Source organism: Brevundimonas sp. VNH65, from assembly GCF_049445955.1.
Lineage (GTDB): Bacteria > Pseudomonadota > Alphaproteobacteria > Caulobacterales > Caulobacteraceae > Brevundimonas.
Window position 1 is genome coordinate 1 of sequence record NZ_JBMSDX010000007.1, and the last position, 110017, is coordinate 110017.

A 110017-nucleotide genomic window follows, 5' to 3' on the forward strand; every position below is an offset into this window, starting at 1 on the left:
ACCGGCCTCCTGCTCCCGCAGGATCCCGATGATCTGCTCTTCCGTGAACCGTGACCGCTTCATTCTGTCCGTCCTTTCGAGGGGCGGACTCTAGCTATTCCTGGAGGAGTTTCAGGGGGTCACGTCAGCTCGAACGACCGGCGATGTGCGGGAGCAATGTCGATCATGATGCGATCATGACCTGGCCGGAACACAATGGCAACACGCTGTTCGCCCGATCGAGGTCAAGGCCATTCGCGGTGCCAGCACGATTCATCCTAACACGCCGCTAGAGGTGTAGGTCATGCTCGAGCCGGCGACATTCAGAACCACGTTCTAAGACCAAGAACGCACTTTAAGTAGCATCGAGATCATATTTCCATGATAGGTTTTCCAAGCCCCACCGTTAGCCAACAGATCAACGTTCTGGAGACGGAAGATGGATCACGATCATCGACCAACAACACAAACGGAAGCGGTCAGCTATACTGCGCTCCTTGATCAGTGTTGGGTCATCCTGCTCTGGGATCCGGACGGAAATGACACCTCGCCATGGTCAGTCAAGGCTGAGACTAAAGATGAAGCGATCCAAAAAGCTGTCGCAGACTGGCATCGTTGGCTGGTCGAAGAAAATGCCGTCTTCATGCCGCATCCTCCCCCGGATGTTTTCAAGGTGTATCGCAACAGTTGGATTGGAGAACGCGTGTCTCACACGGATTAGGCCAATCCCACCCGCGCAAAGAGCGGTGTGAACGTGTCAAGCGCAGCCTGACAGTGATGCGGGTCCTCAATCCTCGTCCATCTTCAGCGCCGCGATGAACGCCTCCTGCGGGATCTCGACCTTGCCGAACTGGCGCATGCGCTTCTTGCCGGCCTTCTGCTTCTCCAGCAGCTTCTTCTTCCGCGTCGCGTCGCCGCCGTAGCACTTGCTCGTCACGTCCTTGCGCAGCGCCCGCACCGTCTCCCGCGCGATGATCTTGCCGCCGATGGCGGCCTGGATCGGGATGACGAACATGTGGGGCGGGATCAGCTCCTTCATCTTCTCGACCATGCCCCGGCCGCGCGTCTCGGCGCGGGCGCGGTGGACCAGCATCGACAGGGCGTCGACCGGCTCGGCGTTGACCAGGATCGACATCTTCACCAGGTCGCCCTCGCGATAGTCGATGATCTCATAGTCGAATGAGGCGTAACCCTTGGAGATGGACTTCAGCCGGTCATAGAAGTCGAACACCACCTCGTTCAGCGGCAGCTCATAGACCACCATGGCCCGGGTCCCGACCCAGGTCAGTTCCTTCTGCTCGCCGCGCCGGTCCTGACACAGCTTGATCACCCCGCCCAGATATTCCTCGGGCGTCAGGATGGTGGCCTTGATCCAGGGTTCGCTGATCGTGTCGATCTGCATCACGTCGGGCAGGTCGGCCGGGTTGTGCAGGTCGATCTCGGTGCCGTCGCGCTGTTTGATCTTGTAGACGACGCTGGGCGCCGTTGCGATCAGGTCCAGGTTGAACTCGCGGCTCAGGCGCTCCTGGATGATCTCCAGATGCAGCAGACCCAGGAAGCCGCAGCGGAAGCCGAAGCCCAGGGCGGCGCTGGATTCCATCTCATAGGTGAAGCTGGCGTCGTTCAGACGCAGCTTGCCGATGGCGGCGCGCAGGTCCTCGAAATCGGCCGCGTCCACCGGGAACAGGCCGCAGAACACCACCGACTGCACCTCCTTGAACCCCTTCAGCGGGGCGTCGGTCGGGCGTTTCTCGTCGGTGATGGTGTCGCCGACGGCGGCGTGGGCGACCTCCTTGATCTGGGCGGTGATGAAGCCGACCTCGCCCGGCCCCAGGCTCTCGACCGGGGTGTTCTTGGGCAGGAAGACGCCGACGCGGTCGACCAGGTGGGTCGAGCCGTTCTGCATGAACTTGACCCGCTGGCCCGCGCTCAGCCGGCCGTCGAACACCCGCACCAGCAGGACCACGCCCAGATAGGGGTCGTACCAGGCGTCGACCAGCATGGCCTTCAGCGGCTTGTCCGGATCGCCCTTGGGCGGCGGCAGGCGGGTGACGATGGCCTCCAGCACCTCCTCGATGCCCAGCCCCGACTTGGCCGAGCATTCCACGGCGTCCGAGGCGTCCAGGCCGATGACCTCCTCGATCTGGGCCTTGACCCGCTCCGGCTCGGCCGCCGGCAGATCGATCTTGTTCAGGACGGGGACAATCTCGTGATTGTTGTCGATCGCCTGATAGACATTGGCCAGGGTCTGGGCCTCAACCCCCTGCGACGCGTCCACGACCAGCAGCGATCCCTCGCACGCCGCCAGCGACCGCGACACCTCATAGGCGAAGTCCACGTGCCCCGGCGTGTCCATCAGATTGAGAATATATTCCTGGCCATCCCTGGCCCTATAGGCTAGTCTGACAGTCTGGGCCTTGATCGTAATTCCCCGCTCCTTCTCGATCTCCATATTGTCCAGAACCTGCGCGCTCATCTCGCGCGCGGTCAGGCCTCCGGTGAATTGAATCAGCCGGTCGGACAGGGTGGACTTCCCGTGGTCGATGTGGGCCACGATGGAGAAGTTGCGGATACGGTCGGTGGGGGGCGTGGTCATTTGGCCGCGCGGTTAGCATGACCCGCCGGTTTGGCCAATGCGGCGGGTCGGCGGCCGCTTGAGCACCTGCCCCCGTTACGGATTACAACGGTGTAATCCGACCTGCGGCCCCGCTTGCAACCATAGGAGAACGCCGCGGCATCGGCTATGTGAGGCGGCTTCCTCGAACGTCTGACGATCACAGGACCTTCCCACGTGACGATCCGCTCCCTCCTCCCCGCCGGCGCGCTTGTCGGCCTGGCGTTGACGCTCGCGGCCTGCGGCGGCGGCGATGAAAAGAAGGCGACCGCGCCCCAGCGCCAGACGGTGACCGCCGCCACGGCGACCCAGGCGAACCTGGCCCGCACCGTCGTCGCCTCCGGCACGGTCGAGGCCTGGGAGATGGTGCCCGTCGGCGCCGAGACCGGCGGCCTGACCGCCGTCGCCCTGTTCGTGGACGAGGGCGCCTGGGTCCGGCAGGGCCAGCCCCTGGTGCAGATGAACGACGTCCTGCTGCGCGCCCAGCTGCGGCAGCAGCAGGCCCAGGTCCAGACCGCCGAGGCCAATCTGGCGCGCGACGACGCCGCCCTGGCCCGCGCCCAGGAGCTGAAACAGAAGGGCTTCCTCAGCCAGGCCTCGCTGGACACCGCCCTGGCCAATCAACGCTCCGCCGCCGCTAATCTGGCCGCCGCCCGCGCCGCCCTCAGCGAGACCCAGACCCGCGTCAATCAGGCCACCATCCGCGCGCCCGTCGCCGGCCAGATCGCCAGCCGCAGCGTCACCAAGGGCCAGATCATTCAGGCCGGGTCCGAGCTGTTCACCATCGTCCGCGACGGCCGGCTGGAGCTGAACGCTCAGGTGCCGGAAACCGAGATGCCCCTCGTCCGCGCCGGCCAGTCCGCCTCCATCGTCGCGGATCAGAACGGCCAGGCCGAGCCGCGCACGATCGGCGGAAACGTCCGCATCGTCACGCCCCAGGTAGATCCTCAGAGCCGTCTGGGCGTCGCCCGCGTGGCCCTGAACCCCGGCAGCGGCCTGCGCCCGGGCAACTTCGCCCGCGCCACCATCGACGTCGGCGAGCAGGCGTCTCTCACCATCCCCGGCGCCGCCATCGTCTACCGCGAGGGCCGGGCCGGCGTTTACGTCATCGGTGCGAACAGCGCCGTCCGCTTCGCCCCGGTTCAGACCGGCTCCCGCGCGGGCGACCTGATCGTGGTGAGCCAGGGGCTGAACGCCGGTCAGAGGGTCGTCGTCTCCGGCGCCGGCTTCCTCGGCGACGGAGATCTGGTGACGGTGACGACGGCGGCGGCCGGCGAGCCGACGACCGCCCCCGCCGCCCAGCCCCAACGCTGAGGCCGCCGTCATGGGCTTTCAGAACCTCTCCTCCTGGGCGATCAAGAACCCGATCCCCGTCATCCTGATGTTCGTCGTCCTGACGGTGGCGGGCCTGTCCAGCTACTTCAAGCTGCGGACCAACAACTTCCCCGACGTCGATCTGCCGGTCGTCGCCGTGACGGTGGTCCAGTCGGGCGCCGCCCCGACCGAGATGGAGACCCAGGTCACCCGCCTGATTGAGGACGCGGTGGCGGGCCTCGGCCAGGTGCGCCATATAAACTCCACGGTGAACGAGAGCGTCTCGACCACCGCCATCGAGTTCCAGCTGGGCGTCGATCTGGAAAAGGTCACCAATGATGTCCGCAACGCCGTCTCGGGCGTGCGCCAGAACCTGCCTGCCGACGTCCAGGAGCCCATCGTCCAGCGGATCGAGTTCACCTCCATCCCCTTCGCCAACTACATGGTCCGCGCCCCGGGCATGAGCCCGGAGGAGCTGAGCTGGTTCATCGACAACACCGTCGCCAAGCGGCTGCTCTCGGTGAAGGGCGTCAGCCAGGTCAGCCGGGACGGCGGGGTGACGCGCGAGGTCCGCATCAAGCTGGACCCCGCCCGGCTGGAGGCGGCCGGCGTCACGGCCGCGGCCGTGTCGAACCAGCTGCGCGCCCAGAACATCAACCTGCCCGGCGGGCGGGGGGAGATCGGCGGCGAGGAGCAGTCGATCCGCACCGTCGGTTCGGCCAAGTCGATCGAGCAACTGCGCGAGACCCTGATCCCGGTCGGCGGCCGCACTGTGCGCCTCGGCGATCTGGGCGAGGTCACGGACGAGTGGTCCGAACAGCGCGGCCGCGCCCGCTTCAACGGCGACGAGGTCGTGGGCTTCGGCATCTCCCGCGCCATCGGCTCGTCGGAGGTCGGCGTCTATGATGCGACCAAAGCCGCCATCGAAAAGCTGGACGACGAACGCGCCGATGTGACGATCGAGGAGGTGGCCAACACCACCCAGGACGTCATCAACAACTTCCACGCCTCGGTCGAGGCCCTGGTCCTGGGCGCCCTTCTGGCCATCGCCGTGGTCTTCGTCTTCCTGCGCGACTGGCGCGCCACCCTGATCGCCGCCATCGCCATGCCCCTGTCGCTGATCCCGACCTTCTGGATCATGGACATGACCGGCCAGTCGCTCAACGTAGTGACCCTGCTGGCCCTGTCGCTGACCATCGGCATCCTGGTCGACGACGCCATCGTTGAGATCGAGAACATCGTCCGGCACATCCGCGACGGCAAGGCGCCCTATCCCGCCGCCATCGAGGCCGCCGACGAGATCGGCCTGGCGGTGATGGCCACCACCGCGACCCTGGTCGCCGTCTTCGCTCCGACCGGTTTCATGCCCGGCATCGTCGGCCAGTTCTTCCGCAGCTTCGCCATCGCCACCTGCGTCAGCGTCCTGTTCTCCCTGCTGGTGGCGCGAACCCTGACGCCCCTGATGGGCGCCTATCTGCTGAAGCGCGACCAGGGCAAGGAGCACGGCGACCCGCGCTGGATGGCGCCCTATCTGCGCGCCCTCGACTGGTGCCTGGGCAACTCAGCCCCGGCGAAACTGAAAGCCGACCACGATGCGCGTCGTGGCCCCTTCCTCCGCCGCAAGGTCGTCTATCGCCTGTTCGACCACCGTATCTGGGTGCTGGGGATGGGGACCCTGTTCTTCATCTTCTCGATCGGTCTGGCCGCCATGCTTCCCGGCGAGTTCATCCCGGTCGAGGACATCTCCCGCTCGACCCTGACGGTTCAGTTCGCGCCGGGCACGACGCTGGAAGAGACTGACCGCGCCGCCCAGCGCATCAACCAGGAACTGTTGAAACAGCCCGAGGTGAAGTCCGTCTATTCCTCGATCGGTTCGGCCACCGTCACCTTCGGGCCTGGCGGCGGCGGCGGCGCCGGCGAGGTGCGCAAGGCCAATATCACCATCAACCTGGTCAAGCGCGCCGACCGTGACGTCAGCCAACAGGCGTTCGAACAGCGGATGAGCCCCATCATTCGCCAGATCCCCGGCGCCCGCATCCAGTTCGGCCAGGCCGGCAGCGGCTCGGGGGTGATGACCGTGGCCCTGGTCGGCGACGATCCGGCGACCCTGGATCCGGCCGCAGCCCGGCTGGAACGCGAGATGCGGTCAGTGCCGGGCCTCTCCAACGTGGCCTCCTCCTCGGCCCTGGTCCGGCCGGAAATCCTGATCACGCCCAAGGCCGACGTCGCCGCCCTGCAGGGCGTCTCCTCGGCCGACATCAGCCAGGTGGCCCGCGTGGCAACCCTCGGCGACGCCGATCAACTGCTGCCCAAGTTCAACCTGGGCGACCGTCAGGTGCCGATCCGCGTCATGCTGCGCGAAGACGCCCGCTCCAGCCTGGGGGTGATCGAGAACCTCAAGGTCCCCACGGCCTCAGGGGCTCTGGTGCCGCTTTCGGCCGTGGCCGACATCTCCTTCGGCGCCGGTCCGAACCAGATCGATCGTCTGGATCGCCGACGCGTGGCCAACATCAACGCCGAACTGACGGGCACGACCCTGACCGAGGCGACAGCGGCCATCCAGGAACTGCCGGCGATGAAGAACCTGCCCGAGGGCGTGATGGAGCAGGCCAGCGGCGACGCCGAAAGCTTCGCCGAACTCGGCGCGGGCTTCGCCTTCGCCATCGTGACCGGCATCCTGCTGATGTACATCGTGCTGGTGCTGCTGTTCGGCAGCTTCTTCCACCCGATCACCATCCTGGCGGCCCTGCCTGTGTCGTTCGGCGGCGCCTTCTTCGCCCTGCTGATCACCGGCAAGTCGATGTCCATGCCCGCCCTGATCGGCATCATCATGCTGACCGGGATCGCGGCGAAGAACTCCATCCTGCTGGTCGACTACGCCATCATGGCCATGGCCAAGGGGATGAACCGTCACGACGCCCTGATGGACGCCGCCCACAAGCGGGCGCGGCCGATCATCATGACGACCATGGCCATGGGTCTGGGCATGCTTCCCATTGCGGCGGCTTTGGGCGAAGGCACCGCCTTCCGCAGTCCCATGGCCATCGCGGTCATCGGTGGCCTGATCACCTCGACCGGCCTCAGCCTGGTGTTCGTACCGGTGGTGTTCAGCCTGATCGACGGCCTGAAGGTCCGCGGCGAACGCCGCCTCAACCGCCTGTTCGGCGGCCAGCACCACGAAGAGACGCCGACGGTCGAGTAGCGGTCGGCCCCTCGCCCCGGTGCATCCCGGCGAAGGCCGGGATCCAGATCGAGGTCCGGGGCAGTTGAGATGGGGCGCAGGGATCTGCCGCCTCATCGACGCGCACGCGGGATGAAGCTCGCCATCTGAACCCCGGCCTGCGCCAGATTGGGCGGCGAGAGGCGCCACACATCCAACCGGCGGCTCGGCAGGGAAAGGGCCCAGCTCCGACCGGCCGCTCCGGCGGCTCTCTGCGTAGAATACGCCCAAAAACAAAACCGGCCGGGGTCGCCCCCGGCCGGCTTCGCATCCGCCCTCTGCGAGCGGATCAGTACTTGAAGCGCAGGGTCGCGCCGAAGGTGCGCGGCTGGCCCAGGAAGGCGTTGTAGGTCGTCGTGTCGGCGGCCGGGTTATAGAAGCTGCCGGCGTACTGACCGCTGGTCTGCAGCGTCGAGAAGGACGAGCCCTGCAGCGGGACGTTGAACACGACCTGATAGTATTCCTCGTCGGTCAGGTTCTGGCCCCAGACCTCCAGGGTCCACCGATCGTTTTCGCTGCCCAGGCTGATGCGGCCGTTGAACAGGCTGAAGGCGTCCTGAACCTTGGCCGGCAGCAGGTCGGAACCGGTGTTGTATTCTGAGGAATACTTGCCCGACAGGCTGAAGCCGACGCGCAGGCCGTTTCCGATCGAGCGATCGAAGTTCAGGCCCAAGGTCGAGGTGAACTCCGGCGCGAACGACACGGTGTTGCCCGGCAGCAGGCTCAGCGCCGGGAAGCGCGACGGCACCTGCAGGTCAGCGGCGGTGAACTCGCCGTACTGGCTGTCGGTGAAGGTGGCGCCGCCCTGGATCGACAGGCCTTCGATCGGCGTGAACCACAGGAAGTCCATGTCCACGCCGCGCGTGTCGAGCTCGGGGATGCTTTCCACGATAAAGCCGATGCCGGCGAAGGTGTTCAGCTGGAAGTTGCTGAAGTTCTGCTGATAGGCCGTCGCGTTGAACAGCAGGGTCCGGTTCAGCAGGGTGCTCTTGAAGCCCAGCTCGTAGCTCTCGACCGTCTCGGAGGCGAACGAGGTGTCGTCGACCGGGATCGGGCTGGTGTTGTTCGCCGCCCGCGGGGCCGACGAGCGCTCCAGGTTGAAGCCGCCCGACTTGAAGCCGCGCGCCGCCGAGGCATAGACCATCAGGCTGGGATTGAAGCGGTACTGCGCCGAGAAGCGACCCGAGACGTCGTCGTCCTCGAAGTCCTGGGTGTAGTTGCGGCCGTCGAAGTCGGGGTTGGTCTGGTTGATGCACAGACCGCCGCCCAGCAGGGCGTTCAGCGGCTGGCCGGGCGCCATGACCGGGTTCAGTCGGGCGGCCGCGCAGGGCAGGCCATTGTTGCCGATGTTGTCCTGCGCCGTGTCGAGGGATTTCTCTTCACGCGTGTAGCGCAGACCCAGGGTCAGCTCGAGCTGCTCGGTGACGCGGAAGCTGTTGTTGGTGAACAGGGCGAAGGAGCTCGAGTCCTGGGCGTACTTGTCCAGATAGCCATCACCGGGGGCGTACAGCGGACCCGCCACGACCGGAGCGACGAAGCCCTGGCTGGCGCACAGCAGGTTGGCTGGAACAGGTCCGACGCCGGGCACGGGGATCGGCGTCGACGGCGCGGTCAGACAGCGCAGGAACGTCCCGGTCGCGCCGGGGAAGCCGGCCTGGGACGCGCCCAGGGTCGACAGGTAGCCGTTCCAGGCGGCGCCGAACAGGAAGCTGTCGTTCCGCGAAAGGTCTTCCTGGCTGTAGATTCCGCCGACCAGCCAGTCGAGGCGGTCGGTGCGGCCCGCCAGTCGGACCTCCTGGCTGAACTGGTCCAGCCCGAAGCTGAAGTTGCCGTCCGGCAGACGATAGAACAGGTCGGCGGCCGAGAAGTCGACGTCTCCGCCGTTGATCGTCTCCCAGGAACGGTAGGCGGTGATGGAGGTCAGGGTGGCCGCATCGTTCAGGTCATGGTTGACCTCGACCGACACGCCGCGATCCTCGATCTTCTGTTCGGTGCTGCGGTTGGCGCGCGCCTCACGCGAGAAGGGCTGCGCGCCGTAGGGAGGGCCGGCGACACCGGCGCCGGCCGACAGGGCGTCGACGATGGCGGCCGTCGGCCCGAGGATCACCGGAGTGGCGACGCAGCAGTATTCGCTGCGGTTGGAGTAGTCGGCGATCAGGCGAACCGAGGTGGCGTCGCTGGGCAGCCAAAGCAGCTGACCGCGAACGGTCGAGAAGTCCTGGTTCTGGTCATCGGTGTTCGTGCGCGGCCCGCCGCCGACGATGACGTCATAGAAGCCGTCCCGAACCCGACGGGCGCCGTACAGCCGCATCGCCAGGGTGTCAGTGATCGGTCCGGTCACCGAGCCGGAAACGCCGAAGGCGTCATAGTTGCCGGCGGTGAACTCGGCGTTGAACCCCGGGGTGAAAGACGGCGCCGCCGTAATGACGTTGATGACGCCGGCCGAGGTGTTCTTGCCGAACAGGGTGCCTTGCGGGCCTTTCAGGACCTCGATGCGCTGCATCTCACCCAGGTCGCCGAAACCGACGCCGTTGCGCGAACGATAGACGCCGTCGATGACGACGCCGACGGAGCTTTCGATGCCGGGGTTGTCCGCCACGGTGCCGACGCCGCGGATACGGGCGGTGGTCACGGATTCATTGGTCGTCGAGGTGACGATGAGGCCGGGGGTCAGGATCTGTAGATCCTTGATGTCGCGCACGCCGGCGTCCTGCAGGGCTTCCTGCGACAGCGACGTGACCACGATCGGCACGTCCTGCAGGCTCTGCTCGCGCTTCTGGGCGGTGACGATGATGTCATCGACGGTGGCGGGCTGATCCTGGTCCTGGGCGCTGGCGGCCCCGGCGAATCCGAAGGCGACGGCTCCCACCGCCGCGACGGACGCGGAGGCGCGAAGAATCTGGGTGAGACGCATGAATGGCTCCCGGCTCATGGTCGCGACCGACGTTGCGGCGCGGCGTTCCTGTTTCCCTTCCGCACCCTCTTTCGGGGCGTCGGAACTGGACAACTGGCTAATCCAACCCGGTTCCAGCGGCAAGGAGCGGCCTTGTCGCGGCCGCGTTTCCTTCGCGCCACGGCCCTCTGTGTGACTCAAAAGCGACAGAAATCGATGACGCTAGGTCAATATCCGACCAGACTTGCCCCTAGGTCACGGGGGTTTCAGACAAATCCTTGCGCCTGGACCGCATCAGACCGAGCACCGCCGCCCCCGCGATCGCCGACAGCACGGACCCGCCGATGACGCCCAGCTTGACCTGCACCTGCTCCGGCGAATCGACCGCCCCAGGGAAGGCCAGGGCGCCGACGAACAGGCTCATGGTGAACCCCACCCCGCACAGCAGGCTGACCCCGTAGACCTGGGCCCAGCTGGCGTCGGTCGGGCGTTTGCCGATCTTCAGGGCGGCGGCCAGCCAGGCGGCCCCGAAAACGCCGATCTGCTTGCCGATGAACAGGCCCAGGGCGATCGCAACCACCAGCGGCGCCAGCATCTGCTCCAGGCTCACCCCCGCGAACGAGACCCCTGCCTTGGCGAAGGCGAACAGGGGCAGGACCAGATAGGCGTTCCACGGATGCAGGTCGTGCATGGCCTCCTTCAGCGGGCTCTGCCGATCCTCGGCGCGCGGACGGATCGGCACGATCATGGCGAAGGCCACGGCGGTCAGGGACGTCGACAGCCCGGACTGAACCGTCAACCACCACACCGCCGCAAAGCCCAGCACCCAGAAGGGGGCCCCGATCTTCATCCGCTGCGCCGCGATGAAGCCGACGACCAGCAGGACGCCGGCCCAGGCCAGAGGGACCCAGTCCGCCCCGCTGCTGAACAGGACGGCGATCAGGGCGATGGCGCCCAGGTCGTCGACGATGGCCAGAGTCAGAAGGAAGACGCGTAGCGACGACGGCAGCCCTCGTCCGACGAAGCCGAACACGGCCAGTGCGAAGGCGATGTCCGTGGCCAGCGGAATGGGCCAGCCCTCATGCGGCGCGCCCATCGTTCCGCTGAGAGCCAGATAGACCGCGGCCGGTCCGGCCATCCCCCCGAACGCCGCCAGGACCGGCATGGCCAGCTTCTTCGGATCCGCCAGTTCGCCGCGCAGGATCTCGTATTTGATCTCCAGGCCGACGACCAGGAAGAAGACCGCCATCAGCCCTTCCTTGATCCATTCCGAGACCGACAGCTCCAGCCGCAGCGGACCCAGCTGGAACGCCTGAACGCTTTTCAGCCAGTAGAAATAGTCGGCCGCGAGTGGAGAATTGGCGGTGATCAGGGCCGCAACGGCCGCCAGGGCCAGCACCGAGCCGGAAGCCGCTTCGGTCTTGAGAAAATCGAGAGTGAACTTGCGCGCCACGGCGACCTCGTCCTTTCGGGAAATGAAGCTGTCGTGACGCCAGGTTATCGACGGGCGTCGGACCGGATTCGTCGCGCCTCCCGTCGGGAGTTCGGCGCCGGCCTGGCCGGGCGCGCGGCCCGACCTGATCTCTGGGGACAGGATAACCGCTCACGGCGACGGTTCAACCGCTTGCGGCGCGTCGGACGAAGCCTCACCTGTCGGCCATGCCCGTTTCCGACACCTACCGCCCCGACCCGCGCTTCGCCCTGCTGGGTCCCGAGTTCGGCGACGCGGTCGCCCCCGCCCCCTTCGGCGAGCTGAAACTGCGCTTCCGCAACGACCGCGCGGCGGCGACGGTGGGGCTCGACGCCCTGGGCGACGCCGAATGGATCGATCACTTCGGCCGCTTCAGCCCCCTGCCGGGCCAGCCGGGCCCGATCGCCATGCGCTATCACGGCCACCAGTTCCGCAACTACAATCCGGACCTCGGCGACGGCCGGGGCTTCCTCGCCGCGCAGATACGCGAAACCCCGACACGCGCTCAAGCACCGAGCGACCGCGTCGCGAGCGATAGCGCCCAAGAACGCCTCCTGGATCTCGGGACCAAGGGATCGGGAACCACGCCTTGGTCGCGCGGCGGCGACGGACGGCTGACGCTCAAGGGCGGCGTGCGCGAGGTGTTGGCGGCGGCCATGCTGGAGGCGCGCGGCGTGCCGACCAGCCGCGCCCTGTCGCTGATCGAGACCGACGAACATCTGGAGCGCCACGACGAGCCCTCGCCCACCCGCGCCGCCGTCCTGGTGCGGTTGTCACACAGCCATATCCGGCTCGGGACCTTCCAGCGCGCCGCCTTCCATCGTCGGACCGACCAGATCGAGGTCCTGATGGAGCATGTGCGGACCCTCTACCATCCCGAGGTCACGGCCGGCGAAGCAGCCGACCTGCTCCGCGCCGTGGTCGCGGCCAACGCCCGACTGGCGGCGGCCTGGGTCGCCGCCGGCTTCGTCCACGGGGTGCTGAACACCGACAACCTCAACGTCACGGGCGAGAGTTTCGACTACGGCCCCTGGCGGTTCCTGCCCGCCTATGACCCTGCCTTCACCGCCGCCTATTTCGACCAGACCGGCCTTTACGCCTTCGCCCGCCAGCCGGAGGCGGTGTTCTGGAACCTCACCCAGTTCGCAGGCTGCCTGAAGTTGGTCGGTGACGCTCCGGATCGGGTCCAGGCCCTGACCGACGCCCTGAACGGTTTCGGCCCCGCCTATATCGCCGAGCTGCGCGCCGCCTTCCTGCGTCGTCTCGGCGTGCGCTCGCTGGGCGAGGCGGCCGACCAACGGCTGGTCGACACGACCCTGTCTCTCCTGCGGGACGGCGGCGAGGCCCTGGGCTGGGAGCCCCTGTTCCACGACTGGTTCGGCGGCTTCGCCTCCTCGGCCCGCGCGCTCGGCGGCCCGCGAGGCAGGCTGTATCAGGGCGAGGCGTTCGACGCCTTCCGCTTCTCCCTGTTCGAGCACGAGCCTGATCGGCCCGAACGGCTGGAGGCCGCCGTCTTCGCCGCCCCGCCCGAAGACATGCTGATCGACGAGGTGGAGGCTATCTGGTCGGCGATCGACACCGCCGACGACTGGTCGCCCTTCCACAAAAAGCTGGCCCGGATCGATGCGGTTCGCCGCGCGCTGGCCTGACGCCGAAAGGCCCTTTGCAGGCCCGTGTTTCAGGCTCGGGACGATTTATCCACGCTCTAAGTCATCAGCTGATGTCATCAACTGATGACAATGACGAAAATTCGTGCCATACCCTTGCGGACAGCGACGACGAAACCGATATCGCTGCTGTTACAGTTCTTCCCCTGCCCCGCATTTCTCTGGCGCACCTATCCTGCGGATCGCCCATGGCCACGACCTACAAGACTTCCCACACCCCGGCGCAGCTTCGCTTGTGCGAGACCTACCGCAACCTCGGCCTTTGGACCTTCCAGGGCTGGATCGCCATGTTCTTCTTCGCCGCCGGTTACGCCAAGCTGACGGTGTCGATGGAAACCCTCACCGCCCTGATGACCTGGCCCGCCCTCGTGGATCCGGACCTGGTCCGGGGCGTCGGCATCGCTGAGGTCATTCTGGCGGCCGGCGTTCTGGCGCCCCTGGTCTCCTGGCGCGTGGGCGGCCCGATCCTGATGGTTGCGGCCCTGGGCCTGCTGATGCTCGAAACGGTGATGCTGGGCGTCCATCTGACCGGTCAGGACCTGGGCCTCGCCGCCGTCAATCTGATCCTGATGGCGCTGACTGCTACGGTGTTGATCGGCCGTCGGTCGGCCCTGAACCTCGTGACCCGCGAGCCGAAGACCCTTCTGGGCTGAGACGTTCGGCTTGGCGTTCAGGCCGCGCCGGTCGCCCGGCATCGGTCCGAGCAGAACTTTACCTGATCCCAATCGCGCGCCCACTTGCGCCGCCAGACGAACGGCCTGCCGCAGCAGACGCATGTCTTCTGCGGCAGGTCGCGTTTCGCCGTGCCCTTCAGGGGCTTGCCCGCCCGGCCCTGACCCGCGTCATTGACGTGCTTGCGCCCCAAGACAAAATCCTTCCCTTTACGTCCGCGTCAAGTTTGGGTTATGGATTCCTCCATGGGCACGGCAGACGATCATCGCACCTACTCCATCCGGCAACTGTGCCGCGAATTCGGCGCCACGGCGCGCGCCCTTCGCTTCTATGAGGACAAGGGCCTGCTGACCCCGGCGCGCAAGGGGCAGACGCGCGTCTACGGCGCCCGCGACCGCGCCCGGCTGAAGCTGATCCTGCGGGGCCGTCGTATCGGCTTCACCCTGCAGGAAATCCAGGACATGCTGGATCTCTACGACCGCAAGGACGGCAACGCCCATCAGATGGCGATTTCCCTGCGCCGCCACCGCGCCCAGATCGAGACCCTGAAGCGCCAGCGCGAAGACCTCGACGGCGCCATCGAGATGGCCGAGGCGGCCTGCGCGGCCATGGAGGAGCGGTTGGCCAATGTGCGCCCCGACCTTCTGCCCGGCGCGGACGAATACGCCAGTCTGCTGCAATCCCGTCTGAACCACGACGACGACGAACATCACCCGGCGTTCCAGCGCCACCCCTTTAGAGCGAGAGCCTGAGCCTCATGGCCTACAAAGCCCCCGTCCGCGACCTGACCTTCATCGTCAATGAGGTCCTGGATATCGACCGCTATTCGAACCAGCCCGGCTTCGCCGACGTCAATTCGGAACTGGTCACCCAGATCCTCGAGGAAGGCGGCAAGTTCGCCGAAGAGGTCATCGCCCCGATCAACCATTCGGGCGACAAGGAGGGCTGCCACTGGGCCGAGGGCGGCGTCGTCACCGGACCGAAGGGTTGGAAGGAAGCCTATCACGCCATGGTCGAGGCCGGCTGGCCGTCGCTGGCCGCCGATCCGGCTTATGGCGGCCAAGGCATGCCCTATGTCCTGGCCTCGGCCTTCGGCCAGTTCACGGCCGGCGCCTCAGCGGCCTTCTCGATGTATCCGGGCCTGACAGCCGGCGCCTATGCGGGCATCCACGCCAGCGCCTCGGACGAACTGAAGGCCAAATACCTGCCCAAGATGGCCACCGGCGAATGGGGCGGGACCATGAACCTGACCGAGCCCCAGTGCGGCACCGACCTGGGCATGGTCCGCACCAAGGCCGTGCCCCAGGGCGACGGCACCTACCGGATCACCGGCCAGAAGATCTGGATCTCGGCCGGCGAGCACGACTTCACCGACAACATCATCCACACCGTCCTGGCCCGCGTCGAAGGCGCGCCGGCCGGGATCAAGGGCCTGTCCCTGTTCCTGGTGCCCAAGTTCCTGGTCAACGAGGACGGCTCGATCGGCGAGCGCAATTCGCTGACGTGCGCCGGCCTCGAGCACAAGATGGGCATCCACGGCAACGCCACCTGCGTCATGCAGTATGACGACGCCGTCGGCTGGCTGATCGGCGAGGAAGGCCGGGGCATGAACAACATGTTCGTGGTCATGAACGAGGCCCGCCTGGGCACGGGCCTGCAAGGGCTCGCCATCGGCACCGCCGCCTATCAGGCCGCCGTCGAGTTCGCCAGGGACCGCCTGCAGGGCCGCAGCCTGACCGGACCCAAGAACCCGGACGGCCCGGCGGACTCCATCATGGTCCATCCCGATGTCCGCCGCATGCTGCTGGAGGCCAAGGCCTTCGTCGAGGGCGGCCAGGCCTTCATCCTCTGGACCGCGCTGCACGCCGACCTGGAGAAATCCGACGACGAGGCCACGGCGACCAAGGCCAAGGATTACATGGCCCTGCTGACCCCGATCGTGAAAGCCTATCTGACCGACAAGGGCTTCCACGCCGCCTCGCTCGGCATGCAGGTCCACGGCGGCTCGGGCTACACCGAACACTTCCAGGCCAGCCAGTACCTGCGCGATGCGCGCATCACCATGATCTATGAGGGCACCAACGGGGTGCAGGCCCTCGACCTCGTCGGCCGAAAACTGCCGTCGAACGGCGGCCGGGCCATCATGACCTGGTTCGGCGAGATCGACGCCTTCGTGGCCGAAAACGGCGGCGAGGGCCCGATCAAGCCCTTCATCGACGGCCTGGCCGACGCCAAGAAGAAGCTGCAGGACGGCACCATGTGGCTGATGCAGAACGGCATGGCCAACCCGGACAACGCCGGCGCCGCCTCCAGCGAATACCTCAACCTCTTCGGGGTGACGGCCCTGGCCTATATGTGGTCGCTGATGGCCCTGAAGGCGCAGGCCGCCATCGACGGCGGTTCGGACGACCCCTTCTACGCCAACAAGATCGCCACCGGCCGCTACTTCGTCGAACGCATCCTGCCCGAGGCGGACATGCACCTGAAGAAGCTGAAGACCGGCGCCGACGTGCTGATGGCCATGTCGGCCGACGCCTTCTGAGCCTGACGGCGGCGCGCCCGCTTCCGGGCCGCCGCCGCCTCTCGCCGAGACCACGTCACTTTCAATAACAGACTTATTGCGCTAGTTGACCGTCGATCCGCCTCGCCTCCCGGCGGACGATCGTCGCAAACCGCCCGAGGAAACCCATGTCCAGCCCGCTGAACGTCCCCCTGCCCGACTTCATGCAGGATGAGGAGATCGTCCTGTTCAACGACTCGGTCGGCCGCTGGATCGACGACAATGCGCCGCCGGAGAAGATGGCCGAGTTCATCGCCGCCTCCTCGGTCCCTCGCGACCTCTGGACCCGGGCGGGCGAGGCCGGACTGCTGAACCTGGCCATGCCAGAGGAATACGGCGGCATGGGCGGCGACTATCGTCACGAGGTGGTGCTGATGGAGCAACTGGGCTGGAAGGGCGCCGACCACTTCGGCATCTCCCTGCACAACGCCATCGTCTCCCCCTACATCCACCACTACGGCACCGAGGAGCAGAAGCGGCGCTGGCTGCCGCGCCTGGCCACCGGCGAGCTGGTCGGCGCCATCGCCATGACCGAGCCGGGCGCCGGCTCGGACCTTCAGGGGGTCAAGACGACCGCCATCAACAAGGGCGACCACTACCTCCTGAACGGCTCCAAGACCTTCATCACCAACGGCCAGCTGGCCAATTTCATCATCGTGGTCGCCAAGACCGACCCGTCCGAAGGCGCCAAGGGCATCAGCCTGATCGGCCTCGAAACCGACGGCGCCGAAGGCTTCGAGCGCGGCCGCAACCTGCACAAGATCGGCATGGAGGCCAACGACACCTCCGAGCTGTTCTTCAACGACGTGAAGGTTCCGCTGGAGAACGTCATCGGCGGAACCGAGGGCCGCGGCTTCTATCATCTGATGGAGCAGCTGCCGCAGGAACGCCTGAACATCGCCGTCCAGGGTGTGGCTGCCGCCGAGCGCGGCTATCGCGAGACCCTCGACTACGTCCGGGGTCGCAAGGCCTTCGGCAAGGCGATCATCGAGTTCCAGAACACCCAGTTCAAGATGGCCGAGATCAAGACCAAGCTGACGGCCGCCCGCGTGTTCGTGAACCACTGCATCGGCCTGCACCTCAAGGGTCAGCTCGACGCCGCCACCGCCTCCATGGCCAAATACTGGGTCACCGACATCCAGGGCGAGGTCATCGACGAGATGCTCCAGCTGTTCGGCGGCTACGGCTACATGACCGAATATCCGATCGCCCAGCTGTACAAGGACGCCCGCGTCCAGCGCATCTACGGCGGCACCAACGAGGTCATGAAGCTGCTGATCGCCCGATCGCTCTGACCCGGCGGCTCTGACCTGACAGCCGGCTACGCCTCGCCCTCGGCGATCGCGCGCAACCGTCCCGGCTGCTCAATCCGCAGTTCGTTCAGCGACAGCAGCCGGATGACGCCCGACGTCTTGAACCGGGTCAGCACCCGGCTGACGGTCTCGATGGTCAGGCCCAGATAGTCGGCGATCTCGGCGCGCGTCATCGGCAGACGCACATGGTCGGCCGGGCCGGGCCGGCACGGATCATGGGCCGGCAGGTCCAGCAGGAAGGACGCCATCCGCTCCTGCGCGGTCTTGCGGCCCAGCAACAGCATCTGCGCCTGGGCCGCCTCCAGCTCATGGCTGACCCGATCGAACAGCGCCGCCTCCAGCGAGGGGCTGCGCCGCATTTCGGCGCGATAGTCCGTCCGCCGGAAGCGGCAAGCGCTCGACGCCTCGATCGCCTCGGCCGAAAAGTCATAGGTTCCGCCGGTCGTCAGACCCAGGAAATCTCCCGCGAACAGGAAGCCGGTGATCTGCCGCCGTCCATCCGGCATCAGGCGATAGACGCGCACCGAGCCCGAGGTGATGTTGAACAGGTGGTCGGCCGCCTCCCCCTGCCGCACCAGCACCTGTCCCGGCTCCAGGCGGATGCGGTCGGCCATGGCGTCCAGCCGGTCCAGCACCGGCGTCTCCAGGGCGCCGCACACGCTGTGCTGCCGCGCCCCGCAGCTGTCGCAGGCGTTGGTCCGTCGCCGTTCGGCGCAGGCGTCCGGCAGAACCTTCATGTCCAGCATGGCGGGCGACGTCTCCTTGGCGACCCTTGATAGGCGGCGCGTCCCGGCCGCGCAATCTGGACCAAAGGTCCACCCCCCTGCCGCCGACGGCTCGGGTCCTGCGGTTGATCGATGCTTGCTCTGCATGGATTCCACAACCGGTAACCGGTGTCTTTTCCGCTCGACCCATGTATGTCTGCGCCCAAGGACGTCGCCTTTCACATCGTCCGCCCAGGACCGAGGACGCATCATGGCCAAGCCGCTTTCGCTTCACCCCGACCGCCTGTTTCCGGCCGATCCCGACACCCGCGCCATCGCGCGCCGGCTTTACGCCGAGGTGAAGGACCTGCCGATCATCAGCCCGCACGGCCACACCGATCCGTCCTGGTTCGCCTTGAACGAGCCCTTCGCCAATCCGGCCGAACTGCTGATCACGCCCGACCACTATGTCTTCCGCATGCTCTATTCCCAGGGCATGGCGATGGAGGACCTGGGCGTGCCGCGCGCCGACGGCGGTCCGGTCGAGAGCGATCCGCGCAAGATCTGGCGCCGCTTCGCCGAGAACTATCACCTGTTCCGGGGCACGCCCTCGCGCATCTGGCACGACTGGGTCTATGCCGAGGCCTTCGGCATCGACGTCCAGCTGTCGGCCGAGACCGCCGACCACTACTACGACGTCATCGACAGCGCCCTGAAGACCGACGCCTTCCGGCCCCGCGCCCTGTTCGATCGCTACAACATCGAGGTCCTGACCACGACCGAGAGCCCGCTCGACGAACTGGTCCACCACAAGACGATCGCCGCCTCGGGCTGGAAGGGACGCGTCCTGACCGCCTATCGCCCCGACCCGGTGCTCGACCCGGACTACGAGGGCTTCCGCGACAACCTGAAGATCCTGGCCGATCAGACGGGACAGGACACCACGACCTGGGCCGGCTATCTGGAGGCCCTGCGCGTCCGCCGCGCCTTCTTCGCCGAGATGGGCGCCACCTCGACCGACCACGGCCACCCGACCGCCTTCACCGCTGACCTGTCGAAGGCCGAGGCCGAGGCCCTCTTCAACCGTGTCTCGACCGGCCCCGCCTCGGCCGAGGACGCCGAACTGTTCCGCGGCCAGATGCTGACCGAGATGGCCGCCATGTCGGTCGAGGACGGCCTGGTCATGCAGCTGCACCCCGGCTCGTTCCGCAACCACAACGGCTTCGTCTTCGAGCGCTTCGGCCGCGACAAGGGCGCCGACATCCCCACCCGCACCGACTATGTCCGCGCGCTCAAGCCGCTGCTGGACCGGTTCGGCTCCGACCCCCGTCTGACCCTGATCCTCTTCACCCTGGACGAGAGCGTCTATGCGCGCGAACTGGCCCCGCTCGCGGGCCACTATCCGTCGCTGCGCCTGGGCCCTCCCTGGTGGTTCCACGACAGTCCGGAGGGCATGCGTCGCTTCCGCGACAACGTCACCGAGACGGGCGGCTTCTACAACACCGTCGGCTTCAACGACGACACCCGCGCCTTCCTCTCGATCCCCGCCCGGCACGATGTGGCCCGGCGCATGGACTGCGGCTTCCTGGCCCGTCTGGTGGCCGAGCACCGCCTCGACGAGGACGAGGCGCACGAGGTGGCCCGCGCCCTGACCTATGATCTGGTCAAGGCGGCCTACAAGCTGTGACCCGCCTGTCCCAGACCACGCTCGACGGCCTCCCCGCCGAGGTCGAGCGTCCCGGCTATGATCGCCCGGCGGTGAAGACCGGCGTGGTTCACCTGGGCATCGGCGCCTTCCACCGGGCGCACCAGGCGGTGGTGTTCGACGACGCCCTGAGGTCCGGCGATCTGCGCTGGGGCGTGCTGGGCGCCAGCCTCCGCTCGCCCGGCGTGCGCGACCAGTTGAACCCTCAGGACGGCCTCTACACCCTGGTGGTGCGTGACGGTTTCGGCGACGGCCTGCGCGTGATCGGGGCGTCGAAAGGCGTTCTGGTCGGCCCCGAAAGCCCGGCCGCCCTGGTCGCCGCCATGGCCGATGCGGACGTCCACATCGTCACCCTGACCGTGACCGAGAAAGGCTATCGCCTCGACCCGGCGACCGGGGCGCTGCTGACCGGCGATGCCGACGTCGCGGCCGACATCGCCGATCTGTCGGCTCCCAGGACCGCGCCCGGCTTCATCGTCGCGGCCCTGAGGGCGCGGCGCGAGAAGGGGCTGAAGCCCTTCACCGTCATCAGCTGCGACAACCTTCCGCACAACGGCAAGCGTATCCGGGCGGGCGTCATCGCCATGGCGCGCGCCATCGATCCGTCCCTGGCCGACTGGATCGAGGCCGAGGGCGCCTTTCCCCAGACCATGATCGACCGGATCGTTCCGGCCACCACGCCCGAGGACATCGCCGGCCTGGAGTCGCGTCTGGGCGTCCGCGACGAGGGCATGGTCAAGGCCGAACCCTTCACCCAGTGGGTGATCGAGGACGCCTTCGCCGGCGAACGGCCGGCCTTCGCCCGCTTCGGGGTTCAGCTGACCGCCGCCGTCGAACCGTGGGAAGACGCCAAGCTGCGCCTGCTGAACGGCGCCCATTCGGCCACCGCCTATCTCGGCGCCCTGTCGGGCCACGAGCATGTGCATGAGGCCATGGCGACCCCGGCGCTCAAGGCCTTCGTCGCCACCCTCTGGGACGAGGCGCAGACCACCCTCAACCCGCCGCCGGGCCTCGACGTCGCAGCCTATCGCGCCGAGCTGATGGCCCGATTCGAAAACCCGGCCCTGCGTCATCGCACGCGCCAGATCGCCATGGACGGATCGCAGAAACTGCCCCAGCGCCTGCTGGCCAGCGCCGCCGACCGTCTGGCGGCCGGTCAGGACATCACGGCCCTGGCCCTGGGCGTCGCCGCCTGGATGCGCTGGCAGTCGGGCGTGACCGAGTCCGGCGAGGCGTTTGTCGTCGATGACCCTCTGGCCGACCAGACGGCGGCCCTTCTGACCGAAGGGACGACGGACGCGGACCGGGTCCCGGCCCTTCTGACGCTGCGCGCCGTCTTCCCGGAAACGCTGGCGACGGACGATCGCTTTGTGCAGGCAGTCACGGACGCCTATCTCTCGCTCAGCGAGCACGGCGCCGTCGAGGCCGCGCGGCGGGTGGTGGAGCCGCATGGTGGCTGAAACGCGCAAGGCGATCCTTCTCCCCCTGGGGGAGAAGGTGGGCCCGAAGGGCTCGGATGAGGGGGCTGCCGGAGACGGGCAGGCTCTCGGACATCGCATGCGCGGAAACAGCACCCTCATCCGTCCTGCTCCGCAGGCCACCTTCTCCCCCGAGGGGAGAAGGGACCCAAAAGGTTAGACCATGCCCCGCGTCCTGATCCTCAACCCCGCCGACGACATCGCCGTTGCCCTGGACGACATCGCCGTCGGCGACACGCCCCAGGGTCTGGACGTCGCGGCCACCGCCGACATCGCCACCGGCCACAAGATCGCGCGCCATGCGGTGGCCGCAGGCGGTCTTGTGCGCCGCTATGGCCAGGTGATCGGTCGGGCCAGGACGGCCATCGCCGCCGGGAATCACGTCCACGTCCACAATCTGATGATGGACGACGGCCCGCGCGAGGCCGAGATCGGGGTCGACGCCCGGCCTGTGGCGACGCGGTCCGACGCGACCTTCAGGGGCATCGTCCGGCCCGACGGGCGGGTCGGCACCCGCAACTACATCGGCGTCCTGACCAGTGTGAACTGCTCGGCGACCGTGGCGCGGCGCATCGCCGACGCCTTCCCGGATTCCAGCCTGCCCGGGGGCGTGGACGGGGTGGTGGCCTTCACCCATCAGGGCGGCTGCGGCGGCTCTTCCCTGTCGTCGGACGTGACCCTGCTCCAGCGGACCCTGGCCGGATACGCCCGCCACCCGAACTTCCACTCCATCCTGATCGTCGGCCTGGGCTGCGAGGCCAACCAGATCCCGGCCTGGCTGGCCAATGAAGGGCTGGAGGCCGGCCCGACCCTGCGCGCCCTGACCATCCAGGAGGCCGGCGGCACCGCCCGCGCCATCGAGGCCGGAATCGCCGTCGTGCGCGAACTGGTCGAGGCGGCGGCGACGGTGAAGCGCACCGAGGTGTCGGCCTCGCATCTGGTCGTCGGCCTGCAATGCGGCGGCTCGGACGGCTGGTCCGGCGTGACGGCCAATCCGGCGCTCGGCGCGGCGGTGGACCTTCTGGTCGAACAGGGCGGCTCGGCCATGCTGTCGGAGACGCCGGAGATCTGGGGCGCCGAACATCTGCTGCTGCGCCGCGCCGCGGATCAGGGCGTGGCCGACCGCCTGAACGCCCGCCTGGCCTGGTGGCGCGACTACGCCGACCGGCATCAGATGGAGCTGAACAACAACCCCTCCCCGGGCAATCTCAAGGGCGGTCTGACGACCATTCTCGAGAAGTCGCTGGGGGCGGTGGCCAAGTCCGGCTCGACGCCGCTGAACGACGTCATCGGCTATGCCGAGCCGCTCGCCACGCCGGGCCTCACTTTCATGGACAGCCCCGGCTATGATCCGTGTTCGGCCACGGGCCAGATCGCCTCGGGCGCAAATCTGATCGTCTTCACCACCGGACGCGGGTCGGTGTTCGGGGCCAAGCCCGCGCCGACGATCAAGGTGGCCTCCAACGCGAAACTCGCCTCATGGATGGACGAAGACATGGACGTCGACGCCTCTCCGGTCCTGACCGGCGCGCCCATGGCCGACGTCGGCCGCGAGATCTTCGAGCGCATTCTGGCCGTGGCCTCGGGCGAGAAATCGAAATCCGAAGCCCTCGGCATCGGCGACAACGAGTTCGTCCCCTGGGCCGTCGGGGCGTATCTCTGAAACACTCCTTCTCACCTCGGGGGAGAAGGTGGGCGGCGCAGCCGCTCGGATGAGGGGGGCGGTTCAGCGGGCAGCGCGCCTGACAGACGAGATCCGGTCTGGTGACGCATACCCCTCATCCGGCCCTGCGGGCCACCTTCTCCCCCAAGGGGAGAAGGGCTGGTTTACCCCCTACCCCTGCAACGCCTCGATCAGTTCACCCATGTTGCGGATGAAGGCCTGGGTCGAGACCGCCTCGACCGGGAAGTCGGTGTTGTAGGGCGAGGTGTCCCACAGGTCCCCGACGCGCGTCGTCTGGTACTCGCCGCCCGTGATCTCTTTCGGTGACGCGCCGCGATAGGGGTTGGAGGTGGTCGTCATCGGCGTCGGCCAGTAGCCGCGTGCATTCAGGGCCGAAATCAGCTGCGACGCCCGTCCCGGCGTGGCCGGCGCCGCGCGCCGCGCCTCGGTCGACATGTCCCAGACATCCACGTCCTGCAGGGTGAAATACTTCGGCAGATTCAGCGAACCCGGCCGCGCCTTCAGCGGCGAACCCTGGGTCGCCTCCTCGGCCGTCATGGCCGCCAGCCGCTCATAGTCGCGACGCAGCCCCGCCGTGTCGATGCTGCGGAACGACCCGTAGTGGACGATCAGATTGTTCGGGTTGTCGTCGGCGTAATACTGGCCGTTGGCGATGTTGGACCCCTTGCGGTGGATATAGACCGGGGTGTTCGAGCCTTCGAGAATGAAGGTCGGATGCGTCCGGCCCGGCGCCAGCAGATTCTGCGGCGTCCTGACCTGATCCAGCCAGTCCAGGGCCTCGGGCAGGCGCTCGAGATACTTCCGGTCGCCGGTCAGTCGGTAGAAGCCCAGCATCGAGCGGATATTGGTGCCCGTCGCGTGGGTGGCGAACGCCTGGGGTTCGATCGTCCGGGCCCCGGCCGGCTTCAGCGTGTCGGGGAAGTGCTGCAGGCCCCATGCGGGCTGCGGCGCCGGCTGCTGGGTCTTGATGAAGATGTCCATGCCGCGATGGATGGCGTCCAGCACCCGCGCATCGCCCCGGCCGTTCCGCGCCAGGCCGTGATAGGCGTAGATCAGGAACTCCAGGTTCTCGCCCGCCACATCGTCGTTGAAGGTGATGTAGGGGGTGTAGTCGGGCTTGCCGTGCAGGCCGCCGCCCTCGACGAACGGATACCGCTGCGGCCAGCCGCCGTTCGGATACTGGCTGTCCAGGACGAAGGCGATCGCCTTGTTCAGCGGCTCCAGATAGGCGCGGTCGCGCTTCTCCAGATACAGCCGCAACATCAGTTGCGACGCCTCGGCCGTGCCCGCGTCATCGAACGTGGCGTTGCCGTAGTAGTGCTGGAATTCCTCCAGCCGCCAGGCGTTGGCGCCGATCGTCGCGTACCACTGCTTCAGCGATTCCTCGCCCGCCGTGTCGATCACATAGTTCCAGCCCCCGGCCGGATGCTGGCCCCGCACAAGGGCGTCGGCGGCCGACCTGGCGGCCTCGTAATAGAACTCGTCGTTCGTCGCGTGATAGGCGTCAAGGAACAGGTGGCCCATGGTCGCCGTCCCCGGCGGCTGGACCCAGATCATGGTCGGGCTGGCCTCCAGCTCGCCCCAGCGGCGCGAGAAGTCGGGCAGGACGTTCCACACATAACCGCCGCCGACGGCGGCTTCCTCGACCATGAACCGGCTGGCGCGCTTCATCGCCTCCAGCACCGCGGCGCGGTCGGGGGTCGCCTGGGCGGCGCGCGTCAGGGCCGACACCGCAGTCGGAGCCGCCGTGGCGGTCAGGGCGGCTGCGGCGCCGGCGGCCAGCAGGGCGCGGCGGTTCATCGAATGGGTCATGGGACCTCCTCCACTCTCACGTTTCCACGCGCCGTTCGCCGACGTCTGTTTGGGTCAGTCAAGCATTTCTGACACCGGTTTCCTAGACCCGAAGCAGCCAGTCCCGAAACCTTTGCCAGGCGCCCGCGAAGCGTCCAGTCAACGCTTGATGTCGAATCCTTCGGCGCCCATGGCGGCCTCGACCTCTGCGGCCGAGAACAGGTTGAAATCGCCTGGCACCGAATGTTTCAGCCCGGCGGCGGCGAGACCGAAATCAAGCGCCCGCTGGTCGTCCCATCCGCTCCACAGGCCGAACAGCACGCCCGAGGCGAAGGCGTCGCCGCCCCCGACCCGATCGACCACGCCGGTCATGTGAATGGCTTCCGCGCGGGTTTCGACGACGGCGTCGTCGTCGCCGCGCGTCAGCATGACGGCCGACAACGCCTGATCGGCCACGCTCTCCTGCACGCGCAGGGTGCAGGCGATGCGCTGCAGGCGCGGGAAGGCGGCGAAGGCGGCGGCGGCGGCCAGGCGGCGACGCTCGGCCGGATCGGCGCTGTCGAACTTCTTGCCCAGAACGAGCGCGAAATCACGGTCGTCGGCGAAGGCGATCGTGGCTGACGCCAGCATCTTGCCCAGGGTCCCCGGCGGATCGCCGTCCCACTGCTCCCACAGCTTGCCGCGGAAGTTTCCGTCATAGCTGACCTTGACCCCCTTGCGGGCGGCGGCCTCGGTCAGGGCGACCGCCGCGGCCGAGCCGTTGGGGCCGGTGGCCGGGGTCACGCCCGAGGCGTGCAGCCATTCCACCCCGTCCAGCAGGTCGTCCCAGTCGAAGGCGCTGTGCACGTTCTCAACGAAGGCCGAGCCGGCGCGGTCGTACAGCACCTCCGACGGCCGCCGCACGGCCCCCGGCGTCAGGAAATAGAGGCCCATCCTGCCGGGGGTGAAGACGATCGGCGAGGCGTCGACGCCATAGCGCCGCATCTCGTCGCGCGCCCCACGGCCGAGCGCGTTGTCCGGCAGGACGGTCGCCATGCTGACCGGGGCCCCGAACTGGGCCAGCGACACCGCGACGTTCGCCTCGGCCCCGGCCGGGCGCACGGTCAGGCCCGGAGATTGAAGCAGCAGCTCGTTTGCGTTCGGCGAGAAGCGCAGCAACATCTCGCCAAAGCAGAGGATGCGGCCGCCCGGGGCAGGACTGGTCATGTCGTGAAGGCTAGCGCGGGATCAGCGCGCCTGCCAGCCGCCGTCGACGGGCAGGATGGCGCCCTGGACATAGTCCGAGGCCGAACTGGCCAGGAACACCGCCGCGCCGCCCAGGTCCGACGGATCACCCCAGCGCCCGGCCGGGATGCGGCCCAGGATCTCGGCCGAGCGCACCGGGTCCTGACGCAGGTCGTGGGTGTTGGCCGTGGCGAAATAGCCGGGCGCGATGGCGTTGGCGGTGATGCCGTGCTTGGCCCACTCGTTGGCCATCAGCTTGGTCAGACCGGCCACCCCGGACTTGGACGCGGTGTAGGACGGCACCCGGATGCCGCCCTGGAACGACAGCATGGAGGCGATGTTGATGATCTTCCCGCCCTCGCCCTGCTTGATGTAGTGGCGCGCCACGGCCTGGCTCATGAAGAAGACCGTCTTCAGATTGATGTTCATCACCAGGTCCCAGTCGGCTTCCGAGAAGTCGACCGCGTCGGCGCGGCGGATCAGACCGGCGTTGTTGACCAGGATGTCCACGCGGCCCAGGCCGTCCAGCGTCTCCTGCAGCACCCGCTCGACCGGTTCGATCGAGGTCAGGTCCGCCGAGATGGAGATGGCCTTGCGGCCCTTGGCCAGCACCTTGCCGACGGTGTCGTCCGAATCGGACAGGGCGACCGAGGCGATGTCGGCGCCGGCGTCGGCGAGCGCCAGGGCGATGCCCTGACCCAGACCGACGTTGCCGCCGGTGACGAGCGCGACCTTGCCTTCGAGGCTGAACGGATTGGCCATGGTGTGTCTTCCCTGCTGTGTCTGGCTTTAGTTGAGTTGGCGGGTGTCGAGTTTGTGCATGCCGACGCCGACGCCCATCCGGCGCCCGGGCTGCGAACGGACCGGCGGGCTCTGCTGCGGCGCGACCAGGCCGGCCACAGGATAGCGAACGCGCAATTGGCCGTGGGTCGCCCCGGCCGTCATGTGCGGAGGCGTGGCGCACAGCACCCTTGCGTACATCGGATCGGCCACGGCCGAAGCTCCCCGGATGTCTTCTTCGGACGATCGCACGCCCGTTGTCGATCGACTAGGTAACCGGTGTCAGGACCAGAGGCAAGGCTGCCCGCAATCCCGGTCAGCCCGCCCCGATCGCCGACTGGCGCACCACCAGGGCCGGCCGCACCTCGGCCTGCTCCAGCCTGGCCGGATCGACGCCGCGCAACGGGGCCAGCAGCTTCTCGGCCGCCATCCGCCCCATGTCGCGAATCGGCAGCCGCACCGAGGTCAGGTTCGGCCACACCCGCGCCGCCATCGGCAGGTCGTCGAAACCCACCACCGACAGGTCGCGCGGCAGCTCCAGCCCGCGCTCCCTCGCCGCCTGCATGACGCCGATGGCCATGTCGTCGTTCAGGGTGAAGATCGCCGTCGGCGGTTCGGGAAGCGACAGCAGGGCGTGACCCGCCTCCACGCCCGATTCGAACGTATAGGCGCCGCGCACGTCGTACCTGGCGTCCAGCGGAATGCCGCACTCCGACAGGGCGTCGGAGAAGCCCTTGCCCCGCACCTGGGACGATCGGAACAGGTCCGGCCCACGCACCAGGGCGATCTTCCGATGGTCCAGATCGGCCAGGTGCCTCGCCGCCTCGGCCGCCCCCATCCAGTCGTTGGTCACCACCATGGAGGCGGGATCATCCAGCGACACCGAGGCGATGCGGACATAGGGGCAGTCCAGCTCCTTCAACAGGGCGATCACCCGCTCGTCCTCCGACACCGAGGGCGGCATGATCACGCCGTACAGCCTCTGGCGTTCCACAAAGCCCCGGATGTCGGCCAACAGACTGTCGGAATTTCGGTTGCAGGGGTGGACGACCAGTTCCAGCCCGGACCCCTTAAGGGCGTCCAGCACGCCCTGCTGCATGTTGACGACATAGGTCGGCGACGGGTTGTCGTAGATCAGACCGACCAGGAACGACCGGCGAAAGGCCAGCCCCCGCGCCTGCGGGTCGGGCGTGAACCCCAGCTGGTCGATGACGGCCTTGACCCGCTCGCGGGTGTCCTCGCGCACGAACGGCGACTGGTTGATGACGCGCGACACCGTTTTCTTCGAGACCTGGGCCACGCGCGCGACGTCGTTGATCGTGGCGCGCTTGCCCGGCTTGGTCCCGTTCGGATCGTCCTGAGCCAACTCCGGCTTCCCCCTTGTTCTTTGACCTAGCCATAACCGCGTCCGCGCCGATGCGCCATGGGGTGACATGAAAGCGGATTGACACCGGTTTCCGGCATTGACCATTATCCGGCCTCTTTTCGACGAGGCGACCTGTGATCCAAGTTCAACAGCGGGCGAAGCGGCCATGAGTGCGTCAGCCAACGCCGCCGTGCAGGTCGGCCCGGCGGATATCGCCGGGCGTTTCGTCACCGCCCGCCTGCAGGCGACGGCCACCCCGGACTATCCGGGCGCCGTTCCCGAAACCATGGACCAGGCCTACGCCATCCAGGAAGCGGCGATCGCCCTCTATCCTGACCAGATCGTCGGCTGGAAGGTCGGTGGCGTGCCGCCGGCGCTCCAGCCCAAGCTGGGCGTGCATCGCGTCTCCGGTCCGGTCTTCGCCGGCAATGTCTGGACGGCGGCGGACGGCGAGACCGTCGACCTGCCGGTGATCGAGGGCGGGTTCGCCGCGGTCGAGGCCGAGTTCATCGCCCGCATCGCCGAGGGCGTGGATACGACCCGCACCGAATGGACCATCGACGAGGCCCGAGAGGCTGTCGACGCCGTCTTCGTCGGCATCGAACTGGCCGGCAGCTCACTGCCGATCATCAACGACCTCGGCTCGGCCGTGGTCGCCTCGGACTTCGGCAACAACGGCGGCATGATCGTCGGCCCTGAACTGACCGACTGGCGCGACCGCCTGGACGTTGTCGAGGTCGAGACCGTCATCAACGGCGAAAGCGTCGGCGTTGGCGGCTCGCCCAGCCTGGCCGGCGGCGCGCTGGAATCGGTGCGCTTCCTGCTGGAGCACTGCGCCCGGCGCGGACGGCCGCTGGCGGCCGGGACCATGGTCCTGACCGGAGCGGTCACCGGCGTGCATCGCGCCTATGCGGGCGACGTCGCGGTCTGCGCCTTCAAGGGCGCGGCCGAACTGAAATGCAGGCTTGTCACGGCGGAACCGCGCGGCTGATCTTAGGGGGCGTCAACCCGTTCGCCGCTGAGGGGCGGTTCAGAAACGGGAAACGTCGAGGAACGAGTTTCTGGAACGGGTGTAACCATGACTGACGCTTCCAGCGCCGAACCGATCAAGGTGACGGCGCCGCCTCCGGGCAAATATCGCTGGGTGATCGTGTGGCTGCTGTTCGCGGCCATGGTTATCAACTACGTCGATCGTCAGGCGATCGGGGTGCTGAAACCGACCCTGATGGCGGAGTTCGGCTGGACCGAGACCAACTACGCCGACATCATCTTCTGGTTCCAGGCCTCCTACGCCGTCTCCTACCTGCTGTGGGGACGGATCGTCGACAAGATCGGCGCGCGCTGGGGCTTCGGTCTGGCCTTCCTGATCTGGCAACTGGCCTTCCTCTTCCACGCCGGCATTCGCGGCATGGGCGGCGCCATCGCGGCGCGCGTGGCCCTGGGCGTCGGCGAGGGCGGCGGCTTCCCGGCCGGCATCAAGGCCGTCACCGAGTGGTTCCCCAAGAAGGAACGGGCCTTCGCCGTCGGCATCTTCAACGCAGGCACCAATATCGGCGCCATCCTGACGCCGCTGCTGATCCCGCTGATCGCCACCGTCTGGTTCGGCACGCGCGAGAATCCGGCCTGGGAAATGGCCATCATCATCCTCGGCGTCGCCGGCCTGATCTGGGCCCCGATCTGGTTCTGGCTCTACAAGCGTCCGCGCGAACACGCCAAGGTCACCCCGGCCGAACTGGCCTGGATCGAGCAGGACGCGCCCGACCCGGCCGAAAAGGTGGGCTGGCTGAAGCTGCTGACCGTCAAGGAAACCTGGGCCTACGCCATCGGCAAGTTCCTGATCGACCCGATCTGGTGGTTCTTCCTGTTCTGGCTGCCGGGCTTCCTGGGCTCGCAGTATGACCTCGACCTGCTGACCTTCGGCCCGCCGCTGATCGCCATCTATCTGATGTCCGACGTCGGTTCCGTGGGCGGCGGCTGGCTGTCCGGCCAGTTCCTGAAGCGCGGCATGAGCCTGGGCGCGGCGCGCAAGCTGACCATGCTGATCTGCGCCTTGGCCGTGGTCCCGGTCGCCTTCGCCGGCATGGCGTCCAGCGTCTGGCTGGCCGTCATCATCATCGGCGTGGCCACGGCGGCGCACCAGGGCTTCTCGGCCAACCTCTACGCCATGCCGGGCGACGTCTTCCCGCGCTCGGCGGTGGGATCGGTCGTCGGCATCGGCGGCATGATCGGCGGCTTCGGCGGCATGGCCATGGCCAAGTACGCCGGCTACGTCCTCGATCAGATCGGCTCCTATACGCCCATCTTCATCGTGGCGGCCTCGGCCTATCTGCTGGCCCTTCTGGCGGTGCATCTGCTCTCGCCGAAATACGCGCCCGCCAAGGTCTGATGCGGGTTTGAGACCAGAACGGCCGGATGAGCGATCATCCGGCCGTTTTCTTTTGCGGAGGACGACATGGACATCGAACGCAGAACCCTGCTGGGCCTGGCCGCGACCGGCGCCGCCCTGGGGCTGGCCGGCGGAGTCTCGGCCCAGACGATAGCCGACGGCGGCACGGCCGGGCCCGCCGATCCCACCGAGATCATCCGCCTGTGGCCGGACGGCGCTCCCGGCGGCGAAGGCGTCACCGTGGTCGGAACGGTCACCGAACGCTCGACCGATCCCGCCTTCCATGACCGGTTCGCCCGCTACACCACCGACCCGATCCTGACGGTCTTCAGGCCGGAACGGCCGAACGGCACGGCCCTGCTCCTGATTCCCGGCGGCGGCTACGCCTGGGCGGTGCTGGACAAGGAGGGTTATGACGTCGCCCGCGTCTTCGCCGCCACCGGCACGACCTGTTTCGTCCTGCGCTACCGCCTGCCCGACGACGGCTGGGCGGCCCATTCCGACGCGCCGTTGCAGGACGCCCAGCGGGCGATGCGCCTCATCCGTCATCGCGCCGCCGACTTCGGCGTCGATCCGGCCAAGGTCGGACTTCTGGGCGCCTCGGCGGGCGGCCACCTCGGCGGGCTGGCCAGCGCGCGGACGGATGCGACCTATACGGCCGTCGACGCCGCCGACGCCGTCTCGTTCCGCCCGGACTTCAGCCTGCTGATGTATCCTGTCGCCACCATGCGCGATCCGCACGCCCACGCCGGATCGCGCCGGCTTCTGCTCGGCCCCTCGCCCACCGAGGCCCAGCTGGCCGCCTATTCTCTGGAGGAGATGGACTGGAAGGGCGCCGCCCCGGTCTGGCTGGTCCACGCCATGGACGACCGGTCCGTGCCGGTCGAGAACACCCTGCAGCTTCTGGCGCGCCTCAAGGCGGACGAGGTCGGGGCCGAGGCCCATCTGTTCCAGGAAGGATCGCACGGCTTCGGCATCCGTCTGATCCAGGGCCGTCCTGCGGCGGTCTGGCCGGACCTGGCGCGCGCCTGGGCGGCCAGGGCGGGCTTTGCGCTCTAGGCCCCCAGCCTCTATATCGCGCGCCTTCCTGCACAGAGACGCGCCTTGCCCTTCCCGTTCGACATCACCGCCACCGAAGGCCGCGCCAGAACAGGCGCGCTGAAGACCTCGCGCGGCGACATCCGCACTCCGGCCTTCATGCCGGTCGGCACGGCCGCGACGGTCAAGGCCATGACGGTCGATCAGGTCAAACAGACCGGCGCCGACATCCTCCTGGGCAACACCTATCATTTGATGCTCCGTCCCGGCCCGGAACGGATGGAGCGGCTCGGCGGCCTCCACAAATTCATGGGCTGGGACAAGCCGATCCTGACCGACTCGGGCGGCTTCCAGGTCATGTCCCTGGCCGGCATCTCCAGGGTGAAGGAGGAGGCCGTCACCTTCTCCAGCCACATCGACGGCTCCAAACACGTCCTGTCGCCCGAGCGGTCGATCCAGATCCAGGCCGACCGCATCGGCGCCGACATCTCCATGCAGCTCGACCAGTGCGTGGCCTATCCGGCCGAGAAGGACGCGGCGCGAAAGGCCATGGAGTTGTCGATCCGCTGGGGCGCCCGCTCAAAGGCCGCCTTCGGAACCCGCGAAACCCAGGCCCTGTTCGGCATCCAGCAGGGCTCGACCTTCGAAGACCTGCGTCGCCAGTCGTCGGAACAGCTTCAGGAGATCGGCTTCGACGGCTACGCCATCGGCGGCCTGGCCGTCGGCGAGGGCCATCAGGCCATGTGCGATGTCCTCGACTACGCCCCCGACATGCTGCCCGCCGACCGGCCGCGCTATCTCATGGGCGTCGGCAAGCCGATCGACCTGGTCGAGGCCGTGTGGCGCGGCGTGGACATGTTCGACTGCGTCCTGCCCACCCGCGCCGGACGTCACGGCCAGGCCTGGACCTGGGACGGACCGATCAACCTGAAGAACGCCCGCTTCGCCGAAGATCAGGACCCGCTGGATCCAACCCTCGCCGGGCCGTCATCGACCTATTCGAAGGCCTATCTGCACCATCTGGTCCGGGCCGACGAAATCCTCGGCAAGGTCCTGCTCAGCTGGCACAACATCGCCTTCTTCCAGGCCCTGACCGCCGCCATGCGCGCCGCGATCGCCGAAGGCCGGTTCGAGGCCTGGCGCCGCGAATTCCACGCCCGCCACGTCAGCAACTGACGGCGATCAGCGGTCGTCGTCGATCACTACGGTGCGGCAGCGCCGTTCCGCGAAACGCCAGCCTGGCCGTTCGACGTAGCGGCAGACCTCGCGGGTCCTGGGCTGTTCGACGGCGGGCTCCTCCTCCGGCGCCGCCTCGGCTTCGACGGCGGGCTCAGCCGGCGCGGGCGTCGGCGCGGGGCCGGAACCGAAGCCGGACGCGCCGGGGTCAGGGCGACGACGGGGATCAGCGGCGGGGCGGACTGGACTTGCGCAGACTGGGTCTGCAGGGCGGCCACCAGGGCCAGAAGCAGGATCGACATGACGGGCGTCCCTTGGGGAGGAAAAGACCCCTCGAGAATGACTCACCCGTTCGCACTTGCAACAAAATTGCTGCGATTGCTCAGTCGGCGCGCGAAAATGTGATCCGGGCGCTTAAGCGAAATCGGTTCGAATGCGGTCGCGTTCGAGCTCAGATTTCGCTCAGCACCATAGAGTCTACACCCGCTCGCTGATCCTGATCGCCGCCCGGCAGCCCGCCTTGATGACGGCGGTCAGCAACGGATAGGCCACGGCCTCCCGCGCGCCGTGGGCTACGGCGTGGTCGTGGTGCTCCAGCTCCTCGTCGCGGAACCGGGCCAGTTCGGCCGACAGATCCGGGTCGATGTCGGCCGTCTCCTCCACCTGTTCGGAATAGTGGTCGCCGATGACGCTCTCAACCGCCTCGGTGCAGGCGTGGGCCGCCTTTTCCCCCATCAGGGCCGTGCCGGCGCCCAGGGCCTGGGCCGCCAGACGCCAGACCGGCAGCATCAGGGTCGGCCGCACCCGTTCGGCGGTCAGCAGGGCGTTGAACCGGTCCAGATGCACCTGCTCCTGGGCCTCCATCTCCGCCATGTCGGCGGCGATGGCCTCACGCCCCTTGCCGGCGGCGAAGACGGCGCGCTGGGCGCGATAGATCTGGACGGCGGCGTATTCGCCCGCATGATCGACCCGCAGCATCTCTCCCCGACGCCGACGGCTGGCGCCGAGGCCCGGGCGCGGCAGAGGCGGCTTCGACGCCGTATGCGCGCGTCCCGCCGGTTCGACGAAGGGATCGTCAGACATTTGCAGCTCCTCTGGGCGCCCGGGCGTCCTTGGGCCGTTTGGCCGCCAGCAGGCTGAACACCGCAAGTCCGGCCGAGACCAGGGCGTTCCATCCCGCCATCGACACGCCCAGGAACGACCAGGCCACGTCGCCACAGGACGGAATGGCCGTCACCGGTCCGTCGCCCAGGGCCAGGGCCTTCAGGCTGGACAGGTCGGCCGCCTCCCCGGTCCCCATGCAGGAGGCCGGCAGGGTCCACCAGCCGTATTCCCCGCCCATGTGGAACACCGCCGTCGCCGCCCCGGTGATGAAGATCACCCCCAGCAGGAAGGACGCCACGCGCGGCGTGCCCCGGCTGGCCCGGCTGACCACGGCCCACAGGGTGGCGACCCCGGCCACGGCCACGGCGCCCCAATAGACCTCGCGCTGCTTCAGGCACAGATTGCACGGCGCCAGTCCGCCGAACCTCTCGAACGCATGGGCGCCGGCCAGCATGGCCAGGGACGCCGCCAGGGCGAAGGCGGTCCACCACCGCGTCAGCAGACGATAGATCTCGATCATGGGGCGGAGTTCTAACCCGCCCCGCGGCGCTCCGCTACAGCAGCTTCAGCGCCACGAACCCCGCCGCCAGAACGGCTAGGCCGATCACCGTCCACAGCGCCAGCCGCTTCTCGATCACCTCCAGCATGGCCGGACCCCAGGTCTTCAGCACGAAGGCCACCAGAAAGAACCGCCCCGCCCGGGTGATCACCGACAACAGGATGAACAGCGGCAGGTTGAAGGCGAAGATGCCGGCCGAAATCGTGATCAGCTTGTAGGGAATGGGCGTCAGCCCCTTGATCAGGATGATCCAGGCGCCGTGTTGCTGGAACAGGGCCTTGGACGTCTCGAAGGCGTCGGACTTGCCCAGCGTCGCCAGCAGCCACATCCCGAACGGCTCCAGAAAGAAGCCGATCGCATAGCCCAGCAGCCCGCCCAGCACCGAGGCGACGGTGCAGACGAACGCGAAATAATAGGCCTTCTCCGGCTTCGACAGCACCATCGGCGCCAGCATCACGTCCGGCGGAATCGGGAAGAACGAGCTTTCGGCGAAGGAGACCGCCGCCAGGGCCTTGGTCGCATACGGCTTGCGGGCCTGCTCAAAGACCCAGTCGTACATCTTGCGCAGCATGCGGATCCCCGACGCGTCCTTCCGGGACGCCGCTCCGTCCTTAGCAAGCGCGGCGCCGAACGGTCCAGCGGCGCAGAGGACGCACCCGCGCGACACGCAGGCCACGGTTGTCCCATCCCGCTCGGACCACTAGGTTCCCCGCCAATCGCGGCGACCGCCGCCTGTTCACCCTAGGGAGCCGCCCGCATGACTGATGCGACTACCCCCCCTCGCTCCGATCTTTCGGCCGCCGCCCAGATCGATCTTGACAACCCTCTCGGCGTCGACGGTTTCGAATTCGTCGAATTCACCGGCCCCGAGCCCGAGGCCATGATCGCCCGGCTGGAGCTGATGGGCTTCACCCGCACCCATGTGAACCCGGCCACGGGCGCGGTGCGCCTGAAACAGGGCGACATCACCATGCTGGTCAACGCCGCCCCCAAGGGCCAGGCCGCCGCCTTCGCCGCCGACCACGGCCCCTCGGCCAACGGCATGGCCTTCCGGGTCGCGAACGCCCAGGCCGCCTATGACGGCGCCCTGGCGCGCGGCGCGGTCAAGGCCGAGGATTCCGAGGCCGCCCTCGGCGCCGACTACCCCTGGGTGCTGCAGGGCATCGGCGGCTCGCTCCTCTATCTGGTCGAGACCTATGGCGACGCCGGCTCCCTCTACGATCAGTGGGACGAGATCGAGGGCTGGGAAGAGGCCGAGCGCAAGAACTCCATGGGCCTGGAGATCCTCGACCATCTCACCCACAACGTCCGTCGCGGCCAGATGCGCACCTGGTCCGGCTTCTACAACTCGATCTTCAACTTCGAGGAACAGAAGTATTTCGACATCAAGGGCAAGGCGACCGGCCTCTTCTCCCAGGCCATGATCGCGCCCGACCGCGCCATCCGCATCCCCCTGAACGAAAGCCAGGACGAGAACTCCCAGATCGAGGAATTTATTCGCCGCTACAAGGGCGAGGGCATCCAGCACATCGCCCTGACGACCGAGAACATCTACGAGACGGTCGAGGCCATGAAGGAACGCGGCGTCGCCTTCCAGGACACCATCGAGACCTATTTCGAACTGATCGACAAACGTCTGCCGAACCACGGCGAGGACGTGGAGCGCATGCGCAAGAACCGCATCCTGATCGACGGTTCGGACGAGGAAGGCCTGCTGCTGCAGATCTTCACCCAGGACACCTTCGGCCCGATCTTCTTCGAGATCATCCAGCGCAAGGGCAATGAAGGCTTCGGCAACGGCAATTTCCAGGCCCTGTTCGATTCCATCGAGCTGGACCAGATCCGTCGCGGCGTCATCAAGGTCGACGCCTGAATGAAGCTTAAGCCGCCGATGTGGCTGCCCTACCTCGACCCCGTCCTCGCGGCGGGCGTCGGGGGCGGAGTCGGCTACTGGCTGGAGATCGGCTTCTGGCCGACCCTGGCCGTCGCCCTGATCTGCGGCTTCACCCCCATCCTCGCCTACCGCCTGTGGAAACGCCTGCACCACCGGCGGTGACGGCCCTGAAATAACCTTGGGCTCCCGTACCTACAGCCACCCCTTTTTCCTTCTCCCGGTTGGGAGAAGGTGGCTCGCGCAGCGAGACGGATGAGGGGACGTTCCAGCCATCGGCACAAGCCGTCGCACCGCCCATCCCCTCTCCCAACCGGGAGAGGGTCGCACCACACTTCCCTTCTCCCGGTTGGGAGAAGGTGCCCCGCAGGGGCGGATGAGGGGACGGTTTCGACGTCGGCGACAGCCGTCGCACCGCCCGTGACACGGCTCTCGCCGACTGCAGCGATTGTCCCCTCACCCTTTCGGCTTGCGCATCGCTTCGCTCTGCGAGCCTCAATCCCTCTCCCAACCGGGAGAGGGAGGGGTGTGAGAAGCGGGGCCTCTCCCGTCACACTTCGACACCCCCTCCCGCTGTAATCCCTCACCTTTCCACGAAACATGGGCCCCGCTTCCGGGCGCAGGTGGGACCTCGCTCATAATGCCCCCGCTTCACCGCACGGGAGGGCCGTCGGCCGGCGACCTGCGGGCGGTGGAGGCGAGACAGCGGGGGCGGGGTTCCAGATCGGAGCCTCGCCGCCTCGACCGCGGAGGGGAACCTTTTCGGAGCCGAGGTTGGGTCGGAGTTGAAATCCCGACCGTTCCGGGGATCGGCCGCGCCGGCCGACCCGCCCGCCGGGGGGCTATTCGACGCCGGCGCCAATCAGCGCCCCCCGTCGCTCCTCCCGTCCACGCCTCGCGCGGAGCGAGCTCAGGCGAAATCGGGCGGGGCCTCGGCCCCGTCTCAGATTTCGCCCGACATCAGGCCTTCGTCGAAAACGGTACTTCTACCCTACAGACCGGGCGAGGCCCGGCGCTCCGCCCCTCCCGCACCCTTCAGGCCCCAGCCGTGAAGCCGATGACGCATGCCCAATTCCGTCACCCTCGGGCTTGTCCCGAGGGCCCATGCCGGACGCCGCACAAGCTTCTGCGATGAGATGCGCCCCGATCCAACGTCGGACACGCAGACCCATGGCTCCTCGGGACAGGCTCGAGGATGACGAAAGGGGGGAGGACTCGTCTGGCTCCCCCTGGATCGCCGCCACGACGGCGCGCGGCGCCCTACTTCAGGAACTCCTCCACCAGGGCCATGAACCGCTCGGGCTGGTCGGACATGATGAAATGGCGGCTGTCGTCGACGCGGATCAGTTTGACACCCGGCAGCCCGGCGTATTCGCGACCCCACAGGGCGTCCGCCGTGGCCGCCGGGGCGCCGCCGTCGGCGTCGGCGGCGTACAGGGCGGTGACGGGCGTGGTCATGGCGGCCAGGCCGGGACGGGCGTCGGTGGTCATCACCTCATGGATCGCCGTGGCCAGGGCGCGCCGGTCCGAGGCCAGGGCCCAGTCGACCATGACGACCCGCGTGGCCGGGTCCCGGGCCAGACCGACGGCGCCCGCCGTCTGGGCCGCCCGCAGGGCGTCGTCGTCCTGGGTCCGCATGGCCTGGGCGGCCTGGTCGGCGAAGGGCCGCGCTGTCTGCGGCGTCGCCTGGGGGGCGAACAGGGCCGAGAAGAAGGGCAGATTGTCCACCGCCATCACCCGGCCGACGGCCTCGGGATGACGCTGGGCCAGCAGCAGGGCCGCCAGCCCGCCCATCGAATGGCCGATGACGGCGGGGTTTTGCAGACCGGCGTCCTTCACATAGGCCGCGACCGCCTCGACCGCCGGGTCGAGGAAGGGGCCGTCGCCATGGGTCCAGGGCTCGCCCGCGAACCCGGCGAACTGCACCAGGTGGACGCGGTGGGTGGTCTTCAGCCGCTCGGCCGTGGCGCGCCACACCTCGCGCGACGAGCTGTATCCGGGGATCAGAACGACGTTCGGTCCGGCGCCGACCACCTCGACCGACAGGCGGTCGTTGCGAACGATCTCGGAGGGGGTTTGCGCCAGGGCCGCCGAGACGCCGACGGCGAGGGACGGCAGGCAGACGGCCAGGCCGAACAGAATGGCGCGCAGGCGCGGGCGCGCCCCGAAGAAGGCGTTGAGCATGGGTGTCTCCAGTGTTTGGGTTTCAGGCTCCGCCGGTCAGGCGTGCGGGTTCTCGAAGATGTCTTCCACCGGCCGTTCGAACAGCACGGCGATGCGGTAGGCGAGGTCGAGGGAGGGGTCGTGTTTCTCGGTCTCCAGGGCGTTCACCGCCTGGCGCGACACCCCCAGGTTCCGCCCCAGGTCCTCCTGGGTCCAGCCGCGCTCGACACGTAGCAGCTTGAGCCGGTTCTTCATGCGTTGGTCGCCCGGATGAAGGGGGCCGTCACGCCGTAGAAGGCCCAGAAGAGGGGGTAGATCAGCCAGGCGGGCAGATGGGGGGCGCCCGCGAAGCTCTCGCCGAAGCCCCAGAAGACGGCGGCGGCGATGGCCAGTCCGGCGGCGACGATGAACTGTTTCGCCGTCAGGGCGCGCACGAACTCGTCGCTCTCGCGCATCAGGCTCAGGGTCGCCCAGATCTGGCCGATGACGGGGGCCGAGACGGCGGCGGCCAGGATCCAGCCCGCCGGGCTGTCCAGGATCGGCTCGAAGGCGCCGGTGAACATGGACAGGCAGATGGCGACATAGGGGACCATGAAGGCCCAGGTGCGAAGGATATAGCGACGATGGGCCGGGGTTCCGGTCTTCCAGATCGACAACATGACGGGTTCTCCTGACGTCTTGTAAGGAGAACCTGACACTCAATGCATGTCATGTCAACCTGACTTTTCGTCAGGATAGGCTGACGCGCTCAGAAGGGCCCATTGCGGACCACACGATGCTCGAACACGACGCGCAGGGCGGCGATCCGCTCGTCATAGGCCTGACGGATGCAGGCGGGCGACCCGCCGCACCGACCGCGCCGGCTCAACCAGGCCGCCTGATCGCGGCGCAGGGCGTCGCGCGAGCCCATGGGAACGACATGAACCAGCAGCCCGTAGATCGTGGTCATCTCCACATCCCGGTCCTCCAGGGCGCGATTTCCGCAGATGGCCCGCTCGTCGGCGGCGCGGGCTCGGGTGCAGTCGAAACTCGCAGCCTGTGCCGGGCCCCCGGCCACGGGCGCCGCCGCCGACCCCAGGGCCAGGACGGCGCCGGCGGCCAGCGCCGGGACCATACGAAGAACGAGAGCTTTTCGATGCGCGGTCATGGAACGCCTCCAGGGTATGACGGAATTCTGGCCGTACAACGCCGGGACCGCTATCCTGGTCGCATGCCCGCCGCCCCGCGCGTTTCGCCGTCGGACCTGTTCAGTCCCCAAGACTGGGCTCCGTTCCAGTCTCGCCCCGGCTGGATCGGTCCGGCCCTCGTCGCCCACTGCTGGGCGGTGATCGCCCTGGCCGTGGTCGCCGGCGTGATCTGGCCGATTCTGATCCCGGTCTGCGTCATGATCGTCGGCACGCGCCAGCTGGGCCTGGCCATCCTGATGCATGAGGCGGCCCACGGCGGCCTGTCGAAGGACGCCCGCCTGAACGATCTCCTAGGCCATTGGCTCTGCGCCGTGCCGGTCGGGGCGTCCCTGGCCGCCTATCGCCCCTACCACCTGAAACACCACCGCTTCGCCCAGCAGCCGGAGGATCCCGACCTCATGCTGTCGGCGCCTTTCCCCGTCAGCCCGGCCTCCCTGCGCCGCAAGATGATCCGCGACCTGACCGGCCAGACCTTCTTCAAACAGAGAATCCTTCTGCCTTTGGCGATGCGGGGCCGGGCGGGGGCCACGGTGAGTCCGGGCTCAAGCAGCGCGACGCGCGGTAGCCCCACTCAGGACACCCACGACTATGAAGCCGTCGTCACCGGCCGCTCGGTCCTGCCCTTCCTGCTGGTCAACCTCGGCCTCCTGATCCTCTGCGCCGCCGCCGGGGCCTGGTGGGCCTTCTTCGCCCTGTGGCTGCTGCCGATGGCGACCTGGTTTCCGCTGGTCACCCGTCTCCGGAACATCGCCGAACACGCCTGTGTCGAGGGCTCCGCCACCGACCCGTTCCGCGCCGCCCGCACCACCCGCGCCAGGTGGTGGGAGCGCGCCTTCATCGCGCCCTACTGGGTCAATTTCCACGCCGAACACCACCTGTTCATGCACGTCCCCTGCTGGAACCTGCCCCGCCTGCACCGCGCGGTTCGCGCCCGACCGCAGGGCGCGGGCATGGAGGTGGCGAACGGCTATCTGACGGTGCTACGGCAGGCGTCGAGGGCGTCTGCGCGATCGCAGACGACCGCATGACCATCGCCGATCCTCGCGCCTTCATTCTCGGGAACACCCGGCTGCAGCCCGTGCCGCATGCGCCGGAAATCTCCCTGTGGCTGGCCGATGAAGTCACGCCGATCTGGCGGCTGACCGAGGACGAACTGGGCGAGATGGGCCTGCCGCCGCCCTTCTGGGCCTTCGCCTGGGCCGGCGGACAGGCGCTCAGCCGCTGGCTGCTGGACCATCCGCACGAGGTCGCCGGCAAGCGGGTGGTGGACTTCGCTTCGGGCTCTGGCCTGGTGGGCGTCGCCGCCATGAAGGCCGGGGCGGCCCACGTCCTCGCCGCCGACATCGACCCCTTCTGCGGCGCGGCGGTGCGACTGAACGCCGAGGCGAACGGCGTCGTGCTCGACTTCACCGACACCGACCTGCTGGACGCTCCACCACCGGATGTGGACGTCATCTGCGCCGGCGACGTCTGCTATGAAAAGCCCATGACCGAACGGGTCCTGGCCTGGCTGGCCGCCGCGCGACGGAACGGGACCCGCGTCCTGATCGGCGACCCGCACCGCACCTATTTCCCGCGCGAGGGCCTGGCGTTTCTCGCCGAATACCGCGTGCCGACCACGCGCGAGCTGGAGGATCAGGAGATCAAGCGGGCCAGTGTCTGGGCCATGCCGTGACGTGGATGCGGACCGTGATGGCTGGCGTGTCGCCGCAGACGCCCCATATCCCCGTCATGAGACGATCGATCCCCCTGCTCGCGCTGACTGCGGGTCTCGCTGCTCAAGCGCCCCTGGCCTCGGCCCAGACGTCGCCTTGGCGACCGGCGGACCCGGCCCGCCCGGCCTGGTCGCCGCGTCCGGCCTCGACCGCGGAAACGCATCGGCTGGAGATGGACCGGCTCAGGGCGACGGCCGACCGCAACCAGGCCGTCGCCCGGAGCAATGCGGACGCAGCGCGCCGCGCCGCCGCCGATCTGGCCGCCCGGCAGGCGCCTCAGCCTGTCCCGCCGGTCCGCACGCGCGAGGCGCCGTCGCGATCCGATCCCCTTCCGCCGCCGGCCCGCACCGCGTCCGCATCTGAAATCGACGCTTGGCTGGACCGTCGGCCGCCATACTGACATTCCGCATCGGCGCCGGGGTCGGGATGAACCCGCCGTCTTCCTCCCCCCGTCTTCCTCCACTGTCTTCCCCTTGCTGCGCGCAACCTCTAGTTTGATCTGGCACATGACGGAGGCGATCGATGCGCTGGCAGGGCGGACGTGAGGGCGGCGGAAACGTCGAGGACCGGCGGGGCCTGGGCGGCGGCGGAGCCGTCGCGGGCGGCGGCATCGGCGTTATGGTGCTGGCCGCCATCGGCTATTTCGTCTTCGGCATCGATCCCTCGACCACGACCCAGCTGGCCAGCCAGTTCGGCGGCGCCGGCCAGACGGAACAGGGCGCCGAAGGCACGCCGCGCGATCAGGCCGGCCGCTTCGTCGATGTGGTCGGCGGCAACATCAACGAGGTCTGGACCTCCAGGCTGCGCGGCTATCAGCCGCCGCGCGTGGTCATCTACGACCAGGGCACGGGCACCGGCTGCGGCTATGGCCAGTCGGCCATGGGGCCCTTTTATTGCCCGGCCGACCGCAGCGTCTATCTGGACCTGTCGTTCTGGCAGGAGTTGGAGAAGCTGGGCGGATCCAGCGGCGACTTCGCCAAGGCCTATGTCATCGCCCACGAATACGGCCACCATATCCAGACCCTGACGGGAACCTCGCAGCAGGTGCGCGAGGCGCAGCAGCGGGCGCGGGGCGAGGCCGAGGCCAATCGGTATTCGGTGGCGCTGGAGCTTCAGGCCGACTGTTACGCCGGGGTCTGGGCCGCCAATGCGGCGGCGGTCTCCGGCGGTCAGGTGGCGATGGAGCCGGGCGATCTTGAGGCAGGGCTGCAATCGGCCAACGCGATCGGCGACGACACCCTGCAGCGCCGTTCGGGCCGCCGCGTGACGCGGAAGGATTCACCCACGGCTCCTCGGCCCAGCGGATGGAATGGCTCCAGCGCGGCTATCAGTCGGGCGATCCGGCGGTCTGCGACACCTTCGCCGGCGCCTGATCTTCGCGGCGCGTCTTGTTGCGGCGCACACGGGCGGGCATGGTCCAACCCTCATGTCCGCCGCCGAAACCATGACCGAGACCGTCAGCCTATCCGACAGCGTCGCCGCCCGCGCCGTGGCCAAGGCGCGCCGGATCGTGGTCAAGATCGGCTCGTCCCTGGTGGTGGACGCAGCCACACGGGCCCCGGCGGCCGACTGGCTGGCGGGCGTGGCGGCCGATCTGGCGGCGCTGAAGTCGGACGACCGCGAAATCGTCGTCGTCTCGTCCGGCGCGGTGGCGCTGGGGCGGGGACGGCTGAAACTGCAGAAGAACGCCCGGCTGGACGAGAAGCAGGCGGCGGCGGCGGTAGGCCAGTCGATGCTTATGCAGGGTTGGGAGACGGCCCTGTCGCCGCACGGACTGACGCCGGCCCAGGTGCTGCTGACCCGCGAGGACACCGAACGCCGCCGTCGCTGGCTGAACGCCCGGGCGACCCTGGAGGCCCTGCTGAAACTGGGCGCCGTGCCCGTGGTCAACGAGAACGACACGGTGGCGACCGAAGAGATCCGCTACGGCGACAACGACCGGCTGGCCGCCCGGACGGCGCAACTGGTGCGAGCCGACCTGCTGATCCTGCTGTCGGATGTCGACGGGCTCTACACCGCCGACCCCCGGCGCGATCCTGCGGCGATCCATCTGCCCGTGATCGACGCCCTGACGTCCGAGATCATGGCTTTGGGCGGCGGCGCCAACGTCGAGGCGGACGTCGGCACGGGCGGAATGGCGACAAAGCTGGCGGCGGCGCGCATCGCCCGGTCGGCCGGATGCGCCACCCTGATCGTCTCGGGTCTGAACGGACGGCCGCTGTCGGCGGTGCGCTCTGGGGCGAAGGCGACCCTGATCACAGCCCCGGCCACGCCCCTGGCCGCCTACAAGCAATGGATCGCGGGAAGTCTGGAACCGGCCGGGACGCTGGTGCTGGACGACGGCGCCGCCGAGGCCCTGGCCGCCGGGCGCAGCCTGCTGCCGTCCGGCGTGGCGCGGGTCGAGGGCCGCTTCGACCGGGGCGACAGCGTGCGTCTGGTCCGGCTGGACGGTCGTGGGCTTGGCGTCGGCCTGGCCGCCTACGCGGCCGAGGAGATGGCGTTGATCCAGGGACGGCACACGCGGGAGATCGAGGCCCTGGTCGGCTATAAGGGGGCGGGCGTCGCCGTGCATCGCGACGACCTGGTGCTGGAGATCAATTGATGGCTGATGGCGCTTCCAACCTCGAGCTCGACGTCCTGATCCGGGACATGGGTCAACGCGCCCGTACCGCAGCGACGGCCCTGGCCGAGACGACGGCGGCGCAGCGGTCGGCCGGCCTGACGGCCATGGCCGAATCCTTGAGGGCGGCGGAGGGCGGCATCCTGGCCGCCAATGGCCGCGATGTTGAGCGGGCGCGGGCCAACGGCCTGAGCGAGGCCCTGATCGATCGCCTGGCCCTGACCCCTGCGCGGGTCGCCGCCATGGCGGAGGCCGTAGGCGAGGTGGCGGCCTTTCCCGATCCGCTGGGCGTGGAGACGGCGCGCTGGACCCGTCCGAACGGCCTCGACATCGCCCGGGTCCGAACCCCGCTGGGCGTTCTGGCGATCATCTATGAGAGCCGCCCCAATGTGACGGCCGATGCGGCGGCCCTGTGCCTGAGGTCGGGCAACGTCGCCTTGCTGCGCTGCGGCTCGGACTGCCTCGAGAGTTCCCGGGCTATCCATGCAGCCATGGTCGCGGGCCTGGCGAAGGCGGGGCTGCCCGTCGATGCGGTGCAGCTTGTGCCCACACGCGACCGGGCGGCGGTCGGCCTGTTGCTGGGCGGATTGGAGGGGACGATCGATCTGGTCGTGCCGCGCGGCGGCAAGAGCCTGGTCGCCCGGGTTCAGGCTGAAGCGCGGGTGCCGACGCTGAGTCACCTGGAGGGGCTGAACCATACCTATCTGCATGCCGCCGCCGATCCGGACATGGCGCGTGAGATCGTGGTCAACGCCAAGCTGCGCCGCGTGTCCGTATGCGGCGCGACGGAAACCCTGCTGGTCGATGCGGCGTCGGCCGAGCGCCTTCTGCCTCCCGTGGCCGAAGCCCTGATCGCGGGCGGCTGCGAACTGCGCGGGGACGAGAGTGCGCGCGACCTGGTCCCGGCCATGGTCGCGGCGGGCGAGGACGACTGGTCGACGGAATACCTCGCGCCCGTCCTGTCGGTGCGGATCGTGGATGGAATGGAGGCGGCGATCGCCCACATCCGCCGCTACGGCTCAGGTCACACCGAGGCCATCGTCACCGAGGACGCCGAGGCGGCGACACGGTTCCTGAACGCCGTGGACAGCGCTATCGTCGTCTGGAACGCTTCGACCCAGTTCGCCGACGGCGGCGAGTTCGGCTTCGGGGGCGAGATCGGCATCTCGACCGGCAGGCTGCATGCCCGAGGTCCGGTGGGCGCCGAACAGCTGACCAGCTACAAATATGTGGTGCGCGGCGCGGGGCAGACCCGGCCGTGGACCAGGCCGCCTCAGGCCGCGTTGGCGGCCGTTTTCTTCAGCTTGTCCTGATGCGCCTTCATGCCCTGGGCGATCAGTTCGGCGGCCTCGCCGGCGTCGCCCCAGCCCTTGACGGTGACCGACTTGCCCTTCTCCAGATCCTTGTAGCGAGTGAAGAAGTGTTCGATCTGCTCGATCAGGATGACGGGCAGCTGACGATAGCTGGCGATCTCGGTGTAGTAGGGGTTCAGTTTGTCGACCGGCACGGCCAGGATCTTTTCGTCGCCGCCGGCCTCATCGACCATTTTCAGCACCCCGATCGGGCGCGAGCGGATCACGCAACCCGGCACCACCGGCGTCGGATTGAGCACGATCACGTCGCAGGGATCGCCGTCGTCGGACAAGGTGTGGGGGATGAAGCCGTAGTTGCCCGGGTAGTACATCGCCGTATGCAGGAAGCGATCGACGAACAGGGCGCCGGAGGCCTTGTCCATCTCATATTTCACCGGCAGGCCGCCCTGCGGAATTTCCACGATGACGTTGACGTCCCAGGGGGCGTTGGGGCCGACCGGAATGGCGTCGAGGTTCATGACGGGCTCGTATTGTGCAGCTGCGAAACAGTTTGGGCCGTCCAATAGGCCCATGGGCGGTGTCTGGGCAAGCGTCGATGGATTATAGGGGGTATCGACCATGGTCCGGACCCCGCCGGGCCGGACGTGAGATCGCATCATGACGGCCTTCGACTGGGCGGCGCTCGCCCTCTTCATCCTGTGCTGGCTGGGCTATGACCCGCTTCTGAAGCTCATCTCGCACCGGTTCGGAGCGCTGAACAATGACATGCTGGCCGTTCGTCACGCCTGGATGCGGGCGATGGCGACGCGCGAGATCAAGCTGCTGGACAGTCAGTTGCTGGGTCATTCCATCAATTCCGGGTCCTTTTTCGCGTCATCGAATCTGCTGCTGATTGCGGCGGTCGGCGGCGTGCTGTTCGGAGGCGAGACCGCGCTGAGAAGCTTCGCCTCCGTCGGCGCCGAACCGGTGCCGGTTCCGGTGCTGGAGGCGAAACTGGCCCTGGTCGTGGCCTGTCTCGCGCGCGGCCTGCTCGATTTCATCTGGTCGATACGTCAGATGAACTACGCCCTGGCTTTGATCGGCGCGTCCGAACGTCTGGAAGATCCGGATCGCCTGGCTGCCTTCGCCAAGGCGACCTCCGATGTACTGAACCCGGCGCTGGCCGCCTTCAGCCAGGGGGTTCGGGGCTATTATTTCGCTCTGGCGGCGGGGGCCTGGCTGTTCGGGCCGGGCTGGTTGACCGCCGCGGTGCTGTCATCCTTCGCGCTCATGGTCTGGCGCCAGGTCGGGTCGCCGGCGGCGCGAGCGATCCGATCAGCTCATCGCCTTCTGGAGCCGCCGACCGAGCGCTGATCCGCAACCTGAACGGCGGTCGGTCCATTTCGCAGGTGCGACATACCGCCCAACGCCTCGGACGGGAAATCTTGATGAAACCGGTTCCAATCATCACAATCTGGCTGAAAGTGCGTAACAAGGCGTGATGCAGGGGTCCAACTCTCCGCTTGACCCATTGTGCGTTGCAACCTAGATTGACCTTCGACGCCTCCGGGCGTCTTGCCCTTCCTGGGCGTTTCCTCCCTATAGACTTTCATGCCGCGCCTCCGGGCGCGGCTTTTTTCTGCGCAGAGCGGTTGTCAGCCGAACTCGGCGACCATTAGGGCCATGGCGCGGGCAACGACGCTTCGGCATCGGACGAATCCCGGAGAGAGAGTCCGCGAGGCCTCGTCGAGATAGAGCGCGCGGTTCAATTCGATCTGCACCGCCTGAAACCCCTCGGACGGCCGTCCCCAGACCTGGGTCGTGTAACCACCGGCATAGGGACGATTCATGGCCACCGTCCACCCCGCCTGCTCGAACACCGACTTCAGCTTTCGCGTCACCCGCGCCTCGCATGCGGCGCCGTGGCGGTTACCCAGGACCACGTCCGGGCCGCCTCGAGATCCGGCCGCATCTGACGGCATGGAATGCCAATCGACCAGGAGGGCGCGACCGTGTGAATCACGCGCTTGACGCATCAGGTCGCTCAGTGCGTTGTGATAGGGTGCGTGAACCGCCGTGAGCCGCGCCCGAACCTCTGCCAGAGGCACGGTGCGGTCATAGAGGTCGCGGCCGTCGCCCGATCGTCGCGCGACGACGCCGTAGCCGGATGCGACACGCGCCCCCGCGGCGCCGGTGGGAAGCAGATGGGCGGGGATGTCGGGCGTCAGGACAGGGTCGAGCTCCGTCGCCGACCGGTTGAGATCGACATAGGCGCGACTGACCAGCGCGCAGATCAGGGGAACGCCATGGTCCGGCGCCGTGTCCAGCAGCAGGTCCACGGCCGTGTCCTCCGCGCTGCGCACGTCGCGTTGGTCCAGGCCCGGCGCCGGACGCATGTCGACCGGAAGACGCTGACCGGAATGAGGCGAGGCGAAGACGAGCGGACCCGCACGGCCGTTCGGCAGGCGAATTTCGAATGTCGCAGCCGAGGCGGATTGGGCATCCATCTCTGGCCCATAGCGTTTTTGTCGGCCTGTCCACAGTCGGGGGCAGGCGTTTTTCATGGCCGATTTACCGTTTCGGACCTAGCGTGCGGTCGGAGTTAACGGGGGAAGCCGACATGGCGCGCATTCTGCTGGCTGAAGACGATGCGTCGTTGCGCGGGTTCCTGACGCGGGCGCTGGAAAAGGCTGGCCATCAGGTGGTCGACTGCGAAAACGGCGACGACGCAATCGATGCGCTGGAGCACGGGCCATACGACCTGCTGCTGACCGACATCGTCATGCCGGGCGCCGACGGCATCGAGGTGGCGCGCGTCGCCGCCGCGCGCATTCCCGGTCTGCGCATCATGTTCATCACCGGCTTCGCCGCCGTGGCTCTGTCGGCGGCGCAGGCGTCACCCCAGGCCAAGGTGTTGTCCAAGCCGGTCCACCTGCGCGACCTGGTCAACGAAGTCGATCGGATGATCGCCGCCTGAAGACCCGTCAGGGCCGCAGGCGCGAGGGCAGCGCCGCAAGGTCCTCTTCCGTCAGACGGCGGGAGATGTATGCGCTGCATGGCGCCGCCGGTGACGGGCTGCGGGCGATCACCTCGGCCCGATCGCCGACGCAAAGCGACGAAGATCCCCGCGTTGGAACGACGGCGAGTTGCATCGAGTCATCGACGTCGAGACAGGCTCCGGCCAGCTGCAATTCATAGACGGAGCTGACGCCTGCGCGGACGAAGACGCGCGTGGCGTCGGCTCGGAAGTTGGTGATCTGCATCGGCAGGAAGCACCGACGTTCGGCGCGATCTCCGGACCTGATCGTCGGATTTGGCGCACAGGCGACGACGAGGGCGGCCAGGGCGGTTGACGCAAGGATGGGCGAGATGCGGCGCATTGTGACTCTCCGACTGTCCCCCTGTCCGGAAGCTAGGCCCAAGGATGACCGGACACAATCCGAGCGGCCGCCTCAGAATCGATCGGGTCGGAGCCGTCGGGCGACAGGACGCGGCAGGGGCGGCGGAGCGCCGGCGATTGTGGCGGCCAACTGCTGGCCGAGCAGCGGAGCCAGGGCGTGCCCCCGCGATCCCAGACCGCGCAGCACATAGAGGCCGTCACGCCCGGGAAGCGCGCCGCAGACGGGCAGTCGGTCCGGCGTTGTGGCGCGAATCGCGGCCCGGCCCGTCGAGGCGTGATCGTGAAGGGAACCGGCCAGGCGGGGCAGCCGAGCGGCGAGTGTGGCCCGGTTGCGGAGGCTGTCTTCGGGTCGTATCTCGGCCGATGTGTCGTCGCGATCGTGGGTCGCGCCGAACAGCAGGCCATCTGGAAATGCCGCCAGATAGCCGCCCCAGGCCGCCGCACGCAGGGGGGCGACTGTGACGTCGTCTGTCTGCACCCAATCGGCCTGACCTCGCACCGGTCGCAGCGGAAGTTCTGGAGCCAGCTCGGCCAGACCCCATCCCGTCGCCTGGATGACGGCGTCCGCTTCGGCGACTTCCAGACCATCCTCATCGATCAGGCGCCAGCGACCCGCCTCGGTTCCGATGAGGTTCGCGACACGGGCGCGGCGCAACTCGATCCCCTCCAGAAGTCCGGCCAGCGCCGTCGGAGGCGCGACGACGAAGGCGTCCGTCATCGCCAGGCCGCCGACGTCCACCGTCTCGCCGAGCCGTTCCGACGCCTGGGCCGCATCAAGCCGGAGCATATGGCCAGGCGCCCAGATGGGCTGCTCGGCGAGGCGGTCGAAGCGGACGGCGTCGCGCGCCGTCTGCTCCAGTTGGACCACGCCTTCCGACAGGATCGCGCCCGGGATGCGGCCGTAGACCGCCTTCGCCGCAGCCAGCGCCTGGGCGAAAAGCCCTGCCAACTGCGTATCGCCGACATCCAGGCGCGGCGTCACCAGGCCCGCGGGAAATCCGGACGCGCCGGCGCCCGGTCCTTGCATTTCGATCACCACCGGCGTCAGCCCGAGATCGACCAGCGCGCGCGCCGTCGAGGCGCCTGCGATCCCGGCGCCGATCACCGCCACACAAGGTCGCGGTTCAGGCGCAGACCGATCGGCCCCGATCAATCTTGCTTCCAGCCGTTCTCGTTTGCGGCCGTAGCCCGGCTTCTTCTCGACGACGAAACCGCGATCCGCCAGGCCGCGCCGCACGGCGCCCGCGACGGTGAAGGTCGCCAGACGAGCGCCCGGCGCAGACCTCGCCGCGACGCCGTCCAGTACGGCGTCTGACCACATTTCGGGGTTCAGAGCCGGAGAGAAGCCGTCCAGAAACCAGGCGTCGGCGCGTCCGTCCCAGACGTCCAGCGCCCAGGCAGCATCACCGACCGCCACGTCCAGGGTCGCATCCAACCCGCGAAGATCGATCCGGTGAAACCCCGGCGTCCAGGCTTCGGGCCAGGCGTCGAGGAAGAGGCGCGTCAAATCCGCCAGATCAGGCCAGGCCGCCAGGGCCCGCGCAGCCTCGGCGGCGGTCATCGGATAGGCTTCGATGGAAAACAGGTGAAGTCGGCCGCCGTTCGGCCGTTTCCGTCGCCAGAGGTCGAGAAGCGCCAGTTGGTTCAGGCCGGTTCCAAGGCCGAGTTCGCCGACGACGAAACGGTCGCATCCGGCCCACGCATCCGGCAATCCGCAGCCTTCGAGGAAGACCGCGCGCGTCTCGGCAAGACCGTCCTCGCGCGAGAAATAGACATCGCCGAATCGGCTGGAGCGCGGAGCGCCGTCGTCGGCCCATTCGAGGACGGCGCGGGGGCGGTCGGCCGTATCTTCAGGCGGCGGGGTGATCATCTCCCGCCTCCTACAGGCAGGCGTCTGACGCAGAAAGGGGCCGCCTCGCGGCGACCCCCTCCGTCCGATCGTTTGCGGCGATCAGTGCTTGGCGGCGGGCTCAGCGGCCGGCGTGGTCGCCGCGCCGGCGGCGGCGGCGGTCGCGTCTGCGGCCTTTTCGGTGGCCATGGCGGCGTTGGAGGCGGCTTCGCCCGCAGCAGCGGCGGCCTCGGTGGCGGCGGCGTCAGCGGTGGCGGCGGCGTCCTGCGCCGTTTCAGCGGCCGCTGTCGCGGTGTCGGCGGCCTTTTCTTCCGTGGCGGGAGTGCAGGCGGCCATGGCCAGGGCGGCGGTGGCGACGGCCGAAGCGGCCAGCAGATGGCGGATGGTCATGTTGAGCTTCCTTCCTATGCTGCGGACTCTCGTGGTCCGCTCGCACAGGTAACGGGATCGTGAGCGTGATGGCAAGACGGCATCTGCGCCATCCGGCTCAACGCGATCGGGACGGCGTCGAAGTCTCTCCGGCGACGCCGATGGCCTCCGCCGCCTCGCTGCCCGGAGGCGGCAGGTCTTCGGGCGGGATCGACGCCGCCTCGGCTTCCAGAGCATCGTCGGCGGGGCGCGCCTCGCAGGCCGAGAGGCTGCCAGAGGCGACAATGCCCAGCGCCAAACCTGCGAGACGGACCCGGAGCGTCAGCGACGTGATCCTATTTGGGAGCGGGAGCGGTCGGGCCGCTCGAAGCGCCGGCTGGCGACAGGGTCGCCTTCGTCGCGGCGATGGTTTCCTGAGACGTCGGCGCGACGCCGGGCGCGCTGTTCAGGGCCGAGGTCGCCGCCGAACCGCTCGCCGCCAGGGTTTCGCTCTCGGCCTTGGCGGGTGCGGCGCGACGCGGCGCGGGGCTGGAAGCGGCCATCCCGTCGGTGGAAGCGGCGACGCGGGCGTCGGACGGCACCGCGTCGACGGGTGATTCGGAGGCGGGGCCGGCCTCGCCGTCAGCGGTTTCGGTCGAGGTGCGATTGCAGGCGGTGACACCAAGGGCGACGACGGCGAGGGTCGTCAGGGCCACGGTGCGGGCGTTGCGGACGTTCATGAGACGGCTCCTTTTCAGACTTCGCCGTATCCAACGATCCGACGTCGATCCGTGTTCCGTAAGACGGATCACTCGGCCGGAGCGGCGGCCAACGCCTCTTCCATCTCGCTGAACGAGGGCTGGGCCGTCGAAGGAATGTCGCCGCGGCCGATCTCGACCGAAATCTGGGCGGCGTTGCCGTGCAGGTGGGCGACCAGCACCGACTGGATGATCTTGTAGAAGGCGGCGTCGCCGTTGAGGATTCCGGTCAGGCGCGCGGCCAGCGGGCCGACCATGCCATAGGCCAGGAACACGCCCAGGAAGGTGCCGACCAGGGCGCCCCCGATCATCCCGCCCAGAACTTCCGGCGGTTCGGTGATGGCGGCCATGGTCTTGATGACGCCTAGCACGGCCGCGACGATGCCCAGGGCCGGCAGGGCGTCGGCCATGTTCTGCAGGGCGTGGGCGGGATCCAGCGCCTCGTGATGGTGTTTCTCCAGCTGCTTCTCCATGGCGTCCTCGATCTGGTGAGGATCCTCCAGGTTCATCGTCATCATCCGCAGGGTGTCGCAGATAAAGTCGGTGGCGAAGTGGTCCTTCATGATCTTCGGGTATTTCTGGAAGATCGAGGATTCGCCCGGCTTTTCGATATGGCTTTCCAAGGCGATCACGCCCTTGGACTTCATCGTCTTGGTCAGCTGGAACAGCAGGGACAGAAGGTCCTTGTAATCCTGCTTCTTCCACTTCGGACCGGCGAAGACGCGGCCGAAGCCGGCCATGAGCCCCTTCAGGGTGGAGGGCGAGTTGGAGATCAGGGTTGCGGCGATGGCCGCACCGCCGATCATCATCATCTCATAGGGCAGGGAGTGAAGGATCACCCCCATCTTGCCGCCGGCGATGGTGTAGCCGCCGAACACCATGGCGAACAGGACGACGAGGCCGATGATCTGGAACATGGGAGGTCCGGTCGGGCGAAAGAGACCGGCGCACCGTGAACATTAATGCTTAAGGCCGCGTTGCCGCGCGGCGCTAAAGCCGCAGGTCGCCGGCCTCGATCTGGGCATGGATCGCCGGGGTCAGCTTCTGATAGCCGTTGCGGCCGCCCCGCACGTAGAGCGGCCCATCGACCCGGGCCGGATCGAAGCCCTCGGAGACAAGATCCACCTTGCGGTATTTGAAGGTGCCTGTGGTCTCGAGCGTCTTGGCGATCCGCACGAAGACGGGCCGCGCATAGGCCGGCAGTTGCGCCTCGGCCCAGTCGTGGAAAGCCTTGGCCTGGAACTTTCCGTCGACCACCAGGGTGACCATGCCGGCCTTGCCGTCGGCGTGGGGCACCGGCACCCCATAGGCGATGACTTCGGTCACGCCCGGCGCGTCCGTCAGCCGCTGCTCGACTTCGGACGTCGACACGTTCTCCGCCTTCCAGCGGAAGGTGTCGCCGACCCGGTCGATGAAATAGAGATAGCCCTCGCGATCCTGGCGCATCAGGTCGCCGGTCCGGAAGAAGCGGTCGCCGCGCGCAAAGACGTCGGTCAGCACTTTCTTCTCGGTCGCCGCCTTGTCGGCGTAGCCCGAAAAGTCATGCTTGGGATCGTTGGAGATGACGCCGACGGCCTCGCCGATCTCGCCCGGGGCGCATTCCTGACAAAGGCCGTTCGGACCCCGGATCGGCTCATTGGTGTCGATGTCGAAGCGCACGAGGCGAAGGTTGATCCGCTTCTTGAGCCACTTCGGCACTCGCCCGATGGCGCCCTGCTTGCCGTCGAAATTGAACAGGGAGACGTTGCCCTCGGTCGAGCCGTAAAATTCCAGGATCTGAGGAATCTTGTAGCGGGACTGGAAGTCCGGCCAGACGTCGGGGCGCAGGCCGTTGCCGAAGGCGAGGCGCAGCTTGTTCTTGCCGTCGTCCTCGGTCGGCGGGGTATTGACCAGATATCGGCACAGTTCGCCGATGTAGACGAACATGGTCGCGCCGCTGTCGCGCACGTCGCGCGCGAAGGTCGAGGCGGAAAACCGTTTGCGCACGATCAGGCGGGCGCCGTTCAGCAGGGCGGCGCCGACGCCCACCAGGCCGCCGGTCGAATGGTACAGCGGCAGGCAGTCATAGATCCGATCCTCAGGAGTCGACCGGGTGCAGCCGGCGAACGCCCGCATATAGGTCCGTGCGCGCATGTGGTGGACCCGTGCCGCCTTGGGCAGGCCGGTGGTGCCGGACGTGTAGATGTAGATGCAGGTGTCGCGGTTGGTCAGGCCAGCGCGGGCGGATTTCGGCGGCCGCACGGACGATCCGCTGCGCACGGCGTTGTCCAGGTTGCGGCGCTCGCTGGTCTCCTCCGTGGGCTTCAGCCCGAGAACCCACAACATCAGGGTGCGTTGGGCAAACGGGCGGGCGTCCTCGGCCTGGCGCCAGCAATCCTCGTCGGTGACCACCTGGGCGACATTGACGATGTTCAGGCAGTGAGCCAGGGCGGCGCCGGTCAGATTGGTGTTGATCAGGGCGGTGGGCACCCCGACCTTGGAGAAGCCCATCCAGGCGGCGAGATAGTCGGCCCGATTGCACATCAGCAGGCCAACCACGTCGGAGCGCCGCAAATTGCGGCTGCGCGCCCAGTGGGCGTAGCGGTTGGCCAGGGCGTCGAGTTCGCGATAGGTCAGCCGGCGATGTTCGTCCTCGACGGCGATATTGTCGCCGAACCGATCGACCGCTTCCTCGAAGTCGTCACACAGCAGGACATCGCTATCGGCGGTGATCGGCTTGATGCGGTCGAGGAGACGCCGCAGGCTGCCGAGGAAGCGAAGATCGCGACGGATATTCGCTACGAGGCCCATGACCGGTATCGCTCCCTTGCGTGATGCGGCTGCGCCTTCGTTGATGGCGACCGGCGCCGTCGGGGTCAACCGGAGCAGAGGAGGCGGTGTCGTTTCCGGCCCCGGCCGTGGCCTCCATGCCCCGGCGCCGTCACGTCAACTGCAGAGTGATCAGGTTCGGTCGGCTTGCGAACGATCCGCGCCGCGCGTCTAATGCCGGCGGCCGGCAGGGGATGGATACGGCCTGAGGGGATGATCATGCGAAACGCTCTTACCGCCGCAATTCTGGCCCTGACGGGTCTGGGCCTGTCGGCTCCGGGTCTGGCCCAGGATTTCGACGCCGATCCGACCTACGGCGAGTTTCACCTGTCGCCGGGCTTTGATCCGGATCCCGGCATGCTGAGCCTGATGGCCGGCGGCGACGTCGATGCGGCGTCCAAGTTCGAGGATTGTCAGGGCTATGTCAGCGCCGCGCCCGATGTGCGACTGTTCTGGGAAGGCGAAAGCCAGAGCGGGCTGACGATCAAGATATCGGCCATCTCCAACGCCGACACGACCCTGATCGTGAACGGGCCGGACGGAAGCTGGTATTGCGATGACGATTCCGGCGAGGACTCCAATCCGTCGGTCGAGCTCTCGCCCGTCGCCGGCCGTTATGAGATCTGGGTCGGCACCTACTCCAGCGGCGAAATCAAGAAGGCGGTGCTGGGCGTCTCGGAAGTGTCCAGCTTCTGAGACCACAAGCGACACAGCGATGACTTTTTGACGACTTCAAGGTCAAGCTCGCTAGATTGTGGCGGACTTGGTGTTTCTTGGCGGCCATTGACCCCTCGCGGAACCTGAATGGGCGATCGCAGTTCTTTTCCCGAATGTTCAGGAGGAACGCCATGTCCATGACCTATACTGACAATACCGCTTCGAACCTTGGACGCGAGTCTCGTCCTTTGATGGCTGCGGGCGTTGCGCGCACGCCGGAGGTCGAAGAGCCGATCGTGCCCAGCTATCTGCGACGCACCGCGCGCCCGCAGAAGAAGATGCGCAGCTGGATGATCCTGGCGCCGATCGGCGGTCTGGTGCTGCTGGGCGGAGCCGCGGTGATGCTGTTCAATCCCGGTGAGGAACCTGCCGCGCCGCTGGCCGAACCGGCTCCCGTCCCGGCGCCTGCCGCTGTCGAACCGACTCTGACCTCTCCCTCTCCCTCGGCGCTTGAGGCGTCGGCCGGAGCGCCGGTGGTCATCGCCGAGCCCGCGCCTGCGCCGGTCGCAACGCCTCCGGTGGCTCGCACGGCGTCGGCGCCAGCTTCGCGTCGACAGGCTTCGTCTCAGACGCCGCGAACCGCCGCCAGCACGCCAGCTTCTGAGGCGGTCGAGCCGACAGGTCCGAGGCCTTACACCCCTAACCCCAGCACCCAGGCGCTGAACACCGCGCCGGCTTCGAGGGCTACGGTCACGCCCCCTTTGACTTCGGCGCCCGCGATCGCCACGCGGCCTCTGACTCCGCCCCAGGGCTGATTCAGATTGATCTGAACAGACGCCGTCTCGATCGCGACGATCGGGACGGCGTCTTCGCGTTCGGCGTCAGGCCGCTGCGGCCGTCTCAATATCGACCGGCGTGTCCGGGCGACGCACCGGGACGACGAAGCTGACCGTCGTGCCCTGGCCGGGTTCGCTTTCGATGTTCATCACGCCATGATGGAGTTCGATCAGGGATTTGGTCAGGGCCAGCCCCAGCCCGGTTCCCTGGGTCGTCTTGGAATGCTGGCCCTCGATCTGTTCGAAGGGCCTGGCCAGTCGGTCGAGATCTTTTTCGGCGATGCCGATCCCGGTGTCTGAGACCCAGATCTTCTGCAGACCGTCGCCCTCGGCCGCCACCCCGACCGTGATCGCGCCCCCTTCAGGGGTGAACTTCACGGCGTTGGAGATCAGGTTCAGCATCACCTGCTTCAGGCCGCGATGGTCGGCGTCCACATCCTCCAGCTCGGCGGCGTCGACCACCAGGCTCAATCCCGCCTCGTCGGCCTTGCCGCGCATCAGCCGCGCCGCGTCGGTGCAGACCTCCTTCAGCGACACCTTTTCGTAGTGCAGCGTCATCTTGCCGGCCTCGATCTTGGCCATGTCGAGGATGTCGTTGATGAGGCTCAGCAGATGCTGGCCCGACTTCAGAATGTCCTGAGCGTACCCCTTGTAGCGCGGGTCGCCGACCGGGCCGAACATCTCTCCGGCCATGATCTCCGAGAAGCCGTTGATGGCGTTCAGCGGGGTGCGCAGTTCATGGCTCATATTGGCCAGGAACTCTGATTTCGCCTGGTTGGCCGCCTCGGCGCGGGTCATGGCCACTTCGTACTTCCGGGCCAGCAGGCTGAGCTCGGCCTGGCTGGTCTCCAGCTTGGCCACCATGGCGCGCAGGGTGTCGGCGGCCTGGCGGGTCTGGGCCTCCTGACGCTTGATCAGGGTCATGTCGGCGGCAGTTACCACCGTACCGCCGTCCGAGGTGAACCGCTCGGAAATCATCAGCCAGCGGCCGTCGTTCAGCTCCAGCTCCCGAACCCCGGCGGTGGCGGAGGGATGATCCGCCCGGATGGCCAGGGCGGCGATGCGGTTGAGCTCGTCCTTGGCCGCTCCACGCCGCACGGCCTCCGGCCCCAGGCCGAAGGCGTCTGCGAAGGCCTGGTTCGACAGGATCAGCCGCCCGCCCTTGTCGAACAGGGCGAAGGCGTCCGACACGCTTTCGATGCCGTCACGCAGCCGGCTTTCGGCTGACTGGGCCTGGGCCTTGGCGCGACGGGCCTCGGTGATGTCCAGGGCGACGCCCATCAGCTGGGCGTAGCCATGCTCGTCGCGGGCGCCTCGCGCCCGGCCGCGCGCGTCGATCCAACGCGCGCCGCCTTCGGGCGAGGCGACCGGAAAGACGTTCTCGAACACCCCGAAGGCGGCGGACTGGCGCAGGGCGTGCTCGAAGGCCTCGCGATAGCGAGGATGGATGCGGCCCAGGACCGTCTCGGCGGGGACGACGCCGCCCTGGGGCAAGCCGAGAAGGGCCGCCATATAGTCGGACAGGGTGACCTCTTCGGCCTCGAGGTCCCATTCCCACACGCCGCAACGCGCCGCCTCCACCGCCACCTGAAAGCGATGCTCCGTTTCGGCCCAGTTGCGGCGGGCGCGCGACTGACGCCACTGCTGGGCGCCGATGAGGGCGATGACCAGCAGCGCAAGTCCCGCTGGAATGGCCAGGACCCAGAGGTCGGACAGAAGCCCGGCTCCGCGCGTCGGCGTGGGCCGCCAGGCGACGGCGACCAGCCCCCCGTCCGCAACCGATGCGACCGAGACCTGAACCGCGTCGCCGCCCTGGGTCGGCGTCACCGTTCTGACCTGACCCGGCGCTTCGGTCGCGGCGGCGAGGACGTCGTGCGACAGGCCCGGCGCGGCGGCGTCGCCGGCCCGCCCTGCGGCGCTGGAAACGAAGACGCCGGACGTCAGCCCGGCGACCGGCGCGATCGGGAGGCGCGCCTCGAGACGGCGGTCGCCGACGAGACGCGTCAGGATCACCGCGTCGCCCTGCGCGCGCAGGTCCGCATCGTCCCCCGACACGCCGAAGGCGTCGGCCGCAGCGCCGGAGGCGGCGACGACGGCGCCTTCGGGGTCACGCACTGCGGCGGCGAGGCCTGGCGCCGTGCGTCGGGCGGTCTCAAGGGCGTCCAGCGGCCGATCGGGCGCGCGGGTCAGGGCCGTGGCGGCGGCGTCCAGTCCGGCCCTCGCCAGGGCGATGCGGCTGTCCAGAGAGGCGGCGAGCCACTGGGCGTCACGGCTCAGGGCAGTGGTCTGGGCGGCGGCGACGTCGCGGGCCGGCCGCGCCTGCTGCCGGGCGACCAGCAGCACATAGGCGGCGACGCCCAGGACGACGCATAAAAGGCCCAGACGCAGACCGAGCGAACGCCGCGACGGCCCCGCATCGGACGCCCGTCGGCCCTTGCCCTGACTGCGGCGCTCACTGCTCCGCAAGTCGCCCTCCCGACGATTCGTCAATTCAGGGTGAATCTAGGCTGCGTCGCGGAATCCTGTCGAGAGTCCGACCGTGACGGATTTCAGGCGGCGGCGGACCGAGTCCCCTTCGCCACACCCTCGCGCCGGGTCTTCTCGCGCGCCCGGCGGGCGACGGCGGATTCGTCGGGCGGGGTGACCAGCACCTCGGTGACCGCGCGCACCGTCTCGCGGCCGCGCGCGGCGAGGTCGGCCAGGTCATGCGACAGCGCATCTGGCTCCGCCTCGGCGATTTCGGTCAGGCGCTGCACCAGGGTCATCAGCTCGGGCGCTGCGGCGATCAGCCGGGCCTGGAACTCAATCCGCTCGGGGCTGCGGTCATACTCCGCGCCGGGCACGCGCCAGCCGCCCCAGTCGGCGGTGTCGGTGACGACGACCGGATAGGTGCCGGGAATGGGGTGATGCGGCGCGTCCTCGGCGGCCTGCCACTTGTTGCGGGCGCGCAGCAGTCGCCACTGGCCCATGTTGGAGGCCGAGGCGTCCTCCGCCGCACACATCAGCTCGCCCGCCGTGAAGTCTCGGCCCAGGCCGACATCGTAGGTGACCTTGACCGGTTCGTCGAAGCCCTTGGCCCAGACGGCGTTGATCTTCTCGACCTGGGTCCAGGCGCCGACGCTCTCGACCCAGACCTTCTGTCCCTTCTGGAACTGCGCGCGCGCCATGGCGGCTCCTCTTCAGCGGACGAGCTTAATGCCACGGCAGGGTTAGAACCCGGTGTCCGGACACGGTGAATGCGGCCTTCACCACGCCGGACCTCGGCGCGCCCACTGGCGGCGCCGCGAGCGGGCCTCTATGGCGAGGCTGGAGATCGGGAGACAGATGATGACGACGGCGGCGAACGAGGCGAGGACGGTGCTGGACCGGCTGGGAGTTCCGGCCTCGGCCTGGACGGACGGCGCGGGCCTGATCGCCCGTTCGCCGATCGACGGAACCTCGGCGGGAACGGTGGCCGAGGTCGGTCGTGAGGCCGCAGACACGGCGGCCCGGAGAGCGGCGGCCGCCTTTTCGGCGTGGCGCAGGCTGCCGGCTCCGCGCCGCGGCGAGCTGGTCCGCCTGCTGGGCGAGGAGTTGCGCGCCGCCAAGGACGACCTGGCCCGGCTGGTGACGCTGGAGGCCGGCAAGATCGTCTCCGAAGGTCTGGGCGAGGTGCAGGAGATGATCGACATCTGCGACTTCGCCGTGGGCCTGTCGCGCCAGATCGGCGGCCTGACCCTGCCGTCGGAACGTCCCGGCCACCACATGCGCGAGGCCTGGCAACCCCTTGGGCCGGTCGCCGTCATCACCGCCTTCAACTTCCCGGTCGCCGTCTGGGCCTGGAACGCCGCCCTGGCCCTGATCTGCGGCGATCCGGTGATCTGGAAGCCCTCGGAGAAGACGCCCCTGACGGCGCTGGGCGTCCAGGCGGTTTTCGACCGCGCCGCCGCCCGGTTCGGCCCCGACGCCCCCGACGGCCTGGCCCAGCTGCTGATCGGCGGGCGCGAGGTCGGGGAGGCCCTGGCCACCGACCCGCGCATACCCCTGGTCTCGGCCACAGGCTCCACCCGGATGGGACGTGAGGTGTCGACCGTCGTGGCCGGGCGGCTGGGACGCAGCCTGCTGGAGCTGGGCGGCAACAACGCCATGATCGTGACGCCCTCGGCCGACCTGGACATGGCGGTCAGGGCCATCGCCTTCTCCGCCGTCGGCACGGCGGGGCAACGCTGCACCACCCTGCGCCGCCTGCTGGTGCACGAGGATGTGGCCGAGGCGCTGATCGGGCGATTGGCGACGGCCTATGCGACCCTGCCGATCGGCGACCCGCGCGACGCGGGCGTTCTGGTCGGGCCGCTGATCGACGCGGCGGCCGGTACGGCCTTCGATCGCGCCCTGGAACAGGCCGTCGCGCAGGGCGGAGAGGTCGTGGTCGGCGGCGGTCGCGCCGACCTGAAGGCCGAGGGGGTCTATGTGAAGCCCGCCATCGTCCGCATGCCGGCCCAGACCGAGGCCGTCATGACCGAGACCTTCGCCCCCCTCCTCTACGTCCTGACCTGGCGCGACTTCGACCAGGCGGTCGAGATGCAGAACGCGGCGCCCCAGGGGCTGAGCTCCTGCGTCTTCACCGACAGCGTGCGTCAGGCGGAGCAGTTCCTGTCGGCCTGGGGCTCGGACTGCGGCATCGCCAACGTCAACATCGGCCCCTCGGGCGCCGAAATCGGCGGCGCCTTCGGCGGGGAGAAGGAGACCGGCGGCGGCCGCGAATCCGGTTCCGACGCCTGGAAGGCCTATATGCGCCGCCAGACCCAGACGGTGAACTTCTCCCGCGACCTGCCGCTGGCCCAGGGGGTCCGGTTCGAGGTTTAGGGCAAGGCGCGTCCGGGCGCTCCTCCGATTCGCGGTCCGGTCGTCGGATCGCGTGCGATCCTTTTCCGGGCGGGGAGATTTGCCCCCTCCACCGCCCGCCGATCGCTGCGCGATCGGACCCCTCCACCGCCTTCGGCAGTCCCCCTCCCCATCTGTGATGGGGAGGATATGCGGTCCCCCTCCCCCATGCGGGGGAGGAGAAGACAAGCGTGGTCGGCTTCACGGCGGGGGCCTGAAGGGTGCGGGAGGGGCGGAGCGCCGGGCCTCGCCCGGTCTGTGGGGATAGAAGTACCGTTTTCGACGAAGGTCCGATGTCGGGCGAAATCTGAGACGGGGCCGAGGCCCCGCCCGATTTCGCCTGATGTCGCTCCGCGCGAGGCCTGGACGGGAGGAGCGACGGGGGGGCGCTGATTGGCGCCGGCGTCGAATAGCCCCCCGGCGGGCGGGTCGGCCGGCGCGGCCGATCCCCGGAACGGTCGGGATTTCAACTCCGACCCAGCCTCGGCTCCGAAAAGGTTCCCCTCCGCGGTCGAGGCGGCGAGGTCACCAGACCCCGCCCCCGCTGTCTCGCCTCCACCGCCCGCAGGTCGCCGGCCGACGGCCCTCCCGTGCGGTGAAGCAGGGGTATTATGGCGGAGATTTCACCTGCGCCCGGAAGAGGGCTGCATGTTTCGGGGAAAGGTGAGGGAAATCAGCGAATCCGGGCGTTGAAGTGTGATGGAAGGAACCCCTGTTCCGACACGTCTCCCTCTCCCGGTTGGGAGAGGGATTGAGCGCACGGCGGCGCAGCCGTCGTCCTGGCGCTCAAGGGTGAGGGGACGGACGGTGCAGTCGGCGTGAGCCGTGTCACGGACGGTGCGACGGCTGACGCCGACGTCGGGACCGTCCCCTCATCCGCCCCTGCGGGCCACCCGTCAGCGGATCGCATGCGATCCGCCTCCACCCAACCGGGAGAAGGGAGGGGGTGCGACCCTTTCCCGGTTGGGCATGATCGAGTCCGGGGGCGGCGGCGGGATGAAAGCGACGGTGCGGCGCTCCCGCCGCGCTCAAACGGGTCTATACTCAGCGCGCGTCGTCCCGCAGCCCGATCGGTCAGGCGGGTGTGAACGAAGGGAATCTCATGACATCCAGTCGCTACGCCCGCCTCCGTCGCGCCCTGACCGCCGCGTCCGGCCTCGTGGTTCTCGGCCTCTCACCGCAGGCCTTCGCTGCCGCAGAGTCGCCCGCGCAGACCGCCACGCGCTGGTCCTTGGCCATTCATGGCGGCGCCGGGACGATCGAGCGCGACCGCATGACCCCGGCCCAGGACGCCGCCTATCGCCAGGCGCTGGAGAAGGCGCTGGAGGCCGGATCGGCGGTGCTGGCCGGAGGCGGCTCGGCGCTGGACGCGGTGCAGGCGGCCGTGGAGATCATGGAGGACGATCCGCTGTTCAACGCCGGGCGCGGGGCGGTCTTCACCGCCGCCGGGCGCAACGAACTGGACGCCGCCGTCATGGACGGGAGCCATCGCGCCGCCGGCGCCGTGGCCGGCCTGACCACCACCCGCCACCCCATCGCCGCCGCCCGCGCCGTGATGGAGAAGTCGCCCCACGTCTTCCTGATCGGCCAGGGCGCCGAGACCTTTGCGGCCGAGCAGGGGCTGGAGCAGGTTGCGCCCGCCTTCTTCTTCACCGAGCGACGCTGGCAGGGACTGGTCGCGGGCCTGAGACAGAGAGGCCTGCCCGTCCCCGACCGGCCCGAGGGCGCCCCTCCCCCGCCCGTCGTTCCGATGGCGGATCATGACCCGTCCGCCCCGCCCCTGAACGAGAAGAAATTCGGCACGGTGGGCGCCGTCGCCCTGGACAGTCAGGGCCGGCTCGCCGCCGCCACCTCGACCGGCGGCATGAGCGCCAAACAGTGGGGCCGGGTCGGCGACGTGCCGGTGATCGGCGCCGGCACCTACGCCTCCAACGCCGACGGCTGCGCGGTGTCCGCCACCGGCGACGGCGAGTATTTCATCCGCGCGACCGTGGCGCGCGACATCTGCGCGCGGATGGCGGCATATGTCGCTCCCACGCCTGAGCAAGTGCGCGAGGCGGAGAGGGAAATCTGCGCCGAGCCCCATCCGATCTGCCAGGTTCGCCCGCGATCTCCTCAGGCCACGGCCGCTGAAGCCGAGATCGCCGATGCAGCAAATCTCGGCGGCACGGGCGGCGTGATCGTTATGGCCCTCGACGGACGCCCCGCCTTCGCCATGTCGACTTCCGGCATGTATCGTGGAGCGGTTTCCTCGGACCAACCCGAACCCCGTGTCGCCATCTACGCCGACGAGCCCGGCCTGTGAGCGCCCCCGACGAACTCACCGCCATGGCCGAGGAGGAGCTGGCCTCGGCCATCGCCCTGACCTGGCCGGAGATCAAGGCCGTCACGCCGTGGGGCGACAGTTTTGAAGGCTTCGCGCCCTCGGGCCGGACGGTCGAGGTGGAGCGTCGCTATCTGTGGGCGGTCGAGCCCGCCGGGGCCGTGGTGGTGGAGGTCGAGGTCCGTGACGCCGCGGCCCGCACCGGCGCCGAGGCCCGCGCGATCCTGGCCCCGCCCCGATAGGCCCGTCGCCCTGACCTGACGACGCTACGACCGTCCGTTTCGGGCCACGCCCGGACGGATTCGAGGAACCGCGTTCGGATTCATTATTGCCAAGGCGGCCGGGACCGCCATCATGCGCCGTCCGTCGTCGCGCGGGGGCCGCCCATGACCGCCTATCCGAGAGACTTCTATTCGCCGCCGGAGGCCGCCGGTTTTGCGCCGGAACCGCCGGGCGGGATCGAGCCCCTGACCCCCGGTTTCGAGGCCGGCGCCGGGCTGTGGCTGGTGCTGATCGTGCTCGCGATGGCCGCCCTGGGCTTCGCCGCCGGCTGGTTCGTCGGTCGGCGCCGGCGCGAGGCGGAAGCCGACCGGACGGCGGCGGACCTGCACGCCTCGGTGCTGAAGGCGGCCGACGCGGCCCTGGGCGCCCGCAGCCATGAACTGGTCGCCAGGGCCGAGGCCTTGAAGACGGTTCTCGACGACCGTCTGGGGCCGGTGCTGGCTCTCGGTTCGGGCCTGACCGGCCCGGTCGAGGCCCTGGCGGCGGCGCTGGCGTCCCGTTCCGCCCCTTCACACGGTCACGACCATGACGATCATGGCGACCACGGTCATGGTCATGGCCACGGCGGAGATCATGGGGCGAAGCCCGAGAGCGGCCACGCCCCGGCCACCGTCAATCAGGTCTTCGTCGGCGCGCCGGTGTCGGTCGCCGGGCATCATGGCGACCACGGCGGCGGCCATGGCCACGGGGGGGCGCACGGCAAGCTGTCGGGTCCGGAGCAGATCGAGGCCCTGAGCAAGGCCGTTCGCGCCTTCCACGACTACTGGAGCCAGTCCGGGCGCCGGATCGCCGAGCTTCGCGCCGCCCGTCGCGCCCTGGAGCGGCGCACCGGCCTGATCGCCGCCGCCACCCCCGCCGGAAGCGACGGCAAGCGCGTCTGGGACCGCTGACGCCCGACCGCCCTTGCCAGTTCGCCAAACCGGTCTAGACCTGTCGGGATGAAACTCGCCTCGCTCAAGCACGGCCGCGACGGCCGCCTCGTGGTCGTCTCGGACGACCTTCACTGGTTCACCGACGCCTTTCTGATCGCCCCGACGCTGCAGGCGGCGCTGGACGATTGGGAGCGGTGCGAGCCCCGCCTGCGCGCCCTGGCCGAAAGCCTGGAGCACGAGGCCGTGCCCCGCGGACGCTTCCACGAGCGCGAGGCCGCCGCCCCCCTGCCCCGCGCCTATCAATGGGCCGACGGCTCCGCCTATGTGAACCATGTCGAACTGGTGCGCCGGGCGCGCGGCGCCGAAATGCCGGCCAGCTTCTGGACCGATCCGCTGATGTACCAGGGCGGCTCAGACAGCTTCCTCGGGCCGCGCGACCCCATTCCGCTGGCCGACGAGGCCTGGGGCTGTGATCTGGAGGCCGAGATCGTCGTCGTCACCGGCGACGTGTCCCAGGGCGCCAAGCGGGAAGAGGCCCTGGCCGCGATCCGGCTGGTCGGTCTAGTCAACGACGTGTCGCTGCGCAACCTGATCCCCGGCGAACTGGCCAAGGGCTTCGGCTTCGTCCAGTCCAAGCCCGCCAGCGCCCTGTCGCCGGTCTTCGTCACCCCCGATGCGCTGGGCGACCGCTGGAAGGACGGCAAGCTGCACGGCGAACTGACGGTCCAGCTGAACGGGCAGGATTTCGGCAAGGCCGACGCCGGGGTCGACATGACCTTCGACTTCGGGACGCTGATCGCCCATCTGGCGAAGACCCGGTCGCTGGGCGCCGGCTCGATCATCGGTTCAGGCACCGTTTCGAACCGCGACGCCGACGGCGGCCCCGGCAAGCCGGTGGCCGAGGGCGGGCTGGGCTATTCCTGCATCGCCGAGGTGCGGACGGTCGAGACGATCCTGCGCGGCGCGGCGGAAACCCCCTTCCTGAAGACCGGCGACACGGTGCGGATCGAGATGCTGGACGAGAAACACCACTCGATCTTCGGGGCCATCGAACAGACGGTCGAAAAACTCTGACAGCGCCGCATCGGCCTCCGCTTCGGATGGCCGATTGTCTCGCCGGCAAAAGGCTCAGCGCCCGTCCGGATCCAGCGGTTGGGGCCGGGTCGTGACCGGGGCGTTGGGGTCGGTGGATTGCGGCCGAGCCGCCGTGGGCGGCGGGGACGTGGCCGGAGACGGGGTCGGGGCTTCGGCGGGCGGTTGAGCCGTCGAGACGTCCGGCGCGGGCGTGGCCGGGACCGGGGTCTCTGGGATCAAGGTCGTCGGGCGGACCGCGGGCGCGGGCGCGGGCGATGGCGCCGTCGACGATGACGGAGCTCGCCGGACCGGAGCCGGCGACGGGGCGGCTGCGGCGGGGCGAGGCGGGGTCGCGGCGGTCGGCGCCGAGGGCGTCGGGGCGCCGGTCGCCACTGGAGGTTCCGCCTCCGGGACGGGCGGGGCGGCCGTCGCCGGTTCTGAAGCCGTCATCGACGAAACGGTTTCCGCCGGCGCGACGTCCGCCGCCGTGTTCGGGAGGGGGGGCCGGTTCAGCACCCAGACCAGAACCCCGGCGGCCGCGACCAGGCCGACGCCGCCGGCGATCCACAGTAGGCCGGGCGATTTCCGACGCAACGCACGAACGCGGGTGGCGGGTTCGGCGATGACGGGCTGGGGGATGGCCGCAGACGGCGCGATCGAGACATCAGATGCGCCGGGGGGCGAGACTGCCGGGGCAGGTTTCGGCACGGGGCGCACCACCGCCGCCGACGTCGAAGGCGGCGAGGCCGACGGCGCGCCGACGACGGGCGAGGACGGCGCGCTTTCGGGCCGTTTCTGCGGCACGAGCGAATTGTTGAAGAAGCCGCCGGGGATCACGCCCGGTCGGGTCGCGCTAGCGGTCTGGGTCACAGCGGAGCCGGCGACCTGATGCACGCTGCCCGAGACGGGAGCGGCGCCCCGCTGGGCGGCCTGGATCGGCGACTGGAAGGCCGGCGCCGGACGTGCGGGCGGCGGCGCGGATGGAACCGCAGGGGGCGTCGGACCGCGCCCCGCGCTGACAGGGCCAAGAGCCCCGCCGACTCTCGGCAGCGGCCCGGCGCGGAAGATGGTGGGCGGCGGACGGCCCCAGGCGATGGGCGCGCGTCCGGCGGGACGGGGCTCGGGGGCCGACGCGACGGCGGGACCGACGGACGGCTGGGCCTCGGCCGATGGCGGAGCGGGCTCGACGGAGGGGGTCTCGACGACGGGCGTCTCGGCGGCGATCGCCTTGGCGCGCGACGCGCGCTTGGTCGGCGCGGGACCGGCCTCGGCGACCTCGCTGACGACCTTGCGCGGCCGGGGGGTTCGCTTCGGCGTGGACGCGGATTCAGGCGCCGCCTCGGTGGAGGCGGCCTTGGCCACGCGCGGGCGGCGCGGCTTCGGCGTCGTGTCCGGTTTCGCGAAATCAGCCGGGTCGGAAGGAGTCTTCGCCAAGGAAAATCACAGCTCGCAAAGGCGTCAGCCGACGCCGGAGGGGAAAGGTTCGATCCTGTCGGGCGGCTGGGTCGATTTCGTGACCGTCAGTTCTTCAGACGATAGCCGGTCTTGAAGATCCAGCCCACGGCGATCAGGCAGGCCGTCAGAAAGCCGAGGGTCGCCAGCAGGCTGATCCCCACCCCGACGTCGCCCGCGCCATAGAAGGTCCAGCGGAAGCCCGAAATCAGATAGACGATCGGATTGAACAGGCTGATCGTCTTCCAGACGCCGGGCAGCATGTCGATCGAATAGAAGGCCCCGCCCAGAAAGGTCAGCGGGGTGACGATCAGCATCGGAATGGCCTGAAGCTGTTCGAACCCGTCAGCCCATATCCCGATGACGAAGCCGAACAGGCTGAAGGTCACGGCGATGAGGATCAGGAACAGGAACATCCACACCGGATGCAGGATCTGCAGCGGCGTGAAGAGGGCCGCCGTGCCCAGGATCACCAGGGCCAGAACCACCGACTTGGTCGCCGCCGCCCCGACATAGGCGATGACGATCTCCATCGGCGAAACGGGGGCCGACAGAATCTCGTAGATCGTGCCGGTGAACTTGGGGAAGTAGATGCCGAAGGAGGCGTTGAAGATCGACTGGGTGAACAGGCTGAGCATGATCAGGCCCGGCACGATGAAGGCGCCGTACTGGACGCCGTCGACCTCGGTCATGCGGTGGCCGATGGCCGATCCGAAGACGACGAAATAGAGGGCCGTGGTGATCACCGGCGTGACCAGGCTCTGCCACAGGGTGCGCATCGCCCGCGCCATTTCGAAGCGGTAGATGGCCCATATGCCGCGATAGTTGAGGGTCATCAGGCCGCCTCCCCTTCCTGGTGGACCAGGCTGACGAAGATGTCTTCCAGCGAGCTCTGGCGGGTGTTCAGATCCTTGAAGCCGACGCCGAGGCCCTCCAGTCGCCGCAGCAGGGCCGGGACGCCGGTGTCGTCGGCGTTGGCGTCGAAGCTGTATTCCAGTTCGTGGCCGTCGCCCTTCAACTCCAGCGGCCATTCGGCCAGCTCCGCCGGGACGGCCGACAGGGGTTCCGACAGGTTCAGCGTCAGCGTCTTCCTGCCGAGCTTCTTCATCAGGGTGGCGGTCTTCTCGACGAGGATCAGCTCGCCCTTGAGGATGACCCCGACGCGATCAGCCATCTCCTCGGCCTCTTCGATGTAGTGGGTGGTCAGGATGATGGTCACGCCGCGCTCGCGCAGGCGCCGGACCAGGGCCCACATGTCGCGCCGCAGCTCGACGTCCACGCCCGCGGTCGGTTCGTCCAGGAACAGGATGTCCGGCTCGTGCGACAGGGCCTTGGCGATCATCACCCGGCGCTTCATGCCGCCGGACAGGGTGCGCAGCTTGGCGTCCTTCTTGTCCCAAAGGGTGAGGTCCCGCAGCAGTTGTTCGATGAAGGCCGGGTCCGGCGCCTTGCCGAAGAGGCCCCGGCTGAAGGTCACCGTCGCCCACACGCTTTCGAAGGCGTCGGTCGTCAGTTCCTGGGGCACCAGTCCGATCTTCTGACGGGCGGCGCGGAAGTCGGTCAGGATGTCGTGGCCGTCGGCCAGGATGGTCCCCGAACTGGGCGTGACGATGCCGCAGATGATCGAGATCATCGTCGTCTTCCCGGCGCCGTTCGGACCCAGCAGGGCGAAAATCTCGCCCTTGTCGATGCTGAGATCCACGCGTTTCAGGGCCTGATGCCCCGACTTGTAGGTCTTGGTCAGCCCTTCGATGGCGATGGCTCTGGTCATGCCGGCAGGCCTCTTCTCTCGTCGAGCCGCTCGCCCGCGTCCGCGCAATATGGCGAGACCTTGACCATGCTCAAGGCGGGCGCCGAAAGAAATCCGGACTGCGCGATCAGGCCGCGCGCCAGTCGAAGACCAGGGTCTCCCTGTGGCCGAACCGCTGGAGGTGGTCGGCCACGACCGTCTTGAACCGCTCGACGTCGGCGCCGGGTTCTGGCGTCAGCCGTACGTCCAGGCCCGCTTCGTCCGCTGTGAGCTCGCACAGGCCGAACGGCAGGGGAATGGACGCCTCAGTTGGGGTGAACGTCACATCGAACTTGTGGGACCAGTGCTTGGCCAGTTGCTGCAGATAGCGGCTGGCGCGATCGGTCGCGACGCGCGCGAGAAAGGGCGAGGTGGAGGAAGCGGCTTGGGTCATGGCTGGCAGATGGCCCGTTTGCGAACGCTTCGCAAGAGAAGTCATCGCCATCCGGTTGGGAGGAACAGGCGTAACCGGCTGGCGTTCCGTTCACCGCTTGAGGAGATCACGATGTCGCGCCACGCCTTCCTGCCCGTCGCCATCATGTCCGCACTGGCGCTGTGCGCCTGTGTGACGGCGCCCTCGCCGCGCGAGTATCGGGCGCCGGCTCCGACACGTTCGGTTGACGCGGCACGGCTCTACGACGGGCTGTGGCTGGAGATCGGGCGCACACCGATGCGGCTGACCGACGGCTGCGTGGCGGGCACGACCACCTACCGACTGGCCGGCGAGACGGCGATGAGGCTGCGGGACACCTGTCGCGCCGACAGCGCGCGGGGCAAGGAAAAGGCCCTGACGGCCTCGGCGGAAATTCTCGACCCCGGCGTCAACACCCGGTTTCGCGCCCGGTATCTGTGGGGGCTGGTCACCTGGGAATACTGGATCCTGGATCACGCCGACGACTACAGCTGGTTCATCTCGTCGGACCCGAAGTTCGAGAAGCTGTGGATCTATACCCGCACCGCCCCCGATCAGGCCGAACTGGACCGTCTGAAGGCCCGGGTCACGGCCCTGGGGTATGACGTCTCCAGGCTGGAGTTCCCCGAGCCTCTGGCGGCGTCGGACGTCGCCGGGACGGCGGCCAAGCTCGACTAGAAGGATCCGCCCATGCGCCGCCTGATGCTGACCGCCGCCTGCTCCGCCCTGCTCGCGGGATGCGGAGGCCCCGCGCCCTTGCCGCCCGAAGCCACGTTCGGGCCGAATCCGACCCTGGTCGCGCCACGCCAGGGATGGCTGCCGACGGTGAAGGTCGCAGAAGTGGTCGGGTGGGAGGCGGATGCTGCACCCACCCCGGCGCCCGGTCTTCGGGTCCAGGCCTTCGCCCGAGATCTGGATCATCCTCGGTGGCTCTACACCCTGCCGAACGGCGACGTCCTGGTGGCCGAAAGCGCGGCGCCGCCGAAGCCGGAAGGGCAGTCCGGCGGCGTGCGCGGCTTCTTCCAGGACCTGTTCATGAAGAAGGCCGGAGCCGCGACGCCGAGCGCCGACCGACTGACCCTGCTGCGCGACGCCGACGGCGACGGGGTGGCGGAAATGAAGACGCCCTTCCTGACGGGCCTCTACTCACCGTTCGGCATGGCCCTGGTCGGCGATCGTCTCTATGTCGCCAACGCCGACGCCGTGGTGGCCGTCCCCTACCAGACCGGCCAGACCCGCATCTCGGCGACGCCGCAGAAGGTCGCGGACATGCCGGCCGGCCGCAACCATCACTGGACCAAGAGCCTGGTGGCCGCGCCGGACGGATCGCGGCTGTATGTCGGCGTCGGGTCCAACTCCAATGTCGCGGAGAACGGGCTGGAGGAGGAGGTCGATCGCGCCGCCGTGCTGGAGATCGATCCGGCCACCGGCGCGCGCCGCCTCTATGCGTCCGGCCTGCGAAACCCGGTCGGCATGGCCTGGAACGCGCAGAGCGGGCGGCTGTGGGTCGCGGTGAACGAGCGCGACGAGATCGGTGACGATCTGGTCCCCGACTATATGACCTCCGTCCAGCCGGGCGGCTTCTACGGATGGCCCTGGAGCTACTATGGCGACACGGTCGATGAACGCGTGAAGCCCGCCAATCCGCAGATGGTCGCCAGGGCCATCAAGCCGGACTACGCCCTGGGCGCCCACACCGCCTCGCTGGGTCTGACCTTTTACGAGGCGGAAGCGATACCGGGATGGCGGGGCTCCGCCATCATCGGTCAGCACGGATCATGGAACCGCAGCCGACCCAGCGGCTACAAGGTCATCCGCGTCGCCTTCCAGGACGGCCGCCCCGTCGGCATGCCGCAGGACGTCCTGACCGGATTTCTGGACGAACAGGGCCGGGCGCGCGGCCGGCCGGTCGGCGTGATCACGGACGGACGTGGCGCCCTGCTGGTCGCCGACGACGTCGGCGACGTGGTCTGGAGGGTGGCGCCGGCCGACCGCTGAGGCCGGCCGGACGGCGTCAGTCGGCCTTAGCCGGGGCCCGCATCGCGCGATCGGCGGGGACGCCGGCGGAGACGGTGCGCGGCGCGCCGGCGACCTCACCCGGCTTCATGAACTTGACCAGCACCCGCTGACCGATCAGCAGGGGGGCGTCGCCGGCCGACACCACAACCTCGACCACGCGCTCGTCGGTGCGCTGGGACGGATCGTCGGAGGCCAGCTTGCGGGCGCCGAACACCGCCGCGCGGCGCATCACCTCGCCGACATAGACCTTGGACGGATCGCCCTCGGGAGTGATCTCGACCTTCTGGCCGGGCGTGATGTTGGGAATGTCGCTCTCGACGATCTCGGCGCGGGCGATACGGGGCGCGTCCGGCTCCAGATCGAACATGTTGGACACGTTCAGGGTCGAGGCGCCGGCGCCGGGGTTGGCGTAGCGACGCACGATACGACCGTTGGCGGGGGCGCGGATGACGGTCAGTTCCTGATTGTATTCGGCGCTGGCCAGCTGGGCGCGAGCGGTCTGGACGGCGGCCTGCTGCGAGCCCAGGCGGGCGCGGGCGGCGGCGATGGCGTCGCGCGCCTGATCGACACGCTGGGCGGCGACGAAGTTGGTCGCGACCAGCTTCTGAAGCCGCTCATGTTCGCGCTCGGCGGTGCGGATATCGACGTTGATCTGGGCCAGTTGCGCCTCGGCCTGATTGACCGACGCACGAGCGGTCTGGACCGCGAGGCGCGCCTCGTCGTCCTCCTGGCGGGCCAGGATCTGACCGGCGACCACGCGGTCGCCCTCCTGCACCAGAACCTCGCGCACGACCCCGCCGCGGCGGGCCGCGACCTGGATGATGCCGCCCTCGATATCGACCTTGCCGTTGGCGATGGCGGCGTAGGGAGTGACCGCCTTGGTCGCCTCCGCCTTGGCAGCTTCGGCCTTCTTGGCCTCGTTCTGCTTGCCGACCACAACGAAGCCGACGCCCAGCAGGACGACCAGAGCCACAGCGATCCAGGTACGCTTCAATTTCAGGAAACCGGGCATTCTCTCGTGTCCTTCGCGGATCTCAGTGCGACGCCAGCTTGGCGTCGGGATTGGGGGTGCGACGCTCGTCAGAAATGATGACGCCGTCTTCGATCTTGATGACCCGATCGGCCCATTCCTCGAGCCGGGGGTCGTGGGTGACGCAGATGACCGCCGCCCCGTGTTCGGTGGCGGCCCGGCGCAGCAGGCGGATGACGATCTGGCCGTTCTCGCCGTCCAGGGCCGAGGTCGGCTCGTCGGCGAACAGGATCTTGGGGTCCTTGGCCAAGGCGCGAGCGATGGCGACGCGCTGCTTCTCGCCGCCGGACAGGATGGCGGGTCGTTGATGCAGGCGGTGAGCCAGCCCGACTTCGGTCAGGGCTTCGGTGGCCCGTTTGTTGGCCTGGGCCGACGTCAGACCCTGGAACTTCAGGACGGTGGTCACCTGCTGCAGCGCCGTGAGGGCCGGGAACAGGTTGAAGCCCTGGAAGATGAAGCCGCAGTGGGCCAGGCGGAACCGGTCGATCCGGCTCAGCGACAGCTTCCACAGGTCATCGACGTCGAGCGCATCGACCCGCCCCTCCTCGGGGCGCAGCAGGCCGGAAAGGGCCGCGATGAGCGTCGACTTGCCCGAACCGGATGGCCCCATGACCATGGTCAGGTCGCCGTGGCGGGCGTCGAAATCCACGCTTTTGAGCACTTCGACGAAGCCCTTGCCGGACTTGAACCGCTTGACCAGGCCCGTCGCCTCGATCGCGAAGTCGCCGTGCTTGCCGTGAACCTTGGTGTGTTGGGCGTTCATCGCAGCAGGTCCGCCGGTTGGCTGTTCTTGAGGATGCCCAACGACAGGGCGCCCGAGATGACAGCGATCAGGATCAGGCCCCCGCCGACCACGACGAGGAGCATGAAAGGCAGGGCGATGATCACCGCGCCGGCCTTGGCCAGGAGGCTGACCAGCCAGGTCAGGAGGATGGCGGCGGCGACGCCCACGCACCCGACCCAGAAGCTTAGCTCCATGACGATCCGGTTCAGCGATCCCATGCCGACGCCCAGCGCCCGCAGCGAGGCGAACTCCTTGATGTTGGCCATGATGGCGCCGCGCAGCGTCTGCCAGGTGATGGCGATGCCGATGATGGTGCCCAGCACCACGCAGCCGCCGATGATGATGACCAGAATGCCCTCATCGAACATGGCGCCGGCGTTGGCGTCAGCGAGTTCCTGACGCGTCCAGGCCTTCCACTGGCCCTTGCCGATCTCGTTCAGCTCGGCCGCGACGGTCTGGGCGGCTGCGGGGTCCCGCAGCTTGATCATCAGCGGTCCGACACGAGGGCCGGTGTCCGCCTGGCCCACCATCCGCAGGGTGTCGCGGCTCATCACCACGGTCGGCTGCATCATGTTCGGATAGCCGCGCAGGATGCCGACCACGGTCACGGTCTGGCCGTTGTACAGCGCCTTGTCGCCCAGTTTCACGCCCAGTTGCGGCAGGGCCGTCTCGTCGATGGCGACGGTGTAGGGCTGGCGCAGGGCGTCCACCAACTCCTGGGAATAGTCCGTCGGAATGGTCACCGATCCCGGCGTGGTGTCGATGATCGAGGTCTGGACGAACCTCTGGCGCGGCGCGCCCTGTTTGGCGCGGTCCGCCTGGGACATCGTCGGGTCCACGTTCTTGACCGACTGGAAGCTGCCGCCCGCCCCGTCCAGGGGCTGAACCTCGACGACCTGGGGATGGTTGTAGGCCAGCGGAATGAACCGGCGCGGCACGCCCGACGGACCTCCCATCAGGCTGGTGGCGCCCGGCTGCATGATGATGACGTCGGCGCTGGAGCGCTCGATGATGGCCGTGAAGCCCTTGCCGATGCCGATGAAGACGCCGGTCATGGCCAGCACCAGCAGGCCGGACAGGGCGAGCGCCATCACGGCGGCCATGTAGCGCCGCCACTCGAACAGCAGTGTGGATAGAGCGAGAGACATGAATGCGTTTCAACCCCGAATACGCCGCTATCTGACGGCGGCGTCGGTTTGGGCCAAGTTAAATCGGGGTAAGGCGATGACCGGGACCGCTTGACGCGGCCGCCCCGCGGCGCGACGACGCCGCCTTGTCAGCGCCCCCTCGACGGGCGTAGCTACAATATAACAGGCTCGGTCGGCGTCGTGCCGCCGGCCCACAGGAGACGCCCGCCCATGTCGCTTCGCCTCACCGCCGCCCTGCTGTCGCTCGGCGGATCGATCGCCGTCCTGTCCGCCGCCGCTTCGCCCGCGCGCGCCGACGAAGGGATGTGGACGTTCGACCAGTTCCCGATCGCCACCGTCAATGCGAAGTATGGAACGAGCCTGGATCAGGCCTGGCTGGACCGGGTGCGCAACGCCGCCGTGCGTATCCAGGGCTGCTCCGCCTCGCTGGTGTCGGACGAAGGACTGGTCCTGACCAACCACCACTGCATCGTCTCCTGCGTCCAGGACCTGTCGGACGCGCAAAACGACTATGTGAAGAACGGCTGGATGCCGGCCACGCGCGAGGAAGAGAAACAGTGCCCCGGCCAGACGGCCGAAATCCTGACCGAGATCACCGATGTGACCGATCGCGTGAAGGGCGCCGGCGCCGGCCTGGAAGGCGCCGCCTTCGTCCAGGCGCGCGGCAACGAAATCACGAAAATCCAGGACGAGGTCTGCGGCGATGACCGCAAGCTGACCTGCCAGGTGATCAGCTTCTATCGCGGCGGCCAGTACAAGCTGTACAAGTTCCGCAAGTATGAGGACGTGCGGCTGGTCTTCGCGCCGGAGTTCCAGGCGGCCTTCTTCGGCGGCGATCCCGACAACTTCAACTTCCCCCGCTACGCCCTCGATGCCGGTTTCCTGCGCATCTATGAGGACGGCAAGCCGGTCGCGACCCCCAACCACCTGACCTGGAACGCCAACGCGCCCAAGGAAGGCGACGTCACCTTCGTGGCCGGAAACCCCGGCTCGACCTCGCGCCTGCTGACCGTCAGCCAGCTGGAGCGGCTGCGCGACCAGCAGCTGCCCATCTCGCTGATCCAGGGCTCGGAACTGCGCGGCCGGATCCAGGAATATGCGACCACGTCGGATGAGGCCAAGCGCGTCTCCGTCGACCCGCTGTTCGGTCTCGAGAACAGCTTCAAGGTCTGGTACGGCCAGCAGGGCGCCCTGACCGACGCCGCCTTCATGGCCAAGAAGCGTGAGGAAGAGGCCGAGCTGCGGGCCCGCGTCGCCGCAGATCCGGCCGTCGCCGCCCAGATCGGCGATCCCTGGGGCGAACTGGAAAAGGTCCAGACCGCCGCGCGCGACCTCTTCCTGCCGTATCGCCAGCTTGAATCGTCGGCGGGCGGCGGATCGACCCTGTACAACTACGCCCGGGCCATCGTGCGGACGGCCAAGGAGCGGGCCAAGCCCCAGGCCGAGCGCCGGGCCGGATATACGGACGCCGCCATCGCCCAGATGGGCCGCCGGCTGGCCGAATCGACCCCGATCGACGGCGGGCTGGAGGAACTCTATCTCACGCACTGGCTGCTGAAGACGCGCGAATACCTGACCGTCGACAACGCCGATGTGAAGGCCCTGCTCGGCAAGGACGCCCCGGCGTACATCGCCGATCGTCTGGTCACCGGCACCAAGCTGGCCGACGCCGCCGAACGCGCCCGTCTGTTCGCCATGACCCCGGAGCAGCTGGCCGCGTCGGGCGATCCGATGATCGCCTTCGTCCTGGCCAATGACGACGCCGCCCAGGCCATCCGCACCCAGTGGGACGCGGCGGTGAACGCCCCGACCAGCCGTGCGGCGGAAAAGATCGCCCAGGCCCGTTTCGCCGCCTATGGGACCTCGCAGTATCCGGACGCGACCTTCAGCCTGCGCCTGTCTTACGGGGCGGTCGAGGGCTGGACCTATCGCGGCGTGACCGTCCCGCCCTTCACCTATATGGGCGGCCTCTATGAGCGGGCGACGGGCGCCGAACCGTTCAACGCGGCCCAGAAGTTCATCGAGGCCGAGGGCCGGATCAACAAGGACGTCGTCTACGATTTCGTCTCGACCAACGACATCATCGGCGGCAACTCCGGCTCGCCGGTGATCAATGCGAACGGCGAGGTGATCGGCGCGGCCTTCGACGGCAACATCCACTCGCTGGGCGGCTCCTTCGGCTATGACGGAACCCTGAACCGCACGGTGACGGTCTCGACCGCCGCCATCACCGAGGCCCTCCGCAACGTCTATCAGCAGCCCCGCCTGCTGGAAGAGCTGGGCGTTCGGTAGAGCGGTCCAGCGCACGGATTGTCATCCCGGCCGAAGCGTAGCGGAGAGCCGGGATGACAATCCTCGGTGGCTCGATCTCCATGGCGAGGTTCTGGCGCGCCGTGCCCCGGATCGGCCCTGAAGGCGGTCCGGGGCGAGTTGACGACGCCCATTCCCGTCCCGGCTCTGCGCTGCGCTTCGGCCGGGATGACAAGATCGACGCTCGCCTTGACGGCGGCTTTGGGGTGGCTTTCCTTGCGCCCCGTTAAAAGGACTTCACACATGCGTCACCTCAATCTGGCCGCCTCCGCCGCCGTTCTGGCGTTCGCCGCCGCCTCGTCCGCCATTCCCGGAAAGGCTTGGGCCGAGGAAGGCATGTGGACGTTCGACAACTTCCCCATCGCGCGCGCCAACCAGACGCTGGGCACGTCGATCGACCAGGCGTTTCTGGATCGCGTGCGTCTGTCATCCGTCAAGTTCGGCGGATGTTCGGCGGGGATCGTCTCGGCCGAGGGGCTGGTGATGACCAACAACCACTGCGTGGCCACCTGCGTCGCCAACCTGTCGACCCAGGCGGTCAACTATGCAGAGACGGGGTTCACGCCCAGGACCCGCGAGGAAGAACGCAAATGCCCCGGCGGCTCGGCCGAGATCCTGACCGGGATCGAGGACGTCACCGCGCGCATGCACAAGGCGGGCGAAGGGCTTGAGGGACTGGCCTTCACCCGCGCCCGTGACGCCGAGGCGGGACGGATCGAGCAGGAAGCCTGCGGCGATGCGACGGACAAACGCTGTCAGGTTGTCAGCCTGTACCGTGGCGGTCAGTTCAAGCTGTACACCTACAAGAAATACACGGACGTGCGGTTGGCCTGGGCCCCCGAGGATCGGGCCGCGACCTTCGGCGGCGATCTGGACAACTTCTCCTTCCCTCGCTTCGCCATCGATGCGGCCTTCATCCGCCTGTATGAAAACGGGGCCCCGGCCGCGACGCCGACCCACTTCCGCTGGAACGCCGACAAGCCCGTCGAGGGCGCGCCGGTCTTCGTCTCGGGCAGCCCCGGCGCGACCCAGCGCCTGCTGACCATGGACCAGTTGGCCTCGGTGCGGGACGTGGTCCTGCCGATGGATCAGTTGATCGCTTCGGAGTTGCGCGGCCGGCTGATCCGCTATTCCGAGGAGGGCGAACGTCAGGCCTTCGAGGCCATGGACCCGATCGTCTCGATCGAGAACACCTACAAGCGCGGCCTCGGCCGGATGCGCGCCCTGACCGACGCGGACTTCATGTCCCGTCGCACCGCCGCCGAGGCGGATTTCCGCGACAAGGCCGGCGTCGAGATCTTCGACCGACTTGCGGCGATACAGCCGGGGCTGCGCGAACTCTATCCGGCGACGGCCCTCCTGGAGGGCGGAACCGGCGTCGGCACGACGGCGGTCGCCGGCGGGTCGCAACTGTTCTCCTGGGCGCGGACTCTGGTGCGCGGGGCGCAGGAGCGTCAGAAGCCCTCGGCCGAGCGGCTGGCCGAATATTCCGACAGCCGCCTGGCCGCCGTCCAGTCGTCTCTGTTCGCCGAACGGCCTGTCTATCCGGGTCTGGAGCAGGTGCGGATGGAGTGGTGGCTGTCCAAGACCCGCGAGTGGCTGACGGTCGATGATCCGCGCGTGCGGACCCTGCTCGGAAACGAGAGTCCCGAGGGGCTGTCGGCGCGGCTGGTTGAGGGCAGCAAACTGGCCGACCCGGCCGTGCGGCGCGCCCTGTGGGAGGGCGGACTGGCGGCGGTCGAGGCGTCTGACGACCCCCTGATCCAGTATCTGCTGAAGATTCAGGAGCCGACCCGCGCCGTTCGCGCCGAATGGGAGGAAAAGGTCCAGGGGCCGACGGACCGCGCGTCCGAGGCCCTGGCCGCCGCCCGCTTCGCCGCCTATGGCGATGCGGTCTATCCGGATGCGACCGGCACCCTGCGTCTGACCTATGGCCAGATCGAGGGCACCGATGTCCCGGGCCAGAGGTTCGGCGCCTTCACCACCTTCGCCGGCCTGTGGGACCGGGCGACCGGCGCCCCGCCCTTCGACGTCGCGCCGAAGCTGCTGGCGGCCCGTGATCGCATTCCGGGCGATACGGTGCTGAACATGGCGGTGTCGTCCGACACCATCGGCGGTTCGTCGGGCTCGCCCGTCGTGACGCCCCAGGGCGAGATCGTCGGCGCCAACTTCGATTCCACCGTCCTGACCCAGCGCAACGCCTATGGTTATGACCGCAACGTCAACCGCAGCGTGATCGTCACCACGGGCGCCGTGACGGCCGCCCTGCGCGACGTCTACGGCATGACCGGCCTTCTGGCGGAACTGGGGGTGCGGTGACCGCCCTCGCCTTCCGCCCGGCGACGGTCGCGGACGTCCCGACCCTGCATGCCCTGATCGAAAGCGCCTATCGCGGCGAGACGGCCAAGGCCGGCTGGACCCACGAGGCGGACCTGCTGGGCGGGACGCGGACCAGCGCCGAGGAACTGCAGGCGATCATCGGCGACGCCGATCAGGTGCTGCTGCTGGGCGAGGACGCCGACGCCCTGGCCGCCTGCGTTCGGGTGGCGCGGCAGGCCGAGGGTCCGGCCTATCTCGGCATGCTGACCGTTGCGCCGGATCGGCAGGCCGGCGGCCTGGGCCGAGCGGTCCTCGCCGCCGCGGAGGCGGAGGCCGTGAGGCGGTTCGGCGCCTCGCGCATGGAGATGACGGTCATCTCGACACGATCAGAACTTATCGCCTGGTACGAACGCCGCGGCTATGTCCTGACCGGCGAGCGTCGCCCCTTCCCCGCCGAGGCGCAGGACTTCGGCGATCTGCCGCCGCGTGATCTGGAGTTCGTCGTGCTGGAGAAGCCGCTTTAAAGCGGGTCCGCGGCGCGGGCCGGGGCCTGCTCCATCTGGCGCTTGGCCTTGGCGAAATATTGCCAGCCGGTCCACAGGGTGATGACGGCGGCCAGCCAGATCAGGGTCGTGGCCAGCCATTCGAACGCCCCCTGGCCTTGCAGCGGCAGGCCGAACCCGTCCCACAGCAGCACCAGTTGCAGGGCGGCCAGGGCCACCATCTGGACCGTGGTCTTCCACTTGGCCAACAGGGTGACATCCAGCTTCACCGAGCCGGCGGTCGTTTCGCGCAGGGCCGAGACCGCGAACTCGCGGAACAGGATCAGGCCGCAGGGCACCGCCACGCCGGGCAGCCCGCCCCAGGCCAGGACGCTGAGAATCGCGCCGGTGATCAGGATCTTGTCTGCGATCGGGTCCAGGATGGCGCCCCAGCGCGTGGTGGCGTTCCACCGCCGCGCCAGATAGCCGTCGACCCAGTCGGTCGAGGCGGCGATCACGAAGATCCAGAAGGCGATCCGCCCCAGCCGAAGCTGGTCATCGGGGCTCAGATATTCCGACAGAATCGGCACCTGCGGCGCCGATCCGGCCAGGATCAGGAACATCACCACGCCCGCGACCAGGCGGATGCCGGTCAGGATGTTGGGGATGGGATTGGCCTTGGGCAGGGGGTGCATGGATCGGTCCTCGGTCTGGGCTTCGGTTTGCCACGGTTCGCGGCCGGATGCGACCGCCTCCGATCCGGCCTCAGCCCATCGGCTCGAACCGGCCCGGCCCGTTCAGCAGACGCAGGATGCCGTCGGCGATGCCGAAATGCAGGCCGGTCAGCTCCAGCGCGCCCGACGCCTCGCGCTCGGCGATCCAGGGGAAGGTGCGCAGGTTCTCGATCGACAGTCGCACCACCGTCTCCTCGGCCAGGCGTTCGGCCGGCTCCTGCGGGAAGGTCTCGCAGACCAGCCGGACCACGGGGGCGGCCTGGGCCACCCAAGGGGCGACGAAGTCACGGCAGCTGTCGGGGGCGCCGTTCAGCATGGCGTTGACCCCGCCGCAGTAGGCATGGCCCATCACCACGATGCGCGAGACGTTCAGGACCTTGACCCCGAACTCCAGGGCGGCGGACACGCCGTGAAGCTGGCCGTCGGGCTGGTAGGGCGGCACCAGATTGGCGACGTTGCGCACGACGAACAGCTGGCCCGGGGCCGCATCGAAGATGAGGGCCGGATCAGCGCGGCTGTCGGAACAGGCCACGACCAGGGTGTGCGGCTTCTGACCACCGGCCAGGGATTCATACTCGGCTCGCGCCTCGGGCCAGTGGTCGGTGCGGAACCGGCGGTAGCCGTCCAGCAGGGCGTCGGATGCGGTGTCGGTCATGGGGGGCGGTATAGGCGATCGGCGCCGATTGTGGGAGAGGCCTAGCGGCCCTTGCGCGCCTTGCCGTCGATGAGGACCGCCTGCTGCCAGGCGCTGGGAGCCTTGTCGGTCCGGTGGATGCAGCCGACCCAGCAGCAGGGCCGCTTCTTGCCCTCACGCAGTTCCTCGGCCGTGCGCGCGATGCGGCGCTGGCGCGTGGCGGCCTGTTTGGCGTCCTCCACCCAGCAGATGAACTCGTTGCGGCCGAGCGGCGTCAGGCCCTGCCAGAGGGCGAGCACCTCCGGGTCCGACTGCACGGCGGCCTGGAGATCGGCCCCGGCCTGATGGACGGTCCCCTGTGCGAAGTCGGTCATGCGCGATCCTCTCGATGCCCCATCCTAACCGCGCGCCGCCGGATGGAAGAAGCCGTAGATCCGCTCGGCCAGGGCCTGGCTGACGCCCTCGACCTGGATCAGGTCGGCGACCGAGGCGCGACCGACCGCCTTGGCCGAACCGAAGGCGTGCAGCAGGGCCTTCTTGCGGCCGGGACCGACGCCCTCGATCTCGTCCAGCGGGTTCTTCTTGATGTCCATGGAACGACGCTTCGCGTGGGCGCCGTTGGCGAACCGGTGAGCCTCGTCGCGGAGTCGTTGCAGATAGTAGAGCGCCGGTGATTTCAGCGGCAGCATGAACGGCGCCTTGCCGGGCATGAAGAACTTCTCCAGCCCCGCGTCGCGGTCCGGCCCCTTGGCGACGCCGACCACCGCGACGTCATCCACGCCGAGATCGGCCATGACCGCCAGCACCGCCGCCAACTGACCGGCGCCGCCGTCGATCAGAAGCAGGTCGGGGCGTTCGACCTCAGCGCCCTCCTCCTCGTCCTTGATCAGGCGGGTGAAGCGGCGGCGCAGCACCTCGTTCATCATGCCGTAGTCGTCGCCGGGCGTCAGTTCGTCGCCCTTGATGTTGAACTTGCGATACTGCGACTTCCGGAAGCCCTCGGGCCCGGCCACGATCATGCCGCCGACGGCGTTCGAGCCCTGGATATGGGCGTTGTCGTAGACCTCGATCCGTTCCGGGCGGGCGTCCAGACCGAAGGCCTCGACCACCTCGTCGAGGATCTTGCCCTGGGCCGAGCTTTCGGCCAGGCGCCGCCCCAGGGCCTCGCGGGCGTTGGTCAGGGCGTGATCGACCAGGCCCTTTCGGTCGCCGCGCAGGGGCCGCTCGATCGAGACCACACGGCGGCCGTCGGCCTGTTTGGCCATCATCGAGAAGGCCTCCTTGAGTAGTTCCTTCTCGTGCGGAACGACATTGGACAGCACCTGCCGGGGCACCGGCTTGTCCTCATAGAACTGACCGAGGAAGGCCCCCAGAATTTCGGCGTCCGTGTCGCTTCGGTCGACGCGGGGAAAATAGGCTCGCCCGCCCCAGTTCTGGCCGGCGCGATAGAAGAAGACCTGAACGCAGGCCTGGCCGCCGTCGACCGCCAGGGCGAAGACGTCGGCTTCGGCCACGCCCTCGGCGCTGACGCTGTTTTCCATGGCGATGGCCGACAGGGCGCGGATGCGATCACGGACCCGGGCGGCCTGTTCGAAATCCATGTCGTCGGACGCCGCCTGCATCTCGGCCGAGAGGCGCCCGATCACCGCCCGCGACTTGCCGCGCAGGAACTGCTCCGCCTCTCCGACCAGTTCGCCGTAGTCCTCCAGCGAGATCAGACCGGTGCAGGGCGCCGAGCACCGCTTGATCTGATGCAGCATGCAGGGGCGGGTTCGGCTTTCGTAGACGCTGTCGGAGCAGGAGCGCAGCAGGAACGCCTTCTGCAGGGTGTTCAGGGTCCGGTTCACCGCCCAGGTGGAGGCGAAGGGGCCGAAATAGTCGCCCTTGATCGTATGGGCGCCGCGATGCTTGCGGACCTGAGGCGCGCGGTGATCGCGGCGGATCATCAGTTCGGCGAACGACTTGTCGTCCCGCAGGACGACGTTGAAGCGCGGCTTCAGCTTCTTGATGAAGTTGGATTCCAGCAGCAGGGCCTCGGTTTCCGACGCCGTGACCACCAGCTCCATCGAGCGGGTCAGGGACACCATCAGGCCGATGCGCTGGGTGTGAAACCGACCCTGGGCGTATTGCACGATCCGCTTTTTCAGGCTGCGCGCCTTGCCGACATACAGGCAGGCGCCGTCCTCGCCGTACATGCGGTAGACGCCTGGCTTGTCCGGCGCGCGCCGGGCCTCGTCAGCGATCAGGGCCGAAGCCTGCAAGGTTTCGGCCTGCGCCGGGGGCGCGTCGTCAGGAATCGATTCGTCCGTCGATGACATCGTCCTGCAATATAGGGCGTCCGAGACGGGAGACGACGGCGATGATCGCCCTGCCGCTTTTCATGCTTCTGCTGGGCCAGACGCCCGGCGAGCCCCGCACGCCCCAGCTCGAAGCCTGTGTGACGCGCGAGATCGAGCAGGATCGCGACGGTTCGACGTGCATCGGCCTGCTGAGCGGGCCCTGCCAGGACCAGCCGGGAGGGTCTTCCACCTCCGGCATGATCGCCTGTCTGAGCTATGAGCGCATGGACTGGACGTCCCTGCTGAACGAGGCCCTGCGCCGCGCCCAGGCCGATCCGGATCTGGAGCCGGCGGCCAAACGCGCCCTGGCGCGGTCCCAGGCCGACTGGCGACGCGGCATGGAACGGTCGCTGGCCGTCTATGACGGACGCGACGGGACCTTCTGGCCGGTGGCGAGGGAGGGCGTGCAGACCGACTGGATCGCCCGCCGCTATCTGTGGGTGCGCAGCCTGACCGGGCCGCTGTGAGGCGTCAGCCGCGTCGCGCCAGGACGACGCCGGCGAAGACCAGGGCAACCCCGGCGATCTTGGACAGACTCAGCGGCTGACGCGGCACGCCGAACGCCCCGGTCGCATCCAGCATCAGGCTGACGATCAACTGTCCGGCCACCATCAAAGTGATGGTCAGGGCGGCGCCGTAGCGCGGCACCGACCAGGCGGCGGCGATGACGAAGACGCAGCCGTACAGGCCGCCGATCCAGGCCCAGGCCGGCAGTCCGCGCATGGCCGCCGTGTCCGGACGCACCTGCATCGCCGCGGCGGCCAGACCCAGAGCCAGGGTGCCGACCGCAAAGGAGATGAAGGCCGCATTCACCGGCGAACCGACCGCCCCCATCAGCTTGGCGTTCGTCGGCGCCTGGAGCGCGGTCGCGCCGCCGGCGAGGACGATCAGGATCAGGGTCAGCCAGGACGGGTTCATGCCGCCCGGTTAGCATGGTCTCCGGCGGTCAGCGAGAGCCCGTCACCAGGCGTCGTCGGCAACCCGGCCGCCGAAGATTTCGGCCACCCTGGCCACGGTGGAGCGATGGGCGTCGTGCGGCAGGGCGTCCGGCGCGAACCAGCCGATTTCCGCGATCTCGCCATGGCTGGTGCGATCGGTCAGTTCGAAGTCGTCGATCGCGAAGACCAGCACATGGTCGCCCCGGAAGAACCGCTCGTTCGAATGGATCGAGATCAGGCGGGGCGCGGCGCGGGCGATGACGCCGGCCTCTTCGCGCGCCTCGCGCACCGCGGCGGCCTGGGTGGTTTCACCGCGATCGACGCCGCCGCCCGGCAGCCACCACCCGGCCAGATAAGTGTGGCGAACCAGAAGCACCCGCCCCTCGTCGTCGGTGACCACGGCGCGCACCCCCAGGGTCATGCCCCGCGTCAGGCGCGAGACGAGGAAGAACAGCGGCCGGGTGAAGGGCTCGATGCGTTGACGCCAGTCCATGCCCCACGATGACAGGCGACGAGCGCGCGGGGAAGCGGAGCCGTTTGACCGCTAATGCAAGCGTCATCTAGCATGCCGGCATGGCCCGTTCCGACTTCCCGTTCGTCTATCGGTTCCGCGTGCGCTACGCCGAGGTCGATCCGCAGCAGGTGGTGTTCAACTCCCGCTATCTGGAATACGCCGACCTGGTCACGACCGAGTTCCTGAGAGATCGCGGCCTGCTGACGGAAGGCGAACTGGCGTTCGACGCCCATGTGGCCCACGCGGCCGTGACCTATGAAAAGCCGATCCGGGCCGATGAGCAGATCGACGGCTGGATGCGGATCGACCGCATCGGAACCTCCAGCATCGCCAAGCGCATCGAACTGCATGGCGCGGACCAGGAGGATCGCCGGGCGGTGATCGAACTGATCTATGTCCACGTCGATCTGGCGACCGGGAAATCGTCGCCGGTGCCGGACAGGGTCCGTGCGGCGCTTCTGCCCTGACGGCGCGCCTGAACCCGGCCGCTTGAACCCGGCCGCTTGAACCCGGCCGCCGGGGCCGGTATCAGCCGAAACCTTGATAGGAGCGTTCCCATGCTGGCTCTCGGCATCATCCTCGGCTTTGTCGTCCTTCTGGGCGCGATCAACTATTTCGAGTTCGGCCGGGTTGACTGACCCGTTCGCGACGGACGCCTTCACCCGCCAGGCTGACTGGGCGCGCGCCCTGCTGTGCGGGGTCGAGGTCGAGGTCCGTTGCGGGCTTCACCCGTGGGAGCGACATCCGCAGCGCCCCAACCGGCTGAGCGTCGACGTCGAGATGTACTCGGCCTGGCCCGTTCCGACCCGGACGGCGGACGGCGCCCCCCTGCCCGGCTATGTCGACTATGATCGGGTGCGCGAGTTCATTCTGGCCTGGCGAGATCGGTCCGACCACGTCGATCTGCTGGAAACCCTGCTGACCGAACTGACCGACTTCGTGTTTCAGGACGAGGCCGTGGAGGCCTGTCGGGTCCGCATTCTGAAGCCCGACATCTTCGCCGAGACGCGCGGCGTCGGGGTCGAACTGTTCCGTCGCAGGCCGTCGTCATGACATCGTCCGTAGTGCTGATCACCGGCGCCGCACGACGCGTCGGGGCCGGATTGGCGCGCGATCTGGCCGCGTCGGGATGCCGGGTCGCGGTGCACTTTCGCAGCGGCGCGGAGGACGCGGCCCGGGTGGTCGCCGATATCCGGGCGGACGGCGGAGCGGCCGAGAGCTTTCGGGCGGACCTGACGCAGGACGCCGATCGGCGTCGCCTGATCGACGAGGTCGTCGGCGCGTTCGGACGCATCGACGTGCTGGTCAACAACGCCTCGACCTTCGCCTACGACACGTTCCAGACCATGACGACGGCGAGCTGGGACGCCCACATCGCCGACAATCTGACCGCGCCGGTGATGCTGGCCCGCGCCTTCGCCGACGCCGTGGAGCCCGAGGCGAGCGGCGTGATCGTCAACATCCTGGACCAGAAGGTGCTGGCGCCGAACCCGGACTTCTTCACCTACACCGCCGGCAAGGTCGCCCTGGCCGGCCTGACCGAGACCCTGGCCCTGGCCCTGGCGCCGCGCATCCGGGTCGTCGGGGTGGCCCCCGGGCTGTTGCTGCCCAGCGGCGAACAGACCCAGGCCGACTTCGAACGGGCATGGGTCGATACGCCCCTGGGGCGCGGTCCGGACATCGCCGACGTGGCCCGGACCGTACGTTTCGTGATTGACACCCCCTCGGTGACCGGCCGGATCATCGCCGTGGATGGTGGTGAAAGCCTGGTCCGGCGCGCCCGCGACGTCGCCTTCGACGGGGTCTGAGCCCGGTTCCGGGCCGTCCCGGATCGCCTTTACTTCGCCCACGTGCTGGTGTTCATGCTGCGCGCCCGCGCCGCCCCTGTCGTCGGCCGGCCCAGGACATTTCGAGATTGCCCGACGTTCGCTTCACCCGCCGCTTTTCGATGGCGCATCGGCTTCTGGTCGATGCGGCGTCCAAATGCGTGGTGCCCCACGGCCACAACGAGTTCGTGCACGTCACCCTGCGCAGCGATCAGGCGCCGGATTTCGGACAATCCAACTATGTCGCCTCGTTCGAGGCGATGAAGACCCGCTGGCACAGGTTCATCGACCAGGCCGTCGATCACGCCTTTCAGCTCAACGGCGCCGACCCGCTGCTGGCCTGGTTCCTGGAAAACGAACCTGAGCGGGCGTCGCGCCTGATGGTGTTCGAGGGCGATCCGACCAGCGAGGCTCTGGCCATCGCCCTGCGTCGCAAGCTGGACGCCGTTCTGATCGCCGAAGCCTCGCCGTTCCGTTGCGTCGGCCTGACCCTCGAGGAGACGCCGACCAACGCCGTGATCGTGGGCGAGATCCTGTCCCCGGCCGAGCGCGCCTGGATGGCCGGAAGCTGGATGGACCGGGCCGATCTGTCGATCAACGATCTGGCGCCGCCTGCATCCGAGAAGAGCCGTCCATGATCGACGCCGCCGCCGCGACCGTGGCGATCAATCCTCCGACCCTGGAGGCGGTGACCGTCTTCGTGCGCGGGCTGGAAATCCAGGCCGGCATCGGCATCCATGATCACGAGCATGGACGGCTTCAGCCTCTGGTCCTCGACGTGACCCTGGAGCTTCGCCCTGGGCCGGTCGAACGCCTGTCGGACACGGTGGATTACGAATCGGTCGCTCGCGCCGCGCGGGACATCGCCGCGAGCGGCCATGTCGGTCTGGTCGAAAGCTTCGCCCAGCGTCTCGCCACGGCCTGTCTCGACGACGCCCGCGTGCGACGGGTGACGGTGCGAATCGACAAGCCGACGGCGCTGGACGGGGCGCGCGCCGCCGGTTGCGAGATCGTTCTGGGCCGCTGAGCCGCGTCTTCGACGCCGAGTCCGGTTGCGCTGACCGGCCCACGCCGCCATTGTCCGGCCGTTCACCATGGGCGGGTTCGCCGCCGGAGAGTACTGATGGCCGAACCCGGCGATCCGCTGAAGCCCGCGCCCGAAGAGATCGAGGACGACCTGTTCGGCGACGCCCTGCCCGAGCCCGCCGCTGCGCCTGAAGGCAAGGATGAGGCCGACGACGTTGCGCTGTCCGTGCAGGCCTCGCCGACGCGCGATGAGCCGCCCCGGACCTCAGGCGAGCCGGACCACGATGACCTGATCGGCTTCACCTCTGCGGCCTCGCTGGGCGGCGTGGCCTGCCCGCCCGACTGGGGCCGCAAGGCCGAACCCGATCTGTTCGAGCCCGCCGCGCGGCCGGTCAACCGTCTGGCGGCCCTGCGAGCCGAGACCTTCAAGACGGCCGCCGCCACGACCGCCATCGACCCGACCGATCACCTTCCGGCCGCGCCATCGATCGGCGAGGGTCTGGCGGACCGCCCGACCGCCGAGCCGGCGGAGGGGGCGATGGGCCTGTTCGCCGTCTACGCCCTGCTTCTGGGCGCCGTGCCCACGTTGGGCGCTTCCGCCCTGGTGGCCCTGATCGCCGTGACCGTCCGGCCACGCCCGTCGCAGCCCCTGGCGCGCAGCCATTTCGACTTCCAGAAGCGCACCGTCTGGATCGCCGCCATCGCCGCCGTTCTGGGCGTCGTGCTGATCGCGGTGAACATCGGCGTGCCTGTGTTGTTCATACTGGCGGTGTGGATGCTGGCGCGCAGCGCCTGGGGCCTGACGACCCTGGCGCGCGGCGCATCGATCAAGAAGCCGCGCCAATGGCTGATCGCCGACTGGGCGACGTGACGAAGAGGACCTGACGTATGACCGACGCCCCGCCGCCCGCCGATCCGGCCCGTTTCGGGGCCGCCCATCCGTCCGAAGGCAAGCCTGCGGCTCTGATCGCCTGGGGCCTCTATATCCTGTCGATCCCGAGCGCCAACATCCTGGTGCTGGTCGGATTGATCGTCGCCTATGCCGGGCGGGGGTCCGCCAACGGACTGGCGCGGGTGCATATCGACGAGCAGATCCGGCTGTTCTGGTCGGTGGTCTGGTGGACCGTGGGCCTGTGGATCCTGGCCATCGTCAGCTTCGTGACCGTGATCCTGATCCCGGTCGGCCTGATCTGCCTGCTGGGCCTGTTCATCCTGCACCTGTGGTTCACCATCAAGTCGATCCTCGGCCTGCTGAACCTGATGTCGGACCGCAACCCGTGAGCGGCTTTCGCGACGAGTCCGAGGGACGGCGGTTTGTCGAGGAATTCGTCGCCGATGACGGGACCGGGCATGAGGTCTGGGCCGACTACGCCGCCCAGGGAAAGCTGCGCGCCCTGCTGCATGTCGAGGCCGCGACGGCGCTGCGGGGCTCCGGGGCGGCGGGGACCTTCATGGCGCATCTGGCCGATCACGCCCGGTCAGAGGGCCTGAAGCTGACGCCGGTGTGCGGCTACGCCGTCGCCTGGTTCCGCCGCCACCCGGACCAGGCCGACGTCCTGGCCTGACGCCTTTGACCGAATCTACTGGCCCTTCTGGGCTTCGGCCAGGGCCCGACGCTGCTCGGCCGCCTCATAGGCCAGGCGCGCCTTCTCGCGACGGACCTCTTCCTCCAGCCGATAGACTTCGGCGTTGCGCTGACGCGACGCCTCCTCGCGGGTGACGCCGGGCGCCCGTTTGGTGATTTCGGGGATGTAGATCGGGGTCACGCAGCGGCCTTCTTCGGCGAAGTACCATTGGCCGTTCCTGGCGCATTTGCGTTCCGGGTCGATCCGGAAATGCTGGTACGTCAGCATCCCGGCCGTCGCCACCGCGAACAGGCTCAGAAACATGATGCTGAGACGGCGCATGGTCAGAAGACGGTGCATCGGGCTCTCCGGGCGCCCGGCGCGGCCGGGCAGGTTCACGTTACGTTACGTTGACAGGCGGCGCCGCCCGTTCCATTGCCTGCCCCACGAATTCGACCAAGGTATGGAAACAGCGCAATGAAGGTACTCGTCCCCGTCAAACGGGTGATCGACTACAACGTCAAGGCCCGCGTGAAGGCGGATCAGACCGGCGTCGATCTGGCCAATGTGAAAATGAGCATGAACCCCTTCGACGAAATCGCCGTCGAAGAGGCCGTCCGCCTGAAGGAAGGCAAGGAACATCATGCCGCCGGCACGGCGTCCGAGATCGTGGTGGTCTCCATCGGCGTGACCCAGGCGCAGGAAACGATCCGCACCGCCCTGGCCATGGGCGCCGATCGCGGCGTCCTGATCCAGTCGGACACGGATCTGGAGCCCCTGGCGGTCGCCAAGCTCCTCAAGGCCGTGGTGGACGAGGAAAAACCTGATCTGGTCCTGATGGGCAAACAGTCGATCGACGGCGACAACAATGCGGTGGGCCAGATGCTGGCCGCCCTGCTGGACTGGCCCCAGGCGACCTTCGCCGGCAAGCTGGAGATCGCCGACGGCAAGGCCACGGTGACCCGCGAGGTGGACGGCGGTCTGCAGACCCTGGCGGCCCAGCTGCCTGCGGTGGTGACGGTCGATCTGCGGCTGAACACGCCGCGCTACGCCTCCCTGCCCAACATCATGAAGGCCAAGAAGAAGGAAATCGCCGTCAAGGCGGTGGCCGACTACGGCGTCGACACGGCGGCCCGCCTCAAGGTGCTCAAGGTCACCGAGCCGCCCAAGCGGTCGGCCGGTATCAAGGTGGCCGACGCCGCCGAACTGGTCGCCAAGCTCAAGTCCGAAGGGGTTCTGTAATGGCCGTTCTCGTCATCGCCGATCACGACGGCGCCGCCCTGCGCGACACCACCCACAAGACCGTGACGGCCGCGCTCGGCCTGTCGTCGGACGTCGATGTTCTGGTCGTGGGCCAGAACGCCAAGCCCGCAGCTGACGCCGCGGCCAAAATCTCCGGCGTCCGCAAGATTCTGCTGGCCGAGAGCGCCGGCCTGGCCGCCGGCCTGGCCGAGGCCGTGGAGGCCACCGTGGTCCCGCTGGCCGCCAGCTACGACGCCGTCCTGGCGCCGGCCAACACCGACGGCAAGAATTTCGCGCCGCGCATCGCCGCCAAGCTGGACGTGACCCCGATCTCGGACATCGTCGAGGTCGTGTCGGCGGACACCTTCATCCGCCCGATCTACGCCGGCAATGCGCTGGAGACCGTCCAGACCTCGGACGCCAAGAAGGTCATCACCGTGCGCCCGACGGCCTTCAAGGCCGCCGAAGAGGGCGGCTCCGCCTCGGTCGAAACCGTGGCGGGCGGCGAGGCCCCGAAAACCAGCTTCGTCAGCGCCGAGATGGTCAAGTCGGACCGTCCCGAACTGGGCGCCGCCAAGATCGTGGTCTCGGGCGGTCGCGCCCTGGGCTCGGCCGAAGAGTTCTCGGCCGTGATCGAACCGCTGGCCGACAAGCTGGGCGCCGCCGTCGGCGCCAGCCGCGCCGCTGTGGACGCCGGCTATGCTCCGAACGACTATCAGGTCGGCCAGACCGGCAAGGTCGTGGCGCCGTCCCTCTATGTGGCCGTCGGGATCTCGGGCGCGATCCAGCACCTGGCCGGGATGAAGGACTCCAAGGTCATCGTGGCCATCAACAAGGACCCAGACGCCCCGATCTTCCAGGTCGCGGACTACGGCATCGTCGGCGACTACAAGACCGTCGTGCCGGATCTCATGTCGGCGCTCGGCTGAGCCGGTCCGTCAGTATACGCAGATCAAGGGGTCCGGTGCGCCGGGCCCCTTTTTCATGCGCCGGATCGACGTTCAGATGCGGGCGCCATACTCCCGACGCCACGCGACCAGACGGGCGACCCCCTCAATGACCGGGGTAGCCGGCCGATAGCCGATCAGGGCCTCCAGCAGGTTTGCAGAGGCCCAGGTCGCCGGGACGTCTCCCTCCTGCATCGGCAGGAAGACCTTCTTCGCCGTTCGCCCCAGGGCCGTCTCCAGCGCCTCGATGAAGTCCATCAGGCCGGTGGGCGACCCGCCGCCGATATTGACCATCCGGTAGGGCGCCGCGGGCGACAGGCTGTCGCCCGGGATCGGCGTCATCGCCGTCCGCTCGGCCGGGGCGGGCGGCGGGCAGTCGGCCAGCCTCACCACCGCCTCGACCAGATCATCGACATAGGTGAAGTCACGCGACATCCGCCCCTGGCCGTAGACCTCGATCGGCCTGTCCGCGAGCATCGCCTCGAGGAATTTCAGCGGCGCCATGTCCGGCCGCCCCCAGGGCCCATAGACGGTGAAGAACCGGAACGCCGTCGTCGGCACGCCGAACAGATGCGCATAGCTGTGCGCCATCAGTTCGTTGGCGCCCTTGGTCGCGGCATAGAGGGTCAGGGGATGGACCGCGCGATCGGTCTCCCGAAACGGCATCTCGGTGTTGGCGCCGTAGGCGGAACTGGTCGAGGCCAGCATCAGGTGACGAGGCGGCGCGCGTCGCGCGGCCTCCAGCACATTGGCGGTCCCGACCAGGTTGGAGGCCACATAGGTCTCCGGATGATCGATACTGTAGCGAACGCCCGCCTGGGCGGCGAGATGCACCACGACGTCGGGCCTGGCCTCATCCCAGGCCGCCGACAGGGCGGCGGCGTCCTCCAGCTGAGCGCGATGCAGGGTGAAGCCGGGCCAGGTTTCCAGCACCGTATTGCGCGCCGCCTTCAGGGCGGGATCGTAATAGGGGGTGAAGCTGTCATAGCCGACCACCGCATGCCCCGCCTCGAGCAGACGGCGCGCCAGGTGAAAGCCGATGAATCCGGCCGAACCCGTGATCAGATATCGCATGCCGCCCCCTGCCTGATCCTGCCGCGAACAGGCGAACCTTCACCGCTTGTGGCCCGCCTTGATCCGGGACCGGAAACGACGCGAGTTTGGCGAATGGCCCTGTCCACAGGTGTAGGTCTCGGAGAGCGTCGGCGCGTGCGCCGTCACGGCGTTTCAGTCGAGCCAGCGATGTGTTGGTAGCGTGTCGCAGTCGATGCGCCAAGCCTCGCCCTCTGTCGGGGGGACGCGATCGGGGCCAGGCGCCGCGACATCGACGCCCCCCCCCAATCGCCGAGAAGGCCGGTCGAGGGACGAGGCGAACCTAAGGTTCGAGCTCTATGTCCCAGTACAGGTAGTCGAGCCAGCTTTGGTGGAGGTAGTGGGGCGGGAAGCGTCGGCCGGCTTCCTGGAGGCGCCAGGCGCTGGGGCGTTCCGGGCGCTGTCGCACCGGCATCTGCGCCTGGGCGGGCGTGCGTCCGCCCTTGCGGAGGTTGCAGGGCGAGCAGGCGGCGACGATGTTCTCCCAGGTGGTGCGTCCGCCCTGGGACCGGGGCAACACATGGTCAAAGGTCAGTTCGGCGGTTTCGCCGCAATACTGGCAGGCGAAGCCGTCGCGCAGGAAGACGTTGAACCGGGTGAAGGCGGGGCTGCGGTCCTGATCGACATAGGACTTCAACGCGATGACGCTGGGCAGCACCATCTCGATGGACGGGCTGCGGACGACCTTGTCGTAGGTCGAAACGACGTCGACCCGCTCCTGATAGACCGCCTTGACCGCCTCCTCCCACGGCCAGAGAGAGAGCGGATAATAGGACAGCGGCCGGAAATCGGCGTTGAGCACCAGGGCGGGAAAGCCGGACGGCGGACGGGTCAGGACCTGCATCAGGCCCTCTCCATCGGCGACGGGAGGCGGGAGGCGACAGGACTGAAGACGCATCTCCTTCCTTGGCTCTTGCGCGAAGCCTACGCCTGATTCGACGGCGTCGCCACGGCGGAAAACACAAGGTTTGGTGACGCAAGGGCCTAGACCGAAATCGGCTGAGTTGGACGCCGTCCAACACAGCTCAGATTTCGGTCCAGCCATCCCTGGAGCCTGATTCACGGCATCGGCGGAATCGCGGAGCGATTCCACCTCAACCGATCAGGCTCTAGGCGGGCCGGCGTTCCGGAAAGCCGGGCAGGCTCCAGCCCCAGGCCAGGGCTCCGGCTCTCAGGCCGAAGCCCAGCAACGCCGCGACGATGGCGGCCGGCCAGATCGGCAGGTCTAAGGCGCGCAGCAGCACATAGGTCGTCGCGGCCAGAAGGGCGGCGGAAATGGTGATCTCTCGACGGAGCAGGATCGACGGCTGGCCGGCGACGATGTCGCGGATGATCCCGCCGAAACACGCTGTCAGCGCCCCCATCACGATGCAGATCAGCGGCGACGCCCCGATCGCCTCCGCCTTGGCCGCGCCCATGACGCCATAGGCGCCCAGACCCAGGGCGTCGAGCCACAGCAGGGCGCGGAAGCGCCAGTCCCGCTGGCCCAGCATCCAGATCGCCAGCACCGCCGCGAGGCAGACCGCGATATATCGCCAGTCCGACACCCAGAAGACCGGCAGCCCCAGCAGCACGTCGCGAAGGGTGCCGCCGCCCACGCCCGTCATGGCGCCGAAGAAGGCGAAGGTGACCAGATCCTGCTTCTGGCGCGCGGCGGCCAACGCCCCGGTCGCGGCGAACACCGCCACCCCGGCGAAATCCAGCGCGCCCAGGACCGTGACCGGGTCCGCCAGCGCCCGCGCCGTTTCCGGATCGACCAACTGGGTCATCTCGGCCTCCCGCCGCTCAGGTCATGCGTCGAGGCGAATCTCGCCGCGCTTCACGCCTCCATACCATCCCCACAGCAGATGCGCCGCGACTCCGCGATGGGGTCGCCAGGCCTCCGCACGGGCGGCGGCGCGCTTTTCATCGGGTCGCTCCATCCGCCGATCCGCCCAGCGGATCGCCTCCTGCAAGGCGATGTCGCCGGCGGGAAACAGGTCGGCGCGTCCTTCGCAGAACATGAGAAAGGTCTGGGCCGTCCAGCGTCCGACGCCGGTGATGGCGGTCAGGGCCGCCAGGGCCTCGGTGTCCGAGAGACCGCGCAGATCGTCGAGATCGATCCGGCCGTCGGCCTGGGCCTGGGCGATCTCGCGCACATAGCGAACCTTCGGGCCGGACAGACCGAAGGCGCGCAGGGCCTCCGGCGACAGGGCCAGAACGCGAGCCGGCGAGACCTCGCCGCCGAGCCCGTCGACCGTGCGGGCCCAGATGGCAGCGGCGGAGGCGACCGATACCTGCTGTTCGATGATCATGCGGCACAGGCCTTCGTAGCCCCCTTTCCGGGCCCTCCATTCAAACACCGGGGTGGCGGCATGGACAGCGGCCAGTGCCGGGTCGCGCGCGACGAGGACGCACCGGGCCTCGGCGATCTGATCAGAATCGGGATGCGGCATTCAGTCGGACGCGGAAATGATTTACGCCTTGGGGATGGCGACCCTGAACCAGTTGCTCGCACCGATCGAGCCCGAACGCTTCTTTGCGGACTATCACGACCGAAAGCCGCTGCACGTGCCCGCTGGTCAAGACGACGGCAAGCGCGAGATCCTGCGTTGGGACGCCTTCAACGACCTGCTGAACCAGACTTCCGTCTGGACGGCCCAGAGCCTGAAGCTGGTTCTGAACACCCAGGCCGTGCCGCCGGAATCCTATTGCCGGATCGAGGCCACCCAGTCGGGCACGGTCCTGCGTCCCGATCCCGCCAAGGTCGCCTTGCACCTGGCGGCGGGCGCCAGCGCCGTCGCCGGCGACGTTCAGTCCCTGACGCCTGCGCTGGCGGATACGGCGCAGGCTCTGGGCCGTACCTTTGCAGCGGCCGTCGGCGCCAACATCTACTGCAGCTTTCAGGGCGTGCGCGCATTCGGCACCCACTACGACCTGCACCACGTCTTCGCCGTGCAAACGGAGGGCGAAAAGCTGTGGCGCCTGTATTCCAACCGCGCAGACCGCCCGGTCGACTTTCCGCCCGACACGCCGGAGACCCGCCGCTGGCTGGAGCAATCGCGCGGGCCTGTGTCGGCCGAAGTGCTGATGAAGCCGGGCGACGTCCTGTATCTGCCGCGCGGGTGGTACCACGACGCCCTGGCCCAGGACGGCGCGTCCCTGCATGTGACGTTTTCGGTGACGCCGCTCTACGGACGGGTGATCTTCAATCTGCTGGAACAGGCGGCGATGCAGGACCCGCAGTTCCGCGACTATCTGGCGCCGGCGCATGACGACGACGGCCGCACGCTGCAACGACAGTTGGCGGCTCTCGGCGGCAAGCTGGCGCAGCTGGCGGCGTCGCCGGCGTTCCGCGACGAAGTGGCGATGACCCAGAACCGGCTCAACCCGGGCCGTCCGAGGCATGCCCTGCCGAACCGCACCGGTCTGACCGCATGGCGGCGCACCGGGCTGGCGGGCCCGCAGGAGGCCGGGCCGGTCGCCCATGCGATGGCCTGGGCCTACGCCCAGCCGGATTTTGCGATTGAAGAGTTGGTCGCCCAGTTCGATTTCGTGGCGGAACAGGACATCCGCGCCGCCGTCGAGCGCGCTGCGGCCGCCGGCGCTCTGGCGCGTCTTTAAGGCCCGGGACAAAAGGAGCCGGGGTAAAAAGAAACGGGCGCGGTCCGAAGACCGCGCCCGTTTCCGATCCTGGGTCTTTCGGACCCGTGATCAGAGAAGCTTGAGGTTGACCGCCGCGGTCTTGCCGCGCTGGTTTTCCAGGTCGTATTCGACCTTGGCGTTCTCATCGAGGCCGGCGAGGCCCGCCTTCTGAACGGCGGTGATGTGAACGAACACATCCGAGCCGCCGTCGTCGGGCTGGACGAAGCCATAGCCCTTGGTGGGGTTGAACCACTTGACCGTACCGGTCGCCATATCTGCGTCTCCGTAAACGCGCTTTTCCAGGCAGGCGTCCCTCGGGATCGCCCGTCAGCCCATCTGGACACAGCTCGTTCGGACGAAGGAGCGAGACATGGGTTTGGACCCCACGCGAAATCCGGACTGCGAAAGCTTTGTCACCCGTGTTTTCAAAGCGGTCAACCGGATTCGATTCGCCTCGCGGGCGAAGGATTGCGGACACAGAGGCTGAACGTCGCCGCATCCAGATGCAGATGGTCCGCATGCGCCGCGTTGTAGTCCGGCGTGAGGACGGTCGAGAACAGCCGGCAGCCTCCGTCGCGCAACCTTCGCAACAGGGCCGCGCCCTGGGCTCCCGCAGGTCCGGTCCCCTCCCAGTCGGCGGCCACAGAGACGCGGCGGCCGTCCGACAAGGTGACCCCGGCCACGTCCAGAGCATTGGCGCGGGCATGCTCGCTGGGCCGGTCCGCCGAGTTCTGCGAGCCATAGATCCGTCGGCAGGCGTAGGTTCCCATACTGTCGACCCGGGCCGGCGTCGCGCCGAAGAGACGTTCGGCTTCCGGGCGCAAGACCTGGCGATCCCAGATCACATAGCGGACCATCAGCGGACACTGCATCTCGAGACCGGACGGCGACAGCGGCGTCACATCGCCGCCGACCAGCCGAACCACGCCCCGGGCGGCGCAGAAGCCGCCGTCGTCCTTGTCAGGCCGTCGTTCGACCGAGACGCCCGCCGCCGCCAGGGCGTCGATGCAGCCCTGAACCACGGCCTCCGCCGCCTCGGGCGCGTCATCGGGCCGCACCTCGAAGTCGGAGATCTGGCTGGCCGTCGCCTTGCCGACCGGCCGGTTCAGATCCAGCGGCTTCCAGAACAGGTCCTGCGGCGGGGCGAAGGCGTTCAGCAGGGCGAACAGGGCGCACAGCCCCAGGCAAAGCTCCCAGAGCAGGTTCCAGAAATCCGCGACGTCCTTCCTCATGCCGGACTAACGCATGAAGGGCGGACAACCCGCAATCATGCGTCCGCCGCGTCCAGCAACAGCCGTTGCGCCAGAGGGACCGTCGCCGACCGACCGGCCATGCCGCCGTTCGACAGCACGATCGACGCGCGGCCCCGGTCCGGCTGGGCGATCACGACCGCGTGCCAAAGGGTGTTCGAGCCTTCATGGGCGATCGCGCCGTTTGGCCCCAGGCTCCAGCCCAGCGCATAGGCGTCGCCATCCAGCGGCGTGATCAGTCGCGACAAGCTGTCGGCCGACAGCCATCCGGCCGGGCCGCCGCCCAGCATCGCCTGGACGAACCGCCCATAGTCCGCCAGCGCCATGTGCGCCGTCCCCGCCGGGGCCATCAGAGGCGCATTGTCCGCATAGGGCAGTTCGGGATCGATGGGCGTGGCCGCCTGGCCCTGGACATGGTGGCCCCAGGCGTTCGGGCCGCCCGACACATTGGTGCGTGGCGCGCCGAAACCCGCGCTGCCGATCCCGAGCGGGGAGAAGAGTTCCGCAGCCACCACCTCCTCGCAGGGACGCCCGGCGATCCGCTCGATCACGGCGCCGGCCAGGACATAGTTGACGTTGCCGTAGGCGAAGGTCCCGACCGGTCCGGCGGGCGGACGCGTCAGGGCCTGGGCCAGGGCCGCGCGCTGCTCGACGACCGGACGCGTATCCGCCCGCGCCACCAGCGGCAGAGGGAAGTCGGTCCGGTCGCTCAGTCCGGCCTTGTGCCGCAGCAGGTCCTCGACCGTCAGGGCGGCGAAGGCCTCATGCACGGGCGTCTGCGGGAAGGCCTCGGCCAGGGGCATGCCCCAACGGGCCTGTCCCTGCTCCACGAGCCGCGCCCAGACCGCCGCCGTCATGGCCTTGGTGTTGGAGCCGAGGTGCCACCGATCGTCCAGGGTGACGGCGTCCGTCTGCCCACGCCGACGCACGCCGCGCACATCCGCCCAGGCCTGCCCCCCGGACGTGACGACGGCGGCCGCGACGGCAGGCGGCGCCTGGTCATGCGTCATCGCCTGATCGAGAGCCTCGCTGCGCGGATCCGGAGCAGGCCCCGGCGTGCGGGCATGGGCCGCCGCGGGCGCCGTGAGCGTCGCAAGGGTCGCCGCGATCAGCCGGCGGCGGGAGAGGTCTGACATCGGCGTCTCTATGGTCCATCCTGACTGCGCGCCGGCGACACTGCCACATCCCGGCGCCGTCCGCACTTGCCGCCGACACCCTCCCGTGCTGCGATGGCCGTATGGGCAAGAAAGACGACGACTACGATCGCGACCTGGAAAAGCTCCAGATCGAACTGGTCGAGACCCAGGCCTGGGCGATCGAACAGGGGCTGAAGGTCCTGATCGTTTTGGAAGGTCGCGACACGGCCGGCAAGGACGGGGCGATCAAGCGGATCACCGAGTTCATGTCGCCGCGCCAGACCCGCGTGGTGGCCCTGCCCAAACCGACCGAGCGCGAGACGACCCAGTGGTATTTCCAACGCTATGTCCCGCACCTGCCCGCCGCCGGGGAGACGGTCATCTTCAACCGCTCCTGGTACAATCGGGCCGGGGTCGAGCCGGTCATGGGATTCTGCACGCCCGAGCAGCACGAACAGTTTCTGAAGGACGCGCCCCGGTTCGAGAAATCGCTGACGGAGTCCGGCCTCATCCTCATCAAGTTCTGGCTCGACATCTCGAAGGAGGAACAGGCCAAACGTCTGGAGGAACGTCGGTCTGATCCCCTGAAGCGGTTCAAGGTCTCGAGCCTGGACGCCGAGGCCCAGGCGCGCTGGGACGCCTATTCGGCGGCCCGCGACCGGATGCTGGCGGACACCCACACCGACCGTGCGCCGTGGACCGTCGTGGCCACCGATGACAAGAAGACCGCGCGGCTGAACATCATACGCCACATCCTGGCGGTGCTGAATCGACCCGGCGGCGCGTTCGAAGGGCCGGACAAGGACGTGCTGCTGCCCGCCTCGAAAGCCAAGGGTCGGCTCGCAAAATAGAAGAACGAGCCCCTAGGGGCGAGTCGCCAGGGCGGCGGCCATCACGGGCGTGGCGGCGTTCGCTTCGACAGGCGCGGGGTCGCGGCGGTAGTCCAGACCGATACGCTGGTCCAGCTCCGCCAGCATCGCCTCGCCGCCATGGGTCTGGCAGCGCTTGTGGACGTAGTAGGCCCGGCCCTCGCGCACGAAGATCCAGGTCTTGCCGACGCCGCGTACCCGATCGTCACCCTGGCCCTGGACGTAGGTCTGGACATAGTGACGGACGATCGAGCTGCCCCGGGTCTGCATCGCCCCGACCAGTTCGACGCCGCGTCGGCCGTCCTTCAACGCCCGCATCTCGATCTCGGCCAGGCGGGCGGCGAGGTCGTTGGCCTGGGCCTGATCAAGCGCACGCTCCACGCGGCGGAAGGTGAAATCGCACTCGCCCGCCGCCTCGGCCTCGGGCGCGGCGCTCTCGGCATAGGTGAAACGGATGATGTCGTCGTCGGACACCGACAGGGCGGTCAAAACATATTCGGGACTTTCGACCGTCGAGGCGACGCCCTGGTCGATCGACAGGCCGTTGCCGCCGCGCCGAAGGATTCCGGCGTCGGTCGGCCAGACCACCGACGGCGCGGTCAGGGCTTCCTGTACCCTGGCGTTCGCCACCAGGCCCGGCGCGAGGCACGCCGCCGACAAGGCGGTCGCCATGACAATCGCCGATCGGAACCTGAACATGGGCCTTCCCCGCAGCCGAACTGTGTCGGCCATAGGTGACTGCACGCTGTGCGCGAGGACAAGCCGGTTCTCTCGTGAAGGGCGCGCGCCGGGCCCGAGTTCGCGCCGCGACGCGCAATTTAACGCTGTTCGGCGGACTGTGCGGGCTTCATAAATTCGACAGGGCTGCATCCGCCAGGGTTCGTCGCGGCCTCTGATCACCAGAGTTCCCGACAGATGAGGTCCCCCATGACGCCGATCGACCGGAAGGTCTCCGTTCTCGCCCTGATGGCCGCCCTGAGCGTGGTCGCGCTGCCGCGCCCCGCCCTCGCCCACGCCGCCCAACCCGCGCCGGCCGGCGCGGCGGCGACCCAGGCGCGGACCTATTCCGCCGCACAGTTCTTCGACACCACGAGCTACAGCCTGGCCTACGGCGGGCCGAAGACCTTCTCGCCGGACGGCCGATACGTGCTGATCAGTTCGGACAGGACGGGCGTGTTCAACGCCTATGCCCAGCCGGTGGCCGGCGGCGCGCCGGTCCAGCTGACCACCTCGACCACCAGCGCCGCGCGGGCGGTCAGCTATTTCCCGGCTGATGCGCGCATTCTGTTCACGCAGGACGGCGGGGGCGACGAACTGGATCACCTGTTCGTCCGCGCCGAGGACGGCAAGGTCACAGACCTGACCCCCGGCGAAAAGGAAAAAGCGGACTTCGTCGGCTGGAGCGACGACGGTGCGACGTTCTATGTCCTGTCGAACGGGCGTGATCCGGCCGCCTTCGACATCCTCGCCTATGACGCCACGACCTATGAGAAGCGCGTCGTGTTCCAGAACCCCGGCGGCTTCATGCCGGCCGCCCTGTCCCCCAATGGTCGCTGGCTGGTGCTGGACAAGGCCCTGACCAGCGCCAACAACGACCTCTATCTGGTCGATCTGGCCCAGACGGGCGAAGGCGGGGGCGGCGAGCCGAAGCTGCTGACCCCGCACGAGGGAAACGTGGCCTATACGGCCTATGATTTCACCCCGGACTCCAAGGCCGTGCTGATCGGCACGGACGAGAAGGGCGAGTTCCAGCAGGCGATCCGCCATGAGGTGGAGACCGGCCGGACGACCCCGCTGATCGCGGCCGACTGGGACGTCAGCTTCGTCTTCTATTCGCCGTCGGGACGGTATCGGGTGTCGGGTCTGAACGCCGACGCCAAGACCGAACTGACCCTGCTGGACACCACCACGAACCGTCCGGTCGCCCTGAGCGGCCTGCCGGACGGCGACATCGGCTCGGTCCGCTTTTCCGAAGACGAAGGCACGATCGCCTTCACCGTCGCCTCGGACACCTCACCGTCCGACATCTTCGTCGCCGACCTGACGACGGGCCGGGCCACCCGCCTGACCCATGCCCTCAATCCCGCCATCGACGAGGCCGATCTGGTCGAGGCGACCATCGTCCGCTACCCCGCCGAAGGCGGCGTGATGATCCCGGCGGTGCTCTACAAGCCCAAGGGCGCCTCCGCCGCCAATCCGGCGCCGGCGATCGTCCTGGTCCACGGCGGCCCCGGCGGACAGACCCGGCGCGGCTATTCGGCCATGGTCCAGCATCTGGTCAATCACGGCTATGCGGTGCTGGGCGCCAATAATCGCGGATCGTCCGGATACGGAAAGACCTTCTTCCACATGGACGACCGGAAGCATGGCGAGGCCGATCTGCGTGACATCGTCGCCGGCGGTCAGTGGCTGCGCGATCAGGACTGGGTCGCCGATGATCAGGTGGCGGTGATGGGCGGCTCCTACGGCGGCTATATGACCGCCGCCGCCCTGGCCTTTCACCCGGAAGCCTTTGAGGCCGGGGTCAATATCTTCGGCGTGACCAACTGGGTGCGGACCCTGGAGTCCATTCCGGCCTGGTGGGGCGCGCAACGACAGGCTCTGTTCGACGAGATGGGCGACCCGGCCACGGACGCCGAGCGGCACCGCCGCATCTCGCCGCTGTTCCACGCCTCCAACATCCGCCGGCCGATGCTGGTGGTCCAGGGCGCCAACGACCCGCGCGTGCTGCAGGTCGAAAGCGACGAGATCGTCGCCGCCGTCCGGGCCAACAATGTGCCGGTCGAATACGTGCTCTTCCCCAACGAGGGCCACGGCTTCACGCGCCGCGACAACCGCATCACCGCCCAGGAAGCCTATCTGAAGTTCCTCGACGAACATGTGAGGAGGTAGGAGGTCGGGCCTCAGCCAAAAGCCGTCGGCAGCCGGGCGCGCGCTGCGCGTCCGCCTATCGGCTTCGGAGTGTCACACTGGCGACATCGGCCCTCGCCGGGCGAAGCCGGCGTCGTGGCTGACCTCGGTCGCTGACCAGCCGTACTCGCCAAGAAGCTCGCGATGCCGGGCGAAGGGTGTCGTCATGAAGGCGCGCGACAGGTCGTTCAACGGCCCCAGGACGGTCTCGGCCTCCATGCGCCCCAGCCAGGCGAAAAGACGGGGCCAGCGGTCGGCGGACGGTTCGACTCCAACGACCTGGGCGTTCAAGAAGGCCGGGGCCAGGCTGAAGTCGGCGATCGACACCGCGCCGAACAGGAAGCCCTCGGCCGGGAGCTGACTTTCCAGATAGTCGAAAAGTTCGGGTGCCTCCTCGTCGCGCGCCTTTTCGATCAGGGCGCGTTCGGGCGGCTCTTTCAGAGTGCGCGGCTTGACCGCCATCTGGAAGAACAGCTTCCAGCCCAGGACGTCGAACAGTCGGGTGTCGGCGAACTCCTCGATCCAGCGGGCGCGGGCGCGCTGGACGGGATCGGACGGCCACAGCGCCGGCGCGGGCCGCGTCTCCTCCAGATACTGGACGATGATGCTGGAGTCGCAGAGGGTCAGGTCGCCCTCGATCCAGACCGGGATGCGTCGCAGCGGGCTGAGGGTTGAAAAGGCGTCGTCGCCCCGGAACGGGGTGATCGGATCGATCCGGACCTCGATCCCCTTCATCATGGAGACCGCCAGCACCTTACGGACATAGGGGGAGACCGGATTGCCGATGACGGTGACGGCAGCCGTCACCTCAGGCCGCCTCGTCCTTGGGCATGACGTCGGCGACCGTCGGACAGTCGGCGATGCGGCGGGTCTCGATGTCGCGGCGTTTGACGATCTCGCCGCAGCAGGAGCAGGCCAGTCGCGGCGTCAGTTCGGCGCCGCAGGTCTTGTGGCGGAAGCTGACGCCGGAATCGACGTCCGAGTACATGTGTTTGGAGCCCCAGCCGTGCAGGGTCAGCAGCACGTCGGAGAGGTCACGGCCCTTCTGGGTCAGGACATATTCATTGCGCGGCGGGCGTTCGGAATAGAGGCGCGGCTCCAGCACCCCGTGCTGGACCAGGCTTTTCAGGCGTGAGGCCAGGACATTGCGGGCGACGCCCAGCTGGTCCTGCCACTGTTCGAACCGGGTCGTCCCGTTGAAGGCGTCGCGGATGACCAGCAGGGTCCACGGATCGCCGATGACCTCCAGCGTCGCGGCGATGGTACAGCTTTGTTTGGAATAGTCTGCGGTGCGGCCCATGGGTGGAAAGTGACCTCGCGTCAGGCTTTTTTCAAGTGGGTTGCCAAACCGAACGCTCTAGGTCAGTCTTGTTTGGCAACGCACATCAGGCTCCCGGCTTGAAGCGCGCCTGCATTTCCTCGACTTCAGCGGGCGGGGCCGGTCTCCGCCCGCCCTTTTCCGACCCCGGCTTTCAGGCCTCGGACAACGACGCCAGGATGACGACATGACCGTGCAGACCCTGACCTCCGCCCTGGCGCTGATCCCGACCGAGCCGGCGTCGTTTTCGATCGAGATCGGCGGCGATTTCTCCAACGGGCGGATCTCCGCGCCACCCGAGAAGGGCTTTCCGTTCGGCGGTCTGCTGGCGGCCCTGATCGCCAGGGCGATGCGGGATGGGCTCGGCCTGAGCGCGCCGCTGCGCAGCCTGTCGATCCAGTATCTGGCGGCGCCCGTCTATGGCGCGCCGATCACATTGAAGCCGCGCCTGCTCAGGGGCGGACGCACCGTGGCGTTCACGGCGCTGGAGGTGCGGCAGGGCGAACGCCTGACCCATCAGGCGCAGGCCACCTGGGGCGCGGACGACGTGTCAGGGGAAACGGCCGAAATCATCGCTGCGCCGCCGCCGCTGGCGTCGCTGGATCCCGAACGGACGCTGTCGGGTCCCCTGGCTCCGCATTTCTCGCAACACGTCGAATATCGCTTCGAGACCGGTCCGAACCTGCTGCAGGGACGGGCGGGCGAAGCGGCCGTGGAGCGGCTGTGGATGCGGACGCGTGACGGTCTGCCGCTGGACATGGAGCGGCTCTGCTACCTGATGGACGCCCTGTATCCGCCGGCCTGGACGGCCGCGGCCCGGCCGCTGCGCATGGCGACCGTCGACCTGCGGTACGACATCGTCCGCGATCCGACGCCCGAGATCGCACCGGACGGCTGGGCCTTCTTCGAGTTTCGCCTGCAGGACCTGGGGCGGGGCTGGACCGTGGATGATCTGACGGTGCGCGGCGCGGACGGATCGCTGATCGCCCTGGGTCGTCAACGGCGCAAGGCCTCGCCGAGCCGGGCCGCCGGCGAGGGCTGACCCCCGCCCCTTGCATCGCCCGTCGCGACGGCCGATGTGGGCGCAAAGCGCGCGCCGACGCGACACCTGTGAGGACCACGCCATGACCGCCGTTCACGACCCCATCGTCATCTGCGCCTTCGCCCGCACGCCGATGGGCGGGTTCCAGGGGGCCCTGTCCGGGGTCAAGGCGACCGATCTGGGCGCCGCCGCAGTCAGGGCCGCCGTCGAGCGGGCGGGCGTCGCGCCGGAGAAGGTGGACCGCATCTATATGGGCTGCGTCCTGCCGGCTGGCCTCGGCCAGGCGCCGGCGCGTCAGGCGGCCCTCGGCGCGGGCCTGGGCCTGAATGTCGAGGCGACCACCGTCAACAAGATGTGCGGCTCGGGCCTGAAGGCGGTGATGATGGCCGCCGACGCCCTGTCGGCCGGATCGGCCGAGGTCATCGTCGCCGGCGGCATGGAGTCGATGACCGGCGCGCCGTATCTGATGAACAAGCACCGCGGCGGCGCCCGCATCGGCCATGACGTCATCGTAGACAGCATGATGATGGACGGGCTGGAGGACGCCTATACCCCCGGCAAACCCATGGGCGCCTTCGCCGAGGACGCCGCCCGGTCCTATCAGTTCACGCGCGAGGCCCAGGACGCCTATGCGATCGAGAGCCTGACCCGCGCCAACGCCGCTATCGCCTCGGGCGCGTTCGCCGCCGAAATCACGCCGGTCGAGGTGAAGACCCGCAAGGGCGTCGAGACCGTCGCCGTCGACGAACAGCCCGGCAAGGCCATGCCGGAGAAGATCCCTGGCCTGAAGCCCGCCTTCGACAAGGACGGCACCATCACCGCCGCCTCCTCGGCCTCGATCAGCGACGGCGCCGCCGCCCTGGTCCTGACGCGTGAGAGCGTGGCCCGGGCCCTGCACCTGCCGGTCATCGCGCGCATCGTCAGCCATGCCGCCCACGCCCATGAGCCCGGCCTGTTCACCACCGCCCCGGTCCCGGCCATGCAGAAGGCGCTGGACAAGGCCGGCTGGACCGTCGCCGACGTCGACCTGTGGGAGGTCAACGAGGCCTTCGCCGTCGTGCCGATGATCGCCATGCACGACCTGGGCATCGATCATGCGAAGCTGAACGTGAACGGCGGCGCCACAGCCCTGGGCCATCCCATCGGCGCCTCGGGCGCGCGCGTCCTGGCCACCCTGCTCGGCGCTCTCCAGGCGCGCGGCGGGACCAGGGGCGTGGCCAGCCTGTGCATCGGGGGCGGCGAGGCCGTGGCGCTGGCGGTCGAGCTGGCCTGAGGCCGATCCCCTCCTCCGCGCAGCGGAGAAGGAAGCCGTCGCCTAGATCCCCTGCACGATCTTTTCGATGCGGGCGGCGACGGCGTTCAGGGCTTCGGCGACGCCTTCACCGGCCGACGGGGAGGGCGTCGCATCCGCCGGCGCCGGGGCGGCGCCGAGGCGGGCCTCATGCAACTGATCCGCGAGCAGCAGGGCGGCCATGAGGAACAGGCGCAGGTCGCCGACCTGTCCCACGTCATCGGCCACGGCGCGAACCTGGGCGTCGAACTGTTTGCCGAGGATACGGACACGCTCCTCCTGGCCGTCGGCGCATCCGACGGAATAGGGACGGCCGTTCACCTCGACGCTGACGGTGGCCATCAGTCCTGCTCCTCGTGTTCCGCCGGACCCGACGACGACGACGTGTCGATGAGCCCGCGCAGGTGTTCGATGGCGCCGGACAAGGCCTCCGACGCCTCTCGCCCGGCCGCCTCCAGCTCCGCCACTCGCGCACGCAGGGCCGTCTCCGCGACCCCGGCCTCGACAGCGCCGGCGGAGGTCCCCGACGTCGTCGCGGGTATGGCGAACAGGTCGTCGTCGTCCGTCACGGGCCGGGTGACGGTCCGCGACTTCAAAGCTTCGATCCTGTGTTCGAGCGCCGACAAGGCCCGGTCGATCCGGGCGCGAGCGGCGGCGACGGCGTCCGACATGGTCCGCTCCTCCAGATTTCATATAGAACGCCTGGACGCGTCGGGGTAAAGCGGCGCCGCCCCGATTCATCAATTCGCCCCCAAGGCCTTCGCCCATGTCCGCTGTCAAGTCCGCCGCCAAGGCCACGCAAAAGCAGATGGCGGATGCTATCCGCGTCCTGGCCATGGACGGCGTCGAAAAGGCCAAGAGCGGCCACCCCGGCATGCCGATGGGCATGGCCGACGTGGCGACGGTGCTGTTCTCGAAGTTTCTGAAGTTCGACGCCTCCCGGCCGGACTGGGCCGACCGCGACCGCTTCATCCTGTCGGCGGGCCACGGCTCGATGCTGATCTACGCCCTGCTGCACCTGACCGGCTACAAGGCCGCGACCAGGGAGGAGCTGTCGAACTTCCGTCAATGGGGATCGAAGACGGCCGGCCACCCCGAGTACGGCCATATGCCGGGCGTCGAGGTGACCACGGGCCCCCTGGGCCAGGGGCTGGCCACCTCGGTCGGCTTCGCCATGGCCGAGCGGCATCTGGCCGCCAAATACGGCGCCGACCTGGTCGACCACCGCACCTGGGTGATCGCAGGGGACGGCTGTCTGATGGAGGGCGTGTCGCAGGAGGCGATCGCCCTGGCCGGCCGGCTGAAGCTGTCCCGGTTGACGGTCCTGTGGGACGACAACGACATCACCATCGACGGCAAGGTCGCCCTGTCCGACGCCACCGACCAGAAGGGCCGCTTCAAGGCCGCCGGCTGGGCGGTCAAGGCCGTGGACGGCCATGACATGGCGGCGATCAAGACCGCGCTGAAATGGGCGACGCGTCAGGACAAGCCGACCCTCATCGCCTGCAAGACGCAGATCGGCCGGGGCGCGGCCACCATGGCCGGCAGCCACAAGACCCATGGCGCGGCCCTCGGCGCGGCCGAGGTCGCCGCAACGCGTCTGGGACTGGCGTGGGACCATGATCCTTTCGAAATGCCCGACAACGTCCTGTCGGCCTGGCGCAAGGTCGGTCGCCAGGGCGCCAAGCATCGCAAGGCCTGGGAGGCCCGGCTGGCGGCGTCGCCGCAGGCCGCGGACTTCACCCGCGCCATGAAGGGCGACCTGCCGGACAACGCCTTCGACGGCTTGGACGCCAAGATCGCCGAACTGATCGAGACGAAGCCGGCCCAGGCGACGCGGCAGTCGTCGGGCGCCGCCCTGGAACAGGTGTTCGGCGCCGTGCCCGAACTGGTCGGCGGCTCGGCCGACCTGACCGGATCGAACAACACCTATGTGGCCGGCACGCCGATCCTGGACGCCCCGAACTATGAAGGGCGCTACGTCAACTACGGCATCCGCGAGTTCGGCATGGCGGCGGCGATGAACGGCCTGGCCCTGCACGGCGGGGTCATCCCCTATGGCGGCACCTTCATGGTGTTCTCGGACTACAGCCGTCCGGCCATCCGCCTCGGCGCCCTTATGGGTGTTCGGGTGGTTCACGTCCTGACGCACGACTCGATCGGTCTCGGCGAGGACGGCCCGACCCACCAGCCGGTCGAGCACCTGGCCGCCCTGCGCGCCATTCCGAACCTCAATGTCTTCCGCCCCGCCGACACGGTCGAGGCGATGGAGGCGTGGAAGATCGCGCTATCGTCCAGGACCACGCCGTCGGCCATGTGCCTGTCACGCCAGAAGACGGCGGCGGTGCGCGTCGAGGCCTCGAGCGAGAACCTGACGGCGAAAGGCGCCTATGAGCTGAAGGCGGCCAGCGGCGAGGCCAGGGCGACCCTGTTCGCCACCGGCACCGAGGTTCCCATCGCCCTGGCGGCGGCGGAACGACTGGAGGCCAACGACATCCCGACCCGGGTCGTCTCGGCCCCCTGCTTCGAACTGTTCTTCCAGCAGCCCAAGGCCTATCAGGACAGCGTCATCGGCCGCGGCACGGTGCGTGTCGCCGTCGAGGCCGCCGTGCAACAGGGGTGGGAGCGGTTCATCGGCGAGGACGGCGGCTTTGTCGGCATGACCGGCTTCGGCGCCTCCGCCCCGGCCGAGGTCCTGTACGAGAAGTTCGGCATCACCACCGAAGCCGTGGTCGCGGCGGTGAAGGCGCGGCTGTAACCGATGCGCCTCGGCACCCCCCTCTCGGACACCGCCATCCGCGTCATGCTGCTCGGCGCGGGCGAACTGGGCAAGGAGGTGGCCATCGAGCTGCAGCGGCTGGGCGTCGAGGTCATTGCCGTCGATCGCTATCCCAACGCCCCGGCCATGCAGGTGGCGCACCGCAGCCACGTCATCCCCATGACCGACGCCCAGGTGTTGAACGGGGTCATCCTGGCCGAGGCGCCGCACATCATCGTGCCGGAGATCGAGGCCATCGCCACCGAAGTGCTCGCCGAGATTGAGGCGGCCGGACTGGCGCGGGTCATTCCCACGGCGCGGGCGACCCAGCTGACCATGAACCGCGAGGGCATCCGGCGTCTCGCGGCCGAGGCGTTGGGCCTGCCCACAAGTCCCTTCGCCTTCGCCGGATCTGCCGAGGAGCTGGCGGCGGGCGCCGAAGCCGTCGGCTATCCCTGCTTCGTCAAGCCGGTGATGTCGTCGTCAGGCAAGGGCCAGTCGTTCGTGGAAGCGCCTGAAGAGATCGCCGACGCCTGGGCCCATGCCGAGGCCTCGGGCCGGGTCGCGGGCGGCCGGGTCATCGTCGAGGGCCGGATCGACTTCGATTTCGAGATCACCCTGCTGACCGTCCGTTCCCTGGACGCCGATGGGCAGGTCCGCACGGATTTTTGCGCCCCGATCGGCCATCGCCAGGTCAAGGGCGACTATGTCGAGAGCTGGCAGCCCCAGGCCATGACCGAGGCCGCCCTGGCCTCGGCCCGGGATATCGCCGGAAAGGTGACGGAGGCGCTCGGCGGCCTCGGCGTGTTCGGGGTGGAGCTGTTCGTGAAGGGCGATCAGGTCTGGTTTTCCGAAGTCTCACCCCGCCCGCATGACACCGGACTGGTCACCCTGGCCACCCAGACGATGAGCGAGTTCGCCCTGCACGCCCGCGCCATCCTGGGTCTGCCCGTGGACGTGAGCCAGCGCGAGCCGGGCGCCAGCGCCGTCATCTATGGCGGGATGGAAGCCCACGGCGTGGCCTTCGAAGGCCTGGCCCAGGCCCTGTCGGTGCCGACGGCCGACCTGCGCCTGTTCGGCAAGCCGGAAGCCTTTGAGCGCCGCCGCATGGGCGTGGCGACGGCGCGCGGCGCCGATGTCGATCAGGCCCGAGAAAGAGCGCGCGAGGCGTCAGCCCGGGTTCGCGTCGTCCGCGACTAACCGTGGCTGTTTGAGCAGGGCGGCGGCTGCGGCCTCGACCACCGGATCGACGCCGCGTCGCAGGTCGGCGGCGTTCAGGGCGACCTCATGATCCGGCGTGACGCCGACCCCCTCCAGCACGGCGCCGCGACCGGAGCGGAACGCCCGCACCCCGATGCCCAGTTCGCCGCCGTCCGGCAGGACGACATCGCGGGATGCGACGACGGCGCCTCGCGTCCTGTCGCCGAACAGCCGCCCGCGCCCGGTCTCCTGCATGGTGGCGGCGAAGACCTCCGCCCCGCTGGCCGAGGCCCCGGAAATGAGAACAGCGACCGGTCCGTCATACCCGCGCCGCCAGGGGCGGGTCCGGTCCGGCAGACGCGGCAGATAGCCGTACTCGAC

109 protein-coding genes and 1 pseudogene (1 of these 110 cut by a window edge) are annotated in these 110017 nt (G+C 68.5%); 55 read left to right on the forward strand and 55 right to left on the reverse strand.

The window, feature by feature from the left end:
* Positions 1–418 precede the first annotated feature (418 nt).
* On the forward strand, positions 419–700 hold the full coding sequence (locus ACO2Q1_RS11640) for a hypothetical protein (RefSeq protein WP_423329632.1): 282 nt from the start codon (positions 419–421) through the stop codon (positions 698–700).
* A gap of 66 nt (positions 701–766) precedes the next feature.
* Here the strand turns inward: ACO2Q1_RS11640 and lepA are convergent, their stop codons facing one another.
* The gene (gene lepA, locus ACO2Q1_RS11645; RefSeq protein WP_423329633.1) at positions 767–2575 is read right to left on the reverse strand and encodes a translation elongation factor 4; all 1809 of its coding nucleotides are present in this window, start codon (positions 2573–2575) and stop codon (positions 767–769) included.
* A gap of 195 nt (positions 2576–2770) precedes the next feature.
* Here lepA and ACO2Q1_RS11650 point away from each other — a divergent pair, with 195 nt between their 5' ends.
* Together ACO2Q1_RS11650 and ACO2Q1_RS11655 are read left to right on the forward strand one after the other, a co-directional pair.
* Complete coding sequence (locus ACO2Q1_RS11650; RefSeq protein ID WP_423329634.1) at positions 2771–3907, forward strand: efflux RND transporter periplasmic adaptor subunit; 1137 nt, start codon at positions 2771–2773, stop codon at positions 3905–3907.
* Positions 3908–3917: 10 nt separating this feature from the next.
* A complete protein-coding gene (locus ACO2Q1_RS11655) occupies positions 3918–7109 on the forward strand; it encodes an efflux RND transporter permease subunit (protein WP_423329635.1) in 3192 nt (1063 codons plus the stop codon).
* A 307-nt stretch (positions 7110–7416) separates the two neighbouring features.
* Here ACO2Q1_RS11655 and ACO2Q1_RS11660 read toward each other — a convergent pair whose 3' ends face one another.
* Together ACO2Q1_RS11660 and nhaA are read right to left on the reverse strand one after the other, a co-directional pair.
* Positions 7417–10041 (reverse strand): TonB-dependent receptor, encoded by a 2625-nt coding sequence (locus ACO2Q1_RS11660; protein ID WP_423329636.1) that lies wholly within the window; start codon positions 10039–10041, stop codon positions 7417–7419.
* 229 nt (positions 10042–10270) lie between these two features.
* Positions 10271–11473, reverse strand: coding sequence for a Na+/H+ antiporter NhaA (gene nhaA / locus ACO2Q1_RS11665; RefSeq protein WP_423329637.1), 1203 nt, complete (start codon positions 11471–11473; stop codon positions 10271–10273).
* Positions 11474–11679: 206 nt separating this feature from the next.
* Between nhaA and ACO2Q1_RS11670 the strand changes: the two genes are divergently transcribed.
* Both ACO2Q1_RS11670 and ACO2Q1_RS11675 read left to right on the forward strand, forming a co-directional pair.
* The gene (locus ACO2Q1_RS11670; protein WP_423329638.1) at positions 11680–13140 is read left to right on the forward strand and encodes a protein adenylyltransferase SelO family protein; all 1461 of its coding nucleotides are present in this window, start codon (positions 11680–11682) and stop codon (positions 13138–13140) included.
* A gap of 206 nt (positions 13141–13346) precedes the next feature.
* On the forward strand, positions 13347–13811 hold the full coding sequence (locus tag ACO2Q1_RS11675; protein WP_423329639.1) for a DoxX family protein: 465 nt from the start codon (positions 13347–13349) through the stop codon (positions 13809–13811).
* A 17-nt stretch (positions 13812–13828) separates the two neighbouring features.
* Here the strand turns inward: ACO2Q1_RS11675 and ACO2Q1_RS11680 are convergent, their stop codons facing one another.
* Positions 13829–13972 carry a DUF2256 domain-containing protein gene (locus ACO2Q1_RS11680; protein ID WP_423329803.1) on the reverse strand — a complete coding sequence of 48 codons (144 nt, stop codon included), beginning with the start codon at positions 13970–13972 and terminating at the stop codon, positions 13829–13831.
* A gap of 103 nt (positions 13973–14075) precedes the next feature.
* Here ACO2Q1_RS11680 and ACO2Q1_RS11685 point away from each other — a divergent pair, with 103 nt between their 5' ends.
* The 3 genes from ACO2Q1_RS11685 (at position 14076) to ACO2Q1_RS11695 (ending at position 17685) form a co-directional block, all read left to right on the forward strand.
* Entirely contained in the window at positions 14076–14582 is a 507-nt protein-coding gene (locus ACO2Q1_RS11685) for a MerR family transcriptional regulator (RefSeq protein ID WP_423329640.1), read from the forward strand.
* A 5-nt stretch (positions 14583–14587) separates the two neighbouring features.
* Entirely contained in the window at positions 14588–16372 is a 1785-nt protein-coding gene (locus tag ACO2Q1_RS11690) for an acyl-CoA dehydrogenase C-terminal domain-containing protein (protein ID WP_423329641.1), read from the forward strand.
* Between the two features lie 146 nt (positions 16373–16518).
* A complete protein-coding gene (locus ACO2Q1_RS11695) occupies positions 16519–17685 on the forward strand; it encodes an acyl-CoA dehydrogenase family protein (RefSeq protein WP_423329642.1) in 1167 nt (388 codons plus the stop codon).
* Between the two features lie 26 nt (positions 17686–17711).
* Here ACO2Q1_RS11695 and ACO2Q1_RS11700 read toward each other — a convergent pair whose 3' ends face one another.
* Complete coding sequence (locus ACO2Q1_RS11700) at positions 17712–18449, reverse strand: Crp/Fnr family transcriptional regulator (protein ID WP_423329643.1); 738 nt, start codon at positions 18447–18449, stop codon at positions 17712–17714.
* Positions 18450–18678: 229 nt separating this feature from the next.
* Here ACO2Q1_RS11700 and uxaC point away from each other — a divergent pair, with 229 nt between their 5' ends.
* The 3 genes from uxaC (at position 18679) to ACO2Q1_RS11715 (ending at position 23253) form a co-directional block, all read left to right on the forward strand.
* Positions 18679–20094 carry a glucuronate isomerase gene (gene uxaC / locus ACO2Q1_RS11705; protein ID WP_423329644.1) on the forward strand — a complete coding sequence of 472 codons (1416 nt, stop codon included), beginning with the start codon at positions 18679–18681 and terminating at the stop codon, positions 20092–20094.
* A complete protein-coding gene (locus ACO2Q1_RS11710; protein WP_423329645.1) occupies positions 20091–21572 on the forward strand; it encodes a mannitol dehydrogenase family protein in 1482 nt (493 codons plus the stop codon). Before uxaC ends, ACO2Q1_RS11710 begins: the two co-directional genes overlap by 4 nt.
* A gap of 181 nt (positions 21573–21753) precedes the next feature.
* Positions 21754–23253, forward strand: a complete 1500-nt coding sequence (locus tag ACO2Q1_RS11715; RefSeq protein WP_423329646.1) for a UxaA family hydrolase — start codon at positions 21754–21756, stop codon at positions 23251–23253.
* A 171-nt stretch (positions 23254–23424) separates the two neighbouring features.
* Here the strand turns inward: ACO2Q1_RS11715 and ACO2Q1_RS11720 are convergent, their stop codons facing one another.
* From ACO2Q1_RS11720 to ACO2Q1_RS11740, 5 genes are all read right to left on the reverse strand, one after another.
* Positions 23425–25086: a pectate lyase gene (locus tag ACO2Q1_RS11720; RefSeq protein WP_423329647.1), complete on the reverse strand. Its 1662-nt coding sequence runs from the start codon at positions 25084–25086 to the stop codon at positions 23425–23427.
* A 138-nt stretch (positions 25087–25224) separates the two neighbouring features.
* Positions 25225–26271, reverse strand: a complete 1047-nt coding sequence (locus ACO2Q1_RS11725) for a PfkB family carbohydrate kinase (RefSeq protein WP_423329648.1) — start codon at positions 26269–26271, stop codon at positions 25225–25227.
* 21 nt (positions 26272–26292) lie between these two features.
* Entirely contained in the window at positions 26293–27051 is a 759-nt protein-coding gene (kduD, locus tag ACO2Q1_RS11730) for a 2-dehydro-3-deoxy-D-gluconate 5-dehydrogenase KduD (RefSeq protein WP_423329649.1), read from the reverse strand.
* A 27-nt stretch (positions 27052–27078) separates the two neighbouring features.
* Positions 27079–27282, reverse strand: coding sequence for a hypothetical protein (locus tag ACO2Q1_RS11735; protein ID WP_423329650.1), 204 nt, complete (start codon positions 27280–27282; stop codon positions 27079–27081).
* A gap of 103 nt (positions 27283–27385) precedes the next feature.
* Positions 27386–28435: a LacI family DNA-binding transcriptional regulator gene (locus ACO2Q1_RS11740; RefSeq protein WP_423329651.1), complete on the reverse strand. Its 1050-nt coding sequence runs from the start codon at positions 28433–28435 to the stop codon at positions 27386–27388.
* A gap of 166 nt (positions 28436–28601) precedes the next feature.
* On the opposite strand from ACO2Q1_RS11740, the gene ACO2Q1_RS11745 reads away from it, so the two are divergent.
* From ACO2Q1_RS11745 to tgt, 4 genes are all read left to right on the forward strand, one after another.
* Positions 28602–29426 (forward strand): 2-keto-4-pentenoate hydratase, encoded by an 825-nt coding sequence (locus tag ACO2Q1_RS11745; RefSeq protein WP_423329652.1) that lies wholly within the window; start codon positions 28602–28604, stop codon positions 29424–29426.
* A gap of 87 nt (positions 29427–29513) precedes the next feature.
* Entirely contained in the window at positions 29514–30821 is a 1308-nt protein-coding gene (locus tag ACO2Q1_RS11750) for an MFS transporter (RefSeq protein WP_423329653.1), read from the forward strand.
* Between the two features lie 66 nt (positions 30822–30887).
* Complete coding sequence (locus ACO2Q1_RS11755) at positions 30888–31880, forward strand: alpha/beta hydrolase (RefSeq protein WP_423329654.1); 993 nt, start codon at positions 30888–30890, stop codon at positions 31878–31880.
* Between the two features lie 45 nt (positions 31881–31925).
* On the forward strand, positions 31926–33035 hold the full coding sequence (gene tgt / locus ACO2Q1_RS11760; protein WP_423329655.1) for a tRNA guanosine(34) transglycosylase Tgt: 1110 nt from the start codon (positions 31926–31928) through the stop codon (positions 33033–33035).
* 477 nt (positions 33036–33512) lie between these two features.
* On the opposite strand, the gene ACO2Q1_RS11765 is transcribed toward tgt, so the two are convergent.
* The 3 genes from ACO2Q1_RS11765 to ACO2Q1_RS11775 are packed head-to-tail and all read right to left on the reverse strand — an operon-like array spanning position 33513 to position 35269.
* Positions 33513–34118, reverse strand: coding sequence for a demethoxyubiquinone hydroxylase family protein (locus tag ACO2Q1_RS11765; protein WP_423329656.1), 606 nt, complete (start codon positions 34116–34118; stop codon positions 33513–33515).
* The gene (locus ACO2Q1_RS11770; protein WP_423329657.1) at positions 34111–34659 is read right to left on the reverse strand and encodes a disulfide bond formation protein B; all 549 of its coding nucleotides are present in this window, start codon (positions 34657–34659) and stop codon (positions 34111–34113) included. The genes ACO2Q1_RS11765 and ACO2Q1_RS11770 overlap by 8 nt, the downstream gene beginning before the upstream one ends.
* A gap of 34 nt (positions 34660–34693) precedes the next feature.
* On the reverse strand, positions 34694–35269 hold the full coding sequence (locus ACO2Q1_RS11775) for a YqaA family protein (RefSeq protein WP_423329658.1): 576 nt from the start codon (positions 35267–35269) through the stop codon (positions 34694–34696).
* Positions 35270–35455: 186 nt separating this feature from the next.
* Here ACO2Q1_RS11775 and hppD point away from each other — a divergent pair, with 186 nt between their 5' ends.
* Both hppD and ACO2Q1_RS11785 read left to right on the forward strand, forming a co-directional pair.
* Positions 35456–36571, forward strand: coding sequence for a 4-hydroxyphenylpyruvate dioxygenase (gene hppD / locus ACO2Q1_RS11780; protein WP_423329659.1), 1116 nt, complete (start codon positions 35456–35458; stop codon positions 36569–36571).
* Positions 36572–36754 carry a hypothetical protein gene (locus ACO2Q1_RS11785; protein ID WP_423329660.1) on the forward strand — a complete coding sequence of 61 codons (183 nt, stop codon included), beginning with the start codon at positions 36572–36574 and terminating at the stop codon, positions 36752–36754.
* A gap of 1095 nt (positions 36755–37849) precedes the next feature.
* Here the strand turns inward: ACO2Q1_RS11785 and ACO2Q1_RS11790 are convergent.
* From ACO2Q1_RS11790 to ACO2Q1_RS11805, 4 genes are all read right to left on the reverse strand, one after another.
* Complete coding sequence (locus tag ACO2Q1_RS11790) at positions 37850–38773, reverse strand: alpha/beta fold hydrolase (protein WP_423329661.1); 924 nt, start codon at positions 38771–38773, stop codon at positions 37850–37852.
* A gap of 36 nt (positions 38774–38809) precedes the next feature.
* Entirely contained in the window at positions 38810–39007 is a 198-nt protein-coding gene (locus tag ACO2Q1_RS11795) for a helix-turn-helix transcriptional regulator (RefSeq protein ID WP_423329662.1), read from the reverse strand.
* A complete protein-coding gene (locus ACO2Q1_RS11800) occupies positions 39004–39411 on the reverse strand; it encodes a hypothetical protein (protein ID WP_423329663.1) in 408 nt (135 codons plus the stop codon). The genes ACO2Q1_RS11795 and ACO2Q1_RS11800 overlap by 4 nt, the downstream gene beginning before the upstream one ends.
* A gap of 89 nt (positions 39412–39500) precedes the next feature.
* Positions 39501–39899: a lysozyme inhibitor LprI family protein gene (locus tag ACO2Q1_RS11805; protein ID WP_423329664.1), complete on the reverse strand. Its 399-nt coding sequence runs from the start codon at positions 39897–39899 to the stop codon at positions 39501–39503.
* A gap of 63 nt (positions 39900–39962) precedes the next feature.
* Between ACO2Q1_RS11805 and ACO2Q1_RS11810 the strand changes: the two genes are divergently transcribed.
* From ACO2Q1_RS11810 to ACO2Q1_RS11835, 6 genes and pseudogenes are all read left to right on the forward strand, one after another.
* The gene (locus ACO2Q1_RS11810; RefSeq protein WP_423329665.1) at positions 39963–40967 is read left to right on the forward strand and encodes a fatty acid desaturase family protein; all 1005 of its coding nucleotides are present in this window, start codon (positions 39963–39965) and stop codon (positions 40965–40967) included.
* On the forward strand, positions 40964–41614 hold the full coding sequence (locus tag ACO2Q1_RS11815) for a class I SAM-dependent methyltransferase (RefSeq protein WP_423329666.1): 651 nt from the start codon (positions 40964–40966) through the stop codon (positions 41612–41614). Before ACO2Q1_RS11810 ends, ACO2Q1_RS11815 begins: the two co-directional genes overlap by 4 nt.
* A 56-nt stretch (positions 41615–41670) precedes the next feature.
* Positions 41671–42054, forward strand: a complete 384-nt coding sequence (locus ACO2Q1_RS11820) for a hypothetical protein (protein ID WP_423329667.1) — start codon at positions 41671–41673, stop codon at positions 42052–42054.
* 122 nt (positions 42055–42176) lie between these two features.
* Positions 42177–43027, forward strand: a pseudogene (gene ypfJ, locus ACO2Q1_RS11825) (KPN_02809 family neutral zinc metallopeptidase).
* A 53-nt stretch (positions 43028–43080) separates the two neighbouring features.
* Entirely contained in the window at positions 43081–44256 is a 1176-nt protein-coding gene (gene proB / locus ACO2Q1_RS11830) for a glutamate 5-kinase (RefSeq protein ID WP_423329668.1), read from the forward strand.
* Positions 44256–45587 (forward strand): glutamate-5-semialdehyde dehydrogenase, encoded by a 1332-nt coding sequence (locus ACO2Q1_RS11835; protein WP_423329669.1) that lies wholly within the window; start codon positions 44256–44258, stop codon positions 45585–45587. The genes proB and ACO2Q1_RS11835 overlap by 1 nt, the downstream gene beginning before the upstream one ends.
* On the opposite strand, the gene ppa is transcribed toward ACO2Q1_RS11835, so the two are convergent.
* Positions 45548–46105, reverse strand: a complete 558-nt coding sequence (gene ppa / locus ACO2Q1_RS11840) for an inorganic diphosphatase (RefSeq protein ID WP_423329804.1) — start codon at positions 46103–46105, stop codon at positions 45548–45550. The two genes, ACO2Q1_RS11835 and ppa, sit on opposite strands and share 40 nt — an antisense overlap.
* 139 nt (positions 46106–46244) lie before the next feature.
* Here ppa and ACO2Q1_RS11845 point away from each other — a divergent pair, with 139 nt between their 5' ends.
* Complete coding sequence (locus ACO2Q1_RS11845) at positions 46245–46940, forward strand: DUF599 domain-containing protein (RefSeq protein WP_423329670.1); 696 nt, start codon at positions 46245–46247, stop codon at positions 46938–46940.
* 281 nt (positions 46941–47221) lie between these two features.
* On the opposite strand, the gene ACO2Q1_RS11850 is transcribed toward ACO2Q1_RS11845, so the two are convergent.
* Positions 47222–48073: an N-formylglutamate amidohydrolase gene (locus tag ACO2Q1_RS11850; protein ID WP_423329671.1), complete on the reverse strand. Its 852-nt coding sequence runs from the start codon at positions 48071–48073 to the stop codon at positions 47222–47224.
* A 113-nt stretch (positions 48074–48186) separates the two neighbouring features.
* On the opposite strand from ACO2Q1_RS11850, the gene cpdR reads away from it, so the two are divergent.
* Positions 48187–48543: a cell cycle two-component system response regulator CpdR gene (gene cpdR / locus ACO2Q1_RS11855; protein WP_423329672.1), complete on the forward strand. Its 357-nt coding sequence runs from the start codon at positions 48187–48189 to the stop codon at positions 48541–48543.
* Between the two features lie 7 nt (positions 48544–48550).
* On the opposite strand, the gene ACO2Q1_RS11860 is transcribed toward cpdR, so the two are convergent.
* The 7 genes from ACO2Q1_RS11860 to ACO2Q1_RS11890 form a co-directional block, all read right to left on the reverse strand.
* Positions 48551–48946 carry a hypothetical protein gene (locus ACO2Q1_RS11860; protein ID WP_423329673.1) on the reverse strand — a complete coding sequence of 132 codons (396 nt, stop codon included), beginning with the start codon at positions 48944–48946 and terminating at the stop codon, positions 48551–48553.
* 72 nt (positions 48947–49018) lie between these two features.
* Positions 49019–50836: an FAD-dependent 5-carboxymethylaminomethyl-2-thiouridine(34) oxidoreductase MnmC gene (gene mnmC / locus ACO2Q1_RS11865; RefSeq protein ID WP_423329674.1), complete on the reverse strand. Its 1818-nt coding sequence runs from the start codon at positions 50834–50836 to the stop codon at positions 49019–49021.
* An 81-nt stretch (positions 50837–50917) separates the two neighbouring features.
* Complete coding sequence (locus ACO2Q1_RS11870) at positions 50918–51205, reverse strand: hypothetical protein (protein WP_423329675.1); 288 nt, start codon at positions 51203–51205, stop codon at positions 50918–50920.
* A 97-nt stretch (positions 51206–51302) separates the two neighbouring features.
* The gene (locus tag ACO2Q1_RS11875; RefSeq protein ID WP_423329676.1) at positions 51303–51482 is read right to left on the reverse strand and encodes a hypothetical protein; all 180 of its coding nucleotides are present in this window, start codon (positions 51480–51482) and stop codon (positions 51303–51305) included.
* Positions 51483–51519: 37 nt separating this feature from the next.
* Entirely contained in the window at positions 51520–51903 is a 384-nt protein-coding gene (locus tag ACO2Q1_RS11880) for a hypothetical protein (protein WP_423329677.1), read from the reverse strand.
* A 68-nt stretch (positions 51904–51971) separates the two neighbouring features.
* Entirely contained in the window at positions 51972–52838 is an 867-nt protein-coding gene (motA, locus tag ACO2Q1_RS11885) for a flagellar motor stator protein MotA (RefSeq protein WP_423329678.1), read from the reverse strand.
* 73 nt (positions 52839–52911) lie between these two features.
* Positions 52912–54711 (reverse strand): long-chain-acyl-CoA synthetase, encoded by a 1800-nt coding sequence (locus ACO2Q1_RS11890; protein ID WP_423329679.1) that lies wholly within the window; start codon positions 54709–54711, stop codon positions 52912–52914.
* A 237-nt stretch (positions 54712–54948) separates the two neighbouring features.
* Here ACO2Q1_RS11890 and ACO2Q1_RS11895 point away from each other — a divergent pair, with 237 nt between their 5' ends.
* Together ACO2Q1_RS11895 and ACO2Q1_RS11900 are read left to right on the forward strand one after the other, a co-directional pair.
* Positions 54949–55425, forward strand: coding sequence for a hypothetical protein (locus ACO2Q1_RS11895; RefSeq protein WP_423329680.1), 477 nt, complete (start codon positions 54949–54951; stop codon positions 55423–55425).
* Positions 55426–55577: 152 nt separating this feature from the next.
* Positions 55578–56201, forward strand: a complete 624-nt coding sequence (locus tag ACO2Q1_RS11900; RefSeq protein WP_423329681.1) for a hypothetical protein — start codon at positions 55578–55580, stop codon at positions 56199–56201.
* Positions 56202–56267: 66 nt separating this feature from the next.
* On the opposite strand, the gene ACO2Q1_RS11905 is transcribed toward ACO2Q1_RS11900, so the two are convergent.
* Entirely contained in the window at positions 56268–58688 is a 2421-nt protein-coding gene (locus ACO2Q1_RS11905; RefSeq protein ID WP_423329682.1) for a PAS domain-containing sensor histidine kinase, read from the reverse strand.
* 83 nt (positions 58689–58771) lie between these two features.
* Positions 58772–59389 (reverse strand): hypothetical protein, encoded by a 618-nt coding sequence (locus tag ACO2Q1_RS11910; RefSeq protein WP_423329683.1) that lies wholly within the window; start codon positions 59387–59389, stop codon positions 58772–58774.
* A gap of 157 nt (positions 59390–59546) precedes the next feature.
* Between ACO2Q1_RS11910 and ACO2Q1_RS11915 the strand changes: the two genes are divergently transcribed.
* The 5 genes from ACO2Q1_RS11915 (at position 59547) to ACO2Q1_RS11935 (ending at position 65636) form a co-directional block, all read left to right on the forward strand.
* Positions 59547–61067, forward strand: coding sequence for an aldehyde dehydrogenase family protein (locus ACO2Q1_RS11915; RefSeq protein WP_423329684.1), 1521 nt, complete (start codon positions 59547–59549; stop codon positions 61065–61067).
* Positions 61068–62187: 1120 nt separating this feature from the next.
* Positions 62188–63390 (forward strand): isoaspartyl peptidase/L-asparaginase family protein, encoded by a 1203-nt coding sequence (locus ACO2Q1_RS11920; RefSeq protein ID WP_423329685.1) that lies wholly within the window; start codon positions 62188–62190, stop codon positions 63388–63390.
* Complete coding sequence (locus ACO2Q1_RS11925) at positions 63387–63650, forward strand: hypothetical protein (protein ID WP_423329686.1); 264 nt, start codon at positions 63387–63389, stop codon at positions 63648–63650. The genes ACO2Q1_RS11920 and ACO2Q1_RS11925 overlap by 4 nt, the downstream gene beginning before the upstream one ends.
* Positions 63651–63794: 144 nt before the next feature.
* Entirely contained in the window at positions 63795–64580 is a 786-nt protein-coding gene (locus tag ACO2Q1_RS11930; RefSeq protein ID WP_423329687.1) for a hypothetical protein, read from the forward strand.
* A 48-nt stretch (positions 64581–64628) separates the two neighbouring features.
* The gene (locus ACO2Q1_RS11935; RefSeq protein WP_423329688.1) at positions 64629–65636 is read left to right on the forward strand and encodes a fumarylacetoacetate hydrolase family protein; all 1008 of its coding nucleotides are present in this window, start codon (positions 64629–64631) and stop codon (positions 65634–65636) included.
* Positions 65637–65690: 54 nt separating this feature from the next.
* On the opposite strand, the gene ACO2Q1_RS11940 is transcribed toward ACO2Q1_RS11935, so the two are convergent.
* From ACO2Q1_RS11940 to ACO2Q1_RS11955, 4 genes are all read right to left on the reverse strand, one after another.
* The gene (locus ACO2Q1_RS11940) at positions 65691–67070 is read right to left on the reverse strand and encodes a hypothetical protein (RefSeq protein ID WP_423329689.1); all 1380 of its coding nucleotides are present in this window, start codon (positions 67068–67070) and stop codon (positions 65691–65693) included.
* Between the two features lie 86 nt (positions 67071–67156).
* Positions 67157–67924: an ABC transporter permease gene (locus ACO2Q1_RS11945; RefSeq protein ID WP_423329690.1), complete on the reverse strand. Its 768-nt coding sequence runs from the start codon at positions 67922–67924 to the stop codon at positions 67157–67159.
* Entirely contained in the window at positions 67924–68859 is a 936-nt protein-coding gene (locus tag ACO2Q1_RS11950) for an ABC transporter ATP-binding protein (RefSeq protein WP_423329691.1), read from the reverse strand. Before ACO2Q1_RS11950 ends, ACO2Q1_RS11945 begins: the two co-directional genes overlap by 1 nt.
* Positions 68860–68965: 106 nt before the next feature.
* Complete coding sequence (locus tag ACO2Q1_RS11955; RefSeq protein WP_423329692.1) at positions 68966–69271, reverse strand: DUF2218 domain-containing protein; 306 nt, start codon at positions 69269–69271, stop codon at positions 68966–68968.
* Between the two features lie 111 nt (positions 69272–69382).
* On the opposite strand from ACO2Q1_RS11955, the gene ACO2Q1_RS11960 reads away from it, so the two are divergent.
* Together ACO2Q1_RS11960 and ACO2Q1_RS11965 are read left to right on the forward strand one after the other, a co-directional pair.
* Complete coding sequence (locus ACO2Q1_RS11960) at positions 69383–69967, forward strand: lipocalin family protein (RefSeq protein ID WP_423329693.1); 585 nt, start codon at positions 69383–69385, stop codon at positions 69965–69967.
* Between the two features lie 12 nt (positions 69968–69979).
* Entirely contained in the window at positions 69980–71287 is a 1308-nt protein-coding gene (locus ACO2Q1_RS11965; RefSeq protein ID WP_423329694.1) for a PQQ-dependent sugar dehydrogenase, read from the forward strand.
* A gap of 16 nt (positions 71288–71303) precedes the next feature.
* On the opposite strand, the gene ACO2Q1_RS11970 is transcribed toward ACO2Q1_RS11965, so the two are convergent.
* The 3 genes from ACO2Q1_RS11970 to ACO2Q1_RS11980 are packed head-to-tail and all read right to left on the reverse strand — an operon-like array spanning position 71304 to position 74270.
* Complete coding sequence (locus ACO2Q1_RS11970; protein WP_423329695.1) at positions 71304–72320, reverse strand: HlyD family secretion protein; 1017 nt, start codon at positions 72318–72320, stop codon at positions 71304–71306.
* Positions 72321–72342: 22 nt separating this feature from the next.
* Positions 72343–73101 (reverse strand): ABC transporter ATP-binding protein, encoded by a 759-nt coding sequence (locus tag ACO2Q1_RS11975; protein WP_423329696.1) that lies wholly within the window; start codon positions 73099–73101, stop codon positions 72343–72345.
* Positions 73098–74270 (reverse strand): ABC transporter permease, encoded by a 1173-nt coding sequence (locus tag ACO2Q1_RS11980; protein ID WP_423329697.1) that lies wholly within the window; start codon positions 74268–74270, stop codon positions 73098–73100. Before ACO2Q1_RS11980 ends, ACO2Q1_RS11975 begins: the two co-directional genes overlap by 4 nt.
* 210 nt (positions 74271–74480) lie before the next feature.
* Between ACO2Q1_RS11980 and ACO2Q1_RS11985 the strand changes: the two genes are divergently transcribed.
* The 3 genes from ACO2Q1_RS11985 to ACO2Q1_RS11995 all read left to right on the forward strand — a co-directional run bounded on the left by ACO2Q1_RS11985 (position 74481) and on the right by ACO2Q1_RS11995 (position 79423).
* A complete protein-coding gene (locus tag ACO2Q1_RS11985) occupies positions 74481–76562 on the forward strand; it encodes a S46 family peptidase (protein WP_423329698.1) in 2082 nt (693 codons plus the stop codon).
* 261 nt (positions 76563–76823) lie between these two features.
* Positions 76824–78899 carry a S46 family peptidase gene (locus ACO2Q1_RS11990; protein WP_423329699.1) on the forward strand — a complete coding sequence of 692 codons (2076 nt, stop codon included), beginning with the start codon at positions 76824–76826 and terminating at the stop codon, positions 78897–78899.
* Positions 78896–79423 (forward strand): GNAT family N-acetyltransferase, encoded by a 528-nt coding sequence (locus tag ACO2Q1_RS11995; protein WP_423329700.1) that lies wholly within the window; start codon positions 78896–78898, stop codon positions 79421–79423. Before ACO2Q1_RS11990 ends, ACO2Q1_RS11995 begins: the two co-directional genes overlap by 4 nt.
* Here ACO2Q1_RS11995 and pgsA read toward each other — a convergent pair.
* The 4 genes from pgsA to uvrC form a co-directional block, all read right to left on the reverse strand.
* Positions 79420–80076: a CDP-diacylglycerol--glycerol-3-phosphate 3-phosphatidyltransferase gene (gene pgsA / locus ACO2Q1_RS12000; RefSeq protein ID WP_423329701.1), complete on the reverse strand. Its 657-nt coding sequence runs from the start codon at positions 80074–80076 to the stop codon at positions 79420–79422. The two genes, ACO2Q1_RS11995 and pgsA, sit on opposite strands and share 4 nt — an antisense overlap.
* A gap of 70 nt (positions 80077–80146) precedes the next feature.
* Positions 80147–80770: a carbonic anhydrase gene (locus ACO2Q1_RS12005; RefSeq protein ID WP_423329702.1), complete on the reverse strand. Its 624-nt coding sequence runs from the start codon at positions 80768–80770 to the stop codon at positions 80147–80149.
* 41 nt (positions 80771–80811) lie between these two features.
* Complete coding sequence (locus ACO2Q1_RS12010) at positions 80812–81123, reverse strand: YdeI/OmpD-associated family protein (protein WP_423329703.1); 312 nt, start codon at positions 81121–81123, stop codon at positions 80812–80814.
* A gap of 24 nt (positions 81124–81147) precedes the next feature.
* Positions 81148–83067, reverse strand: coding sequence for an excinuclease ABC subunit UvrC (gene uvrC, locus ACO2Q1_RS12015; RefSeq protein ID WP_423329704.1), 1920 nt, complete (start codon positions 83065–83067; stop codon positions 81148–81150).
* Between the two features lie 41 nt (positions 83068–83108).
* On the opposite strand from uvrC, the gene ACO2Q1_RS12020 reads away from it, so the two are divergent.
* Positions 83109–83555, forward strand: coding sequence for a lysozyme inhibitor LprI family protein (locus tag ACO2Q1_RS12020; RefSeq protein ID WP_423329705.1), 447 nt, complete (start codon positions 83109–83111; stop codon positions 83553–83555).
* A gap of 4 nt (positions 83556–83559) precedes the next feature.
* On the opposite strand, the gene ACO2Q1_RS12025 is transcribed toward ACO2Q1_RS12020, so the two are convergent.
* Both ACO2Q1_RS12025 and ACO2Q1_RS12030 read right to left on the reverse strand, forming a co-directional pair.
* Positions 83560–84006, reverse strand: coding sequence for a DMT family transporter (locus tag ACO2Q1_RS12025; protein WP_423329706.1), 447 nt, complete (start codon positions 84004–84006; stop codon positions 83560–83562).
* A 42-nt stretch (positions 84007–84048) separates the two neighbouring features.
* Positions 84049–84519: an NUDIX domain-containing protein gene (locus ACO2Q1_RS12030; RefSeq protein WP_423329707.1), complete on the reverse strand. Its 471-nt coding sequence runs from the start codon at positions 84517–84519 to the stop codon at positions 84049–84051.
* Between the two features lie 80 nt (positions 84520–84599).
* Here ACO2Q1_RS12030 and ACO2Q1_RS12035 point away from each other — a divergent pair, with 80 nt between their 5' ends.
* From ACO2Q1_RS12035 to ACO2Q1_RS12070, 8 genes are all read left to right on the forward strand, one after another.
* Complete coding sequence (locus tag ACO2Q1_RS12035) at positions 84600–85007, forward strand: acyl-CoA thioesterase (RefSeq protein ID WP_423329708.1); 408 nt, start codon at positions 84600–84602, stop codon at positions 85005–85007.
* A 163-nt stretch (positions 85008–85170) separates the two neighbouring features.
* Complete coding sequence (locus ACO2Q1_RS12040) at positions 85171–85593, forward strand: dihydroneopterin aldolase (RefSeq protein WP_423329709.1); 423 nt, start codon at positions 85171–85173, stop codon at positions 85591–85593.
* Positions 85590–86348: an SDR family oxidoreductase gene (locus ACO2Q1_RS12045; protein ID WP_423329710.1), complete on the forward strand. Its 759-nt coding sequence runs from the start codon at positions 85590–85592 to the stop codon at positions 86346–86348. The genes ACO2Q1_RS12040 and ACO2Q1_RS12045 overlap by 4 nt, the downstream gene beginning before the upstream one ends.
* Before the next feature lie 107 nt (positions 86349–86455).
* On the forward strand, positions 86456–87004 hold the full coding sequence (locus ACO2Q1_RS12050) for a 6-pyruvoyl trahydropterin synthase family protein (protein WP_423329711.1): 549 nt from the start codon (positions 86456–86458) through the stop codon (positions 87002–87004).
* Positions 87001–87393, forward strand: coding sequence for a dihydroneopterin aldolase (gene folB, locus ACO2Q1_RS12055; RefSeq protein WP_423329712.1), 393 nt, complete (start codon positions 87001–87003; stop codon positions 87391–87393). The genes ACO2Q1_RS12050 and folB overlap by 4 nt, the downstream gene beginning before the upstream one ends.
* Positions 87394–87489: 96 nt before the next feature.
* Complete coding sequence (locus tag ACO2Q1_RS12060) at positions 87490–88263, forward strand: DUF4870 family protein (protein WP_423329713.1); 774 nt, start codon at positions 87490–87492, stop codon at positions 88261–88263.
* Positions 88264–88280: 17 nt separating this feature from the next.
* Positions 88281–88673, forward strand: coding sequence for a hypothetical protein (locus ACO2Q1_RS12065; RefSeq protein ID WP_423329714.1), 393 nt, complete (start codon positions 88281–88283; stop codon positions 88671–88673).
* On the forward strand, positions 88670–88957 hold the full coding sequence (locus tag ACO2Q1_RS12070; RefSeq protein ID WP_423329715.1) for a GNAT family N-acetyltransferase: 288 nt from the start codon (positions 88670–88672) through the stop codon (positions 88955–88957). Before ACO2Q1_RS12065 ends, ACO2Q1_RS12070 begins: the two co-directional genes overlap by 4 nt.
* Before the next feature lie 15 nt (positions 88958–88972).
* Here ACO2Q1_RS12070 and ACO2Q1_RS12075 read toward each other — a convergent pair whose 3' ends face one another.
* Entirely contained in the window at positions 88973–89317 is a 345-nt protein-coding gene (locus ACO2Q1_RS12075; protein WP_423329716.1) for a hypothetical protein, read from the reverse strand.
* 117 nt (positions 89318–89434) lie between these two features.
* Between ACO2Q1_RS12075 and ACO2Q1_RS12080 the strand changes: the two genes are divergently transcribed.
* Both ACO2Q1_RS12080 and ACO2Q1_RS12085 read left to right on the forward strand, forming a co-directional pair.
* Positions 89435–90199 carry an electron transfer flavoprotein subunit beta/FixA family protein gene (locus ACO2Q1_RS12080; RefSeq protein ID WP_423329717.1) on the forward strand — a complete coding sequence of 255 codons (765 nt, stop codon included), beginning with the start codon at positions 89435–89437 and terminating at the stop codon, positions 90197–90199.
* Positions 90199–91128 (forward strand): electron transfer flavoprotein subunit alpha/FixB family protein, encoded by a 930-nt coding sequence (locus ACO2Q1_RS12085; RefSeq protein ID WP_423329718.1) that lies wholly within the window; start codon positions 90199–90201, stop codon positions 91126–91128. The genes ACO2Q1_RS12080 and ACO2Q1_RS12085 overlap by 1 nt, the downstream gene beginning before the upstream one ends.
* Before the next feature lie 72 nt (positions 91129–91200).
* Here the strand turns inward: ACO2Q1_RS12085 and ACO2Q1_RS12090 are convergent, their stop codons facing one another.
* From ACO2Q1_RS12090 to ACO2Q1_RS12105, 4 genes are all read right to left on the reverse strand, one after another.
* Positions 91201–92220 (reverse strand): NAD-dependent epimerase/dehydratase family protein, encoded by a 1020-nt coding sequence (locus ACO2Q1_RS12090; RefSeq protein ID WP_423329719.1) that lies wholly within the window; start codon positions 92218–92220, stop codon positions 91201–91203.
* A gap of 301 nt (positions 92221–92521) precedes the next feature.
* Positions 92522–93082, reverse strand: a complete 561-nt coding sequence (locus tag ACO2Q1_RS12095; protein ID WP_423329720.1) for an HNH endonuclease — start codon at positions 93080–93082, stop codon at positions 92522–92524.
* Positions 93083–93347: 265 nt separating this feature from the next.
* The gene (locus ACO2Q1_RS12100; RefSeq protein ID WP_423329721.1) at positions 93348–94007 is read right to left on the reverse strand and encodes a trimeric intracellular cation channel family protein; all 660 of its coding nucleotides are present in this window, start codon (positions 94005–94007) and stop codon (positions 93348–93350) included.
* 21 nt (positions 94008–94028) lie between these two features.
* Entirely contained in the window at positions 94029–94532 is a 504-nt protein-coding gene (locus ACO2Q1_RS12105) for a DNA-3-methyladenine glycosylase family protein (protein ID WP_423329722.1), read from the reverse strand.
* Between the two features lie 157 nt (positions 94533–94689).
* Between ACO2Q1_RS12105 and ACO2Q1_RS12110 the strand changes: the two genes are divergently transcribed.
* Positions 94690–95841, forward strand: coding sequence for a JmjC domain-containing protein (locus tag ACO2Q1_RS12110; RefSeq protein ID WP_423329723.1), 1152 nt, complete (start codon positions 94690–94692; stop codon positions 95839–95841).
* A 90-nt stretch (positions 95842–95931) separates the two neighbouring features.
* On the opposite strand, the gene ACO2Q1_RS12115 is transcribed toward ACO2Q1_RS12110, so the two are convergent.
* The 3 genes from ACO2Q1_RS12115 to ACO2Q1_RS12125 all read right to left on the reverse strand — a co-directional run bounded on the left by ACO2Q1_RS12115 (position 95932) and on the right by ACO2Q1_RS12125 (position 98248).
* On the reverse strand, positions 95932–96135 hold the full coding sequence (locus ACO2Q1_RS12115) for a cold-shock protein (protein WP_423329724.1): 204 nt from the start codon (positions 96133–96135) through the stop codon (positions 95932–95934).
* A 161-nt stretch (positions 96136–96296) separates the two neighbouring features.
* Positions 96297–97094 carry an extensin family protein gene (locus tag ACO2Q1_RS12120; RefSeq protein ID WP_423329725.1) on the reverse strand — a complete coding sequence of 266 codons (798 nt, stop codon included), beginning with the start codon at positions 97092–97094 and terminating at the stop codon, positions 96297–96299.
* Positions 97095–97129: 35 nt separating this feature from the next.
* The gene (locus tag ACO2Q1_RS12125; protein ID WP_423329726.1) at positions 97130–98248 is read right to left on the reverse strand and encodes a serine hydrolase domain-containing protein; all 1119 of its coding nucleotides are present in this window, start codon (positions 98246–98248) and stop codon (positions 97130–97132) included.
* A 101-nt stretch (positions 98249–98349) separates the two neighbouring features.
* On the opposite strand from ACO2Q1_RS12125, the gene ppk2 reads away from it, so the two are divergent.
* Positions 98350–99099 carry a polyphosphate kinase 2 gene (gene ppk2 / locus ACO2Q1_RS12130; RefSeq protein ID WP_423329727.1) on the forward strand — a complete coding sequence of 250 codons (750 nt, stop codon included), beginning with the start codon at positions 98350–98352 and terminating at the stop codon, positions 99097–99099.
* A 12-nt stretch (positions 99100–99111) separates the two neighbouring features.
* Here the strand turns inward: ppk2 and ACO2Q1_RS12135 are convergent, their stop codons facing one another.
* The gene (locus tag ACO2Q1_RS12135) at positions 99112–99789 is read right to left on the reverse strand and encodes a hypothetical protein (RefSeq protein ID WP_423329728.1); all 678 of its coding nucleotides are present in this window, start codon (positions 99787–99789) and stop codon (positions 99112–99114) included.
* Positions 99790–100044: 255 nt separating this feature from the next.
* On the opposite strand from ACO2Q1_RS12135, the gene ACO2Q1_RS12140 reads away from it, so the two are divergent.
* Positions 100045–102009: an alpha/beta fold hydrolase gene (locus tag ACO2Q1_RS12140; protein WP_423329729.1), complete on the forward strand. Its 1965-nt coding sequence runs from the start codon at positions 100045–100047 to the stop codon at positions 102007–102009.
* 72 nt (positions 102010–102081) lie between these two features.
* Here ACO2Q1_RS12140 and ACO2Q1_RS12145 read toward each other — a convergent pair whose 3' ends face one another.
* Both ACO2Q1_RS12145 and ACO2Q1_RS12150 read right to left on the reverse strand, forming a co-directional pair.
* Positions 102082–102834 carry a glutathione S-transferase family protein gene (locus ACO2Q1_RS12145; protein WP_423329730.1) on the reverse strand — a complete coding sequence of 251 codons (753 nt, stop codon included), beginning with the start codon at positions 102832–102834 and terminating at the stop codon, positions 102082–102084.
* Between the two features lies 1 nt (position 102835).
* Positions 102836–103327, reverse strand: coding sequence for a winged helix-turn-helix transcriptional regulator (locus tag ACO2Q1_RS12150; RefSeq protein ID WP_423329731.1), 492 nt, complete (start codon positions 103325–103327; stop codon positions 102836–102838).
* Positions 103328–103532: 205 nt separating this feature from the next.
* Between ACO2Q1_RS12150 and ACO2Q1_RS12155 the strand changes: the two genes are divergently transcribed.
* Both ACO2Q1_RS12155 and ACO2Q1_RS12160 read left to right on the forward strand, forming a co-directional pair.
* Positions 103533–104387 carry an acyl-CoA thioesterase gene (locus ACO2Q1_RS12155; protein ID WP_423329732.1) on the forward strand — a complete coding sequence of 285 codons (855 nt, stop codon included), beginning with the start codon at positions 103533–103535 and terminating at the stop codon, positions 104385–104387.
* Positions 104388–104469: 82 nt separating this feature from the next.
* The gene (locus ACO2Q1_RS12160) at positions 104470–105660 is read left to right on the forward strand and encodes an acetyl-CoA C-acyltransferase (RefSeq protein WP_423329733.1); all 1191 of its coding nucleotides are present in this window, start codon (positions 104470–104472) and stop codon (positions 105658–105660) included.
* A 42-nt stretch (positions 105661–105702) separates the two neighbouring features.
* Here the strand turns inward: ACO2Q1_RS12160 and zapA are convergent, their stop codons facing one another.
* Together zapA and ACO2Q1_RS12170 are read right to left on the reverse strand one after the other, a co-directional pair.
* Positions 105703–106020, reverse strand: a complete 318-nt coding sequence (zapA, locus tag ACO2Q1_RS12165; RefSeq protein ID WP_423329734.1) for a cell division protein ZapA — start codon at positions 106018–106020, stop codon at positions 105703–105705.
* Entirely contained in the window at positions 106020–106349 is a 330-nt protein-coding gene (locus ACO2Q1_RS12170; protein WP_423329735.1) for a hypothetical protein, read from the reverse strand. The genes zapA and ACO2Q1_RS12170 overlap by 1 nt, the downstream gene beginning before the upstream one ends.
* Before the next feature lie 95 nt (positions 106350–106444).
* Here ACO2Q1_RS12170 and tkt point away from each other — a divergent pair, with 95 nt between their 5' ends.
* Both tkt and purT read left to right on the forward strand, forming a co-directional pair.
* Positions 106445–108436 (forward strand): transketolase, encoded by a 1992-nt coding sequence (gene tkt, locus ACO2Q1_RS12175; protein WP_423329736.1) that lies wholly within the window; start codon positions 106445–106447, stop codon positions 108434–108436.
* 3 nt (positions 108437–108439) lie between these two features.
* A complete protein-coding gene (gene purT, locus ACO2Q1_RS12180; RefSeq protein ID WP_423329737.1) occupies positions 108440–109636 on the forward strand; it encodes a formate-dependent phosphoribosylglycinamide formyltransferase in 1197 nt (398 codons plus the stop codon).
* Here purT and ACO2Q1_RS12185 read toward each other — a convergent pair.
* Positions 109607–110017, reverse strand: the 3' portion of a protein-coding gene (locus tag ACO2Q1_RS12185) for a S41 family peptidase (RefSeq protein WP_423329738.1). The gene runs 864 nt beyond the window's last position; the window shows 411 of its 1275 coding nt (coding positions 865–1275); the start codon falls outside the window, past its right edge; the stop codon is at positions 109607–109609. The two genes, purT and ACO2Q1_RS12185, sit on opposite strands and share 30 nt — an antisense overlap.

Coding starts and splice junctions, on each gene's coding strand:
- ACO2Q1_RS11990 (WP_423329699.1), top strand. CDS start 76,824: ATGCGTCACCTCAATCTGGCCGCCTCCGCCGCCGTTCTGGCGTTCGCC.
- ACO2Q1_RS11775 (WP_423329658.1), bottom strand. CDS start 35,269: ATGCTGCGCAAGATGTACGACTGGGTCTTTGAGCAGGCCCGCAAGCCG.
- ACO2Q1_RS11675 (WP_423329639.1), top strand. CDS start 13,347: ATGGCCACGACCTACAAGACTTCCCACACCCCGGCGCAGCTTCGCTTG.
- ACO2Q1_RS11935 (WP_423329688.1), top strand. CDS start 64,629: ATGAAACTCGCCTCGCTCAAGCACGGCCGCGACGGCCGCCTCGTGGTC.
- ACO2Q1_RS11900 (WP_423329681.1), top strand. CDS start 55,578: ATGTCCATGACCTATACTGACAATACCGCTTCGAACCTTGGACGCGAG.
- lepA (WP_423329633.1), bottom strand. CDS start 2,575: ATGACCACGCCCCCCACCGACCGTATCCGCAACTTCTCCATCGTGGCC.
- ACO2Q1_RS11660 (WP_423329636.1), bottom strand. CDS start 10,041: ATGCGTCTCACCCAGATTCTTCGCGCCTCCGCGTCCGTCGCGGCGGTG.
- ACO2Q1_RS11790 (WP_423329661.1), bottom strand. CDS start 38,773: ATGCTCAACGCCTTCTTCGGGGCGCGCCCGCGCCTGCGCGCCATTCTG.
- kduD (WP_423329649.1), bottom strand. CDS start 27,051: ATGGCCAATCCGTTCAGCCTCGAAGGCAAGGTCGCGCTCGTCACCGGC.
- ACO2Q1_RS12045 (WP_423329710.1), top strand. CDS start 85,590: ATGACATCGTCCGTAGTGCTGATCACCGGCGCCGCACGACGCGTCGGG.
- ACO2Q1_RS11715 (WP_423329646.1), top strand. CDS start 21,754: ATGCCCCGCGTCCTGATCCTCAACCCCGCCGACGACATCGCCGTTGCC.
- ACO2Q1_RS11895 (WP_423329680.1), top strand. CDS start 54,949: ATGCGAAACGCTCTTACCGCCGCAATTCTGGCCCTGACGGGTCTGGGC.
- ACO2Q1_RS12010 (WP_423329703.1), bottom strand. CDS start 81,123: ATGACCGACTTCGCACAGGGGACCGTCCATCAGGCCGGGGCCGATCTC.
- ACO2Q1_RS11800 (WP_423329663.1), bottom strand. CDS start 39,411: ATGTTGTCGATCTGGAAGACCGGAACCCCGGCCCATCGTCGCTATATC.
- ACO2Q1_RS11920 (WP_423329685.1), top strand. CDS start 62,188: ATGACATCCAGTCGCTACGCCCGCCTCCGTCGCGCCCTGACCGCCGCG.
- cpdR (WP_423329672.1), top strand. CDS start 48,187: ATGGCGCGCATTCTGCTGGCTGAAGACGATGCGTCGTTGCGCGGGTTC.
- ACO2Q1_RS11910 (WP_423329683.1), bottom strand. CDS start 59,389: ATGGCGCGCGCGCAGTTCCAGAAGGGACAGAAGGTCTGGGTCGAGAGC.
- proB (WP_423329668.1), top strand. CDS start 43,081: ATGTCCGCCGCCGAAACCATGACCGAGACCGTCAGCCTATCCGACAGC.
- ACO2Q1_RS12155 (WP_423329732.1), top strand. CDS start 103,533: ATGACCGTGCAGACCCTGACCTCCGCCCTGGCGCTGATCCCGACCGAG.
- ACO2Q1_RS11930 (WP_423329687.1), top strand. CDS start 63,795: ATGACCGCCTATCCGAGAGACTTCTATTCGCCGCCGGAGGCCGCCGGT.
- ACO2Q1_RS11720 (WP_423329647.1), bottom strand. CDS start 25,086: ATGACCCATTCGATGAACCGCCGCGCCCTGCTGGCCGCCGGCGCCGCA.
- ACO2Q1_RS11690 (WP_423329641.1), top strand. CDS start 14,588: ATGGCCTACAAAGCCCCCGTCCGCGACCTGACCTTCATCGTCAATGAG.
- ACO2Q1_RS11880 (WP_423329677.1), bottom strand. CDS start 51,903: ATGAACGTCCGCAACGCCCGCACCGTGGCCCTGACGACCCTCGCCGTC.
- ACO2Q1_RS11770 (WP_423329657.1), bottom strand. CDS start 34,659: ATGATCGAGATCTATCGTCTGCTGACGCGGTGGTGGACCGCCTTCGCC.
- ACO2Q1_RS11955 (WP_423329692.1), bottom strand. CDS start 69,271: ATGACCCAAGCCGCTTCCTCCACCTCGCCCTTTCTCGCGCGCGTCGCG.
- ACO2Q1_RS11815 (WP_423329666.1), top strand. CDS start 40,964: ATGACCATCGCCGATCCTCGCGCCTTCATTCTCGGGAACACCCGGCTG.
- ACO2Q1_RS12100 (WP_423329721.1), bottom strand. CDS start 94,007: ATGACCCAGTTGGTCGATCCGGAAACGGCGCGGGCGCTGGCGGACCCG.
- ACO2Q1_RS12020 (WP_423329705.1), top strand. CDS start 83,109: ATGATCGCCCTGCCGCTTTTCATGCTTCTGCTGGGCCAGACGCCCGGC.
- ACO2Q1_RS11860 (WP_423329673.1), bottom strand. CDS start 48,946: ATGCGCCGCATCTCGCCCATCCTTGCGTCAACCGCCCTGGCCGCCCTC.
- ACO2Q1_RS12095 (WP_423329720.1), bottom strand. CDS start 93,082: ATGCAGGTCCTGACCCGTCCGCCGTCCGGCTTTCCCGCCCTGGTGCTC.
- ACO2Q1_RS12080 (WP_423329717.1), top strand. CDS start 89,435: ATGAAGGTACTCGTCCCCGTCAAACGGGTGATCGACTACAACGTCAAG.
- ACO2Q1_RS12060 (WP_423329713.1), top strand. CDS start 87,490: ATGGCCGAACCCGGCGATCCGCTGAAGCCCGCGCCCGAAGAGATCGAG.
- ACO2Q1_RS12115 (WP_423329724.1), bottom strand. CDS start 96,135: ATGGCGACCGGTACGGTCAAGTGGTTCAACCCCACCAAGGGCTATGGC.
- folB (WP_423329712.1), top strand. CDS start 87,001: ATGATCGACGCCGCCGCCGCGACCGTGGCGATCAATCCTCCGACCCTG.
- ppk2 (WP_423329727.1), top strand. CDS start 98,350: ATGGGCAAGAAAGACGACGACTACGATCGCGACCTGGAAAAGCTCCAG.
- ACO2Q1_RS11785 (WP_423329660.1), top strand. CDS start 36,572: ATGAAGCTTAAGCCGCCGATGTGGCTGCCCTACCTCGACCCCGTCCTC.
- ACO2Q1_RS12140 (WP_423329729.1), top strand. CDS start 100,045: ATGACGCCGATCGACCGGAAGGTCTCCGTTCTCGCCCTGATGGCCGCC.
- ACO2Q1_RS12025 (WP_423329706.1), bottom strand. CDS start 84,006: ATGAACCCGTCCTGGCTGACCCTGATCCTGATCGTCCTCGCCGGCGGC.
- ACO2Q1_RS11655 (WP_423329635.1), top strand. CDS start 3,918: ATGGGCTTTCAGAACCTCTCCTCCTGGGCGATCAAGAACCCGATCCCC.
- ACO2Q1_RS11820 (WP_423329667.1), top strand. CDS start 41,671: ATGAGACGATCGATCCCCCTGCTCGCGCTGACTGCGGGTCTCGCTGCT.
- tkt (WP_423329736.1), top strand. CDS start 106,445: ATGTCCGCTGTCAAGTCCGCCGCCAAGGCCACGCAAAAGCAGATGGCG.
- ACO2Q1_RS11805 (WP_423329664.1), bottom strand. CDS start 39,899: ATGACCGCGCATCGAAAAGCTCTCGTTCTTCGTATGGTCCCGGCGCTG.
- ACO2Q1_RS12090 (WP_423329719.1), bottom strand. CDS start 92,220: ATGCGATATCTGATCACGGGTTCGGCCGGATTCATCGGCTTTCACCTG.
- ACO2Q1_RS12075 (WP_423329716.1), bottom strand. CDS start 89,317: ATGCACCGTCTTCTGACCATGCGCCGTCTCAGCATCATGTTTCTGAGC.
- uvrC (WP_423329704.1), bottom strand. CDS start 83,067: ATGTCATCGACGGACGAATCGATTCCTGACGACGCGCCCCCGGCGCAG.
- ACO2Q1_RS11960 (WP_423329693.1), top strand. CDS start 69,383: ATGTCGCGCCACGCCTTCCTGCCCGTCGCCATCATGTCCGCACTGGCG.
- ACO2Q1_RS11970 (WP_423329695.1), bottom strand. CDS start 72,320: ATGCCCGGTTTCCTGAAATTGAAGCGTACCTGGATCGCTGTGGCTCTG.
- mnmC (WP_423329674.1), bottom strand. CDS start 50,836: ATGATCACCCCGCCGCCTGAAGATACGGCCGACCGCCCCCGCGCCGTC.
- purT (WP_423329737.1), top strand. CDS start 108,440: ATGCGCCTCGGCACCCCCCTCTCGGACACCGCCATCCGCGTCATGCTG.
- ACO2Q1_RS12105 (WP_423329722.1), bottom strand. CDS start 94,532: ATGATCATCGAACAGCAGGTATCGGTCGCCTCCGCCGCTGCCATCTGG.
- ACO2Q1_RS11950 (WP_423329691.1), bottom strand. CDS start 68,859: ATGACCAGAGCCATCGCCATCGAAGGGCTGACCAAGACCTACAAGTCG.
- ACO2Q1_RS12005 (WP_423329702.1), bottom strand. CDS start 80,770: ATGACCGACACCGCATCCGACGCCCTGCTGGACGGCTACCGCCGGTTC.
- ACO2Q1_RS11835 (WP_423329669.1), top strand. CDS start 44,256: ATGGCTGATGGCGCTTCCAACCTCGAGCTCGACGTCCTGATCCGGGAC.
- ACO2Q1_RS11845 (WP_423329670.1), top strand. CDS start 46,245: ATGACGGCCTTCGACTGGGCGGCGCTCGCCCTCTTCATCCTGTGCTGG.
- ACO2Q1_RS12035 (WP_423329708.1), top strand. CDS start 84,600: ATGGCCCGTTCCGACTTCCCGTTCGTCTATCGGTTCCGCGTGCGCTAC.
- ACO2Q1_RS11685 (WP_423329640.1), top strand. CDS start 14,076: ATGGGCACGGCAGACGATCATCGCACCTACTCCATCCGGCAACTGTGC.
- ACO2Q1_RS12170 (WP_423329735.1), bottom strand. CDS start 106,349: ATGTCGGACGCCGTCGCCGCCGCTCGCGCCCGGATCGACCGGGCCTTG.
- ACO2Q1_RS11975 (WP_423329696.1), bottom strand. CDS start 73,101: ATGAACGCCCAACACACCAAGGTTCACGGCAAGCACGGCGACTTCGCG.
- uxaC (WP_423329644.1), top strand. CDS start 18,679: ATGGCCAAGCCGCTTTCGCTTCACCCCGACCGCCTGTTTCCGGCCGAT.
- ACO2Q1_RS11985 (WP_423329698.1), top strand. CDS start 74,481: ATGTCGCTTCGCCTCACCGCCGCCCTGCTGTCGCTCGGCGGATCGATC.
- ACO2Q1_RS11870 (WP_423329675.1), bottom strand. CDS start 51,205: ATGACCATCCGCCATCTGCTGGCCGCTTCGGCCGTCGCCACCGCCGCC.
- ACO2Q1_RS12160 (WP_423329733.1), top strand. CDS start 104,470: ATGACCGCCGTTCACGACCCCATCGTCATCTGCGCCTTCGCCCGCACG.
- ACO2Q1_RS11965 (WP_423329694.1), top strand. CDS start 69,980: ATGCGCCGCCTGATGCTGACCGCCGCCTGCTCCGCCCTGCTCGCGGGA.
- zapA (WP_423329734.1), bottom strand. CDS start 106,020: ATGGCCACCGTCAGCGTCGAGGTGAACGGCCGTCCCTATTCCGTCGGA.
- ACO2Q1_RS12150 (WP_423329731.1), bottom strand. CDS start 103,327: ATGGGCCGCACCGCAGACTATTCCAAACAAAGCTGTACCATCGCCGCG.
- ACO2Q1_RS12125 (WP_423329726.1), bottom strand. CDS start 98,248: ATGTCAGACCTCTCCCGCCGCCGGCTGATCGCGGCGACCCTTGCGACG.
- ppa (WP_423329804.1), bottom strand. CDS start 46,105: ATGAACCTCGACGCCATTCCGGTCGGCCCCAACGCCCCCTGGGACGTC.
- pgsA (WP_423329701.1), bottom strand. CDS start 80,076: ATGCACCCCCTGCCCAAGGCCAATCCCATCCCCAACATCCTGACCGGC.
- ACO2Q1_RS11810 (WP_423329665.1), top strand. CDS start 39,963: ATGCCCGCCGCCCCGCGCGTTTCGCCGTCGGACCTGTTCAGTCCCCAA.
- ACO2Q1_RS11890 (WP_423329679.1), bottom strand. CDS start 54,711: ATGGGCCTCGTAGCGAATATCCGTCGCGATCTTCGCTTCCTCGGCAGC.
- ACO2Q1_RS11945 (WP_423329690.1), bottom strand. CDS start 67,924: ATGACCCTCAACTATCGCGGCATATGGGCCATCTACCGCTTCGAAATG.
- motA (WP_423329678.1), bottom strand. CDS start 52,838: ATGTTCCAGATCATCGGCCTCGTCGTCCTGTTCGCCATGGTGTTCGGC.
- ACO2Q1_RS11695 (WP_423329642.1), top strand. CDS start 16,519: ATGTCCAGCCCGCTGAACGTCCCCCTGCCCGACTTCATGCAGGATGAG.
- ACO2Q1_RS12065 (WP_423329714.1), top strand. CDS start 88,281: ATGACCGACGCCCCGCCGCCCGCCGATCCGGCCCGTTTCGGGGCCGCC.
- hppD (WP_423329659.1), top strand. CDS start 35,456: ATGACTGATGCGACTACCCCCCCTCGCTCCGATCTTTCGGCCGCCGCC.
- ACO2Q1_RS11850 (WP_423329671.1), bottom strand. CDS start 48,073: ATGGATGCCCAATCCGCCTCGGCTGCGACATTCGAAATTCGCCTGCCG.
- ACO2Q1_RS11750 (WP_423329653.1), top strand. CDS start 29,514: ATGACTGACGCTTCCAGCGCCGAACCGATCAAGGTGACGGCGCCGCCT.
- ACO2Q1_RS11640 (WP_423329632.1), top strand. CDS start 419: ATGGATCACGATCATCGACCAACAACACAAACGGAAGCGGTCAGCTAT.
- ACO2Q1_RS11795 (WP_423329662.1), bottom strand. CDS start 39,007: ATGAAGAACCGGCTCAAGCTGCTACGTGTCGAGCGCGGCTGGACCCAG.
- ACO2Q1_RS11915 (WP_423329684.1), top strand. CDS start 59,547: ATGATGACGACGGCGGCGAACGAGGCGAGGACGGTGCTGGACCGGCTG.
- ACO2Q1_RS11670 (WP_423329638.1), top strand. CDS start 11,680: ATGCCCGTTTCCGACACCTACCGCCCCGACCCGCGCTTCGCCCTGCTG.
- ACO2Q1_RS12135 (WP_423329728.1), bottom strand. CDS start 99,789: ATGGCGACCGCCTTGTCGGCGGCGTGCCTCGCGCCGGGCCTGGTGGCG.
- ACO2Q1_RS11745 (WP_423329652.1), top strand. CDS start 28,602: ATGAGTGCGTCAGCCAACGCCGCCGTGCAGGTCGGCCCGGCGGATATC.
- ACO2Q1_RS11725 (WP_423329648.1), bottom strand. CDS start 26,271: ATGACCAGTCCTGCCCCGGGCGGCCGCATCCTCTGCTTTGGCGAGATG.
- ACO2Q1_RS11700 (WP_423329643.1), bottom strand. CDS start 18,449: ATGCTGGACATGAAGGTTCTGCCGGACGCCTGCGCCGAACGGCGACGG.
- ACO2Q1_RS12085 (WP_423329718.1), top strand. CDS start 90,199: ATGGCCGTTCTCGTCATCGCCGATCACGACGGCGCCGCCCTGCGCGAC.
- ACO2Q1_RS12120 (WP_423329725.1), bottom strand. CDS start 97,094: ATGAGGAAGGACGTCGCGGATTTCTGGAACCTGCTCTGGGAGCTTTGC.
- ACO2Q1_RS11755 (WP_423329654.1), top strand. CDS start 30,888: ATGGACATCGAACGCAGAACCCTGCTGGGCCTGGCCGCGACCGGCGCC.
- ACO2Q1_RS12110 (WP_423329723.1), top strand. CDS start 94,690: ATGATTTACGCCTTGGGGATGGCGACCCTGAACCAGTTGCTCGCACCG.
- ACO2Q1_RS12030 (WP_423329707.1), bottom strand. CDS start 84,519: ATGGACTGGCGTCAACGCATCGAGCCCTTCACCCGGCCGCTGTTCTTC.
- ACO2Q1_RS11980 (WP_423329697.1), bottom strand. CDS start 74,270: ATGTCTCTCGCTCTATCCACACTGCTGTTCGAGTGGCGGCGCTACATG.
- ACO2Q1_RS11765 (WP_423329656.1), bottom strand. CDS start 34,118: ATGTCTGACGATCCCTTCGTCGAACCGGCGGGACGCGCGCATACGGCG.